97 protein-coding genes (1 of these 97 running past the window's edge) are annotated in these 115,343 nt (G+C 50.9%); 12 read left to right on the top strand and 85 right to left on the bottom strand.

All coding sequences use genetic code 11. The annotated features are described in order from the left end of the window. Positions 1-1,478, top strand: the 3' portion of a protein-coding gene (locus FGS84_RS00480; protein ID WP_138305791.1) for a DHA2 family efflux MFS transporter permease subunit. The gene continues 601 nt to the left of window position 1, outside the view; 1,478 of the gene's 2,079 nt are visible here — the last part of the coding sequence; its start codon lies beyond the left edge, outside the window; it ends in the stop codon at positions 1,476-1,478. Between the two features lie 547 nt (positions 1,479-2,025). Here the strand turns inward: FGS84_RS00480 and FGS84_RS00470 are convergent. The 7 genes from FGS84_RS00470 to FGS84_RS30685 all read right to left on the bottom strand — a co-directional run bounded on the left by FGS84_RS00470 (position 2,026) and on the right by FGS84_RS30685 (position 8,165). Next, complete coding sequence (locus FGS84_RS00470; RefSeq protein WP_138305789.1) at positions 2,026-2,331, bottom strand: hypothetical protein; 306 nt, start codon at positions 2,329-2,331, stop codon at positions 2,026-2,028. A gap of 213 nt (positions 2,332-2,544) precedes the next feature. Beyond that, positions 2,545-3,819, bottom strand: coding sequence for a phosphoribosylamine--glycine ligase (gene purD / locus FGS84_RS00465; RefSeq protein WP_138305788.1), 1,275 nt, complete (start codon positions 3,817-3,819; stop codon positions 2,545-2,547). Between the two features lie 65 nt (positions 3,820-3,884). Next, positions 3,885-4,475 (bottom strand): phosphoribosylglycinamide formyltransferase, encoded by a 591-nt coding sequence (gene purN / locus FGS84_RS00460; protein WP_138305787.1) that lies wholly within the window; start codon positions 4,473-4,475, stop codon positions 3,885-3,887. Further along, positions 4,469-5,500, bottom strand: a complete 1,032-nt coding sequence (gene purM, locus FGS84_RS00455; RefSeq protein ID WP_138306219.1) for a phosphoribosylformylglycinamidine cyclo-ligase — start codon at positions 5,498-5,500, stop codon at positions 4,469-4,471. The genes purN and purM overlap by 7 nt, the downstream gene beginning before the upstream one ends. A 45-nt stretch (positions 5,501-5,545) precedes the next feature. Continuing rightward, the gene (gene purE, locus FGS84_RS00450) at positions 5,546-6,061 is read right to left on the bottom strand and encodes a 5-(carboxyamino)imidazole ribonucleotide mutase (RefSeq protein WP_138305786.1); all 516 of its coding nucleotides are present in this window, start codon (positions 6,059-6,061) and stop codon (positions 5,546-5,548) included. Positions 6,062-6,612: 551 nt separating this feature from the next. Next, complete coding sequence (locus FGS84_RS00445) at positions 6,613-7,440, bottom strand: PepSY domain-containing protein (protein WP_138305785.1); 828 nt, start codon at positions 7,438-7,440, stop codon at positions 6,613-6,615. Positions 7,441-7,814: 374 nt separating this feature from the next. Beyond that, entirely contained in the window at positions 7,815-8,165 is a 351-nt protein-coding gene (locus FGS84_RS30685; RefSeq protein ID WP_171042506.1) for a hypothetical protein, read from the bottom strand. Positions 8,166-8,229: 64 nt separating this feature from the next. On the opposite strand from FGS84_RS30685, the gene FGS84_RS00440 reads away from it, so the two are divergent. Beyond that, positions 8,230-9,774: an ABC-F family ATP-binding cassette domain-containing protein gene (locus FGS84_RS00440; protein ID WP_138305784.1), complete on the top strand. Its 1,545-nt coding sequence runs from the start codon at positions 8,230-8,232 to the stop codon at positions 9,772-9,774. A gap of 182 nt (positions 9,775-9,956) precedes the next feature. Here FGS84_RS00440 and FGS84_RS00435 read toward each other — a convergent pair whose 3' ends face one another. The 23 genes from FGS84_RS00435 to FGS84_RS00325 all read right to left on the bottom strand — a co-directional run bounded on the left by FGS84_RS00435 (position 9,957) and on the right by FGS84_RS00325 (position 36,394). Further along, on the bottom strand, positions 9,957-11,108 hold the full coding sequence (locus FGS84_RS00435; RefSeq protein ID WP_138305783.1) for a hypothetical protein: 1,152 nt from the start codon (positions 11,106-11,108) through the stop codon (positions 9,957-9,959). Beyond that, entirely contained in the window at positions 11,105-11,839 is a 735-nt protein-coding gene (locus FGS84_RS00430; RefSeq protein ID WP_138305782.1) for a sigma-70 family RNA polymerase sigma factor, read from the bottom strand. The genes FGS84_RS00435 and FGS84_RS00430 overlap by 4 nt, the downstream gene beginning before the upstream one ends. Before the next feature lie 202 nt (positions 11,840-12,041). After that, positions 12,042-14,261 (bottom strand): aminopeptidase, encoded by a 2,220-nt coding sequence (locus FGS84_RS00425; RefSeq protein WP_138305781.1) that lies wholly within the window; start codon positions 14,259-14,261, stop codon positions 12,042-12,044. A gap of 16 nt (positions 14,262-14,277) precedes the next feature. Next, positions 14,278-14,601 carry a hypothetical protein gene (locus FGS84_RS00420; protein ID WP_138305780.1) on the bottom strand — a complete coding sequence of 108 codons (324 nt, stop codon included), beginning with the start codon at positions 14,599-14,601 and terminating at the stop codon, positions 14,278-14,280. Continuing rightward, a complete protein-coding gene (locus tag FGS84_RS00415) occupies positions 14,598-15,071 on the bottom strand; it encodes a VanZ family protein (protein WP_138305779.1) in 474 nt (157 codons plus the stop codon). The genes FGS84_RS00420 and FGS84_RS00415 overlap by 4 nt, the downstream gene beginning before the upstream one ends. A 15-nt stretch (positions 15,072-15,086) precedes the next feature. Continuing rightward, positions 15,087-15,236, bottom strand: a complete 150-nt coding sequence (locus FGS84_RS00410) for a hypothetical protein (RefSeq protein ID WP_044918417.1) — start codon at positions 15,234-15,236, stop codon at positions 15,087-15,089. A gap of 29 nt (positions 15,237-15,265) precedes the next feature. Continuing rightward, complete coding sequence (gene pyrE / locus FGS84_RS00405; protein WP_138305777.1) at positions 15,266-15,943, bottom strand: orotate phosphoribosyltransferase; 678 nt, start codon at positions 15,941-15,943, stop codon at positions 15,266-15,268. A gap of 92 nt (positions 15,944-16,035) precedes the next feature. Continuing rightward, positions 16,036-16,938, bottom strand: a complete 903-nt coding sequence (locus FGS84_RS00400; protein ID WP_138305776.1) for a dihydroorotate dehydrogenase — start codon at positions 16,936-16,938, stop codon at positions 16,036-16,038. A 99-nt stretch (positions 16,939-17,037) separates the two neighbouring features. After that, on the bottom strand, positions 17,038-17,832 hold the full coding sequence (locus tag FGS84_RS00395; RefSeq protein ID WP_138305775.1) for a dihydroorotate dehydrogenase electron transfer subunit: 795 nt from the start codon (positions 17,830-17,832) through the stop codon (positions 17,038-17,040). 19 nt (positions 17,833-17,851) lie between these two features. Further along, a complete protein-coding gene (gene pyrF / locus FGS84_RS00390) occupies positions 17,852-18,769 on the bottom strand; it encodes an orotidine-5'-phosphate decarboxylase (protein ID WP_138305774.1) in 918 nt (305 codons plus the stop codon). A 239-nt stretch (positions 18,770-19,008) separates the two neighbouring features. Further along, a complete protein-coding gene (gene uxaC, locus FGS84_RS00385) occupies positions 19,009-20,412 on the bottom strand; it encodes a glucuronate isomerase (RefSeq protein WP_138305773.1) in 1,404 nt (467 codons plus the stop codon). Next, the gene (locus FGS84_RS00380; protein WP_138305772.1) at positions 20,402-21,172 is read right to left on the bottom strand and encodes an SDR family NAD(P)-dependent oxidoreductase; all 771 of its coding nucleotides are present in this window, start codon (positions 21,170-21,172) and stop codon (positions 20,402-20,404) included. Before FGS84_RS00380 ends, uxaC begins: the two co-directional genes overlap by 11 nt. After that, a complete protein-coding gene (locus tag FGS84_RS00375; protein WP_138305771.1) occupies positions 21,165-22,397 on the bottom strand; it encodes a UxaA family hydrolase in 1,233 nt (410 codons plus the stop codon). Before FGS84_RS00375 ends, FGS84_RS00380 begins: the two co-directional genes overlap by 8 nt. A gap of 11 nt (positions 22,398-22,408) precedes the next feature. Next, positions 22,409-22,744 carry a UxaA family hydrolase gene (locus tag FGS84_RS00370; RefSeq protein WP_330640989.1) on the bottom strand — a complete coding sequence of 112 codons (336 nt, stop codon included), beginning with the start codon at positions 22,742-22,744 and terminating at the stop codon, positions 22,409-22,411. A 32-nt stretch (positions 22,745-22,776) separates the two neighbouring features. Next, positions 22,777-23,442: an RraA family protein gene (locus FGS84_RS00365; protein WP_138305769.1), complete on the bottom strand. Its 666-nt coding sequence runs from the start codon at positions 23,440-23,442 to the stop codon at positions 22,777-22,779. Between the two features lie 83 nt (positions 23,443-23,525). Then, positions 23,526-24,269, bottom strand: a complete 744-nt coding sequence (locus FGS84_RS00360; protein WP_138305768.1) for an SDR family oxidoreductase — start codon at positions 24,267-24,269, stop codon at positions 23,526-23,528. Then, positions 24,266-25,387, bottom strand: coding sequence for an enolase C-terminal domain-like protein (locus FGS84_RS00355; protein ID WP_138305767.1), 1,122 nt, complete (start codon positions 25,385-25,387; stop codon positions 24,266-24,268). Before FGS84_RS00355 ends, FGS84_RS00360 begins: the two co-directional genes overlap by 4 nt. Before the next feature lie 10 nt (positions 25,388-25,397). Continuing rightward, entirely contained in the window at positions 25,398-26,237 is an 840-nt protein-coding gene (locus FGS84_RS00350; RefSeq protein ID WP_138305766.1) for a carbohydrate ABC transporter permease, read from the bottom strand. After that, entirely contained in the window at positions 26,234-27,181 is a 948-nt protein-coding gene (locus FGS84_RS00345) for a sugar ABC transporter permease (RefSeq protein ID WP_138305765.1), read from the bottom strand. Before FGS84_RS00345 ends, FGS84_RS00350 begins: the two co-directional genes overlap by 4 nt. A gap of 85 nt (positions 27,182-27,266) precedes the next feature. Continuing rightward, on the bottom strand, positions 27,267-28,595 hold the full coding sequence (locus FGS84_RS00340) for an extracellular solute-binding protein (protein WP_138305764.1): 1,329 nt from the start codon (positions 28,593-28,595) through the stop codon (positions 27,267-27,269). A 333-nt stretch (positions 28,596-28,928) separates the two neighbouring features. Next, entirely contained in the window at positions 28,929-30,011 is a 1,083-nt protein-coding gene (locus FGS84_RS00335; protein ID WP_138305763.1) for a LacI family DNA-binding transcriptional regulator, read from the bottom strand. Between the two features lie 110 nt (positions 30,012-30,121). Beyond that, positions 30,122-31,417, bottom strand: a complete 1,296-nt coding sequence (locus tag FGS84_RS00330; protein ID WP_138305762.1) for a serpin family protein — start codon at positions 31,415-31,417, stop codon at positions 30,122-30,124. A gap of 366 nt (positions 31,418-31,783) precedes the next feature. Beyond that, a complete protein-coding gene (locus FGS84_RS00325; RefSeq protein WP_138305761.1) occupies positions 31,784-36,394 on the bottom strand; it encodes a hypothetical protein in 4,611 nt (1,536 codons plus the stop codon). A 331-nt stretch (positions 36,395-36,725) separates the two neighbouring features. Here FGS84_RS00325 and FGS84_RS00320 point away from each other — a divergent pair, with 331 nt between their 5' ends. Next, positions 36,726-37,169, top strand: coding sequence for an Hsp20/alpha crystallin family protein (locus FGS84_RS00320; protein ID WP_138305760.1), 444 nt, complete (start codon positions 36,726-36,728; stop codon positions 37,167-37,169). A 153-nt stretch (positions 37,170-37,322) separates the two neighbouring features. Here FGS84_RS00320 and FGS84_RS00315 read toward each other — a convergent pair whose 3' ends face one another. Continuing rightward, positions 37,323-38,954 (bottom strand): amidohydrolase, encoded by a 1,632-nt coding sequence (locus FGS84_RS00315; protein WP_138305759.1) that lies wholly within the window; start codon positions 38,952-38,954, stop codon positions 37,323-37,325. Between the two features lie 116 nt (positions 38,955-39,070). Between FGS84_RS00315 and FGS84_RS00310 the strand changes: the two genes are divergently transcribed. After that, positions 39,071-40,753: a phospholipase D family protein gene (locus FGS84_RS00310; protein WP_138305758.1), complete on the top strand. Its 1,683-nt coding sequence runs from the start codon at positions 39,071-39,073 to the stop codon at positions 40,751-40,753. On the opposite strand, the gene FGS84_RS00305 is transcribed toward FGS84_RS00310, so the two are convergent. The 4 genes from FGS84_RS00305 to FGS84_RS00290 all read right to left on the bottom strand — a co-directional run bounded on the left by FGS84_RS00305 (position 40,746) and on the right by FGS84_RS00290 (position 45,099). Then, a complete protein-coding gene (locus FGS84_RS00305) occupies positions 40,746-42,137 on the bottom strand; it encodes an MATE family efflux transporter (protein WP_138305757.1) in 1,392 nt (463 codons plus the stop codon). The two genes, FGS84_RS00310 and FGS84_RS00305, sit on opposite strands and share 8 nt — an antisense overlap. A gap of 13 nt (positions 42,138-42,150) precedes the next feature. Next, entirely contained in the window at positions 42,151-43,947 is a 1,797-nt protein-coding gene (gene pepF, locus FGS84_RS00300; RefSeq protein ID WP_138305756.1) for an oligoendopeptidase F, read from the bottom strand. A gap of 83 nt (positions 43,948-44,030) precedes the next feature. After that, positions 44,031-44,735, bottom strand: coding sequence for an LrgB family protein (locus FGS84_RS00295; RefSeq protein WP_138305755.1), 705 nt, complete (start codon positions 44,733-44,735; stop codon positions 44,031-44,033). Between the two features lies 1 nt (position 44,736). Then, positions 44,737-45,099 (bottom strand): CidA/LrgA family protein, encoded by a 363-nt coding sequence (locus FGS84_RS00290; protein ID WP_138305754.1) that lies wholly within the window; start codon positions 45,097-45,099, stop codon positions 44,737-44,739. A 229-nt stretch (positions 45,100-45,328) separates the two neighbouring features. Between FGS84_RS00290 and FGS84_RS00285 the strand changes: the two genes are divergently transcribed. Next, the gene (locus FGS84_RS00285) at positions 45,329-46,162 is read left to right on the top strand and encodes a GNAT family N-acetyltransferase (RefSeq protein WP_138305753.1); all 834 of its coding nucleotides are present in this window, start codon (positions 45,329-45,331) and stop codon (positions 46,160-46,162) included. A 59-nt stretch (positions 46,163-46,221) separates the two neighbouring features. On the opposite strand, the gene FGS84_RS00280 is transcribed toward FGS84_RS00285, so the two are convergent. The 32 genes from FGS84_RS00280 to FGS84_RS00125 form a co-directional block, all read right to left on the bottom strand. Continuing rightward, on the bottom strand, positions 46,222-46,935 hold the full coding sequence (locus FGS84_RS00280; protein WP_138305752.1) for a GTP pyrophosphokinase family protein: 714 nt from the start codon (positions 46,933-46,935) through the stop codon (positions 46,222-46,224). Positions 46,936-46,980: 45 nt separating this feature from the next. Continuing rightward, positions 46,981-47,817 (bottom strand): Mrp/NBP35 family ATP-binding protein, encoded by an 837-nt coding sequence (locus FGS84_RS00275; protein WP_138305751.1) that lies wholly within the window; start codon positions 47,815-47,817, stop codon positions 46,981-46,983. Between the two features lie 93 nt (positions 47,818-47,910). Further along, positions 47,911-49,092 (bottom strand): flagellin lysine-N-methylase, encoded by a 1,182-nt coding sequence (gene fliB, locus FGS84_RS00270; RefSeq protein ID WP_138305750.1) that lies wholly within the window; start codon positions 49,090-49,092, stop codon positions 47,911-47,913. Positions 49,093-49,102: 10 nt separating this feature from the next. Next, a complete protein-coding gene (locus FGS84_RS00265) occupies positions 49,103-49,525 on the bottom strand; it encodes a hypothetical protein (RefSeq protein WP_138305749.1) in 423 nt (140 codons plus the stop codon). Positions 49,526-49,803: 278 nt separating this feature from the next. Then, on the bottom strand, positions 49,804-52,068 hold the full coding sequence (locus FGS84_RS00260; RefSeq protein ID WP_138305748.1) for a molybdopterin cofactor-binding domain-containing protein: 2,265 nt from the start codon (positions 52,066-52,068) through the stop codon (positions 49,804-49,806). Positions 52,069-52,070: 2 nt separating this feature from the next. Continuing rightward, the gene (locus FGS84_RS00255; RefSeq protein ID WP_138305747.1) at positions 52,071-52,550 is read right to left on the bottom strand and encodes a (2Fe-2S)-binding protein; all 480 of its coding nucleotides are present in this window, start codon (positions 52,548-52,550) and stop codon (positions 52,071-52,073) included. Positions 52,551-52,580: 30 nt separating this feature from the next. Next, positions 52,581-53,897, bottom strand: coding sequence for a solute carrier family 23 protein (locus FGS84_RS00250; protein WP_138305746.1), 1,317 nt, complete (start codon positions 53,895-53,897; stop codon positions 52,581-52,583). A 66-nt stretch (positions 53,898-53,963) separates the two neighbouring features. Beyond that, positions 53,964-54,584, bottom strand: coding sequence for a flavodoxin family protein (locus FGS84_RS00245; RefSeq protein WP_138305745.1), 621 nt, complete (start codon positions 54,582-54,584; stop codon positions 53,964-53,966). 48 nt (positions 54,585-54,632) lie between these two features. Continuing rightward, positions 54,633-56,897 (bottom strand): molybdopterin cofactor-binding domain-containing protein, encoded by a 2,265-nt coding sequence (locus FGS84_RS00240; protein WP_138305744.1) that lies wholly within the window; start codon positions 56,895-56,897, stop codon positions 54,633-54,635. Further along, positions 56,887-57,369: a (2Fe-2S)-binding protein gene (locus FGS84_RS00235; RefSeq protein ID WP_138305743.1), complete on the bottom strand. Its 483-nt coding sequence runs from the start codon at positions 57,367-57,369 to the stop codon at positions 56,887-56,889. The genes FGS84_RS00240 and FGS84_RS00235 overlap by 11 nt, the downstream gene beginning before the upstream one ends. Before the next feature lie 21 nt (positions 57,370-57,390). Then, complete coding sequence (locus tag FGS84_RS00230) at positions 57,391-58,320, bottom strand: membrane dipeptidase (protein WP_138305742.1); 930 nt, start codon at positions 58,318-58,320, stop codon at positions 57,391-57,393. Positions 58,321-58,378: 58 nt separating this feature from the next. Next, positions 58,379-58,678, bottom strand: coding sequence for a DUF6506 family protein (locus FGS84_RS00225; RefSeq protein ID WP_138305741.1), 300 nt, complete (start codon positions 58,676-58,678; stop codon positions 58,379-58,381). A gap of 152 nt (positions 58,679-58,830) precedes the next feature. Beyond that, on the bottom strand, positions 58,831-60,021 hold the full coding sequence (locus FGS84_RS00220) for a YgeY family selenium metabolism-linked hydrolase (RefSeq protein WP_138305740.1): 1,191 nt from the start codon (positions 60,019-60,021) through the stop codon (positions 58,831-58,833). A gap of 73 nt (positions 60,022-60,094) precedes the next feature. Next, positions 60,095-61,294, bottom strand: coding sequence for a 4Fe-4S binding protein (locus FGS84_RS00215; RefSeq protein ID WP_138305739.1), 1,200 nt, complete (start codon positions 61,292-61,294; stop codon positions 60,095-60,097). 20 nt (positions 61,295-61,314) lie between these two features. Beyond that, the gene (gene dpaL / locus FGS84_RS00210; RefSeq protein WP_138305738.1) at positions 61,315-62,511 is read right to left on the bottom strand and encodes a diaminopropionate ammonia-lyase; all 1,197 of its coding nucleotides are present in this window, start codon (positions 62,509-62,511) and stop codon (positions 61,315-61,317) included. A gap of 64 nt (positions 62,512-62,575) precedes the next feature. Beyond that, positions 62,576-63,058 carry a (2Fe-2S)-binding protein gene (locus FGS84_RS00205; RefSeq protein ID WP_207739811.1) on the bottom strand — a complete coding sequence of 161 codons (483 nt, stop codon included), beginning with the start codon at positions 63,056-63,058 and terminating at the stop codon, positions 62,576-62,578. An 11-nt stretch (positions 63,059-63,069) separates the two neighbouring features. After that, complete coding sequence (locus FGS84_RS00200; protein WP_138305736.1) at positions 63,070-63,945, bottom strand: xanthine dehydrogenase family protein subunit M; 876 nt, start codon at positions 63,943-63,945, stop codon at positions 63,070-63,072. Positions 63,946-63,961: 16 nt separating this feature from the next. Beyond that, positions 63,962-66,322, bottom strand: a complete 2,361-nt coding sequence (locus FGS84_RS00195; RefSeq protein WP_138305735.1) for a xanthine dehydrogenase family protein molybdopterin-binding subunit — start codon at positions 66,320-66,322, stop codon at positions 63,962-63,964. Next, positions 66,313-67,659, bottom strand: a complete 1,347-nt coding sequence (locus FGS84_RS00190) for an amidohydrolase family protein (protein ID WP_138305734.1) — start codon at positions 67,657-67,659, stop codon at positions 66,313-66,315. Before FGS84_RS00190 ends, FGS84_RS00195 begins: the two co-directional genes overlap by 10 nt. 3 nt (positions 67,660-67,662) lie before the next feature. After that, positions 67,663-69,087 (bottom strand): amidohydrolase, encoded by a 1,425-nt coding sequence (locus tag FGS84_RS00185; protein ID WP_138305733.1) that lies wholly within the window; start codon positions 69,085-69,087, stop codon positions 67,663-67,665. Between the two features lie 33 nt (positions 69,088-69,120). Next, positions 69,121-70,563, bottom strand: coding sequence for a solute carrier family 23 protein (locus FGS84_RS00180; RefSeq protein ID WP_138305732.1), 1,443 nt, complete (start codon positions 70,561-70,563; stop codon positions 69,121-69,123). A gap of 166 nt (positions 70,564-70,729) precedes the next feature. Continuing rightward, entirely contained in the window at positions 70,730-72,103 is a 1,374-nt protein-coding gene (hydA, locus tag FGS84_RS00175) for a dihydropyrimidinase (RefSeq protein ID WP_138305731.1), read from the bottom strand. A gap of 551 nt (positions 72,104-72,654) precedes the next feature. Beyond that, a complete protein-coding gene (locus tag FGS84_RS00170; RefSeq protein ID WP_138305730.1) occupies positions 72,655-74,184 on the bottom strand; it encodes a rhamnulokinase family protein in 1,530 nt (509 codons plus the stop codon). 15 nt (positions 74,185-74,199) lie between these two features. Then, positions 74,200-75,006, bottom strand: coding sequence for a class II aldolase/adducin family protein (locus FGS84_RS00165; RefSeq protein ID WP_138305729.1), 807 nt, complete (start codon positions 75,004-75,006; stop codon positions 74,200-74,202). Between the two features lie 4 nt (positions 75,007-75,010). Continuing rightward, the gene (locus FGS84_RS00160; RefSeq protein WP_138305728.1) at positions 75,011-76,000 is read right to left on the bottom strand and encodes an ABC transporter permease; all 990 of its coding nucleotides are present in this window, start codon (positions 75,998-76,000) and stop codon (positions 75,011-75,013) included. Between the two features lie 23 nt (positions 76,001-76,023). Then, positions 76,024-76,968: an ABC transporter permease gene (locus tag FGS84_RS00155; RefSeq protein ID WP_138305727.1), complete on the bottom strand. Its 945-nt coding sequence runs from the start codon at positions 76,966-76,968 to the stop codon at positions 76,024-76,026. 17 nt (positions 76,969-76,985) lie between these two features. Continuing rightward, positions 76,986-78,488 (bottom strand): sugar ABC transporter ATP-binding protein, encoded by a 1,503-nt coding sequence (locus tag FGS84_RS00150; RefSeq protein ID WP_138305726.1) that lies wholly within the window; start codon positions 78,486-78,488, stop codon positions 76,986-76,988. A gap of 109 nt (positions 78,489-78,597) precedes the next feature. Beyond that, the gene (locus FGS84_RS00145) at positions 78,598-79,698 is read right to left on the bottom strand and encodes an ABC transporter substrate-binding protein (RefSeq protein ID WP_138305725.1); all 1,101 of its coding nucleotides are present in this window, start codon (positions 79,696-79,698) and stop codon (positions 78,598-78,600) included. A 267-nt stretch (positions 79,699-79,965) separates the two neighbouring features. Further along, the gene (locus FGS84_RS00140) at positions 79,966-81,705 is read right to left on the bottom strand and encodes a sensor histidine kinase (protein WP_138305724.1); all 1,740 of its coding nucleotides are present in this window, start codon (positions 81,703-81,705) and stop codon (positions 79,966-79,968) included. After that, complete coding sequence (locus tag FGS84_RS00135) at positions 81,702-82,922, bottom strand: response regulator (RefSeq protein ID WP_138305723.1); 1,221 nt, start codon at positions 82,920-82,922, stop codon at positions 81,702-81,704. Before FGS84_RS00135 ends, FGS84_RS00140 begins: the two co-directional genes overlap by 4 nt. Before the next feature lie 136 nt (positions 82,923-83,058). Continuing rightward, the gene (locus FGS84_RS00130; protein ID WP_138305722.1) at positions 83,059-83,604 is read right to left on the bottom strand and encodes a hypothetical protein; all 546 of its coding nucleotides are present in this window, start codon (positions 83,602-83,604) and stop codon (positions 83,059-83,061) included. After that, positions 83,601-84,539, bottom strand: coding sequence for a hypothetical protein (locus FGS84_RS00125; protein WP_138305721.1), 939 nt, complete (start codon positions 84,537-84,539; stop codon positions 83,601-83,603). Before FGS84_RS00125 ends, FGS84_RS00130 begins: the two co-directional genes overlap by 4 nt. Positions 84,540-84,798: 259 nt before the next feature. Between FGS84_RS00125 and FGS84_RS00120 the strand changes: the two genes are divergently transcribed. After that, positions 84,799-85,836, top strand: coding sequence for a PfkB family carbohydrate kinase (locus tag FGS84_RS00120; RefSeq protein WP_138305720.1), 1,038 nt, complete (start codon positions 84,799-84,801; stop codon positions 85,834-85,836). Positions 85,837-85,951: 115 nt separating this feature from the next. Then, positions 85,952-87,193, top strand: coding sequence for an N-acetylmuramoyl-L-alanine amidase family protein (locus FGS84_RS00115; protein WP_347563744.1), 1,242 nt, complete (start codon positions 85,952-85,954; stop codon positions 87,191-87,193). Positions 87,194-87,322: 129 nt separating this feature from the next. Here FGS84_RS00115 and FGS84_RS00110 read toward each other — a convergent pair whose 3' ends face one another. The 7 genes from FGS84_RS00110 to FGS84_RS00080 form a co-directional block, all read right to left on the bottom strand. Further along, on the bottom strand, positions 87,323-87,934 hold the full coding sequence (locus tag FGS84_RS00110) for a cytidylate kinase-like family protein (RefSeq protein ID WP_227146052.1): 612 nt from the start codon (positions 87,932-87,934) through the stop codon (positions 87,323-87,325). Positions 87,935-87,956: 22 nt separating this feature from the next. After that, positions 87,957-89,348 carry an MATE family efflux transporter gene (locus FGS84_RS00105; protein WP_138305719.1) on the bottom strand — a complete coding sequence of 464 codons (1,392 nt, stop codon included), beginning with the start codon at positions 89,346-89,348 and terminating at the stop codon, positions 87,957-87,959. A 298-nt stretch (positions 89,349-89,646) separates the two neighbouring features. Next, complete coding sequence (locus FGS84_RS00100; RefSeq protein ID WP_138305718.1) at positions 89,647-90,654, bottom strand: ABC transporter permease; 1,008 nt, start codon at positions 90,652-90,654, stop codon at positions 89,647-89,649. Continuing rightward, a complete protein-coding gene (locus tag FGS84_RS00095) occupies positions 90,651-92,333 on the bottom strand; it encodes an HlyD family secretion protein (protein ID WP_138305717.1) in 1,683 nt (560 codons plus the stop codon). Before FGS84_RS00095 ends, FGS84_RS00100 begins: the two co-directional genes overlap by 4 nt. 6 nt (positions 92,334-92,339) lie before the next feature. Beyond that, positions 92,340-93,182 (bottom strand): carbohydrate ABC transporter permease, encoded by an 843-nt coding sequence (locus FGS84_RS00090; RefSeq protein WP_138305716.1) that lies wholly within the window; start codon positions 93,180-93,182, stop codon positions 92,340-92,342. After that, positions 93,179-94,000 (bottom strand): sugar ABC transporter permease, encoded by an 822-nt coding sequence (locus FGS84_RS00085; RefSeq protein ID WP_347563743.1) that lies wholly within the window; start codon positions 93,998-94,000, stop codon positions 93,179-93,181. Before FGS84_RS00085 ends, FGS84_RS00090 begins: the two co-directional genes overlap by 4 nt. A 52-nt stretch (positions 94,001-94,052) precedes the next feature. Next, positions 94,053-96,323 (bottom strand): hypothetical protein, encoded by a 2,271-nt coding sequence (locus tag FGS84_RS00080; protein WP_138305714.1) that lies wholly within the window; start codon positions 96,321-96,323, stop codon positions 94,053-94,055. Positions 96,324-96,527: 204 nt separating this feature from the next. Between FGS84_RS00080 and FGS84_RS00075 the strand changes: the two genes are divergently transcribed. Both FGS84_RS00075 and FGS84_RS00070 read left to right on the top strand, forming a co-directional pair. Further along, on the top strand, positions 96,528-97,214 hold the full coding sequence (locus FGS84_RS00075; RefSeq protein WP_138306216.1) for a response regulator transcription factor: 687 nt from the start codon (positions 96,528-96,530) through the stop codon (positions 97,212-97,214). Beyond that, a complete protein-coding gene (locus tag FGS84_RS00070) occupies positions 97,207-98,547 on the top strand; it encodes a HAMP domain-containing sensor histidine kinase (RefSeq protein WP_138305713.1) in 1,341 nt (446 codons plus the stop codon). The genes FGS84_RS00075 and FGS84_RS00070 overlap by 8 nt, the downstream gene beginning before the upstream one ends. Here FGS84_RS00070 and FGS84_RS00065 read toward each other — a convergent pair. Then, positions 98,529-99,353 (bottom strand): Cof-type HAD-IIB family hydrolase, encoded by an 825-nt coding sequence (locus FGS84_RS00065; protein WP_138305712.1) that lies wholly within the window; start codon positions 99,351-99,353, stop codon positions 98,529-98,531. The two genes, FGS84_RS00070 and FGS84_RS00065, sit on opposite strands and share 19 nt — an antisense overlap. Positions 99,354-99,595: 242 nt before the next feature. Here FGS84_RS00065 and FGS84_RS00060 point away from each other — a divergent pair, with 242 nt between their 5' ends. Beyond that, positions 99,596-100,261 carry a hypothetical protein gene (locus FGS84_RS00060; protein ID WP_207671106.1) on the top strand — a complete coding sequence of 222 codons (666 nt, stop codon included), beginning with the start codon at positions 99,596-99,598 and terminating at the stop codon, positions 100,259-100,261. 80 nt (positions 100,262-100,341) lie between these two features. Here FGS84_RS00060 and FGS84_RS00055 read toward each other — a convergent pair whose 3' ends face one another. Continuing rightward, on the bottom strand, positions 100,342-103,038 hold the full coding sequence (locus tag FGS84_RS00055) for a GGDEF and EAL domain-containing protein (RefSeq protein WP_138305710.1): 2,697 nt from the start codon (positions 103,036-103,038) through the stop codon (positions 100,342-100,344). Positions 103,039-103,211: 173 nt separating this feature from the next. On the opposite strand from FGS84_RS00055, the gene FGS84_RS00050 reads away from it, so the two are divergent. Continuing rightward, the gene (locus FGS84_RS00050) at positions 103,212-104,459 is read left to right on the top strand and encodes a RelA/SpoT domain-containing protein (RefSeq protein WP_138305709.1); all 1,248 of its coding nucleotides are present in this window, start codon (positions 103,212-103,214) and stop codon (positions 104,457-104,459) included. Positions 104,460-104,526: 67 nt separating this feature from the next. Here the strand turns inward: FGS84_RS00050 and FGS84_RS00045 are convergent, their stop codons facing one another. The 8 genes from FGS84_RS00045 to FGS84_RS31750 form a co-directional block, all read right to left on the bottom strand. Beyond that, a complete protein-coding gene (locus tag FGS84_RS00045; RefSeq protein WP_138305708.1) occupies positions 104,527-105,525 on the bottom strand; it encodes an aromatic acid exporter family protein in 999 nt (332 codons plus the stop codon). 123 nt (positions 105,526-105,648) lie between these two features. Further along, positions 105,649-106,260: a C-GCAxxG-C-C family protein gene (locus tag FGS84_RS00040; protein WP_347563742.1), complete on the bottom strand. Its 612-nt coding sequence runs from the start codon at positions 106,258-106,260 to the stop codon at positions 105,649-105,651. 77 nt (positions 106,261-106,337) lie between these two features. Further along, positions 106,338-108,029 (bottom strand): FAD-dependent oxidoreductase, encoded by a 1,692-nt coding sequence (locus FGS84_RS00035; RefSeq protein ID WP_138305707.1) that lies wholly within the window; start codon positions 108,027-108,029, stop codon positions 106,338-106,340. Positions 108,030-108,034: 5 nt separating this feature from the next. Continuing rightward, positions 108,035-108,451, bottom strand: coding sequence for a C-GCAxxG-C-C family (seleno)protein (locus tag FGS84_RS00030; RefSeq protein WP_138305706.1), 417 nt, complete (start codon positions 108,449-108,451; stop codon positions 108,035-108,037). A 215-nt stretch (positions 108,452-108,666) separates the two neighbouring features. Next, the gene (locus FGS84_RS00025; RefSeq protein ID WP_138305705.1) at positions 108,667-110,304 is read right to left on the bottom strand and encodes a glycoside hydrolase family 43 protein; all 1,638 of its coding nucleotides are present in this window, start codon (positions 110,302-110,304) and stop codon (positions 108,667-108,669) included. Then, entirely contained in the window at positions 110,301-111,566 is a 1,266-nt protein-coding gene (locus FGS84_RS00020) for a cellulase family glycosylhydrolase (protein ID WP_138305704.1), read from the bottom strand. Before FGS84_RS00020 ends, FGS84_RS00025 begins: the two co-directional genes overlap by 4 nt. 60 nt (positions 111,567-111,626) lie before the next feature. Continuing rightward, the gene (locus FGS84_RS00015; RefSeq protein WP_138305703.1) at positions 111,627-113,000 is read right to left on the bottom strand and encodes an MFS transporter; all 1,374 of its coding nucleotides are present in this window, start codon (positions 112,998-113,000) and stop codon (positions 111,627-111,629) included. A gap of 102 nt (positions 113,001-113,102) precedes the next feature. Beyond that, positions 113,103-113,234: a hypothetical protein gene (locus FGS84_RS31750; protein ID WP_264469599.1), complete on the bottom strand. Its 132-nt coding sequence runs from the start codon at positions 113,232-113,234 to the stop codon at positions 113,103-113,105. Positions 113,235-113,356: 122 nt separating this feature from the next. Between FGS84_RS31750 and FGS84_RS00010 the strand changes: the two genes are divergently transcribed. Continuing rightward, the gene (locus tag FGS84_RS00010) at positions 113,357-114,217 is read left to right on the top strand and encodes an AraC family transcriptional regulator (protein WP_138305702.1); all 861 of its coding nucleotides are present in this window, start codon (positions 113,357-113,359) and stop codon (positions 114,215-114,217) included. 87 nt (positions 114,218-114,304) lie between these two features. Here FGS84_RS00010 and FGS84_RS00005 read toward each other — a convergent pair whose 3' ends face one another. Continuing rightward, entirely contained in the window at positions 114,305-115,216 is a 912-nt protein-coding gene (locus FGS84_RS00005) for a hypothetical protein (protein WP_138305701.1), read from the bottom strand. Positions 115,217-115,343: the final 127 nt, after the last annotated feature.

The following is a 115,343-nucleotide window of genomic DNA, read 5'->3' as shown; positions in this document are numbered from 1 at the left end:
AGCTGGATATTCTGTCCGTAATCTTATCGACCATCGGCTTCTGTGGTCTGCTGACCGGTGTATCAAATCAGGGAAATTACGGTTTCGTCTCTGCTGCAACCATCGGCCCTCTGGTTGTAGGAATCATTTGCATCGCCCTGTTTGCCCTCCGGCAGTTTAAGCTTTTTTCTCCCCTCTTGGAATTAAGAATTTTTAAAAACAGAAATTTTACCCTGGGAACCATTCTGCTGATTTTTGCCTATGGCTCCATGCTGTCCGTTTCCACTCTGCTGCCCATCTACATCCAGAATTTAAGACAGTACTCTGCCACCATATCCGGGCTGGTTCTGCTGCCAGGTGCGCTTTTCCTGGCCTTCTTAAATCCTCTTTGCGGCAAAATATTGGACAAAAAAGGCCCTTATCTTCTCTCTTTGGCAGGGCTTGCTTTTCTTGGCGGCGCAACATTTTGCCTCTCCTTTATCGGACCGACAACAGCTCTTATGACTGTAATCATTCTGTATGCGTTCCGCATGCTCGGTGTCGTGGCACTTCTCCAGCCGCTTCAAACCTGGTCCGTGAACTCTGTAGAATCTAAATTTGTCGCCCATGGGACAGCACTTATGAATACCGTTCGACAGGTTGGCGGTTCCATCATCAGCGCTCTTTTGGTATCCGTCATGTCGGCTTCTGCAAAAAGCCACGGCGATATGAAGGGAATCGAAACTTCCTTTTTGGTAACTTCTATTATCGTATTTCTCTCGCTTGCCGTTTGTGCTGTTTTGATGCACCCGAAAAAACGCGGCAAAGGAGAATCCTCAGTGAAAGACCACACGGTTGAAACAGTGCCCTCTTCCAAACCGGAACGTTCTCCTGAACATACGATTATCACGATTGCAAGGGAATACGGCAGCGGCGGCCGGGAGATTGGAGCAAAGGTTGCCAAAGCTCTCGGAATTCCTTTTTACGACAGAGAACTGATTGCCCTGGCCGCCAGAGAAAGCGGATTATCCCATCAATATGTAGCCTCTGCAGAGGAAGGGATCTCTCTGCGGGACGCCGCATGGGACTGGGCCGCCCAAAGCTACGGCAATTTTGAAACCCATCTTTTCAATACCGACAATTTAAATGAGGCAGACCGCCTCTATGAGGCCCAGAAACAGGTAATCCAGCAGATTGCCGAGAGTGGTTCCTGCGTCATCATCGGCCGGTGCGCCGACTACATCCTGAAAGAGGATCCTGGCTGTTTCCGCCTCTTCATCCACTCCACTTCAGAAGAGAAACGGCAGCGTATTCAGCAGGAATATGGGATTGCTCCAGAAAAGACGGAGGCTGCCATGAAGCAAAAAGACGGAGAGCGGGCCTTTCACCATAAACGTTATACCGGCCAGGTCTGGGGCTCTCCCTCCAACTACTATATGATCCTAAACAGCGGGCTTTTAGGAATCGACCGGTGTGCCGAACTCATTGTGGAGGGAAGCCGGCATTTCAAATCCTCATAATTTTTGTTTTTTTCAACAGAAAAAGCCGGTCCATTCTCTCCCGCCGCGGGTATTGAATCCGGGGGTTCCCGCCGACAAGAAGAACTCGATTTTCCTCTGCAGACTATGGTATTCTGGATATGCACCCTTAAATTCCCCTATTTAAAAAACAAGAGCTGCTGCAGAATCGCTGATTTCTCAATTATTCCACAGCAGCTCCAAATACAAAAATCAAATAAATAAAATTGCTTTTAAAGATGATAGCTTATCGGCCAAAAAGTTTTTGTTTCTATACTATATCAGCGCAGATTGTGCATATTTTTCACGGCTTCTCCGGTTCCCGAACCGCTGCATCCAGCCTCCCCATTGGTCCGCCGGGCCGGGTTTCAAAGTGGTATCGTTTCCCGTCAATCTCCTGCCAGTCAGTCATCATTTTTCCTTCGCCATCAAAATGATACCAGCCCGGCATTCCATTCCATATGATTTGGTACCACCTATCAGAAGCATAGCCAATTCCCGGTATATAGCATACCCAGAACACGGTTCCGTCGTCTTATGTCCTCATACTCTAATTTCCGCTGCAAACTCCGCCATTACAGGGAGAAACACTTCCCTCATCAGAATCCTCCGAGCTGGAGTGTGAATTAGAAGTTTCCTTATCCACAGCCTTCCAACTGTAAATCAAACGGAAGCTACCCATCTGGTTCCGTAAAATTTCAGTATTTCCATCTCTCAGCACAACGGAATTTCCAAAAATCTCTTTATCACCGACCTCCACGTTCCAGTACCCCTCCGCAGATGACCGTTCCTGCGCATAAAAAATAAGTAGTTCGGTTCTGTCCCCGCCCTTGTCGGTAACGATGTCGTATGTCACATAGCAGACTCTGATATGGAACCGGAAACCTTGCTCCCGGTCTCCAGTTCCTCTATAAAATGTTTTGAGAACATCCAGCATGCCAAGGCTGTTTTTAAAAGGTAACAATCCTTATATTACCTTTTCTATAGCAAAACAGCAGACACTCTTTGTTACCGATGTAATCCAATATTACCTTTGTATTTCCAAAGAAAAATCGACATCTTTCGGCATCTATATCTCATCAATCGCCTTCCCAATATCATGCCTCATATACTTATTCCCAAATTCCACCCACTCCGCAGCCTTATAAGCATTTGCCCTGGCTTCCTTCAGGGTGTTACCTTTGGCTGTAACCCCCAGCACTCTTCCGCCGTTGGTCACAATATTGCCGTCCTTATCGAACTTGCTTCCGGCATGGAATACATAGTATCCGTCCTGTCCGTCAAACCGGTCCAGGCCCTCTATTTTATATCCCTTCTCATAATGCTGCGGATATCCATCCGATGCCAGAACCACACATACGGCTGCGTTATCTTCAAACTCCAGCTCTATCTGGTCCAGGGTGCCGTCCACACAGGCTTCGAACACATCCACGATGTCATTTTTCATCCTGGGCAGGACTACCTGGGTTTCCGGGTCACCGAATCTGGCATTGTATTCCAGCACTTTGGGGCCGTCTTTTGTCAGCATCAGCCCAAAGAATATGATTCCCTTAAACTCCCGTCCCTCAGCCTTCATGGCATCTACGGTGGGCTGGTACACATACTTCCGGCAGAACGCATCCACCTCGTCCGTATAGAACGGACTGGGTGAAAAGGTCCCCATGCCTCCTGTATTCAGTCCCTGGTCCCCGTCCTTTGCCCTCTTGTGGTCCTGGGCCGAGGTCATGATTTTAATGGTATTGCCATCCACAAAGGAGAGCACGGATACCTCCCTGCCTGTCATAAATTCTTCAATTACGATTCTGTCACCGGCAGAGCCAAACTGCTTGTCTAACATCAATGTCTTGACGCCTTCCTTAGCCTCTTCTCTGGTATTACAGATAAGCACGCCTTTTCCCAGTGCCAGGCCGTCCGCCTTCAGAACAATGGGCATAGGGGCTGTCTCCAGATATGTAAGAGCTGCCTCCGGAGAATCAAATGTCTCATAAGCAGCAGAAGGAATATTGTACTTCTTCATCAAATCCTTGGAAAATGCCTTGGAAGCTTCCAGTATGGCGGCGTTTTTTCTGGGTCCGAACACACGGATGCCTGCATTTTCAAATGCATCCACCGCACCGGCTGCCAGCGGGTCATCCGGTCCTACCACCACCAAATCAATGGCCTGTTCCCTGGCAAATGCGACCAGCTTATCAAAGTCCATAACACCGATGTCAACACATTCAGCTACCTTGGCAATGCCTGCATTGCCGGGTGCGCAGTAAAGTTTGTCCACCTTTGGGCTCTGAGCTGCTTTCCATGCGATTGCATGCTCACGTCCGCCGCCGCCTACTATCAATACTTTCATGAAGTTCCTCCTTATTCTGAAAACATGCGCATATTATGTGCGCTACTGTCAAAGGGATGCCGGTACTATTGATGGTTGGCAATCATGTTGATTGCCCTGGGCAGAATGACCCACTCAGCCTGCTCCATAACCCTTCTCTGCAGGACCTCCGGGGTATCTCCTTCTTCCACTTCCACTGCCTTCTGAAGAATAATGGGACCGGTATCCATGCCTCCGTCCACATAATGAACCGTGGCCCCTGTCACCTTCACCCCTCTGGCCAGGGCTGCCTCATGGACCTTAAGCCCATAGTAGCCCACGCCGCAGAAGGAAGGTATAAGGGATGGATGGATATTAATAATACGTCCCTCGTATTTTTCGGTCATGGCCTTAGGAATCATCACCAGGAATCCGGCCAGTACAATCAAATCCAAATGATATTCATCTATTTTCGCGAGAAATGCCTGGTTAAATGCCTCCCTGGACGGAAATTGCCTGGGTGATATGCATACAGCCTCTATCCCGTGCTTCCTGGCCCTTTCAAGCGCGTAAGCACCCGGGTTATTGCTGATAACCACGGATACCTCTGCATTGGTAATCTCACCTTTGTCCATGGCATCCAGGATGGCCTGGAGATTGGTACCCCCGCCGGATACCAGTACACCCACTCTTAGCATAGGGACACACCCTTCTCTCCTTCTTCAACAGAGCCCACTATATAAGGAGCTTCCCCGGCTGCCTTCATGGCTTCCATGGTCTTCTCCACATCAGCAGGGTTAACGGCAACAATCATGCCCAGCCCCATATTATAGGTATTATACATCATCTTCTCTTCAATCTGTCCTTTTTCAGCCAGCAGCTTGAAAATAGGAGGAATGGGATAACTGTCCTTTTTAATAACAGCCTTAACGCCATCTTTTAACATACGCGGAATATTCTCATAAAATCCGCCGCCTGTGATATGGCTGCATGCCTTTATGGTAACTCCTGCTTCCTTCACGTTTCTCAGGGCCTTTACATAAATTTTGGTGGGAGCAATCAGTGCCTCGCCCAGGGTGGTGCCCAGCTCGTCATAATATGTGCTCAGGCCTTCCTTTGTGAGTTCCTTCTCAAACACCTTGCGCACCAGTGAAAAACCATTACTGTGTACGCCGGAAGAAGCCATTCCAATCAGGACGTCCCCTGCACACAGGTTCTCTCCTGTAATCAGGTCCTTCTTATCAACAATTCCCACGGAAAATCCCGCCAAATCATACTCATCTTCCGGATAAAAACCTGGCATCTCTGCTGTTTCTCCGCCAATCAGGGCTGAACCGGACTGCCGGCATCCCTCAGCCACTCCCTTTACGATTGTAGCAATCTTCTCAGGAACATTCTTGCCGCAGGCAATATAATCCAGGAAAAACAGAGGCTCTCCGCCTGCACAGGCCACATCGTTAACGCACATTGCCACACAGTCAATTCCAACTGTGTCGTGCTTATCCATCAGAAATGCCAGCTTCAGCTTGGTTCCCACACCATCGGTGCCGGACAGCAGGGTAGGCTCCTCCATACCCTTGAATGCGGACATGGAAAATGCTCCTGAAAATCCGCCCAGACCGCCTAAAACCTCAGGACGCATGGTTCCCTTTACATATTCCTTCATCAATTCCACTGATTTATAGCCAGCCTCAATATCAACTCCGGCCTTCTTGTAATCCATCATGGTTTTTATCCTCTCTTTTTCTGATTTTCCCTTATATACGCGCTATTTCATCTGTGCAAGATATTCTTTATAGCCCACCTGCTCCAGCTTCTCAGCCTTTTTCACCACATCGTTCTTCAGGCTTTCGGAGTACTCTTTCAGCTTTGCCAGCAGCTCTGCATCGGAAGTAGCCAGTATCTTTGCCGCCAGGATGCCGGCATTGGCGCCGCCATTGATGGCAACGGTTGCCACCGGGATACCGCTTGGCATCTGCACGATGGAATACAGGGAATCCACACCGCCCAGGTCAGATGTCTTCATAGGAATTCCAATAACCGGCATGGGGAAAATAGCCGCGCACATGCCGGGAAGATGCGCTGCCTTGCCCGCGCCTGCGATGATTACCTTAAATCCCTTTTCCTCTGCTGCTTTTGCCCAGTCAAAGAATACATCAGGCTCCCTGTGCGCGGAAATGATTGTCATCTCATAATCAATGCCCAGCTTATCCAGAATCTCAGCTGCCTTTGCCATAACAGGCATATCAGAGTCGCTTCCCATTACAATTCCTACTTTTGCCATTATTCGTTCTCCTTTTCTAAAACTCATTATCCTTGTAGATAATTATTATTAGTTTATCTTATAAGTATCTTTATATAGCTTAATTCTACTTATAATCATAATACTAGGAAATGCTTATGCCGTCAATACAAAACTTGAAAAAAGTCTGCTGCATTTTCCATTGTTTTTTGTATGGTATTTGCACAAAAGCACCTGTCCCCCCTTGCTTACAATTTATTTCCCAAACTGTACTGCACGAATAAATACGTTAAAGTACTTGGTGCCTGCTAAAGTATGAATAAAAATATGCAAGGGAGCGCAGATATGGAGCCAGTGTGGTCCACAATGCATTCCCTTGCAAAATCCCTTTTTTTCTTCCGGTATCCTTTTTCTGTTTTTCTTATATCCTTACCTTATTCCTCATATATCCTTCCCCTGATGCCTCATGGCCTGTCAGAGTAATTTCAGACATTGTCTCAATCTTTGAAACCGGATACACGTTAATCCTTTCTGATTCACATTTTTTGTTCCATTAACAGCCGCTTATCTCCTATCTCTGACCATGACTGGCATTAATCATCGTGGTCATTGTCGTCGTGGTCGTCATCATCCCGGTCATTGTCATCCTGGTCATCATCATCCCGGTCGTCATCATCCCGCTCATCGTCATCCCGGTCATCATCATCCCGCTCATCATCATCCCAGGCTCCCGCCGCATTGTCCCAGTCCACATCCACAATCTTACCGGTAGAGGCATTTACATCCACCTCAAGCTTCTTTCCCTTTACCAAAAATTCCAGTTCATATACACCGTCATCCAAATCACAATCCTTATAGGTCACTTCATTTTCCTTCAGCCCTAATTCCTTTATAGCGATTTGCTTGGCTTCATTCTTACCTATATATACCTGGTCTGACTGTTTACCGTTATCCTTAAGTGTTATGGTAATATCAATACCGCGCCTGTTAACCACATCCCAAGCAGCATCTTCCATCTCCTTCATGAAGTCGGTTCTGGGATAAACGGACCCCTTTTCCGACTCAATAACCAGTTCCTTGTCATTTCTGTCTTGATGGAACCAGCCCTTATCATCCATGCGCTTGACCAGTTTCCGAACCACTGTGTCGCAGTCCACACCATAAAAATCACCTGCTCCTTCCAATAACCTTCTTCCGTCCTGATTCATTCCCTTTGCCTCCAGGACCTCCCCCTCCCGGTCATAGGAAAGAGAGATTTTGGGACCTGCGCTGAGGAACACACGTCCCCAGGTTTCTTCCTGAATCCTTGTTTCCTTAACGGAAGGCGCCCCTAATGCCGTGCTGCCTGCACCCGGTAAAGTAAGTGCCATGAAGCCTGCACATGCCAATATAGCTGCCTTTTTAATCCTCTTTGTCGTCATAATTATTTTCCTCCTGTCTTCTATATGATTTATTTATCTACATTCATAGAATACGAAGGGCTAAACATGAAACCGGGGTAGAAGAAAAAAATAGTTCGTTTTTTTATTCTGTACTAATTTTCACCCTTACTGCTGTTTTTGCAGCCGTTTTCTCCTGCTGTTCTGCCGCCAGTTTTCCTGCTATTTTCCCCTTCCATTATCCCATATCAAGTCCTCTGGCAACCCCCAGGCAATCTCCCATACAGAATGCAAACCGCCCATACAGAATCCAGACCGTCCATACAGAATCCAGGCCGCCAATGTTGACAAATATCTTTCTCTGTGATATAGTTGCCGCATTGTAATGAAGGAGAGGCAGTATGGGCTTTTATATATTAAATCAACCTCGGAAGAAAGAGAGCTCTGTACAATTCATACCGATGAAACATTGTACAGAGTACGGCGTATCTTATGCGCTTTTGTGATTTCATCGGGAAGCAGAGTAATAACCGGGAGGCAGAAGTGTAGGCTGCCGCTTGTTTGATTGCTCTTTTTCCCGTGGTTATCCGTGCATAAAAGGCTGTGGACAATGTTTTGTCCATGGCCTTTTGTAATGTGAGGAAATCTTTTTGATTTTTTATGGCAGAAGGCAGATGCATGATTTGCATCCACCTTCTGCCTATTTTTTTGCCCCGGATATCAGATGTACGGTTTCCTCCCACGTTTCCTTCCACATTTGCTTTCATACGGCATTTACTGTCCATCCATGCGTTGCAGCACATTATCAAACATAAAAGGAGTATTTCAATTATGAGTTTATTAGACATAACAGGACTTTCCCATACTTATGGTGACAGCTGTCTTTACAGCGATTCTGACCTTTCCCTTAACCACGGGGAACATATGGGAATTGTGGGCCAGAACGGAACCGGCAAGAGTACGCTTATCAAAATTTGTACGGAACAGGTTATTCCTGATTCAGGACGTGTCGTCTGGCAGCCCGGTATTACCATTGGTTATCTGGACCAGTACGCTAATACCCATCATGGCATGACCATGGAGCGGTTTTTAAAATCATCCTTTGCCAGTCTGTATGAGCTTGAAACTAAAATGACAAAGCTTTATGATGAGGCGGCATCAGCCTGCAATATGGATGCGCAGAACCAGGCATCGCTGTATCAGGAGGAACTGGAGCGCAGCGGTTTTTATTCCATAGATACCCGTATTGCCCAGGTGGTTACAGGCCTGGGGCTGACAGCAATCGGTCTGTCCCGTCCGCTGGAAGACATGAGCGGAGGGCAGCGGGCCAAGGTCATCCTGGCCAAACTTCTTTTGGAAAAGCCGGATGTCCTTCTCCTGGATGAACCCACTAATTTTCTTGACAAGGAACATGTGGAATGGCTGGGCTGTTACCTTTCGACCACAGAAAATGCCTTTATGGTCGTTTCACACGACCATGCATTCCTGGAACGGATATGTACACGCATCTGTGATATAGACAACGGAAGGCTGACCAAATATTACGGCACCTATTCGGAATTTCTGAAAAAGAAAGCATTTCTGCGTGAAAACCATATACGACAGTACAATGCACAGCAAAAACAAATCCGGCAAACAGAGGAATTTATACGAAAAAACATAGCCGGAAGAAAATCCCAGATGGCCCGCGGACGGCAAAAACAGCTGGACCGTATGGAAAAGCTGGAAGCCCTGGACCTAAAAGAAATCAAACCGGAATTTTATTTTCAATGCCTCCCCCTGACCAAATGCCTGCATTTGTCCGTAAAACGCCTGTCCGTGGGTTATGATTATCCAATCTTGTCCCATCTGGATTTCTCCGTCACAGGCGGACAGAAGGTGGTGGTTACGGGATTTAACGGCATCGGAAAATCCACCCTGCTGAAGACGCTGACAGAAAACCTGGCTCCTTTGTCCGGTATCTTCACGTTTTCACAACAGGTTACAATCGGATATTTTGACCAGGAGCTCGTCTGGGAAAATGATATGCTGACTCCTATACAGATTGTCTCCAACGCTTATCCGGAGCTTATACTCAAGAAGATACGCCGGCATCTTACACGCTGCGGGATTTTAAGCCGACAGGCCATGCAGCCCATGGGCACATTAAGCGGCGGCGAACAGGCAAAGGTCAAACTATGCCTGCTGACTCTTAGTCCCTGCAATTTTTTGATTATGGATGAGCCCACCAACCACCTGGATATTCAGGCGAAAGAAGCGCTGAAGACAGCCCTTAAGAGCTTTCCCGGAACCATACTGCTGGTTTCCCATGAGGAATCATTTTACCGCAGCTGGGCAGACCGTATCATACACATTGGTGACCATACTTCCCCTTAAATGTGCGGCAACCCTTTTTATTAATAATTAAAAGGCGGGGCCGGATGGAATACTAACACACAGTCCATCCGGCTCCGTCCTTCTTTTAGTTGTGCTGTAACCTTTATCTTTATTATATCTTCAAAAAAAATCTTATTAAAACATCTTTATGGAACAGAAGAATACAGGGTCTGTACATGATGTCAGTCGTCATCGTCTTTATCATCATCCTCATCACTATCATCGTCGTCATCGCCATCGGAGTCCTCGTTATCAGAATCATCCTTATCAGAATCTTCGTGATTGGCATCATCCCGTTCCCTGCCATCTGCATCATCCGCATCATTATCCCTGTCGCCATCCGCATCACTGCGTTTTATCACCGTTTTATCATTTCCGGATTTATCCCTGCCCTTTTTTATATCATCCTCACTGTTATCAGTATCCTCTTTGCCGGAATCGTCTTTATCATCATCTTTGTCTGCATCACCTTTGTCCGCATCATCTTTATCATCATCATCTTTATCATCATCGTCTTTGTCATCATCGCCTTTATCGTCATCATCTTTATCATCATCATCTTTGCCGGCATCGTCTTTATCATCACCTTTATCCGCATCCCTGCCGCCTTTATCCGAACCATCATCCGTGCCGCCCGCATCGCCTCTGCTGCCATCCGTCCCTTCCTTTATTCCCTCCGGAGGTACCCCGATGAATGCAGGCTTATCCCCTCCTGTTCCTCCCGGCATTCCTGCATCATGATGGGGGGAGGCTGCAGGAGTCCCGTCTTTGTTTAGACTCTCAACATGTATCTCCACCTGCATACGGTTCTTAAAAAGGGTATCCAGTCCTGTGCGGATGGCATCCGCCCGCTTTTCCTTCCAGCGTTCGCTGCCGCCCGAGGCAGCCACATACACAGACCCGCCCTCTGACAGATATCCCATTTCCATGGCCCGTTCCACCAGAAGTTCTGTCATGTATTCTGAATTACTTCCCTTATATGATACCTGGTCAATGAGCTGTTTTCCGTCCTCATTTACACCTTCCAGACCAACCACGCGGTCCATATAGCTGACGGACATCCTTACATCCGGATTGATGCTTACCTCCACGGTGCCATAGGGCACCCTGTATGCGCCGTAGGCACCGCCTCCCAATACTGCCAGGCACAGACAGGCAGCCGCTGCCAGAGGAACCAGCCGGAGCAGGACAGAAGCCCCCGGCATCTGTGCGGCAATTATCTCTCCTATCACCTGGCCCTCATGGTAACCCAGATTGGCAGCCTTTATCATTCTGCCCTGGTTGTCAAGGACAATAACATATGCCGGATGGCATTCCATTACAAGATAGGTCATAGGGCTCCCTCCTTTCCCGGTGATATCTGGCACAGATGTCCGCGGATAATCTCATATCCGTTCGTGTAGGCCAGTAAAATGGCAACCAAATACGTCCGGTGCCGTTCCAGGGTCTTTCTGGATACGCCGGACAGCTCCGACAGTTCTGCGATGGGCAGTTTATGGCTCTGCATCAGGCGTTCCAGCAGCTTGGGATTCCTTTTGGCAGCCTCCAGCACTTTATGGCATGCTTTAAGGGTGCGGTCCTGCCGGGGGCAGTTATCCGCCACATCAGACAGGGTTATGCTGTATTCGGACAGGTTTCTTCGGAATTCCTCCAGCTCCTCCCTGGTGGCTGTCCTCACATTCCACTGCTGGATTCCGTTTTTCTCATCAGGCGTCACTTCCCATAAGGCATGGGATTCCTCCTCCTGGCCTGCCGGAGCGTCAAAGGAAACCAGTCCCTGGTGGCGTCCCTCTTTCCTGATATAATCTATGAGCCGGCGGCGTATGGCCGTGGCGGCATATGGCAGAAATGCGCCTCTGCCCCTCTCGTATCCACGGACCGCTTCATAAAAGGCAAACATGGCCACACTAAGCTGGTCCTCCCTGCCCTGGACCGGCACACCCTGGGTAAAGCGGGCAGTCTCTGCCTGTATGAAATTCATATACTGGTCAATCAGACGGTCGGCTGCTTCCGGATTCTTCTTTGCCTCATAAACCAGATGGACTATCTGGTGCTCTTCCCCCAAGATATCACCTCCATTTAGTATAGAATACGCAGCCCCCTTTTCTGTTCCGGGGTCGCAGGAAAATTCATTGCTTTTTATTTAGTATAACAGAAAAAACCACTTGTTCCATCTGTAAATCGGATAGAACAAGTGATTTTTTCGCAAAAAAGAAGACACCATCCCATCCCGGAACAGTGTCTCCCTCAACTATCATCCAAACATTTTATCTACAGCCAATTCCATCCGGCCGGCTATCCGCCTCATCCAGCGCCTCATTCAGTTCCTCTGTGCCTTTCAGCACAAACCTGCCCTGACAGATAATATCAATCTGGCTCCCGTCGGCCCTTACAGCCTTTATATCCCCCAATTCCGAATAAGGAATCGTGATATCCGTGTGGCAGCTGAAATACGCCCTGGACATATCCGTCCTTCTGAGAAGGGATATCTCATTGTCCCTGGCTATGACCTCCCTGCCGTCCGGATTATACATGGGCGAATCCTCCGCAAAGCTGTAACAGGTATCACCCACCGCGAAATGGGGACCCATCTTCTCAGCTATGAGGATGGGCAGCTTGTCGCCGATGGAAAACCTTCTGGCCATGGCGTAAGCCGTGGTGTTGGTCCCAATTGCAAATTCTCCCAAAGGCAGCCAGTCATGGTTCCGCATAATAACCTGCTTCACCAGCGCCCGGCCCTGTATCAAGGCATCCCCGGCCATTCCGCCGTTCCCGGCGCCCCTGGCCTCCCCGTCATCCCTGGCCGTTCCGGCATCCCCGCCAGCCTCAAAATTCCCGCAGGAATACTCCGTTACCCTGCCATCCTTAAACACCATGCGCAGGTTCCTGAACTGATAATCCTCCACATAGACATTCTTTACATGCAGCAAACCCTCTGTCCCCGCCAATACAGGGGACGTAAAAACCTCCCCCAGCGGAATGTTCACATCGGACACGCAGTTTTCAAAGTTGGTTTCCTTGGTCCTGTCCTTCAGCGGATGAAGGGCCACCTTCATGGATGTTTCATTGCCGTCACGGCCTGTTATGAGCACATGGTCGGCCTCATCCAGGGCCAGGATAATGCATTGCTGTATTTTCTGGTATTTCTCATAATCCAGTGTATTGATTCGGATGGTTTCCCTGAAAACCGCCTCAAAATCCGGCCCAATCTCAGGCTTCGGGAAAGCAATGATGGTAAAGCTGGTCTCGTCACCCGGCATATATTGATTCACAATCTGCCTGGACTCATTGGCATAGGCAACGGTCAGCGCCTCCTGATGGGCATTGAGGGCCAGCGCGGTCTTTTTATTCACCGGCGTAAAGCCTTCCTCACCAAATGTCTCCACCAAAGCAGGCCCTGCGCACCAGTCAGCTTCCTTCCTGTATGCTTCATAGGCAGACCGCAGGACAGCCAGTTTTCTCTCCTTAAAGGCATTGCCCATGTAAAAGGCGCTGTCATAACGGTGGTCATAATCATACTGTTTGTTGGGGGATGTACCGTAGTATCCCCTGCGGCCGTTGGCCCTGCGGTTCACAGACTCCACTGCCGCCCGGTAACAGATGGGCTCAAGCCCCATTTCCCGGAAATACTCCATTGCCCTTCGAATCATGCGCTCAAAGCCCAGCTGGAATTCCACCACAACGGTGCGCTTCTTCTTCAGGTCCCTGCCCATGACCTGGAACCCCTTCCTGAATCCTTCCGTATATGTGGATGCCATCCGGTCAATGGTCTCCTGGGGAAGACGGTTCATGAAAGAGGCCAGCTTTATCTCTGTCTCCGAAACGTATTCCCCGTAAGCATAGAGATACCGCAAATCCGTCAGGTCCTGCTTCATCACAATATCCGTTCCAAAGGAAAGGGCCGGGTCCAGTCCTTCCCGAATCCGCCAGTCCACGGTCACCTCCGCATAGTCGCTGACAAACCAGTACAGGGAATCCTTAATCAGCTGCTCCTGGGGCTCCTTCCTCCCTTCCTCCCATGCCTGGGCGAACAGGTTATATACCTCCAGAAACAGCTCGTTCAATATGGTGATATTCATAAGCCGCATTTCAAATGCATATACAATATCCGCCCGGATTTCCGTATAAAGAAAGGATAAAAGCTGGCCGTATCCGTCCCCCAGGACCTCCACCGCGTGGTCCGGATTGGCAAAGCTCTCTCCGTAATTTTCAGGCAGAATATCACGGTACAGGGCATGATTCTCCTTCTGCAGCGACTCCAATGCCGGAACAGCTTCATTCATTCCGCCTTTCCGGCTAAAGCCCGTGCCTTCCACCCGCTCCACCAGCCCTTCTATCTGGCCGATAAAAGCTGAAACCTTCTTAAAATAACAGCCGTAAGGCAGCTGCATCTCCTCTGTGTCCATGGACCGGATACGCTCCATGGACAATTCGTAACGCTCCCTTACGGCATCATTCTCTTCCTGTAATAAGATTCTGTAATCCATTTGCATCTACTCCCATCTATCTTACGATACCGGTTATGATAATCACAGCCCACACAATGACCAGCACAATGCTGATGCTGATTCCTATCTTAGCCAGTATGTAATTGCGGTCCTTTTCCATAAATGAGCGCACCCCGTACCACAGCCCCATAAGGGCTGCAACAAGGCTGGAAAATCCATAGGCCCCTGTATTCAGACCTCCCTGGCCTGCCATTGCTACCGACAAATACATGCTGGCTGCACCCAACGCCAGTCCCAGCACCGCCAGTACCAGACAGTAATAGCTGTTTCTCGCAAAAGGATTCCTCACATACGATACTTTATCGCCAATCTGTCTCAACGTGAAAGCCTCCTTTTTCTCAATTTGCACCGGGTCCACTGCACCAGGCGGTAACAAAGATAGCCTGCGGCTGCCCCCAGGGTGTTGAGGAACATATCATCCACATCAAAGCTTCCCACCTTGAACACCAGCTGCAGCGTCTCCAGCATCAGGCTGAAAACAAAACCGAACATAACCGTGTTGTACCACTTCTTACTGCGTCTGCTGATAATGGGGAGAAAGAACCCAAAAGGCATAAAGGCCGCCACGTTTCCTATGATATTAATCATGAACAGTGTTGGCCCCAACACATCATAATGCCGGAAATACCGGGTGATTTCCTTAAAGGGCACCAGATTGTACTGGTACCCCCTGTCTGTGTCCGTACGCCCAAAGGACTCCGAAAAAAACATGAAATACGCCAGGAAACAGAGATACAATATAAATAATACCCATCCCAGCTTTTGACGCTTTGTTGTATTTCTTATCATTGTCAGCCCCGCTTACTAAAATTCAATCTCAGATTTTCGTTTCAGCAGCAAAGCTCCGTTTACAATGGAAATGATTCCAACCGTAAGGCCGGTCACTGCTATGATGACTCCCACCGCTATGCAGCCGGCCCCTGTGTTACGCATGGTCTTATACACTCTCTCCATATTCATCGCCTTTCTTCTTGGATACATCATTATGCCTGGGCTCCATACTGCCCGTAATAAGCGTCAATGGCTGCCTTTATCTGATGGTCGATGACTACCTTGCCATTTTTTTCTTTATTGTAGAGGTGCTCCACCACATCTGCCATGGATACAATGGCTGCTGTCGGGAAACCATATAAATCCTTAATCTCATCCAGGGCGCTCTTTGTGCCTTTGCCCCGCTCCATTCTGTTTAGCGATACCATAAGTCCCTTGATTTCCACATTTCCCTGGGCCTTGATAATGGGGAAGGTCTCCTCAATGGATTTGCCGGAGGTTGTCACATCCTCGATGATGACTACCTTGTCCCCGTCTTTGATAGGGCTGCCCAAAAGGATGCCTGCATCGCCGTGGTCCTTAACCTCCTTGCGGTTGGAACAATAGCGGATATCCTTTCCGTACAGTTCGCTGATTGCCATGGTGGTTGCCACGCTTAAGGGTATTCCCTTATAAGCCGGCCCAAAGAGCACGTCAAAATCCAATCCGAAATTGTCGTGTATGGCCTTTGCATAATACTCTCCCAATTTTCTCAGCTGGGTTCCGGTAACATAGCTTCCTGCATTCATGAAAAACGGGGACTTGCGTCCGCTCTTTAATGTGAAATCACCGAATTTGAGCACATTGCTCTCAACCATAAAATCTATGAATTCCTGCTTATAGTTTTCCATCTTCCTTAAACCTCCTGTATTTACGGGTCTTTTAACCTCTTACCTGCTTCTTTTGTTTCTGTCTTACCCGGCCCGGCCTTACCTGGCTGTTCCTACCTCACAGCTCCTATAAGGTCCCGGATATCCTCAATTCCGTACCTCTCCATGTAGGCCCGGATTCCATCCACAGTCTCCACCGTGGCATATGGGTTATGGAAATTGGCCGTGCCAATGGCAACCGCCGTGGCGCCTGCCAGTATGAATTCCAGGGCGTCGTCCGCATTCCTGATTCCTCCCATGCCGATAATAGGAACCTTCACTGCCTGGGCAGCCTGGTATACCATACGGACAGCCACCGGCTTGACAGCCGGACCGGACAGCCCTCCTGTCTTGTTGGCCAGCGCAAACGCCCTCTTATGAATGTCAATCTTCATGCCTGTCAGGGTATTGATTAAAGAAATGGCATCTGCCCCGCCTGCCTCAGCCGCCCTGGCCATGACAGTGATGTCTGTCACGTTGGGACTGAGCTTCATGATGATGGGCTGCTTTGCATGGGCCTTTACCTCTCTGGTAATGGCCTCAACTGCCTTTGGGTCCTGGCCGAAAGCGATTCCGCCTTCCTTTACATTGGGACAGGATATATTGATTTCCAGCATGTCTGCCGGCTGGTCCCCCAGGCGCTCCACCACGTCAATATATTCTTCCGTGGTCTTTCCGCAGACATTGACCACGATTTTTGTATCATACTGTTTCAAAAAAGGAATATCCCTCTTTGTGAACACGTCAATGCCCGGATTCTGAAGGCCGATGGCATTGAGCATGCCGCCGTAGACTTCCGCTATCCTGGGAGTGGGATTGCCCGGCCACGGCACACTTGCCACGCCCTTGGTAACCACTGCGCCCAGACGGTTCAAATCCACGAATTCACTGTATTCCATGCCGGAGCCAAATGTGCCCGACGCTTCCATCACCGGATTCTTAAATTCCACACCGGCAATCTTTACACTCATATTCATCTAAACGGTACCTCGCTATCTTTCACCTATACATGCCGTGTCCTGCCGGACCTTCCCGCCTCCGGGCGCATTTCGCCGGACCCATCCAGCCGGATGCTCTTACAGCTCAATCTCCTCTGCCCGGAACACCGGACCGTCCTTGCAGATACGTTTATTGTGTACCTGTGAATGGTCGTCCACCTCTTTGGACTGGCACACGCAGGCCAGACAGGCGCCCACGCCGCAGGCCATCTTCTCTTCCAGGGAAAGCCAGCACTCCAGCCCCTTCTCAGCCGCATATGCCTTCAGTGCGCGGAGCATGGGAGTGGGGCCGCAGGCGTAAATGATATCCGCCGTAAGGCCCTGTTCGCGGACAGCATCCAGTACATTGCCCCTGGTGCCGGAGCTGCCGTCCTCTGTGGCAGCATATACCGGACCGTATGCTTCAAATTCATCCTTTAAGAACATCTGGCTGTCCCTGTATCCCAGCACGGACTGGACCAGACCGCCCTCCCCGGCTGCATTCAGCCCATAAAGGGCTTTTGCCAGCTCTAACATAGGGGGAACGCCTATGCCTCCGCCTATCAGAAATGCCTTTTTGCCGGCTTTTAAGGGAAATCCATTGCCCAGGGGTCCCAGGACATCAATGGTATGGCCTGCCTTTAGTTCAGAAAACTCCTTTGTCCCTTCCCCTGCAATGCGGTATACCAGTCTCAGCTCCCCCTTTTCCTTATCAATGCCGCACAGGCTGATGGGGCGCGGAAGAAGCCTTGCCCCGTCTTTGGAATAAAGGGATACAAACTGGCCCGGAACCGCTGTCTCTGCTATCTCAGGCGCTTTTATCCTCATATCGTATATATCGGCAGCCAGCTGTTCCTGGAACGTGATGGCTGCTGTCATTTTTACTTTTGCCATAACATGAATCTCCTGTCTCTTACAGTACGCTGCCGATATCAGCAGCCATATCAATCACTGCCTGTCTGGAAGCCTCTCCGAAATGCTCCGGTCCAAAGTTCTTATACTTATCCTGTTTATAAGCTGCAATGATTCCTCTGGAGGAATTGACAATGGCTCCAAGTCCGTCCTGGTTGAAACAATGCTTAAGGTCAGCGGCAGTTCCTCCCTGGGCTCCGTATCCCGGTACCAGGAAGTAGGTGCGGGGCATGAGCTTTCTCAGAATCTTACTCATCTCAGGATAGGTGGCTCCCACCACAGCTCCCACATTGCTGTATTCACCGTCCATGCAGCCGGCTCCCCACTCTTCCACCTTGGCAGCCACCCACTCATACAGGGGCTTTCCGTCAATAAGGCGGTCCTGGAACTCACCGCTGGATGGGTTGGAGGTCTTGACCAGGACAAAGAGTCCCTTGTCCTCGCTCTTGCACACATCCACAAAGGGCTTTACGCCGTCTGTTCCCAGATATGGGTTTACAGTCAGTATATCCACATTGAATCCGCTTAAGGACTTACTCCCCACCTGCACCCTGCCCAGATGGCCAGCTGCATAGGCAGCGGATGTGGAGCCGATATCGCCCCTTTTCGCATCGCCAATGACAATCAGCCCTTTTTCATGACAGTAATCCACGGTCTTCTTATATACCGTCAGTCCTTCAATTCCAAACTGCTCATACATGGCAATCTGCGGCTTTACAGCCGGAATCAGGTCAGAGGTATGGTCAATAATTTCCTTATTAAACTGCCAGATGGCATCAGCTGCCCCCTCCAGTGTCTCTCCGTATGCATCCAGGGATTTTTTAACCACATGTTCCGGCACATAGGACAGCATGGGGTCCAGTCCTACGCAGATTGGGGCATTGGTTTTCTTTATTTTTTCAATTAACTGGCTTATCATAATGTTCTCCTTTGTTAAGAGTATTTTGCACCTTGCATAAATTCTTTCCCCATTTTAACATATAAAGTACCTTGTTTCAAGGAATGATATTCCAGTATTGCAATTATTTTCGCAGGCCCCGCCTTCCCATAAAACACAAAAACCGCCGCGCAGGAACACATGATACAATATCAGTTCCTGTACGGCGGACATTTGATGCTGCTTCCGCGATGACCGCCATCCCGGTTACAGCCATGCGCTTACCATCCAAAGTATTCTTTTACATTCCTGTAGCAGATGCCTTCTATCACATCCTTCAGGTATTTTTCACCGGAGAAATATTCCCCCCGTTCCACCAGCTCCCCCAGATAGCTGCAAAGGCAGCGGCGGTACAGCTCATGGCGCGGATAGCTTAAGAAACTTCTGGAATCCGTAAGCATTCCAACGGACAGGCTCAGGGGATACAGGTTTCCCGCCCCATTAAACTGCCGCATAATGCCCCATGGCTGGTCATTAAACCACCAGGGAGCCCCCAGCTGGACCTTTCCCCTTACCGCGCCGCCGCAGAAGCCTGCCGCCAGAATGGCAAATGGCTCCATCTGTGCCGGATTAAGGGGGTACAGAATGGTCTTTGGCAGCTCATCCAGCTCTGTCAGCCGGTCCAGTATATGCCCCACGGATTTTACGGCCGTGGAATCGTCCACGCAGTCAAAGCCGGTGGACGGCCCTATTTCCCTCACCTTTCTGTGATTGGCATCCAGATAGGTTCCGATGTGCAGCTGCATCACAAAGTTGTATTTTTTGTAAAGCTTTGCCATCTCAATGATAAATGCGGATTTATACCTGCTTATTTCTTTCCGTGATAAGTCCTCCCCCATCAATGCTTTCCGGAATACATCCTCCACCTGGTCCGCAGTGTAATCCTCCCACGCAATATCGGCAATGCCGTTGTCGCTGACCGTTGTTCCGAATTCCGCAAAGCAGGCCAGACGCTGTTCCAGGGCTCCCATCAGGGAGGGGAAATCCACGATTTCCTGCCCGGCTGCCCCTGACAGTATTTTTATATAATCCGGAAATGTCTTCCACTCGCAGTAAAATGCCTTGTCAGGGCGGAACGCTGTGAGTATGCGGGTTTTAAAGGCAGCCTCCTCCTTCATTTTCCAGTGGTATTCCAGGCTGTCCGCCGGGTCCTCCGTGGTGCTTAAAAGCTCCACCCCGGACCGTTCCATGCACCACCTGGGCGTCATGTGAAGCTCCCTGATTCTCTGGTTGGTTCGCCGGTAAATCTCCTCTGCATTGTCCGGCCCCAGGGGCTCCTCAATATCAAAATACCGTTTCAGCTCCAGGGCGCACCATATATAGAGGGGGTTGCCCGCAAGACAGGGCATAATCCGGGCAAATTCCATATATTTCTCATAGTAACTCCTGCTGCCGGTAATATAGTCCTCACCAATTCCAAATGTACGCATAGCCCTCCATTTATAATGGTCATGGGCCAGCCACATTTCCCCCAAATCCTCAAACTCCCTGTTTTCATAGATTTCTCTGGCCACCAGATGGCAGTGGTAATCCACTATGGGCAGCTTCTCCGCATAGCTGTGGTACAGCCTGCTTCCCGTGGGGTTTGTCAAAAGAAGTTCCTCTGAAAAACAATCAGAACCCAATCAGAGCACCCCCATCCACAGGCAGGCAGGTGCCTGATATGTATCCGGCCGCATCACTGCATAAAAACACAGCAGCCATGCCTATATCCGTCACGGTTCCCACCTTCTGCATGGGAATCCGTCCCAGGATTTTTCCAAGACGGACCGTGTCCCCGTCCGTGGCCTTGTGGAACATAGGCGTGTCAATCCATCCCGGGGCAATGGCATTGACCCGCACCCCGTAAGGACCGCCTTCTGTTGCCAGGGTGTGCACCAGGCCCAGATAGCCTGCCTTGGCCGTGGCATAACCCGCCACCTGGGGCTGGCCAATGTAGCTGGTCATGCTGGCCTGGAACAGGATGCTTCCCTTCCCCTGCTCCTTCATATGGGGAAATAATGCCTTTGTCAGCGCGAAAGCACCTACCAGATGTACATTCAGCACATTGACGTAATCCTCCACCGTCATGTCCTCAATGTATTTCTTGCAGTGGTTTCCGGCATTGTTCACCAGGATGGACACAGGTCCCTGTTCCGCTATAATCCTGTCAGCCATCTCCCGGGTGTGGTCCGTGTCCGTGATGTCAAACTGGTAAAACACAGCCTTTCCCCCAAACTCCTTTAGGGCTTCCTGTCCCTGCTCCCGGCTCTCATAGCTGAGCACCGCCACCTTTGCCCCAGCGCCCACCATGCACCTGGTGATTGCAAGCCCCAGTCCGGTGGAGCCTCCTGTCACGATTGCAGTCTGTCCTTCTAATGAAAAATAACTACCTGTATCAAACATTGCCTATGCCTCCTGCGCATTTTTTAACTACGTCCCTGTCCTGATATTTATATGGTATGAAATACTCCTTATGGCCCAGCGCCTCGCTCTTGCTTTTTGTGCCGGAAGCCACCTCTGCCACCAGTCCAAGCAGGGCTTCTGCCATCTCATCCTGGGTGCAAAGCCCTTCCAGCACCGGTCCCGCGTCAAAGTCCATGTCCTCTTCCATGGCCTTATAGGTGGCTGAATTGCCCGTGATTTTAATGCAGGGGGAAACGGCAGAGCCCACCACATTTCCCCGGCCCGTTACCAGAAACACAATATGGCTGTGACAGGCAATCAAATCCATCAGTCCCTCGTTGTCATTGGGATTGGTGATTCCGAACTGCATCCAGTATGGGTCGGGCGTGGAATCTAACAGCCACAGACCGGGGTGGGGCGGCTTCATCCCCACCTTAAGGACTCCCTGTATGGGCCTGCTTCCGCTCTTAACAAGGGCGCCCATGCTCTTTTCCTCAATGGTGGACAGCCCTCCTGCAAAGTTGCCCGGGCTGACCGAATACTGGCGCACGGATTTACAGTATTCCAGGGCCTTATCGTATGTATCCCCTATCTCCTGCCTGGCTTTTTCATCTGCAGCCCGTCCCTCCAGCAGCTCCTTCAGACCGACAGCCTCCACGATTTCCTCAAAAACAGCGGTGCCTCCCATGTCGGTCAGCCGGTCGTACAACCGTCCCACCACCACATTTCCGGCCAGTCCGCTGGTGTAATCAGACCCCCCGCACTCTGCCCCTATGATTAAATCCCTGATTCCCATGGGCCTTCTCTTGGTTTCCTTCAGCTTTTCCCGCATCCGTCCCACGGCAGCCAGCCCCTTTTCAATGGTTTTCCTGGTTCCTCCCTCCTGCTGGATAAACATCCAGGCAGCTTCCTTTCCCTCTTTTCCGGCTATATCCGCCAGCCATTCCGGCTGCACATACTCGCATCCAAGACCTACGGTCAGAACAGCCCCCACATTGGGGTGGCGTATCAGGGCAATCAGAAGGCGCACCGCATATTCGTTATCCGTGCACCCGGAAAAACCAACCACCTCTGTTTCCGGGTCCCCTGCAAGTCTTACGATTTCCCTGGCCACAAAGGAAGCGCACTCCACGGTGTAGATGACCAGCACCTTGTTGCGGATTCCCATTGCGCCGTTATTCCTCACATAGCCCATCCAGCTGTATTCCTTCTTAAGGTTATCCATCCGCCTGCCTCCTACTCATATCTGGTATCCTTAGGCGCTCCGGTCATCACGTCCAGGTGGCTGGAACGTTCATCGTACACGCTGCGGATATTGTGAAGATGGACCCATTCTCCGGCCCTTATGTCCTTTACAGCCCTGGCAATGCGGACCCCGTATTTAATGATATCCTCCCCGGCCGCCATGTCCCGGAGAGCGATTTTATGGCCCTTTGGAATCTTCTGTACAGCCTCTGTCTCCGCCCTGCACACATCGCCCAGAAGCCTTACCGGACCGGGAGGCAGCTCCTCCAGAGCCGTGGCCACATTGTCTATTTCTTCAATCTGAAATGCCCGCTGTCTTATCTCCATTGTTTCATCCATCCGGCTGCTGTCCCCCTCCTCTACAAAATACCGAATTTTGCAAATGCATCCGTAGCGCTCATGCCTTCCTCGATGGCCTTCCTCACGGTCTTTTCCCCGGCAGCCTTTTCCAGGGCTTTCTCCAGTACCTGGTCCGCTGCTTCTTTTGGAATAACCAGGACGCCGTCCACATCTCCGAAAATCAAATCCCCGTCGTGAATCCTAACCTGCCCTATCTCGATATCGCACCGAAAATCCACTACCTGGGTGCGGACGCTGGAATCCTGGGCATAGCAGCCGCAGGAAAACACAGGCCAGTTCTGGGACAGCACCTGGGGCGTATCCCTGTGCCACCCGTTTACAACAGCGCCGGCCGCCTTCCTGGTCCTGGCCGTGGCGGTCAGAAGTTCCCCCCAGTAGGCGCAGCGTTTGGTTCCGCCGGAAGCAATGTATATCTCGTTTTCCTCCAGCTGGTCCAGCGCCTCTGTCAAAAACCCAAAGGGCTTTTTCTGGGGGCCGTACACATCTGTCATCAGCACGGTCATGCACTTTCCCGCCAGCTTCATATCCTCCCGCAGGGGACGGATATCCTGGGGCAGAAACTGGTGATAATATCCCAGTCCGTCCAGTATGTCGCCTACCACGGGCGTGTAGAGTTTTTCCTTCATCAGGGCAAATTTCTCATGTTCATCATTCCACAGCTTCATTCTATTTCCTCCTATTTAACTGCAGCCGCGCAGCTGCGCACCCACGCCTCCGCGCACTGGCAGTTCTGCGCAGCCTCCCTCTGTCAATAACCGAAACTCAGCGCTCCGCCGTCCACAGCGAAATCCTGGCCCGTTATATACTCCGACTCATCCGACACCAGGAACTTTACCATGGCGCCGATATCCCTGGGATTCCCGAAGCAATGGACCGGCATCCGGGCCAGTATTTTCTGCCTCCGTTCCTCGTCCATGACCCTGCGGCTCATCTCCGACGGAAACCACCCCGGCGCTACCGAGTTTACATTGATATCATCCTGAGCCCATTCCACCGCCAGCCCCCTTGTCATGGACAGCACGGCTCCCTTGCTGGTGCAGTAGGGCACCACCTCCGAGAATCCCAGATGAGCTGCCATGGAAGTGATGTTCACGATTCTGCCCCTGCGGGGCGACTGCCTGAGATAGGGGTAGCACAGGGTGCAAAGCTTAAATACGCTGCTTACATTTACCCGGAGCACTGTTTCAAAGTCCGCGTCCGACACATCCTGGGCCAGACTCTTCACTGTGATTCCCGCGTTATTTACCAGGAAATCAATGCCGTGTTCACGGCCTATTTCTTCTGTTATCTTCTCCATCGCCTTATAATCGCTTACATCTGCCGCCATATGAATGACCCGTTCATGGCTGGCTCCGCCATCCGCCTTAGGCCTGCCGCTCCGGCTTACGGCATATACCGCAGCCCCTGCCTCCGCCAGAACATTGGCCGTGGCAAACCCAAGCCCGCTGGAGCCGCCTGTAATGATTCCTGTCTTTCCCGCCAATTCCATCATTCAAATACCTCCGTCTGGTAGGAGACGCAATTCCGTTCAATCAGCTCCCAATCCAGCTCCCCGCCGATTCCCGGTTTATCGGGAACCGTAATCATGCCTTTATCATCAATGGGAAGAAGTCCTTTCATGGGAAACATGAAATCCTCCTCCGGCACAAAGTACTCAAAATATCTGCAGTTGCGTATGGCGCAGGAAACATGGAGGTTGACCAGGTCCATGTAATTCATGGTCGTGGTATGAATCTCGCACTGCATTCCAAAGCTTTCCGCCAGATGGGCGATTTTCAGGGTTCCGGTGACGCCGCATTTCCATGATACGTCCGCCCTTACAATATCCGCCGCCTTCTGGTTAATGACCTGGGCCACGCCCCAGTGGCAGCCTCTGGTTGTCTCCGTGGCGGCAATGGGGATATCCAGGGCAGAGCACAGCTGTGTATATTTATTCAGTTCAAAATCGCGGAAAGGCTCTTCCAGCCATTCATATCCCAGCTTTTCCAGATGCCTTCCCACCCGGATTGCCTCTTCCAGGGTATATTCCGCCACAGGGTCGCTCATGAGCTTCATGTCCGGCCCCACTGCCTTGCGTATGTTCTCATGGATTTCCATATCCAGCTCACAGGGACCGGAGGGATGGGCCTTATAGCAGTTGATTCCCCTGGATTTGTAGTAAAGGGCTTCCCGCACATATTCCTCCGGGTCTTCATGGAACAGGCCGCTGGCATACACGGGCAGGGTCTGCCGGTAAGCGCCAATGTATTGATAGAGAGGCAGTCCTGCTGCCTTGGCGCAGATGTCCCACAGGGCCGCATCCACCGGCCCCGGCAGATAGACAGGGAAAAATGTGAGGTGGCGGTCAATGTTCCACAGCTCATGCCATATCCTTTCCCGGTCATAGGGGGATGCGCCCAGAACCACCGGGGCAATGTTATCGTGGAGATAGGTTTCCGTCACCCGTCCCGACCGCGCTGCCAGGGCTGTTGCGATTCCCTCGATTCCGTTATCCGTGGTCAGTTTAAGCACTACCACATCCCAGTCCATGCTGCTCTTGCCCTTGCGCTTTTCATCAAACAGGCATTTGCTGCGTTTTACCCACCAGGTCTCAAATTTAATGATTTTCATGCGCTGTCTCCTATCCTTTCACTGCCCCTGCCATGATTCCCTTGATGAAATATTTCTGCATGGACAAAAAGATTGCCAGCACAGGAATCAGGGACAGGATAATGGTTGCTGTTAATGTACCGTACTGCCAAGAGGCCGCTTCATCCCGCAGAAAGGTAATACCCACTGCAAGGGTCTGGGACTTAGCCGTGGTGCACAGGGTTCTGGCATAGGTAAATTCTCCCCACACCGAAATAAACGTCATGATGATGACCGTGGCAATGCCAGGCTTCACAATGGGAAGCATTACGCGGCTGAAGGTCTGCCACTGGCCCGCCCCGTCTATCCTGGCTGCCTCCATCATCTCATTGGGAACACCGTTAAACTGCCCCCTCATAATGAACACGGACATAGGCAGGTTGGTGGCGATATACGGAAGTATGAGTCCCAGTCTGGTATCAATCAAATCAAAACGCGACTGCATAATATAAATCGGTATCAGGTAAATGACATAGGGCAGCGTAATGATTAACAGAACAAAGCCCAGAAACAGGTCCCTGCCCCAATACTGGAACTTGGAAAAGGAATATCCCAGTGTGGCTGCAAACAGCACATTGAACAGCACGCTCCAGAAGGACACCACAACGGAATTGGAGAAATACTTAAAGAAATTTCCCAGCTTTGTAAAAATGCCTGTATAGTGCCCTGCATAGGGATTAACAGGAAGAAAAGTAAGGACTGACGAGTATATCTCTTCATCCGGTTTCAGCGAGGTAAGCATCGTCCATATGAAAGGGATGATAAAGATAAAGGATATGATGAGCAGCAGTATGAACACGGTTATATTGCCTGCATTTTTCTTAATATTCATGCCCTGTTCCTCCTTTGTCCCGTCTTTTTCCGCTTCACTTCATCCTCATCCTTTGTCCTGTTGATGTAAAGATTGATACATGACAGAATCAGGATAACGGCTCCCATAAAATAACCGATGGCAGACGCATAGCCCATCTCATAATATTTAAATGCGTTCATCCATGTATACTGGTAAAGAACCAGGGTGGATGTGCCCGGTCCTCCGTTTGTCATGACAAATGGCTGTTCAAATACCTTCACGGACTGGATGATGGCCCACAGGCCGCAGATTACATAGCTTTCCTTCAGATTCGGCAGAATAATCCTGAAAATCCTCTGGAATGCGTTGGCTCCGTCTATCTTGGCGGATTCAATGATGTCCGACGGAATGCCTGCAAGACCTGCCATGAAAAAGATTACAAGCATCCCCATATTTTTCCACAAGCTGACTATCACTATGGAAAACATGGCCCACTTCCCCTCTCCCAGCCAGTTATGGGCCCAGGAATCCAGGTGCAGCACTTCCCTGAGCACGCTGTTGAGAAGGCCGTACTGATTATTTAAAATCCACTGGAAAATAATACCGGTCAGGGACAGCGGAACCACCATGGACACGAATACGCAGGTCCGGAATACTCCCGAGCCCCTGACGCCCTTATCCAGAAGCATGGCAATTATCAGGGAGATAACCATGATGGACGGAAAAAACAGCAGTGAGAATACCACTGTGTTTTTCAGCGAATCCATAAAGTACGCATCCGTAAACATCTTTGCAAAATTAGAAAGGCCTGCAAATACCGGTTTTTTATCAAACGCAAAATTGTAATTGGTAAAGCTCAGGTAAAGCGAGCGCACCAGGGGATATCCCATGTAAACAGCCACAAATATAACCCCCGGAGCGGCAAATGCATAGCCGGGCAGCATCTTTTTCAGCTGTACGCCCACACTTCTTTTATTCCCCATATTCCACCTCATCCTAATTCATCTGGAACCAGCAGGAAAACCGGCCAATGGTAATGCTGTCATTGGACCGGCCTGCTGACTGATTTTATTTGTTCATTCCTGTACTCAGGTCAATGGTCGTCATGAACTTACTCATATTGGCAGAAAAATCATCTACCGTGGAATCCCCTGAGAGCATCTTCTGAAGCTCTATCTGCATATTGGTATCCAGCTTTGTGTAATCCTTGTACAGCGGAGGGGTGGTTGCTTTTTCCGTAAAATCAAGAACAGTTGGCCAATATGGGTTATCCAGCTCCTCATAGTGGGCCTTCATGGGCGACATCTTGCCGTAGGAGTTCATGGAGTCTGTCTGGAACTGTTCCTGGAGCAGCTTATCCTGAATGAACTTAATGGCCAGCTCCTGATTTTCAGATGCCTTTGGAATCACAGCGCCGTGTATGTAAGAAACAGAACCATTGGCGTCAGTGCCCGGTATGGGCATAACGCCCACATTCTCCGCCCCCAGAAGTTCTCCGGCCTCAATCCACCTGGAAGCCGGAGCAATGTGCATGGCCACTCTTCCCGCTTTAAAGTTTGTCCTGTTGGCGTCAGCGTCCGCAAATACATCTGTGGTGGTGTATCCGTCCCTTACCAAATCCTGCCATACCTGGAGCATGTTCTTCACAGGCCCGGCCGTGAAATTCAGCGTGTTGCCGTCCGCTTCGTACAGACTTGCATTAGTTCCCATGATACATGCGTCGTATGCCTTTACCGCCATGTTATTGCCCCAGTCAATGGCCAGGCCGGTCTGCCCGTCCTTTGTCAGGTTCTTTGCGTATTCATACATCTCATTCCAGTCTGCCGGTGCAATGACAGAGCCGTCCTCCGCTATGTAGCCGGCCTCCTCCATCATGGGAATGTTCACCACGCAGCCCAGGACCTCACCCAGCAGCGGAATCATGTACTGTACCCCGTCTGCATTTCCGCTTTCCAGAAATGAATCAATGAATTTATCCCTGGTATAATCCCCGTTAAAGAAATTCTCGTCCGTAAACTCCACCACGTAATCATTGGCAGCATAAGGAACTGTCTCGGAACGGTCGCCTCCCAAGGCCAAATCGCAGTTTGTCTTTCCCTGGGACCACTCCAGCATGCTGGAGGTCACGTCCACATTGTCCACCTGGTTATAGACTACTTTCACGCCCGGATTCTCTTCCTCAAATTCCTTTGCAATCCTCTCAAAATCATACTTTCCCATCATCCACGCCTGAACCGTTACCCGCAGGGTCTGCTGGCCTCCCGCCTCCTTTGTGCTGCTGTCAGAGGACTTCTCCGCCGCGGTTCCCGAGCCGGATGAGGAAGAACCGCAGCCCCACAGTACGGATGATGCCATGACGGCTGCCAGTGCCAGAGAATATGCTTTCCTTGTTTTCATAGTAAACCTCCTGATACTTTTTAGTGAAACGTTTCCCTTATTGTGTTCTTATCTTACTATATAATTAGAATGGTGTCAAGATACCAAAGGGGATTTTTTTGTCATTATTGCATAATTTAAGAGTAGTTTTTTGCTATTCTATTGTGTTATTAACATGTTTTTAACAGGTCCGTCCGGCAAAGCAGATACAGCGCATGTCTATTTTGTCGAATGGTTTGTCGAAGTAACGTTTCCCTATCTTTGTGAAAATATCATAAACCTCAAACGCAAAAAAACGGCCGCCCCAACCGGGAAGCCGTTCAGCCTTCAGTCAATATGAAATTCGTATGGAACTCAGGTCCGCATGTACTGCATATCCTTTATATTTTCCCAATAATAGTTTACATTGCTCTTAAATATCAGTACTATCTCCACCCTGCGTACCTTTTCCGCCGGCTCTTTGTCCATAAGCAGGTACTCATAAAGCATCTTGATAGCAAGATAAGCCTGTTTATAGGGGTCCTTGAACACAAGGTTGGTGAAGGTGCCCTCCTTTAAGGCCCTCACTGTCTCATCAAACACATCGCTTGCAATGACTGGAATCTTACCTGCCTGCCCGCTTTTCTTAAGTGCCCGGTACAGGACGGCGCTCCCCCTGGAAAACACACAGCAAATCAGGTCCGGAGGACGATTCTCCAGAATATCCTGTACGGTTTTATCCAGATGGTCCAGTTCATAATAGCCGTATAAATCCTCAATGGAGCATTCCTTTTTTTCCTGTCTCATATATTCATGGAACCCTTTTGCCACCAGATAATGGGAATCCTTATAGGGGTCCCCGGTCATCAGGAGAATACGTCTTCCCCCGGCCAATAGATTGCATGCCTGCTCCGCCATCAGCTGTCCAGCCGCGTAATAGTCCCCTACCACGGTTCCCAGATGGCCGCACCGGTCCTGGTCTTCTGTCACAAAGACCACGGGCATTCCTTTCTCCGTGAAATACCGGACCGCGCAGATTCCCTTTTCGTCTCCCGGCGGAACCGTCAGAATGCCATCCAGTTCCTCCCCGTTCTTCACCCTTTCGCACAAATCTTCCAGGGTCCGGGAAAGCGCTCCCTTTTCATAGGCAAGCTCCTGAATCTCCAGGTTATATTCGCTCTGCTCCGCCAGATATCTCCTGTACCCCTGCCAGATATAGCTGTAGAAATATTTGCTGTCCTGGTCCAGCCTGGGCAGGCATACTGCTATTTTCATATGTTTCCGTTTCAGCATGGAAGCCATGGCGTTCAGCCTGTAGCCGTTTTTCTCTGCATAGGATACTATTTTTTTCCTGGTGGCCTCACTCACTCCGGGCTTTCCGTAAATTGCCTTATGGATTGTATTAAGGGACACATTAAAATGCTGTGCCATATCCTTCATGGTTATCTGTGATTTCATGTGGTTTTCCTCGTTTTCTCAGCAGGTCAGATTATAGTTAAAACAAACCTTAAGATATATCTTATACAATCCTCCGCTTTTTTTCAAGCCTGGCGGCAGCAAATCTGTTTTTATTCCATCTGCATCAGACATCCCATGAAAAGAGGAAAATTCTGTCTGGTATCTATAATCATATAGAAAAACGGCCTGTCAAGGAAAACCTCCTTTGGTTCCTCCGTCCGTATGGCGCTGCCTTCCGTCATTTCAACGGCTGTCACTGCCCCTGCCTTTGTTCCCTTTTCATCCACATCAATCCTGGTCTTATGAATCACTTTGCTTATATAAATATTTCCATTATCCCAATGGGCCATGGATGAAAAATCTGCATTCCTGCTGTCAAATGCATCCTTCATGCCTGATTCCATCAGGGACTGGTTGAGAACCACACTGTATTCCACCGTAAATCCTGGAATCCTGGCATAGACGGTTTTATTCCGGAATTGTCCCAGAAGGTCTGTCAGCCCGTCTTCCTTTACCTTCTCCAGAAGTTCGTCCATCTCCACCCCCTCATTGGGCAGGATGGCGGCAAAGGCATACGTGCTGTCCCCGTATGGTTTCATGAATCCGGTCCCGTACGCAGTCTCGAGATAGGCTGCCTCCGTGGAATACATGAACTTTGCAGGCTGCAGCTCTCCGTTTTCCCCGCGGAACTTCCCTTGGTGTATCTGGTCCTTTTCATAGATTTTCTGCCATTCCCCGTCAAAGGACAGCGCATTGACCAGATACATAACAGCATCCCGGGGCGGCGCTTCCTCCATCAGCTTCTGAATCATACCGTTGGTTTCCCTCCTGACCCAATTGTTGATGTCATCCTTTGTGCCTGTGTCAAAAGGGGCTTCAAATATGGACGCATGATAGTAATTCCTGCTGGTTTTAAGAAAATCCTGATTTATGGTCAGGCTGCCGCTGTCCCTGAACCATATGGAATTGGCTATATTGACCTTGTGCTTTTCATTGTCAGGCATGGCATCCGTATATGCCTTCAGATAATCATTGAGGACAGCTGCGTCCGTACCCATCATCTGTTCCATTTCCATGCGCGTGTCCCCCTCTGCCCCATTTGCAGTCATCCCCAGGGCTGAAACAATGGAAAGGGGCGAAATCAGGCAATTGTCCTTGGACAGATTTTCCTGCATCAGCTCCAGGGAAAATTCCGTAAGTTCTTTTCTGGGATTTATGGGTTCATAGGATGAATCCATAATATCTGCTGTAACCACTTTTTCCTCCGGCAGGTTCCCTGTAAGCTCCCGGGCGCCCTGATGGAGACGGTTCGAAGCGCATCCGGTTGTGAGTACGGACAGGAAAATGACGGCCCCAAGCCATGCGCCTGCTGAATGATTCTTCTTGGTTTTTCTTGACTGTTTCATGTTTTCCCTCCCAATATAATGGCTGCGTCAGAGATTAGGTCTTTGCATTGCTTCAGAGCCAGAACGGGTATGCAGCATACTGAATTTCCAAGCCCAACGGAAAGCCTACGATAACTTTACCATATCCTGCCACGTTTTACTTTAATCCCTGCTTACGGTTCTATGTTTTTTCGCTGAAGTTCTTAAGGGGTTTCTGTTCGTCCGATTAATCGGCTGAAAATAATTTACGGCATAAAAGGCGCTGCCTATGGTTGCAATGATTGCAGCAATACGGCAGCACCTTCTGGCGTAGTTTGACTTATTTAGGTGGTTTGGCATCCAAAGCCATTCTTCTCATTGCCGGAGCCGTGTCCTTTACTCACGGGACTACTTCCTTTTATAGCCGGCTTCTTCATTTCCGGAGCTGTTTTCTTCACTCCCTGAACCGTTCCCCTCACTTTCCGGACTGTTTCCTCCATTTCCAGAACCGTTCCCTTCATTTTCAGAGCCGCCTCCTTCACTTCCAGAGCCGTTCCCTTCATTTCCTGAACCGTCCCCTTCATTTCCTGAACCGTTCCCTTCACTTCCAGAGCCGTTCCCTTCATTTCCAGAGCCGTTCTCTCCAGTTCCAGAACCGTCCCATTCATTTTCTGAACCGTTCCCTTCACTCCCAGAGCTGTTCCCTTCATTTCCTGAACCGTTCTCTTCATTTCCAGAGCCGTTCTCTTCATTTCCTGAACCATTCTCCTTATTTCCTGAACCGTTCTCTTCATTTCCGGAGCCATTCCCTTCACTTTCTGAACCGTTCTCTCCATTTCCGGAGCCATTCCCTTCACTTCCAGAACCGTTCTCTCCATTTCCGGAACCGTTCCCCGTATCCCCGGAACCGCCATCCTCAGTTCCGGAACCGTTCTCCGCGTCCCCGGAACCGCTGTTTCCGCCATCAGGCTTCACGTTTCCGGTTCCATCCTTTCCATTTTCAGCCTCAGCCTCAGCATTTTCAGGCACAGAATCAATCACTGTGTCTTCTGCCGGTTTCTGTACGGCTGCCGGTATTTCTACCGGTGATTTGGCCTTTTCCTTCTCTTCCGCCGTGACAATGAGAAGTTTATCTTCATACCCTTCTGCATGCAGGGTCAGCTCATATATCCCGGCTGCTTTGAATTCACTGTATGTAAATCCTTTTGACCAGAATCCGCTGACTGCCAAATCCCCTGCTTCTATTTCAGTGCTATCGCCCTCATATTCCACTGTCATTCCGGTGAATGCATTCAAATATGTTTCCTCGCCGTAATCCGAAAGAAGAATTTTCACCCTTCCGCCCTCTGTTATGCTGATTTCATCCACAATGCCGTTGCCGTACGCAGTGTCGTCTATTCCCACACAAGGCGGAACCTCTTTTTCAACATCCCCATTTCCGGGCACGGTCACAACCAGGACCTTGTCCTCATATCCTTCTGCATGCAGCGTTAATTCATATGTCCCGCTTTCCTCAAATGAATCCCATATGAAATATTTACCCATAAAACCTTCAATCCCAAGGCTGTCCCTGTGGTATGCCCAATCCTCGTCCCCATGATGCAGTGTCATGCCTGTAAAGGCATTCAGATATGCTTCGTCACTCCAGTCAGACAGATTAATCTGTACCTTCTGACCTGCTTCTATCTCCGCTTGATCCAGAACGCCATGGCCGTATACATTGTTATCAATGCCAACATAAGACGGGGCCTCTTTCTCCGCTAATACAGCATCCCTGATTTCAGTACTCAGAACCTTATCCAGGTACCCCTCTGCCTGAATTGTAATAACATATGTACCTGGCTGCTGAAAATAACTGCCCGGAATCTCGTACTCATTTTTATCCCAGTTAGTAAAATGATTTCCTTCCACAGGAATGCCATTTACCAATACCGCCGTCATCTTCTCTCCGTAAGGCGAGATGGCAGATGTTCCCGCATCCAAGGAAATGGTGACAGGCTCACCAGGCTTGCAGGTCTGGTCTGGAGACAGTTTTACATATTCAGGTGCCGGAGCGCCTGTCTGGTCCAAAATCTCCAGCTGGGATAATCTGAACTGAAGTATATCATCATTAAACCCGCTGGCGGACAGGATTACCGTGTATAAGCCGTCCTGGCTGTCCTGACTGAACAGCTTACTTCTCAGGGTGAGGATATTCTCGGTCAGATGGTAATCTCCGTTCCTGCCGCCCACTTGTGAATCCGTAAACAGGGATGTTCCGTTGAGGGATACACCTGTCAATGCAGACGCATGTTCAGAGGCAAGTCCGGAAATCACCACATTTCCATCCTTATCCCTGACAATCTCATAACTGCCTGTGTTTTCCTTTGTGATTCTCACCTTCACCGATGCAGGTGCATAGCCGTCCCCATATATGGTAAGTGTGTGTTCCCCATTTCCAAGAGGCGCATTTACCTTCACGGTAATGGTATTATCCTCCCGGCTGACTGTAAAATCTTCCGGTGATACAGGTGCATAGCCGTTCGCAGTCATCCCCTGAATCTTATCCGGCCAATCCCTGTTTCTTTCATCCGGCGTATACCTGATTACAATATCCTGACCCTCATATACCAGGTCAGCTGCCAGGGCCGGAGCCGGTATGCCGGTGGCATCCATGAAACGGTATGTCTCTCCCAGCAATCCATCCTCCAGCATGTTTTTCACATCATACGGACGGTTCACATACACCGCACCGGACGGCGGATTGCTGTAAACAGATTGGAATGTGCGGTATCCGCTTCCCTGAATGCCGCAATGGTTCTTAAAGTATGTATAATCAACCAGTTTATCCTGTCCGTCCTTGCAGAAAGCCCCATCCTTACCCAGTGAGTTCCACCAGCTTATGACCTCTGAGGACTCTGGGGTAGGCATTTCCACTGCTGCCAATATCTTTGCGTTGGCCACCAGGTCAAATTCAAATATAATGTTGCCGCGGATAGCAAGTCCAGAGCTGCCGCCGGAACTGCTGCCGGAACCGCCGCTGCCCGTACCCGGATTGATGCTGGCAGAGGACACTGCATCCAGTCCATAATCTGCAGTACTTAAAATCCGTTCATTGGAATATGTCTCCAGCTGGCTTTCATCACCGCCCCATACCGGATTCTGCTGGCCCGGAAGGGCTGTCTCCAGCACAAAGGTCTTGATATAATCTTCAAACCCGTCCGCTTTAATGACCAGTTCATGGCTTCCCGGCGTCAGCCTGGCGTGGCATTCATTTTCCAGGCGCACCATCCCTGACACCACATGGTAATCCACACAACCGCCTTCCAGCAGGGTTCCGTCCAGATACACCGCATAAATGGGGTTGGTTACCGCATAATTGAATTCCTTCAGCTCAAACAGTAAATCCTGTCCGGCCAGATACTGGAAATCGCCGTTCAGCACCAGGTCCCCTGCCTTGCGTATGGTTTCAATGGTAGTGCGCATATCAGGATAACCCTGGGACTTAATGACAAGATCGTGTTTCTGATTCCGTCCGTCAATGGCCCGGCTGGTACCCACAATCTCAATGCTTCCGTTTCTGACCCTGAACTCCAAATCAGCTCTTCCCTCCGCAGACATTCCATAATCTTTCTGCACCTTATAAATATGGCTCAGCCACTCCCTGGCATAATCCGTGTCCTCAACTTTAATGGTTATATCCTCTCCTACCAGAGTCCTTTGGGAATACATTCTTACAGATTCCGCAACATCAGCATCCCCATTTCCCCCGCCGGTGGCAAAGGTGGATTTTCCCGGGTTCATCCTTGGGTTGCCGTCCATATCGTAATTTGTCAGGAAATAGTCAAAATAATCCACGGGACCGGAAGCCAGTACGTATTCCGGTGATTCGCCTTCAATGACTCCTGTAAATGGATTTGCGCCCTGCCCAATCCGTACGGTCTGCTTCAGCTCCTCATCTGTTCTGGAAACAGCTGTAACCTCTGACAGCTCTGTGGGATTAACCTCGAATTTCACAATAGTCTGCTCATCATTGACAGGGGAGGGGACAAAGCTGTGTCCGTTCAGGATGAAATCATAATCGTCCCCGTTTCCCTGCTGCAAGGTCAGAACCCCGTAATAGACCTGCTCTATATTCATGACACCGCTCTTGGATATATAGAATATATCCTGTTGCTCCGGTGGATTCTCCTGTCCGTCATCTGTGCCTGAACTGCCTGCGGATGAATTACCGCCTGAAGGTGAACCGTCCCCCGAGGACGAGCCGTCCCCGGAAGACGAGCCGTCCCCGGAAGATGTGCCGCCCCCGGAAGATGAACCGCCCCCGGAGGAAGATGAACCGCCCCCTGAGGATGAACCGCCCCCTGAGGATGAACCGCCCCCGGAAGATGAACCGCCCCCTGAGGATAAGCCGCTCCCTGAGGACGAGCCGCTCCCTGAGGACGAGCCGCCCGGCATCGGGTCAGCTGTCAGGGGAACGCTGTTTTCATCTACCCAGGCTCCGCTGGCGTCCACCAGGTATCCGTCCGGTGTCAGTCCATCCGACGCCATGTCCCCGGAAGGATTAAAATAATACCATCTGCCGTCTATGGCCTTCCACCCCGTTACCATGGAACCATCTGACAGAAGATAATACCACTTTCCGTTTGCCTGGTCTTTCAGCCAGCCCTTTGCAAGAGCGCCGCCGGCATCAAAATAATACCACTTCTCCCCGTCCGGTCCATTGGCAATTTTTCTCCATCCCGTGGCCATGGAGCCATCTCCCGCCAGATAAAAGGTCCTTCCGTCAGGGCCGTAGAACCATCCTGTCTGCATGTAACCGGCCCCGTCAAAATGATACCATGTTCCATCCTTATCCTTGAACCAGTTATTCCTAACATAATTTCCGCTGTCCCTTTCATAGCGCCATAGCGATTGATTGGCTCCCGCTCTTTTCCATGACCCGGATTCAGGGTTTTCTGCCCCGTAGGGCACCACAGTGGCTGACAGCATGGATAGTACCATTGCCGCTGTCAGCATTTTCAACTTTTTTCTCTGCATCCTTTTACCGCTCCTCTTTTATTTTGCCCTTAAATTGTATCAAAAATCAAAAAATTAACCTACCATATAGTCGAGGTTAATTATCACTAACCATGAATTAATCGAATATTTTTATCAATTTTGAATATTTAACGCAAATTGACCTCATAGCCGGCTTCACAGAATTGCTCTGCAGGCATCTAATTTCACTTCATACTTATTTGTTCATACTTTTCATACTTTTTTTATAATTTTATTAGCACTCACCTCTTGACAGTGCTAACAATCGTGCTATAATACAGACATAAAGCAAATGAAAACAATCAGTTCTATGAGCGAGGAGGATATAACGATGATGTTAATACCAAGAAGAAATTACGGACTTAATTTATTTGATGACTTTTTCAATGACCCATTCTTTACCAGCGCCTCCGAAAAAAACGAGGATGCCAAGAAGCTTCCGGTGATGCGCACCGATATTCTGGAGAAGGATGGAAACTATATTTTGGAGATTGAACTTCCCGGATTTAAGAAGGAGGACATCAGAGCAGAGCTTAAGGACGGATACCTGACTGTCAGCGCAGAGATAACCAAGTCCAGCGAGGACAAGGATGACAAGGGTACCCTGATTCACAAGGAGCGCTATACCAGTTCATGCAAGAGAACCTTCTTTGTGGGCGAGCAGATTCGCCAGGAAGATATCAAGGCCGGGTTTGAGAACGGTATCCTGAGACTGCAGGTGCCGAAGGATGCGCCGAAGGTAGAAGAGACGCCAAAGTATATTGACATTCTGTAATCATCATTGACAGCCCACACTCCTTTTATATATATATTATCCCTAATAGCGGATGCAGCCGGGAATCCCCCCTTCCCGGCTGCATCCTTTTTTACCCCCATCTGCTTGTCCTCTTCTGTTTGTCCCCTCCTGTTTCTTGTATCATTTATTTTTCTATGCTTTCCACAAAAGCCGGTCCTCCTTGATGGTGGCCAGCACCCGGATGTTCCGTATCTCATCTGCCTCTGTTTCCAGGGGATTCTGTTCCAGTATCACAAAATCCGCCTTTTTTCCAGGTGTAACGGTTCCCTTTTCATTTTCCTCAAAATACTGGTATGCCCCATTGACCGTCACTGCCTTAAGCGCATCCCATACCGGAATGCGTTCCTCCGGTCCCAGCACCATGCCTTCCCTGGTGCGCCGGTTCACTGCGCACCACAGTGTCTCCAGCATATCCGGCATGATAACCGGGCTGTCCTGGTGCAGGGTGAAACGGACCCCTTCTTTTAAGGCCGAGGCCGCCGGACTGATGCGGCCGGCCCGTTCCTGGCCAAAGTTGCGGACATGGATATCTCCCCAGTGGTACACATGGGCCAGGAAAAAGGAGGGGATGATTCCCAGCTTTTTTACCCGTGCCAGCTGGTCCGGCCCCAGAAGCTGGGCATGAATCATCACCGGCCGGATATCCCCCCTGTAAAATCCAGGTTTTCTTCTCTTTCCGTCATCCAGCTCCCTGTATGCTGCCTCCATCTGGTCCATATACTGCTCTGCCGCCATATCCCCGTTGCAATGGGCCAGGAGCTGCATGTCTTCCAGCTCTGCTTTCAGGATATCCGCCTTTACCTGGCTGTCCTCCAGGGTATTATAGCCGCAGTAATCTTCTTTTGCCCCGGGCCCTTCCGGCAGATAGGGCGTCCGCATCCAGGCCGTTCTTCCCTGGGGAGAGCCGTCCAGAAACATCTTATACCCCCCAAGCTTTATATGCCCCTTGTAGTCCTTTATATGGTCTGAAAATGTCTCCCGGATGGCATCACTGTCCCGGATATCCATATAAGAAATTAAATCCAGTTTTAAAAGTCCTGATTTCAGCAGCATCTGGTACAGGGGTATCAGCTGTCCGGCCATCAATCCCTCCTGGACCGTGGTGATTCCGCAGGAAGCATAAAGCTCCTGGGCGCGGCCATAGGCCGTCAGGAAATCCTCTGCCGAGGGCATGGGAATACGGCCCTGGTAACCCACGAATGCATTTTCCTCCATATATCCGGTTGGCAGTCCCTCCTCCATCTCTATAACGCCGCCCTGGGGCGCCTGGGTTTGTCCGGTGACGCCCAGCAGGTTGAGGGCCATGGTGTTGAACACTCCCATATGGCTGGACTGGTGTTTCAGTATGAGCGGGTTCTGAGGTGCTGCCTGGTCCAGCACCTTCCTGCCGGGATGGCTGTGCTCCTTCAGACGGTTGTGGTCATAACCGGATGCCGTGACCCATTTTCCCGCCGGAATCTTCTTGTCCGCAATGTATTGCCGGATACATGTTATGATATCCTCAAAGCTGCATGCCCGGCCCAGGTCTGCCTCCATGGTATGGCTGGCGCAGGCCGTAAAGTGGCTGTGGGCGTCTATGAAGCCCGGCATCATCATCCTGCCCTGCAAATCCAGCCTGCGTGCCTTATCCCCTGCCCGTTCCTTTACCTTGTCCCATGTCCCTGTATCCAGGATTCTTCCATCCTCTGTCAGCACGGCCTCCACCCGGGGACACCTGTCCTCCATGGTAAGAATGGTACCGTTATAGTAAAGCGTCTGCGCCATGTCCTGTCCTCCTGTTCTGTGAATTGACTTTCCCTGTTTTTCTTAGTATAGTACCTATATCACGATTCATAATACCAATATTATCACTAAAAGTATGCACATAAAAGGAGTTTCTTATGATACGCAGGTGTATTACATGGATGAAAAAGCACCCTGTCCCCTCACTCTTTTTCCTGATACTTCTGTATCTGGTGATTGGGGCCACGGCGCCTTTCTGTCACTATAAACCTATTTCCCGGGAAACAAACGCTGCGGTGTCTGCCGCCGGCTTCTGCCAGGAGGGAACCAGCGGCGACCGCGCCATGATACTGGAAACCAACCAGAGCGCATGGGATGAACGGATGCGTCTCATGAACCTGGCCAGGGAGCAAATCATACTGTCCACCTTTGACTTCAGGGACGGAGAGAGTCCCAGGGACCTGATGGCCGTCATGCTTCACAAGGCTGACCAGGGAGTCAGGGTGAAGATACTAGTAGACGGTTTCTCCGGCCTGGTGCGCATGGAGCCCAGCAAACTTTTCCGCGCCCTTTCCAGCCATCCAAACATAGAAATCAAGATTTACAACAAGATGAATCCCCTGCTTCCATGGAAGACCCAGGGCAGGATGCATGACAAGTATGTGATTGTGGATGACTATGGGTATATTCTCGGCGGCCGCAACACCTTTGATTATTTCATCGGCTCCTATCCCACGGATTCCAGAAGCCATGACCGTGAAGTCCTGGTCTACAATACAGGCCACGGGACGGATGAGGGAAGGGACAGCTCCCTGTACCAGGTGGAGGATTATTTTGAGAAGGTATGGAATCTGGATGTAACCGTCCTGTTCCATGACGATGAAAGGACGGCAGCCAAAGCTTCGGTACGGAATGCGGCTGCCATGCTGCGGGAACGCTACAAGGTCCTGGCCATGAACTACCCGGAGCTGCTGGATGACGGGGAGGATTCCGCCGGCTGCAGCGCCCTTCCCGGCCAGCCCGGATGTCCGGCCCTGCCCTTGGATTCCAGTATTAACGATGACGGCTATCCGGCGGGGCCAGACAGACCGGGGAACGCAGATAAGACGGCAGGCACAGATAAGACGGCAGGCACAGATAAGACGGCAGGCACAGATAAGGCAGACGCCGCGCCCCCTTCCCTCCTTCTGACCGCCAACCAGTCCAGGGCCCTGGATTATTACCAAACCAGCACGGTTCCCACAGGAAAAATCACCCTGGTATCCAATCCCACCGGCATCTACGCAAAGGAGCCTGTGGTCTTCCATACCATGTCCGTCCTTATGAAGAATGCAAAAGAGAGTGTGCTGATACACACTCCCTATGCTATATTCAATGATTATATGTATGAAACCATGAAGGAAATCACAGACCGGACACCGGTAACCATGATGATAAACTCCGTTGAAAACGGCGATAATTTCTTTGCCTCCAGCGATTATCCCTTTCACAGGGATGCATTTCTGGACACAGGCATGGAAATTCTGGAGTATGACGGCGGTCTCTCCTACCACGGCAAATCCCTTGTCATAGACCATGAGCTCTGCGCTGTGGGCTCCTACAACTTTGACCTGCGCAGCACCTACATGGACACAGAGCTCATGCTGGTTATCCAGAGTCCGGAGCTGGCTGCCCTGCTGGAGGAATACATGGCCTCCTATCAGGAGGACTGCCGCCGCCTTCTGCCGGACGGAACCTATGAAATACCGGAACACCTGATTATTGCAGATGTCCCGGTGTATAAGAGAATTGCCTGGAAGGCAGTGGGCTTTGTGATGCAGCCCTTCCGATTCCTTATATAACTTTTTTCTCCCTCCATTTTCCTGTAAGGTAACGGCTGAAGGATATGACGTAATTGGCAATCCACCCCATGGGCACCGCGTACCACACGGCTGCCACGCCCCATACAGGCGCAAAATGGAAGGCCGCATAGACACGTATGGTCAGGTTCACCAGATTTGCAATGGTAAATACCAGCACATCCCCGGAACCTCTGAGGACTCCGTCCGTACACGCCTTCATGCCGATAAACACAAAGAAATATGCAATAAAGGACAGGTATCCCGTGCCTGCTGCAAAGGCTTCCCGGCTCATTCCCTCTCCCAGGAAGGAGGTTATGATGGGACCGTTAAACAGCGCCACTATCACAGCAATGATAACAGCGAATCCTGCCACAATGCCGTAGCTGGCCCTGTATCCTTCCTTCACCCGTTCCATCTTCCCGGCGCCGATGTTCTGGGCCGTGAAGGTGGCCACTGCATTGCCCGTTGCAATCATGGGCACCACGCAGATGGATTCAATCCTGCTTCCCGCGGAGTAACCGGCCAGGGCAGCGGAACCAAACCCATTAACCACGGACTGGACCAGCAGCATTCCGATGGATACAATGGACTGCTGGAGAATGGACGGCACCGCGATTCTGGTTCCTGCCTTTAACATGCTTCTGTCATAGAGCCTGAAGCCATCCCCCTCCTCCTGTTCATATCCCTTCAACTTTTTCATCAGGATGCTGAAGGATATCAGGGCGGATATTCCCTGGGCCATGACCGTTGCGATGGCCACGCCGTCCACGCCCATCCCCAGCCAGGTAACGGATATGATGTCCAGGAATACGTTCAGTATGGAGGAAAATATGAGCAGATACAGCGGCGTCCTGGAATCCCCCATGGCGTTGAATATGGCGGCCAGAACATTGTACATGAACAGGAACGGCATTCCCAGGAAGTAGATTCCCAGGTAAAGCTTTGCCTGGCCCATGATATTGGCCGGCGTCTTAAGAGATTCCAGTATGAGCCCGTTCAGGTAGAATCCGGCGCTTCCCAGCAGGATACTTACAAAGAGAAAGGTAATCAGGGCCGTGGAAATGGAGGTTTTCATCTTTCCGTGCTGCCTGGCTCCCAGATACTGGGAGGTCAGTACCGACGCGCCATTTCCTCCTCCTATGGCAATCATAATGAACACATTGGTCAGGGCATAGGAAGCGCCCACGGCTGCCAGCGCATCCTCGCCCACAAAATTGCCCACAATCATGGAATCCGCCATATTGTAGAACTGCTGGAACAGGTTTCCCAGTATCATGGGAAGGGCAAACATGAGAAGACTTCTTCCCGGTTTTCCCTCCGTTAAATCAATCCGCTTTCTGACCTGTTTACCCGGTTCCCGGCTTTTCACTGCACTTTGGTTCATCTTCTTCCCTCAATCATTCATTTGTATGGATACACGTCTTAAACTCCTCCAGCAGCTCTCCAAAGAAGCCAAGGGCTTCATCCACAGGCCGGGTGGTGGACATATCCACGCCGCAGAGCTTCAGAAGGTCTATGGGCTTCATGGAGCAGCCTCCGCTTAAAAACTTCTTATATCCTTCAAGCGCCCCTGGTTCCCCGTTCATGATGCGGCTGCTGATGGCCACTGCTGCTGAAAATCCCGTGGCATACTGATATACGTAAAACGGCGTATAGAAATGGGGGATTCTCTCCCACTCATAATCAATCTGGCGGTCCACTGTCATGGCAGGCCCAAAATAGTCTGTATTCAGCTGGTGATACGCACTGCACAGACTCTCAGCCGTCAGGCTTTCGCCCCTGGCCGCCTTTTTATGGGCCGTATCCTCAAACTCCGCAAACATGGTCTGGCGGAACAGGGTTCCCCGGAAGCTTTCCAGGAAATGGTTAAGCAGATATGCCTTTTCCTCCCTGCTGCCGGCCTTCTTAAGGAGATGGCGTATCAAAAGAGCCTCGTTGCAGGTGGATGCCACCTCTGCCACAAATATCTTATATCCGGCATAGGTAAAGGGCTGGTTCTTGTCGGAATACCAGGTATGGATGGAGTGTCCCATCTCGTGGGCCAGGGTAAACACATCATTAAGGGTTCCATGGAAATTCAGCAGCACATAGGGATGGCTGCCATAGGTTCCCCAGGAATAGGCGCCGCTTCGCTTTCCTTCATTTTCATAGACATCAATCCACCGGTTATCAAATCCCTGCCTTAACAGGGACAGGTACTCTTCTCCCAGGGGAGCCAGGCCCTCCAGCACAATGGCCCTGGCCTCCTCATAGGTATAACGGCGGTCCGCTGCTGCCACCATGGGCACATACAGGTCGTACATGTGAAGCTCATCCACTCCCAGCACATCCTTTCGCACCTGGGTGTAGTCATGCAGCTTTGTGAGATTTTCCCGCACCGCCTTCACCAGATTGTCATAAACCAGCTCCGGCACCTCGTTGTCAGACAGGTAGTATTCCCGGCTGGAGGCATACTTTTTTGCCTTTGCATAGAACACGGCCTGTTTTACATTGGAGGAAAATGCAGCTGCCAGGGTATTTGAAAACTGCTCATACACGCTGTACAGCCCTTCAAATGCATCCCTGCGTATCCTGCGGTCCTGGTTCTCCATCAGGGAAATGTAATTGCCATGGGTAATCCGGATGCCTTCTCCATTTTCCCCTGTGATAACAGGAAATTTCACATCCGCATTATTAAACATGGTAAAAATCTGGCTGGCGCCCTGGGTGGCGTCGTAGGACTGCGCCAGAAGCTCTTCCATCTCGCCGGACAGGGTGTGGTCCCGTTTGGCCAGAATCATTTCCAATGCCCGTTTGAAATGGATGATTCCGTTATCCGCTGCCATATAAGATTCCAGAAGTTCCCGGTCCATGGCCAGAATCTCCGGCACCAGGAAGGAGCTGTTCTCAGCCGCCCTGTAGGACAGGGTCTGCGCCCTGGAAAACATATCCTGGTATTTCTGCACCGTGGTATCCTCATCGGAGCGCATCCTGGCATAGACATACAGCCGTTCTATGTCCTGGGAGAGCCTGTCGTCAAAGGAAAGACAGCCGTACAGGGTATCTGCGGACTCAGCCAGCCTTCCCTTATAGGAGGCATATTCCTTTATTTTCCCGGAGGCCTCCTCAAACATCTGTTCCCACAGACTGTCCTCCGCCACCATATCCTCCAGTTTCCAGGTATCCTTTACATCTGCTTCGCTTCGTTTATTCATGGGGTACACGCTCCTTTCAATGTTATGTTCAATTGGCACTGTTTCAATTGGCGCTATATAAATTGGCGCTATATAAATTGACGCTATATTAGATTCGCTGCCAGCGGCACCACAATAACTGTCATCAGACCTGCCACTGCAATGGACAGGCTGCTCATGGCGCCCTCGATTTCTCCCATCTCCAGCGCCTTGGCCGTGCCCACTGCGTGGGCGCTGGTTCCCATGGCCAGGCCTTTGGCAACCGGATGACGGACCCTTAAGAGCTTCAGCACAGCCTCCCCGGCCATATTGCCCAACACGCCTGTAAGTATGATGCTCATGACTGTCAGGGTTACGATGCCGCCCGCCTCCTCGCTGATGCCCATGCCGATGGCCGTGGTTATGGACTTGGGAAGCAGGGTCACGTAGTGGACATGGGCCACCCCCAGCACCTTACACATGAGAAAAATACTCACCGCACTGGTAATTACCCCCGACGTAATGCCCACCGCCACTGCATCCCCATGCTTCTTTAACAGATGCAGCTGCTTATACAATGGGATTGCCAGACAGACCGTTGCCGGCGTAAGAAGCCAGCTGAGATAGGATGCACCCTTATTATATGTTTCATAATCCATTCCTACTCCCAGAATACAGGCAATAATCAGGGCTGCCGACACCAAAAGCGGATTCAGTATGGCCAGTTTTGTCTTGTTCTTAAGCCAGCAGGCAAACAGATAGGCGCCTATGCTGAGCACAAGACCGAAATATTGTGTCTGTTCCAGTATCATTCTTATACCTTCCCTCATATCACTGCTCCTCCCCTTGGTGTTTTCTTCCCATGACCCACTGGGCCATGCATCCGGTCACTGCCATGACCAGAAGGGTGGATACTCCTATGATAATCAGGAAAGGCACCAGCACTGCCTTTACCTCTCCGATGCACTCCACGATTCCCACGGTTGCCGGTATGAACATCATGGTCATGGTGTCCATGAGAAAATTCCCGGTGCCCTCCACGCTCTCCAGCTTTATGGCCCCGCACATAAGGGCCGCCAGCATGATGAACAGGCCGTATACACCTGCCGGTACAGGCAGGGGCACCACATGATTCAATACCTCCCCTGCCAGGGTTATGCCCAGGATGATTCCTATTTGCTTAACATATCTCATATCTTCTGTCTCCTCCTGCTGTGCTGGAGCGTGCCCTGCCAATGCTTTCTGTCATGCTCCGGTTCTGTTTAAAATTCGCACGGCATTTATTCTACCACTGCATATTTCCATAATCAACCATAAGACGGATAAATACACAAGAAATACAATCTTGCCATTGCAATGGAAGCATTCCTGCCCTACAATATAGGAAAGTCCAAAGTCAGGAATCCAGGAGGCCGTCACACCCATGAGCATGGCGCATACAGCTATTACTATCCATACAACAACATTATCCCGGAAAGAGCAGGAAGATATACGCAGGATTGCCAGCCTGTGCCGCCGCGCAGACGGCCTGAGCCTTTCCTGTCCTGAGGACGGGGACGAATACTGGCTCCTGGAGGAGGGTAAAATCCCGGCCGCCTTCATGGCTGTCTATAAAACAGAGGAAACCATATGGGAATGCTACGCCTTCACACACCCTGACTTCAGGAGAAAGGGATATTTCTCCGCGCTCCTGGAACAGGTCTTAAGGTACAGTGAGACGCAGGGGGAGCCGGAACTCTGCCTTGTAACCGACAACAGGTGTCCGGCTGCCGCTGCTGCCCTTCAGAAGCTGGAGGCAGAGCTGTGGTATGAAGAATATATGATGGAACTGGATTTGGCGGCAGCCGCAGCTGCTTTTGAGGATAAGATATCCTCCGCTCCTGCATCCCTGCCAAATACGGAATTGGATATAAACGTGGGCACTGCTTCGGACGGTGTTCTTGTCTGTGCCCGCAGGCCGGCTAAAAACGGGAAGCCCGGCGGCGTATCCGGCCCGGATACCCTCTCAGACATCTGTGTCGCCTGCCGCCTTTCCCTGAACGGCACGGATGCATACATGTACAGTCTGGAGACAGTCCCTTCCCTGAGGCGCCAGGGACTGGCCGGCTGTTTTCTCAGACAGCTCATACACATGCTGGGGGATAAGGGAATCCGCCGGCTCCGCCTTCAGGTATCCGGGTCCAACGAACCAGCCCTGAATCTCTATAGAAAAACAGGGTTCCGCATAACGGAAACCCTGTCCTACTATCTCTACTAGAGCCTGTTTAAACGGCTGATTCACAGCCCCTGTCAGTCCGGATGGTCCTGAAAATCCAGTCAGTCCCTGCGCACCGTAACACCCTGGGCCTCGATTTTCTTTCGTATTTCCAGCATCTTCATGTCCGTGCCGGCAATAACCTCGGCACATTGTTTCAGCTCCTCACTGATTTCTCCGTTGTCGTCAATAAAGGACTTTTTATACTTCAGCTGATGGTCCAGGCTGGCCCAGAAATCCATGGCAATGGTACGAATCTGAACCTCCACCCGGATGGGCTTCTTGCTGTCAGAGAAGAACACCGGTATCTCGATAATCATGTGGTAGCTCCGGTATCCGTTGGGCTTGGGATTCTTGATATAATCCTTCACCGCAATCACCTTTACATCATCCTGCCTTATCAGCATGTCTGCCACTTCATAGATATCATCCAGGAAGGAGCAGATAATCCTGATTCCGGCCACATCGTCCAGATTCTTTTCCATGGACTCCAATGAGACCTCGAATCCCCTGCGCTGCAGCTTTTCCACTATGCTCTTGGGCTTCTTCACACGGGACTTTATCATTTCGATGGGATTGCGCTGGTTCTTTACGGACAGCTCGTCGTTCAGCACCTCCAGCTTTGTCTTGACCTCCCTGATTGCACAGGTGTATCTCATCATAGCCTGCTGGAACTGGCGGGCCTGGTCAACCCACATCTCCGGCACCTGGACCATATCCGGTACATTGACGATGGACTGATGAAGCTCGCTGTTGGGATTGATGTTAATGTTCATCGGTTCACCTCATTATCTATGGTTTACTACTGCCGCCGCAGTCTTTTATAATGCCTCAACTGCCTTAACAGCCTCGTCAAACCACGGCATTTCAAGATATTCCACACGGCCTGCATCCACCATCTGGGCAATGGCAGGGTCAATGGGTATCTGAGCCAGGACCTTGATGCCGTGCTCTGCTGCGATTTCCTCTACATGGCCCTCGCCGAATACGCTGATGCGCTTGCCGCAGTCCGGACATTCCAGATAGCTCATGTTCTCCACAACTCCCACAATGGGGATATCCATTTTCTTTGCCATGTTCACTGCCTTGGCCACTATCATTCCCACCAGCTCCTGGGGTGAGGTTACGATGATAATACCGTCCACCGGCAGGGACTGGAATACGGTCAGGGGAACGTCGCCCGTACCTGGCGGCATGTCCACGAACATGTAGTCCACATCCTGCCATAAAGTCTCAGACCAGAACTGTTTCACGGCGCCTGCAATCACAGGGCCTCTCCAGATAACCGGGTCCGTGTCCTTATCCAGAAGCAGGTTGGCGGACATGATTTCCACGCCCTCCATGGACTTGGCCGGAAGCATCAGGTTGCCGTCCGGCGAGGTTGCCACGCCCTCATTGCCCACTCCAAAGGCCATGGGGATGGACGGTCCTGTGATGTCTGCATCCAGGACAGCTGTCTTCTTGCCCTTGCGGTTCATGCTCACCGCCAGCATGGAGGTTACTAATGACTTGCCCACGCCGCCTTTACCGCTGACAACGCCAATTACCTTCTTTACGGAGCTGGCCGGATTCAGTGCCTCCAGAAACTCGCTTTTATCTACCTTGCGGCTGTCGCAGTTTGCACTGCATGAGCCGCAATCATGGTTACATTCACTCATGTTTTGTTCTCCTTCCAATATTTCTAAGCGTAACTTTAATTATAAATCTAATTCTCCATATTGTCCATTGTTTTCTGGCTGTTCATTTCCCTGTCAAAGGCCGTCGCTGTTCACTGCTGCCAGCAGGCGTCTGAGTGCAAATTCCGGCCGTTTGACCATGGCTTCTTCCAGTACAGCCTTATTGGAATCCGAGTGCTCCACCTCCCTGGAAAAACGGTGGGCCACATCCGCAAAATCCATGAAGGAAAGCCTTCCTCCCTGTGCGGTCCACAGAGCCTGGGCCAGCTCCTCAATCAGCAGGGTGGCTGCGGCCGCCATCTTCATTTTTCCATAAGGTTTTTCATTGTAAACAGCCCCGCAGAAATAGGTGAACACAAAATACACCATGAGCTGTTCCTTAAGCACAGGCAGGCGCATTCCAATCCCGCTGTCCAGAAAAGCCCGGCGCTGCGCCTCATATGGTTTTCTTCCCCTTCCATAAAGAATCTCCTTCATCCCGGAAGCAAAATCCGGCCACTCCCTGCCCAGGACCTCCATTTCGGAAAACAGGGAAAATGCATCTTTCATGACCCCGTATCTGGAAAAAGAGGCCTGTCCTGCATTTGCCTGCATCCGTCCGGGACACGGCCCCCAATTCTCAGCCGTCCATGTGCCCGCTGCCCTGCGGTACCGCTCAAAGAGCTGGTCCGCCTCGCAGAGCCGTCCTTTTCTGATACGGGCCTGCAGGTCATGGGCCAGTCCCAGGCACAGGGAGGTTCTGTCCGCCCATGTCCAGGCACGGTTCCTGAGAATATCCAGTGCCAGCTCCCTGGCATCCATCAGCTTGGTGTAGAGAAAGAAGTCAAAATCCTCATAAGATTCCTCCCGCTCATCCTCCCTGGTAATGAACCGCACCGTTTCCCTGCAGCCCAGTATGATTCTGGCTGCCTCGATACAGGAAAGGCAAAGGCTCATCTCCCTGCAGCCCTCAAATTCCTCTGTATGCCTGGGATATGTGCGGCAGGTGCGGCACAGGTATCCCGGACCTGCCTCGCTGTAGATGTCGCATAGATTCTCTTCATTTAAAAACGCACACCTCCCATGGTACTGTTTAAAGGAGCCATCCTTCCAGTGAATGGAATGATGCAGCCGGCTGCCAAAGGCCCCGTCCATGTTCCGGTACTTCTTAAGGGATGCCCTGTCAATCATAATGCCCCACCCGGCGCAGCAGGTGTCCGGGCATTCCGACGCAATACATTTAAAATGATTGTAATAGTGGGGAACCGTATATATCATATATGCCTCCTTATAAATGCCGGAGCTGTCCCCCGCAGGGCAGCGCTTCGTAGATGGTGCATCCCATCTGCTCCTCAAAATAATCCTTTATCTCCAGTACCTTTTTCCACCTGGGTATGGTATAGGGATGGACCCCGTAACGGATGGTCACGTCCACAAACCTGGTTTCCAGGGGACAAAAACCATCGGGCAGGGCCAGGCTGTCGCAAAGCTGTACCAGACGGTCATAATCATCATAAACTGCCCGGGAAATGAATTCCTTCATGAATTCATAATCAGAGGGCGTCACATCAAACTCCCCTATGGATGTACTGATATCCTGTATCATAAAGGCATGGCTCATACAGATTCTGGCAGCCTCCTCCCAGGGACCCGGATTTAATCCCGCAGCCCACTTAAGCTCCTGTTTTGCTCTCTCTCTGTCCGGTATCATTGTCTTCCTCCTGATTCTGTTTGTCCCGCTGCCTTAAACAACAGGGGTTCCTTTGTATTTTAGCTGGACTCCGTTTATTGTACTACCAAATCATAGAGATATCTACCTTGTGCCGGAGATTTAGCAGGGGAATCCCTTACAGGACTTAACAGAACAGCTCCGGCGCGGCTAATCCGCAACGGAAATATCCCGCTGCAGCCAATGGTTGGGCTGCAACGGGACACTGCATCAATCTGTTATTCTATTCCGTTTTGGTTTTTAACCCCAGCCCTGTGCCTCTATTTTGCCAGGGCCTCCAGCACGTCCTCCGGACGGATGGGAAGCTTATAGAACTGCCTGCCCACTGCATTGGAAACAGCATTGGCTATGGCCGGCGCTACCGGGACAACAGCGCACTCCCCGATGGATTTGGCTCCGTAAGGACCTGTCTCCTCCTCGGAATCCAGGAAATCCACGGTAAGCTTCGGCATTTCCTTCATGTTTAGAATGTGGTATTTCTTAAAATTGCTGGTCTGGTTTCTGCCTGTGCTGTCCAGCTTCATTTCTTCGCAGAGAGCATAGCCCAGACCCATGGAAATACCGCCTTCCAGCTGTCCGGTTATGCCCATGGGATTCACCACCCGGCCCACGTCATGGACTGCCGCGTATTCCAGAACCTTAATCTCACCAGTAACCGTATCTACCTGCACCTTGGCAAAATGGGCCCCGCTGCTCATGGGTCCTGCCTCTGAGTGGAACATGTAGGAACAGCTTAAGTCCTCCTGATGCTTTTCCCTGGCATGGACCGCAATATCCTTCATGCTCACAAACTTTCTGTGAATATCCACGCACCATACTGCATCGTCGTGGAAATCCAGGTTATCCGTGGTAGTCTCAAGAAGCTCCGCCGCCAGCACGGCTATCTTGCCGCGCATGATTTGAGCTGTCTTTACCGCTGCGTGGCCGCTGGTGTAGGTACCCCTGGACGCATAGGCTCCCAGGTCCGACATGGCTGCGTCCGTATCTGTCTTTATGTAGGCAATATGGTCCAGCGGAATGCCCAAAACCTCGGAAATCAGCATACACTGGGTAGTCACGGAGCCATTTCCCATGTCCGAGGTTCCGGTGGTAAATACAATGGTTCCGTCCTCGTTCATCTTGATGGTGATACCCGTAATATCCGGCATAAATGGGAACATGGATGTTCCGTGGGAGCCGCAGGCCATGCCGACGCCTATGAGATAGCGGCCCTTCTCTTTCCTGGATGCCTCCATCTGCTTCTTGGCTTCGTACCAGTCAATCAGCTCCCGTCCCCGGACCACACAGTCCTTTAAGCGGAAATTGCCAAAGGATTCCCCGTCATTGCAGGCAGCCTCAAAGGGGTCCGCCAGGTTCTTAAGGAACACGTCGGCCGGGTCCAGGCGCAGGTTCCTGGCAATCTCATTTATCATGGATGATACCGGAAAGAACTGCTGCGGCGAGCCGAATCCCCTCATGGCGGAAGCCACCGGCGTATTGGTATAGACCGGTATGCCGCGGCATCTCATATTGCGGGTCTTTAAGAGCTTATAAAACTTGCCTCCCGCTGCCCAGCAGACGGACATGGTGGCGCTGGTGTGGGCCCCTGCATTTAAAATCATGGTTTCATCCGCGGCCGTGATGGTTCCGTCCTTTTTCACTCCCATGGCCAAATCCACCTTGGCTGCATGACGGGTGCGGGTGCAGCAGAACTCCTCGGTCCTGGTGTATACCAGTTTTACGGGATGGCCGGTTTTCATGGCTAAAAGGGCTGTCACCGGCTCTGTCACCAGGTCAATCTTACCTCCGAAGCCGCCGCCCATGACAGGACTGATAACCCGTATCTTACTCATGGGAAGCTCGAAAATGCGCTGAAGGTTAATTCTCTGGCCAAAGGCATCCTGGGTGGGTGTCCACACGGTCAGCTTTCCGCCTGCATCATACTCCGCAATGGATACATGTGTTTCCAGGGAACAATGGTTCACTGCCGGCATCTCGTATCTGTGACGGAATACAAGGTCCGCGTCCCTCAGGGCGCCGTCCACGTCCCCGCCGGAATTATTGGACTCCATGATGATGTTGCCGCCCTGATGAATGGGGTATGCATCCTCCTTCATGGCCTCCTCCGGGTCCAGATAAAAGGGAAGCTCCTCATATTCCACCGTGATAAGGGAAAGCGCCTTTCTTGCAATCTCCTCTGTGTCGGCTGCCACAGCCGCAACCTTATCTCCCACAAAGCGCACTACCTGGTCAAACACCAGCTCGGATGGATTAATGTCCTTATCCTCTCCGTTTCCGTTGTAAATATTTTTAGGAGAGTCCTTGTAGCAGACCACGGCATGAACCCCTTCCATGGCCATGGCTGCCGAGGTGTCTATGGACTTAATCCTGGCGTGGGGAACAGGAGAAAATAAAATCTTGGCATGCAGCATTCCCGGCAGCTTCATATCCGCCACATACCGCATCTGACCTGTCACCTTCATGGCTGCGTCCCTGACAGGCACGCTTTTTCCTATCATTCCGTTCTTTGGCATCTCACATGACATGGCTATCTTCCCTCCTTTCTCATGGCCTGGGCCGCACGCTTCACGGCCTCCAGTATCATTGCGTATCCGGTGCAGCGGCACAGGTTGCCTTTCATGGCTTCCTTGATTTCCTCCTCGGTTGGGTCCGGATTCTTATCTAAAAGAGCCTTGGCAGCCATAACCATACCCGGCGTACAGAAACCGCACTGTACGGCGCCGCAGTCAATAAATGCCTGCTGGATTGGATGAAGGGTAAACCGGTCAGGGGATACTCCCTCAATCGTCTCAATGGACTTTCCTCCCAGGTCCATTGCCCTTACAGTACAGGAGTTGACAGCCTCCCCGTCAATGATGACCTTGCAGGAACCGCAGTCCCCTGTGCTGCATCCGCATTTGGTGCCGGTCAGGTCCAGGACCTCCCGAAGGGTGTGGAGCAGGGTCCAGTTTTTCTCCACTGCTATGCTATAGGTTCTTCCGTTAACGTTTAATGTTACTAATTCCATCTTGACCTCCCTATCTGATATGTTCTGCCTCTATGCCTCTTCCTTTTTCTCGACAGGAAGAATGATATTCAGTACCAGGGCAGTGATGGCTGTACCGGAAATACCGGTAAACAGCGTGACAACCGTGGATGGAAGGAACGCAAGGGTTCCTGCTGCCTGGGCGAAATTACCGCCGATTCCCACTGCCGCCGCCAGGGCAATGATGGTAAAGTTTCTCTTGTTGTTCTCGTCAAATCCAATGACCTTGATACCGCTGGCAATGATATTTCCGAAGGTAACTAACAGAATACCGCCTAAGACCGGATTGGGAATCAGGGCCAGTATCTGTGAGAACTTCGGGAATATGGCCATAAGGCCGAAGATAACGCCTGCAATGGCTGTGACAAATCTGGATGCCACGCCGGACATAACCTCCACGCCGGAGTTCTGGGCAGCCACACACATGGGCAGTGCATTAAACAGGGTGGAGAATATGCCGCCCAGGGCATCGCCACGCACGGAAGCTTTTAAGGTCTCCTTGGTGGGAAGGCCCTCGTCCGTGGCAGTGACCACGCCGGTGGTATTGCCGGAGTTCTCCATAATGGTTGCAATATGGATGATAAATACAGTGATTACAGCGCCCAGATTCACTGTCATTCCAAAGCTGAGAGGTCTGGGGACAGCTATCCAGGAAGCGTTTCCTACCTGGGAGAAATCCACCATTCCGGTTGCGGCGCAGAAAACATAGCCTGCCACCATGGCAATGAGCACTGCCAGCGACTGGACAATACCCTTTGCAAAATGGTCGATGATAATGCAGATTGCGGCAATGGCCACACCGATAAGGAACAGCTTCATGGCATCCGGTCCCGTTGGATTGTAATCCACCATGTCGTTCCAGGCATTGAGAATAAGACACATTCCCACTGCCAGAACCACGGAGCCGGTTACTGCGGGCGTAAAATATTTGTACAGTTTGTCAATAACAATGGGTCCCAGCAGGAACAGCAGCAGCGTGCCAAGGCAGGCAGCGCCAAAAGCTCCCGGAATCCCGATATTCGGGTCATTTGCAAACAGCACCATGGGCGTGATAAGGGTCCAGCTGCCTGCGGACACCAGGGGCAGCCTGGCGCCAATCTGGAACTTACCGATGCGTATTCCCAGCGACTGAATCAGTGTGGTGATGCAGCAGGCAAACAGACCGCATTGAATCAGGAATGCCGTATCTGCCGAGTTCATCCCGGCTCCGCTGGCAAGCATGATGGAACCTGTCATGGAACCTGTAAAGATAGTAAACACGTATTGAAGGGCCCAAGGAACGGCCTTACCGGCAGGAACCTTGTCGTCAAATCCATATTGCATTTTCATAAAATATCCCCTTTATAAGTTTTATCATATATCAGTTGTCAAGTTACGAATTGCCGTGTTGGAGCATCAAAACCTGGCCTCTTTCATGATTCTGGCCATCTTTGCCATCTTCCGTCCCAGGATTTCACAGTTCTTAAAACCCTCCGGGTCATCTATCTCTGTGGAGCCGTCTCCGGGATTCCACAGCATAGGGCCGGAATACATGCCTGAGCCGCCTGTACAGACCGTCATTCCCTGGGTCAGGAAAAAGTTGGTGATGGAATTCATGGTGGCCTCCTGGCCTCCGTTGCGGGTGCCCCCTACCGTGATTCCCGCCCCCACCTTGTGGGCAAAGAAGTCAGGGTCCTCCACTCCCTTAAGCCATGCGGAGCGGAACCGGTCAAAGAAGGTGCAAAGCTGTGCCGTGATATTCATCTCATAGACAGGTGATGCGATGATTACGCCGTCTGCCTCGTAGAATTTGTCGTACAGCTCTGTCATGTCGTCCTTAAACACGGTGCAGCGGTCAGATTTATCCCGCAGGCACTTGTTGCAGTGGATGCAGAAATTCATCTTTTTGGCGCGCAGCTCCACCAGCTCCACCTCCACGCCTTCCTCTGCATTCTTAGCTGCTTCAAGGGCTGTCTCCAGCGCCTTGTAGCAGGATTTGCGGCGCGGGCTGCCGCAGATTCCCAGTATCTTAACCATATGTTTCTTCCCCTTTCCCGGCGCAGTGAGACTGCACCGTATGAAGTTCTATTTATCTCCCAAGGCTGCCAGAACCCGGTCGGGCCTTGCCGGAAGTTCATTGATTTCCCCGTGGACAGCGTTGCAGATTGCATTCACCACTGCCGGAGCAGCCGGAACCACAGGACACTCGCCCAGGGCCTTTGCCCCGTAAGGGCCGTCCGGTTCCCCTTCCACGGTTTCCACAAAGTCCATATAGAGCTTAGGCATCTGCGATGCCCGGAGAACCTTGTATTTTTTCAGTGTCTGTACCTGGGGCTTTCCATTCCCGTCATAGGCCATGTCCTCGCACAGACCGTAACCCAGTCCCATCTGGATGGCACCTGCCAGCTGTCCCTTCAGCATCAGCGGATTGATGGCGCGGCCGATGTCGTGAACCGCCGCATATTCCAGGGGTCTTACCTCCCCGGTCAGGGTGTTGACTTCCACCTTGGCAATATGTACCCCGTAGGAAGTGGCGCCCCGTTTTGCCTCGTAAGTCTCAGCCACCATCAGCTCCCTCATGCTCACGGACTGGCAGTAAACCATCACATCGTGAAGGGAGGCATGTTTCTCCTCATTGGTCCGGCTCCAGGCACTGTCATGGTGAAGCACGATATCATCCGGCTCTGTCTCCAGAAGCTTGGCTGCCTCTGTCTGCAGTTCCCGTTTCATTGCCTCGGCTGTTTTCTTGGCCGCGCTTCCTGCCACGAACACGCCGCGGCTGGAATAGTCCCCGATATGCCAGTGGACCACATCCGTGTCCGCTGCCAGGCAGTCAATCCGGTCCATGCTGATTCCCAGCACCTCTGAGACAATCTGCATCTGCATTCCCAGGGTATCGGTACCCATGTCGTGGGAACCGGTATAGTAAATGCAGGAGCCGTCCTCATTCATCTTAATCATGGGGGTGGTCACATCCCGGTGGGCGCCTACGCAGTTGTTGCCGTGGACTCCCAATGCCAGGCCCACGCCTATACGGATATCCTGATTCCTGGTGGCCTCCTGCTCCTTCAGGCAGGCTTCATAATCTATGAGCTCCAGTGCCCGCTTTAAGCAGTCCTTGGGCCTGGAGTTGCCGTGGGGCTTGTGGAAAATAGGGTCGCAGCTGTCAGGGTCCACCATATTCTTCATCTGCAGGTCAGCCATATCCATGTGGAGGAAATCGGCAATTTTCTGCATCTGTCTCTGCCATCCGAAATAGACCTGGGGCGAGCCGTACCCTCTCATGGCTCCTGCTATCTCGGTATTGGTGTACACGGGCTGGCACTGAAAACGCATGTGGTCAATCTTATATGCCTTAAAGACCTTGTGGGACATGGCGCCGCTTACGTTCAGGGCGCTGGACGCATAGGCTCCCGTATTGGTGTAAACCTTAAAGTCCACTGCCTTTAATGTGCCGTCCTTCATGAATCCCGTCTTCACATAATTCACAGAGGCATGGCGCACACGGGTGGACAGGATGCTTTCCTTCCGGTTGTACTCCACCTTCACAGGCTTTCCCGTCATCCGGGACAGCACTGCCGCCACCGGCTCCACTGTCACCTCCAGCTTGCCTCCAAAGGCTCCGCCGATGGCCGGGGCCACCATCCGTATCTTGTTATAAGACAGGCCGAAGATACGGGACATAATGACACGGAAGGCAAAGGTATTCTGGCATGGGCTGTATATGGTCAGCTTTCCGGCCGGATTAAAGTCAGCTATGGCTATGTGCGGTTCAATGGCAGCATGGTGGATGGCCTGGGTGGTGTAGCGGTCCTCAAATACATAATCGCACTCCTTAAAAGCCTTCTCCACGTTGCCTGCCTCTGCCCTGGATACGCCCACGATGTTGCCTCCCTCATGAATCGGGTAGGCTTCGGGCTTAACGGCTTCCTCCACATCGGTAATCACAGGCAGGGCTTCGTACTCCACCTTAATCAGGTTTACTGCCCTTTTGGCAATATCCAGGGACTCTGCTGCCACGGCAGCCACCCGGTCCCCCACAAAACGAACGGTATCGTCAAAGATACGCTCCGTGTCAGGAAGCTTGTGCTCAATGAAGCGGACCGCGCTGTTGTAGCGCACCTGGGGCGTATTCTTATAGGTGGCCACTGCCCTCACCCCAGGCAGGGCCTCGGCCGCGGAGGTGTCGATGCTCTTGATTCTGGCATGGGGCACCGTGCTCAGGAGCACCTTTGCGTAGAGCATTCCGGGCAGTTCCATATCACCTACATATATTTTCTGTCCCGTTACCTTCAGGGCAGCGTCGCCTATGGGTCTTGGTTTTCCGATTACACTGTATTCATTCTCCATCCCGTTTTCCTCCCATCCGACTGGCAGCCAGTAAAATGGCTTTCACGATATTGTCATACCCGGTGCAGCGGCAGAGATTAGGGTCAATGGCCTTTCTGACCTCCTCCTCATCGGGGTCCGGGTTCTGGTCCAGAAGAGCCTTGGCTGACATAATCATACCCGGAATACAGAAGCCGCACTGAACAGCTCCCGCATCCACAAAGGCCTGCTGGATTGGATGCAGATGGATGCCGTCTGAAAGGCCCTCAATGGTTTCAATGGCCTTGCCTTCCAGATTAACAGCCTTTACCAGGCAAGAACGGGTGGCAATTCCGTCTATAATGACCATGCAGGCGCCGCAGTCCCCTGTTTCGCAGCCGCATTTGGTTCCTGTTAGCTTCAGGCCGTCCCTCAGCGTCTTTAACAGCGTCCAGTTTTTTCCAACTGCCAGTTCCCGACAGACCCCGTTGATATTCAGGCTAATTGTTTCCATATTGTATTTCCTTTCAGAACATCATTTGACTTGTTGTTTGAAGAACCGGTACGCATTGTCAAAGAAAATCTTTTTCACTGTTTCTTCCCCAATGCCGTGTTCCACCAGATAGTCCGCAAACTGTCCCAGACCGTAAGGCGAAGACAGGTCGGGGTCGCAGGTAATCTCACCGTCCATGTCCCCGCCCCAGGCTATCACATCCTCTCCGCCCAGCTCCAGCATGTGGTAGATGTGGCGCAGCAGATAATCCTTGCTTCCATTGTCATCGTCATCTATGAACCGGGAGAACAGATTCAGTCCGCACAGGCCTCCCCGGCGCACGATTTCCTTAAACTGCGCGTCCGTAAGGTTTCTGGGGTGGCTGCAGCACGCCCTGACATTGGAGTGGGATGCCACGAAGGGACGTTCTGCAATGTTCAGAAGGTCCTCAAACCCCGCATCGTTGAGATGGGAACAGTCCACAATCATGCCCACCTGCTCCATCCGCTTTACTGCTTCCTTTCCAAAGGCTGTGAGCCCGGTATCATTGGCCGGACCGGACCCCAGCTCATTGGCCCCGTTCCATACCAGCCCCAGCATTTTGAAATTCAGGGCTGCAAAGCGGTCTACGTTGTCCAGGTCACCGTTTAAGGCTGCCCCGCTTTCAATGGAGCGGATAAAGGCCCATTTTCCTGCATCCAGTATCCGGTCCAAATCCGCAATTTTTTCCACCAGTTCAGCCTGGCCCCCGGTTCTTCTGACCTGGTCATCCATGTACTGGTGGTAATCCAGCACAAACTGCACTGCCTCCTGTCCGCGGACATCATCGGGCACAAATACAGCCATGACCTGGACTGCCTTTTCAAATTTATCCCGGTCCCTGAGGGAGAACTGGGTGGTGCAGTTAAGATAATCCTCTCCCCGTTTCTTTAATTCTTCTATGGTGTCGCAGTGTAAATCAAAGAGCCTCATAGTATGTATTCCTTTCTCACTGGATTTGTCTGTGCCGGCCCTCCGGCACAGCCTGCGGTCAGCTCCAGAATGCCAGCGCCTTGTCAAACTGGTCCTGGGGCATGGTCACATAGCCCACCGGAACCCTGCATCCTGTTGCTTCATACATTTTCTTTGCCAGTTCTTCACCGAAAGCCCCGCAGACCTCAATGGCCCCAAAGCCCTCTTCACCCAGACGTTTCGCCAGGGCCACGGCCTCCTCAGGATTCCTCACCGTGAGGATATGCGTCTCAACCTGCTCCAAATCCAGGCGCGCCATGTCTTTTTCCGGGTCATAACCCGGGTTCATAATTACCATAGCCCATTTCTTCATCGCCATAATAAATCCTTTCTCGCTATGAGCACTTAGCGCCTGTCTTTTAGGCGCTTACGTGCTATACGCATCTGACCCCGGCAAACAGGGCAAAGCGTGTGGGTATGGACCTTACACGCTTAAGCCCTGCTTCCCAGGGAACTATCCTTTTTATGCTGCTATTTCAACAGCGCCTTCATAACTCCGTAATAGGATTCCATTACTTTGTTCAGCTGGTCTATCTCAATGTATTCGTTGATGGTGTGGGCCAGTGTCTCAAGGGACGGGCCAACGCCTACGGAACGGATTCCCGCCTCGCCTGCATAGTGGCTGGCATTGGTGCAGAAATCATAGTTGGTGATGGTTGGGTTCAGGCCGATTTCCTTCATTTCCTTATAAATGTTCTGTACCCAGTCCTCATTCTTGTCGAAGAGCCATCCCGGGAAGAAACGCTCTGCCTCAATTGTTTCTCCGGTCCAGCACTTCTCCTGTCCCACTGCGTAGGAAACCTTTGCCTTTAACTGCGGGTCTTCCTTCATCATACGGTCCAGCAGCTCCTGCAGCGGAGCTATAACGCTCTCCTTTGTCTCTCCGGTCAGCAGACGTCTGTCATAGGTTGCGCGGCAATAATCCGGCACAACGGATGCGCCCGGATATGGGGAGGATTTTACATCCACCAGTTCCAGGATGCCGTCGCCCAGCACATCGTGGTGAGGCGGTGTCAGCTTATTGATTTCCTCAATTACCTTGCACATCTTATAGACAGCATTGACTCCCTTGTCAGGGCTGGCAGAGTGCGCCGGAACACCGAAGGTCTCCACCACGATTTCCGCACGGCCTCTCTGGCCAATCTTCATATTTAACTGGGACGCCTCGCCGATGATAACATAATCCGGCTTTACATAAGCGCTGATTTCCCTTGCAGCCACGCCCTCAAAGCACTCCTCATGGACAACGCCCGCCACATAGATATCCCCCGGGAAGTCATAATCCGCATCCTCTGCATAGTAAAGTGCTGCTGCCAGCATGGCTGACAGGGCGCCCTTCATGTCGGAGGTTCCCCGTCCGTACATCCGGCCGTCCACGATTTCAGCGCCGAATGGGTCGTGATTCCATTTTGTCTTATCCGGTACAGGAACCGTATCCATATGGCCGTCAAACAGAATCTTTGGTCCCGGCCTCATACCCTTGATATGGCAGATGCAGTTGCCGTATCTGTCTACATGGATATCCGTAAACTTGTGCTCGTCACAGAATTTCTTCATTACGTCTACTACCAGGTTCTCCTGTCCGCTGTAGCTGGGAGCCTGAATCATCTTGGTTGTGAGGGCCAGGAGTTCCTCCGCCCTTTTCTCGTTTAACATTGACATTTGTTTTTCTTCCTTTCTATATATGAATGGATTCCCTGACAGTGCCGGATAAAGCAGCGGCCATCAGGGTTAACTACTTCACCAGCTCGTAGAAGTCCTTTGACTTCTGCGCCAGAGCAAGGTCCTTTTCTGTCTGGGGAGCCAGCTCCGCCGTGAGGGCGCCTGTAGGACATACATCCAGGCAGAGTCCGCAGCATCTGCATTTATCCATATCCACTGTCATCTCAGGGAAGGTGAGCTTCCTGGCGTCATAGCAGCAGACTGTCTCGCACTTTTTGCAGCTCACACATTTCTTTGTGGCGCCGTCCTCCTTAAATGGGGTAAAATGGAACTTCAGGCCGGAAATATGCTCTTCACTGGGGAAATTGGGATGGGCTGCCCTGTTTACTTCCTGGATGGAGTTGTATCCCAGCTCAGCCAGACGCCTGGACAGGTCGTAGCACATTTTCTCCACATACTCCACGCCCTTAAGGATGCCTGCGGTGCAGACGCCTATGCCCATGGCTCCCGCCATCATGTACTCAATGGCATCATCGGCCTTCATGACTCCGCCGGATGCATACAGGTTCATGAGCTGCGGGTTTTCTTTGGCTATCTGGTAATTGTAGCGCATGGCAATGGGTCTCATGGCAGCTCCTGTCATCCATCCAAAGCCGTCCCCGCTCATCATCTCGGGCGCTGCCTTCTCAATATCAATCTTCAGCGTGGGGCCGATGGAATCAATGGCGCAGATACCGTTTGCACCGTGCTCCAGACATTTTCTGGCAGTTCCCACTGTGTCGGGCCAGTTGCCGGACAGCTTGCAGATAACGGGAATGTCCACATGCGCCTTGGTATAGTCCAGCATGGGAATCAGGGTATCCTCTGTATAGGAAACCAGCTCAATCATATGGGCCCCCGCACGTTCCACATCCTTTACAATGGCCTGGGCCTCCTTCAGGGTGTGGCCCACGGAACCAATGACAACAGCTCCCGCTGCAACGGTTTTGGGTATCTCGTTCTCATACCAGTTAAGACGGTCGGAATCAGCCCATTTCTCACAGTTAATCAGGGAATCCTGGTTCACAGTGCCCATGTGGTGCACCGGGTTGATGGCGGCTCCCAGGCGGATGGTCTTTGTCACCACGGCCCCGGCCCCGGACTCATGGCCCTTAATCATTCCCTCAGCCCCGTAGCATAAGGGGCCGGACGAGAGGATGTAGGGGCTCTGCAGATGGCATCCGCAGAAGTCTATGGAGATATCTGCTCCGGTTAATTTTGATTTATCTAACATAATTTACCTCCAGCTTTTGTTTACTTAAGTCCGCCTTCCCATACAATGGTCTTATAGCGGTCAGGGTCCGTGTCTCCCTCGGTGGAGAACATAAGTACCTTGGAATCCTGGTCCAGTCCAAGCTCTAAACGCAGCTCGCGGTAGGATTCATCCATCATGATGGTGGCCAGGGCGCCGAATGTGGCTGCGCCGGACTCACCGGAAATGACCTGGGGGTCTCCCTTAAAGGGAGCTGCCAGCATACGCATGCCCCTTCTGGCCACATCATCATTCACTGCCAGGAATGCAGTCACATGGTTCTTTAAGATATCCCAGGAAGTGATATTGGGTTCGCCGCAGCACAGTCCGGCCATAATGGTAGGCATCTCGCCGTCCACAATACGGATTTCCCCGTCTGCTGCCTCCGCCCCCTTGTAGAGGCAGGCCGCAGGCTCTGCTTCCACCACTACCATCACCGGAGGATTCTTCTTATACTTGTTGGCAAAGTAGCCCACCACGCCTCCTGCCAGGCTTCCCACGCCGGCCTGGACAAACACATGGGTGGGGCGCTCCTCAAACTGCTCCACTGCCTCGTCCGCCATGGTGGAATAGCCCTGCATAATCCAGGAAGGAATCTCCTCGTAGCCTTCCCATGCAGTGTCCTGGATAACCACGCCGCGCTCCGCGTGTTTTGCCTCCTCGGCTACCATCCTGACACAGTCGTCGTAATTTACCTTCTCAATGGTACACTCAGCGCCCTCGTCCTCAATGTGGCGGCGCCTGTTCTCGGTGGAGCCCACAGGCATGCGGATAACGCATTTCTGCCCCAGCCGGTTGGCTGCCCAGGCAACACCTCTGCCGTGGTTGCCGTCTGTTGCTGAGAAAAAGGTTGCCTGGCCGAACTCATCGCGAAGCTCTTTGGAGGTGAGCACGCTGTACGGCATCTGGCTGATGTCCCGCCCAGTCTCCTTGGCAATGTATTTTGCAATGGCATAGGAACCGCCTAATACCTTGAATGCATTTAAGCCGAACCGGTAGCTCTCATCCTTTACACAGGCCTTGGCCAGGCCCAGATATCCTGCCATGTTCTTAAGGTCTGCCAGAGGCGTTACCTGGTACTGGGGAATGCTCTCATGGAAAGCCCTTGCCTTCTTTACCTCCACCACAGACATGATGGGAAGATTTTTATCTTCGGTCTTAGGCATTTTGTTTAAAGCCCATTTGATTTCACAGCTCATGTTCCAATATCTCCTTGATTTTATATTGAGGGCAGTCATCCACCGGCCCTGCTTTATTTATCCGCTACAGCCTCTCCATGTGAAGCTTCTTAAGCTCCTCTGCTGCCTGGTAGATGGCGTCGGTCAGCTGTTCGTACCCTGTGCAGCGGCACAGGTTTCCGGATATGGCCCGGCGGATTTCCTCCCGTGTTGCATCCGGGTTCTCGTCTAACAGCGCCTTGGCGCTCATGATAAATCCCGGAGTACAGAATCCGCACTGGAGGGCGTGGTTTTCAAGAACCGCCTCCTGCACCGGGTCCAGCTTTCCGTCACAGCCCACGCCCTCGATGGTAACCACATCACGTCCGTCCACGGCCGGTGCAGGCACCAGGCAGGCTGTAACTGCCTTTCCGTCCAGAATCACGGTACAGGCGCCGCACTCACCGATTCCGCAGCCTTCCTTTGTACCGGTCAGGCGCAGGTCGTCCCTCAGCATATCCAGAAGCCTCTGGTGCGGTTTGACCTCCACCTGGCAGGGCTTTCCATTCAATGTAAAATTTATCTTCATCTTCTCCACTGCTATACCTCCATTCCTGCTGCCTGGCACAGGGCCCGAAGTACGATTTCCTGGACCGCCGGCTCCTTATACTGGGTGGACCAGCGGACGCCGGTACGCTCAATCATAACCTCTGCCACGGCTGCCCCTGCTTTGGCAAACAGCGCTTCGGAGGGTTTCTGTCCAATGAGGACCTGTTCTGCCTTCTCCACCCTGTCAGGCTGTACAAAGATACAACCCGGTGCAATTCTGGCCTCTGTGATGGTTCCCTCAGAGTCCATGGTAAGGGCGGCCGCACAGTTAAGCCTGGATATGGCCAGTGCCTTTCTCCTGCCCAGCTTGGAAAATCCCATTCTGGTTCCCTCAGGCAGTTTCTTCACCACGAATTCACGGATGAATTCTCCCGGCTGAAGCTTAAGGCTTCCCTTTCCCTCATAAAAATCCTTCAGAGGGCTGATGCGTTCCCCATCCTGCCCATACACCCTGATAAGGGCGTCTGCAGCAATCAGGGCAGGCAGCGGGTCAGAGGCAGGGAATGCATTGCCTATGCTTCCGCCCAGGGTGCCGCGGTTGCGTATCTGCGGGGAACCCACAGTTGCGCTGGCCCATCCCAGAAAGGGGATGTGCTCTGCAATAATTTTTGACTGCTCCAAATCCGTGTGTGTGGACAGGGGGCCGATGTAGACATACTCCTCATCCTCGCTGATATAGCGCAGCTCCTTGTCTAAATAGGTGATGTCAAGCAGACACTGGAGGTCCTTCCAGCGTTTATCCTTTTCATGAATCTGCACCATGATATCCGTGCCCCCGGCGACGATACGGGCCTTGCCGCCGTATTCCTGCAGCACCTTCACTACGTCGTCCAGGGAAGCGGCCCTGTGATACTTATACTGAATCATTTGCCGAATCTCCCTTCTACTGTAATTTATGTCCCAGCAATACTGTCTCTAAGTCTGCAGGATTCTCATAGACCCGGCGTCCGGTGGCGTTAAAGATGGCATTGGCAATGGCTGCCCCCACGCCCTCGGTGGCTGGTTCTCCGATGGATTTTGCCCCATAGGTACCTGCCGGGTCCTGGTTTTCATAGATATTAATGTTCATTTTCGGTGCGTCCATGGAGGTGGGAAGAATATAGCTGTCAAAGTTCTTTGTCTTCTGGCCTCTCTTTCCGGTAACCACGTCCTCTGTCACCGCAAAGCCCTGGCCCATGACAATGCCTCCGTAAATCTGTCCCTTTACAAGGGCCGGATTAATGGCTGTTCCCACGTCGTGGCTGGCTGTTACCTCCAGCACATCCACATAGCCGGTTTTCATATCCACTTCCACTTCAGCCACAATGCAGCCGTAAGCAAAGGTGGGGAATGCTTTTCCCTGGCCTGTTTCGTGGTCCTGAACCAGCTCCTGGGGCTTAAACCATTCAAAGGCAGCCATCTGCTTGCCGGTCCAGAGACAGGAATTGCAGACACCGGAGAAGGGAACCTTCACATCCGGGTATTTCTTCAAATAAAACTGGCTGTCTAACAGCTCCACCTGGTCCGGGGTTATCCTGCTGTAATCCAGGGTTCCCTTCTTAAGGCCGTATGTCTTCTCGATTTCCTCCAGAGGAAGGCTGTGGAGCTCCAGAGCATTCTGAATCATGACTCCTTTTAACTTCTCTCCTGTCTTCCTGACAGACTGTGCTCCCATAACCGTTCCTCTGGAAGCAACGGTCATGCCGCAGTCCGGTATGGTGTGGGTGTCAGTGCCGAAGAAACGGACCGCGTCATAGCTTACGCCCAGGGCCTCTGCCGCAATCTGGGCATAGGCTGTCTTTAAGCCCTGGCCGTTCTCCGCCAGACCGGAGTTAATCATCACGGAACCGTCCTCGTTGCAAATCATCATACATCCGGATGCATCCGGAGACTCGGCTCCCAGGCCTGAACCCCTGTGGCATACGGCCAGGCCGATGCCCCTGCGCCTGCGGCTTCCCTCAGGCTGGTTTAAGTAGGCTGCGTGTTTCTCCTTATAACCGGTCTGTTCCGCTGTTGCATCCATGATTTCCCGGATGACGCAGTGTTCCACAGGAACGCCGGTGGCTGTCAGTGCTCCGTCGTGGAGAAGGTTCTTGCGGCGGAATTCCAGCTCATCCATGCCGCAGGCCATGGCCAGCTCCTCGATGAACTGCTCCTGCGCCCAAATCAGCTGCGGGGATGAATAGCCTCTCATGGCTCCGGAGTGCACATTGTTTGTGAACACGCCGTATGTATCTGTGCTGATGTTGTCAATCTCATAAGGGCCTGCTGAATGGACATTGGCCCTCCAGTTCATGAACTGGGTCTGGTTATTGTAGGCTCCGCAGTTATCCACTTGCTCGCCCTGCCAGGCCACAATCCGGCCGTCCTTTGTAAGTCCGGCCTTGTAGCGCAGACGGAAGGGATGGCGCTTTGCAGATTCCAGGAAGGAGTCCTCCCTGTTAAACACAAACTTCACAGGCTTTTTCGTCAGGCTGCACAGGTAGGCGCATCTGCCTGCCACCAGCCCTGCTCCCTCTTCCTTGCCTCCGAAGGTGCCGCCTAAGGTTTCCTGCACCATGCGGACCTGGTTCATGGGAACTCCCAGCACATCCGCCACATAGCGTCTTGTAAAGAAGGGGTTCTGGGAAGCGGAATGCACGGTCATGGCTCCGTCGTTGGGGTTCAGGTAACAGACGCATGCCTCCGGTTCAATGTAAGAGTGCTCAATGTACTGGGTCCTGTATTCCCTTTCCAGAACAATGTCAGCCTTTTCAAATGCTGCATCCGGGTCGCCTTTGCGGATATGGAACATGGATTCCCTGAAAATATTGTCGGGATATTTTTCATGGACAGCACAGGCGCCCTGGCTTAAGGCCTCCTCAATGGTATACACGCCCGGAAGCTCCTCATACTCTGCATGAATCGCCTCCAGAGCCTCATCCACCAGCTCCTTTGACCGGGCCGCAACCATGGCCACACAGTCACCGGAGTAACGGATGGTATCGGTCAGGTACATGTACCCTGCCCAGCTTCTGGTGCGGGGCATATCAAAGCAGGTAACCACTGCCTCCACACCCGGAATCGCTTTTGCTTTTTCAGCATCAATGGACACTACTTTGGCACTGGAATAGGGGCTTCGCAAAACTCCAGCGTAAAGCATTCCTTCCATATAGATGTCCGCTGCGTAGCGCGCCCTTCCTGTTACCTTATCCACCCCGTCAATACGGGGTACGCAGTGGTTAACCACAGAAAAATGTTTTTCGCCTACTTTTGTTAACGACATTCTGAATCTCCTTTCCAGAACCGCTCTGTCTTTTCTTCCATCTCCCTGCGCACAGCCTCCTTGTCAAGGGTAACCAGTTTCCCGTCCCTCTTAAGCCATGTGCCTCCCACCATCACGTTTATCACGTTCTGGGGGTTGGTAAAAAGTACTAATTGGTCATATACGTTATGTTGATTGATAGGGGTGGGTCTGGCCATATCCACGGTAATCAGGTCGGCCAGCATGCCTTCCTTAATGACGCCCGCCTCTATGCCCACAGCCCTTGCGCCCAGCTCTGTGGCCATGCAAAATACCTTCTTTGCAGGCATGGCCTGGGGGTCCTTATGGTAGCCCTTGTGTATCAGGAACGCGCCCCGCATCACTTCAAAGAAGTTGTTCACATAGCCGTCTGTGCCCAGGCCAACCGTCATGCCTGCATCCAGCATCTTCTCGATGGGAGCGATTCCGCCTCCCACCTCGCAGTTGGACAGGGGCATGGAAATGGCCTTTACGTCCTTTTCCGCCAGAATGGCTATTTCCTTATCAGTGACCTGCACCAGCTGGGAAGCCAGGACATTTTTGTCCAGGCATCCAAAGCCGTTGTATGCCTCCACAGGCGTGGTTCCCAGATGCTCCCTGGCCCATGCCGGTTCAAGGTCGCTTTCACTCATATGCATGTGAAGCAGGCAGCCGGCTTCATCTGCCATATGCTTTGCCTCACGTATGAAATCCTCGCCGCAGGTAAACAGGGTGTGAATGCTCATGACGCCTTTCACCAGGCCGTCTTCCTGATTGCAGGCCATGGCAAAGTCAAAATTCTCCTTCAGGCCCAGCCTGCCGTTCTCTCCGCTCTTTCTCTCACAGGCTTCAAAGGACAGTCGGCCGCGCAGGCCGGCCCTTTCCACCTCCTCTTTTTCTACCTCAAGGGCGCCGGGAATGGAATTAGGTCCTTCCAGGATATCCACAAAGGATGTGACCCCGGAGTCAATCATCTCCACGCAGGCCCACCTGGTTGTGATTCGCGCCAGGTCATGGTCCACTCTGTCCTCCACGTAGGGCCACCAGAAATCCTCCAGATAATCGGAGAAATCCGTTACCATTGCCTCTGCCGTAATGCCGTGGGAAAGAACGCCGTACATGTGGTTGTGCCCATTTACAAAGCCCGGAAGAAGCATCTGTCCCGGAAGGCAGATTGTCTGCGCCTCCCCGCTGCTTCCGTTCCCAAGCGTATCCCATGGACCCACACAGGCAATCCGTCCTTCTTCAATCCGGACGCCCCAGCCCTTTTTCAGGCCCTCAGGCGTCAATACATAGTCTGGTTTTATAATGGCCGCTGCCAGATTTCCATTTTTTGTCATTATTTACTGCCTCTCATATTTTCTATAAGTATCGTTCCACTTATGTCCTTCCAAGCGGTTGGTGATATTGCCTCTCACACAAAGCTCCTCCGCTGCCTTCTGGGCTGCCCGGAGCTCTGTCTTTTCATCCTCCACCGTAAGGATGACGCCCTTTTCCATAACCGCCCTGCCGTCTACATACACATCTGTAATGTTCTTTAAGGATGCGGAGTACACCAGGGTGGAGCATGGATTGTGAAGGGGCACTGCCTTGACGCATTCATAAGGGTCAAAGATTACCAGGTCAGCCTTCTTGCCTGCCTGGATGGAGCCAATCTCATCCTCCATGCCAATAGCCCTTGCGCCGTCAATGGTGGCCATCTCCACTACTTTCTCAGCTGACATGGACAGCGGGTCCCTGGTAGCGCATTTCTGCATCAGGGCCGTGTTCTTCATCAGCTCTATCATGTCGTTGGCGTTGTTGGAGGCTGCTCCGTCCACGCCCAGGGAACAGGTGACGCCTGCCTTTAAAAGCTTTGGAATCGGGGCCACGCCTGAGGACAGGTACATGTTGGAACATACGTTGTGGGAAATCTTAAGGTCATATTTTCTTGCCTTCTCGATATCCTCATCCGTCAGATGTACGCAGTGCACCATCAGTACATTGGGTCCGCAGATTCCCATGTCAATCATGGCGTCTATATCCCACAAGCCGTGAATTCCCTTGGCTGCCTCCCTGTCAAACTCTGTTTCTGAGATATGTACGGTGAAGCCTGACTTATATTCGTTGGTCACCTTCCACAGCATCTGCAGCGTCTCTTTGGTATTGGACCACATGGCTGCCGGAGCCACCCAGATTTTGATGCGGCCGTTGTCGCAGTTGTGGTAACGCTCAAAGATGTCCCTGACACCCTTCTCAATGTCGTCCTTCTGCTGTGTGATGCCCGGATGCACGCCGTACTCAATACCGGTGTCCATACATCCCCTGCCGAAGATGCCGCGGATTCCCAGTTCTCTCATGGCCTTTATAACGCCGTCGTCCAGTCCTTCCCTTGGATGGGGGTACATATAATCCACATTGGTGGTGATGCCGCTGTGGATGCCCTCCATCAGGCCCAGCATGGCGCCGTGGTAGCAGTCATCAGGAGTCAGATTGGTGGCTGCGGGGAAGGTCATGGTTTCCAGCCAGTCCTTTAATACCATATCATCTCCCAGTCCCCTAAGCAGGGTCTGGAACAAATGGTTGTGGGTGCTTACAAAGCCGGGGAACATTACCCTGCCCTCCAGGTCCGTCACCCGTTCACAGTCCGTATACTTGGCCTCCAATGCCTCGGTGGGTCCCACCTCCGCAATCCGGCCGTCCTTCACAGCTACCGCACCGTGAAAAAATATTTCCCTGTCAGGATTTACCGTTACAATGATTCCGTTTTTAAACAAATGGTTAATCATAATCAAAACTCCTTTTCTCTCTGATTCACACAATTAAGCTTTCGCTGTCTCCAGTTCATTGCCGTTTTCAGATGCAGCGCCGTCCTCTTCTGTCTGGCTGATTTCCCTTATATACTCTGCCTCCACTTCCTGGTCCGTCTGGTCCTTTGGAAGAATCAGGTTCAGGACAATGGCAAATCCGGCCACCAGGATAATGGAAGACTCCCCGAAGAACATCTGTACATACTCACCCATGCCTGACAGTGTATCCTTAGCCAGGGAGATGCCCAGTCCCAGTGCAAGGGCAGGTCCGCATATAAGCATGGCCCTGTTGGTGAATCTGGCTCTTGCCACCAGGCTCATGCCGGACATGCATATCATGGAGAATACCACGATTGTGGCTCCGCCGATGACGCAGTTAGGTATGGTGGAAAGCACGCTGGCCAGCTTGGGGCAGAAGGCTGCCGCGGTCAGAGTGATGGCTCCCCATCCCATGACCCACCGGTTACAGACCTTTGTCAGAGCTACGATACCGGAGCACTGGCTGTAGGTTCCTGTGGCAAAGCAGTTGAAGAAAGAGGAAAAGATACATGCAATGCCGTTGGCGATAATGCCGCCTCTCAGCTCCTCGTTCTTGGGCTGCCTGTTCAGACCGCCTGTGGCTGAAACCGTGAAGTCTCCTGACATTTCCACTGCATTGATAAAAAACAGCAGGATAAAGACCAGAACAAAGTTCAGGTGGAACTCCAGTTTTCCAAATGCCATTGGCCTTGGAACAGCAAACCATGCTGCTTCGCTGATAGGCGCGAAGTTTATGTATCCGCAGATGGCTGCTATGACATATCCCACAATCATGCCGCCCAGTACGGCTGCCGCGCTGACCATTCCTTTGCCGTATCCGTTGAGAATCAGGATGGCCAGAATGACTATCAGACCAATGACAAAGTTGTGAAGCTGACCCATGGACGGGTCTCCCTGTCCGCCTGCCAGATTATAGGCAGCAATGGGGAAGCAGGAGATGCCGATGGAAGTGATGATGGTCCCTGTCACAACCGGCGGGAAGAATCTCCTAATTTTTGGAAGAGCGAAACCGATGACAATGGACACCAGACCGCCTACTAACTGCGCCCCAAACAAAACCCCTAACCCATAATTGACAGATACGGAAATGCAGATGGGAAGAAATGTGTATGTCAGTCCCATCATGACAGGCAGCCCTGACCCGAATTGAAGATTGCCGAATCGTATGGGGAATACCTGCAGAAGTGTGGCCACGCCGGCTCCCAGGATGGAGCACTGCAGAAGCAGTGTAGCGTGCGAAGTGTCCATGCCGCATGCATTTGCCACCAGAATCATGGGAACAATGTTTCCCACGAACATGGCTAAAAGCTGCTGGAATCCCAGCGGAAATGCCTGTGCGAATGGAGGGCGTCCATTTAATTCATAAATAGAGCCTGTTTTGATAGTTGAAGTACTTTTGGATGCATTCTTATTCATGTCGTTCTCCTTTAACTGATTAAGAATACGAAAGGGGGCTTCTTCCCTTCGGGTGTTCCTGACTTCGTCGTTACCCACCCTGGTTCCTGCCGGGGTGTGCCTGTGGTATGGTACTTTATCCGTCCAGTGTACAGGCTTGACAGATAGACTAAAGCCGGAGAAAAGCCTATCTGACCAATGGATTCCTGAGTAAATAGTTGCCGGTGGGCACATCTGTCGTAAATGCGCCGTCCTCTATGATTTTTTGCCCTCTCAGGAATACATGCTGGACTTTATGTGAAACTACCATGCCCTGGTAAGGGTTGTAGTCTACATACTGCCTCTGTGTGCCGGAATCGATGACATGACTGCTGTCCGGCCGGATTATCACCAAATCAGCGTCGCTGCCTGGCTGTATCACTCCTTTCCTTGGATATAAACCAAATATTTTTGCTGGATTTTCCGCCGTTATCCTGGCGATGTCGCTGTATGTAAGTCCATGGCTCTCAGCCAGGGAATACATCAGCTCCAGCCGGTTCTCCACACCCGGCAGACCGTTTGGTATGAGCCGGAAGTCCTCCAGGCCCAAATCCTTCTGGCCTTTGTAGTTAAAGGAACAGTGGTCCGTGGAAACCGTATCCACAATGCCCTGCATGATTCCCTGCCACAGGGCTTCCTGGTCTTTGCTGCTTCGCAGCGGCGGGCTGCAGACATATTTGGCCCCCTCAAAACCTGGAAGACGGTACTTTTCCTCTGTCAGGAACAGGTATTGGGGACAAGTCTCGCAGTAAACCCTCACTCCCTCTTCCTTTGCTTCCTCTATCTCCTTCAGCGCCTGTCTGGTGCTGGTGTGGACTATGTATACCGGAGCTGTGAGAAGTCTTGCCATGTCAATCATCCGTGACACGGCCTCATGCTCCACCTCATTGGGCCTGGACAGCGGATGGAGGGATATGTCCGCCGGACCTGCGGCCGCCAGTTCCTCCCGGCGCACATCCAGGATGTCGCCGTTTTCACAGTGTATCATCAAAAGGACACCGTGTTTTTTCATCAGGGCCAGAAGCCGGTACATATCCCGGTCCTCCACTCCCAGGTCTCCTTTGTAAGCCGTGTAAGCCTTAAAAGATGTGACTCCCTGGCGAATCATGGAACGGATTTCCTCCTCCATGCCCTCATCATACCGGGACAGGGTCATGTGGAAGGAGTAATCAGCAAAGGACCGTCCGTCCGCTTTCTCATGCCACCGGTCCAGACCGCTCTGGAGGCTGGCTCCGTATTCGGGTTCCGAGAAATCAATCACTGTGGTGGTTCCCCCTGCCACTGCCGCCCTGGTGCCGCTCTTAAAATCATCCGATGTCATGATGCTGCCGCAGGGCATGTCAAAATGGGTGTGGGCGTCGATTCCGCCCGGTGCAGCCAGACAGCCGGACACATCCATTACCTCTTCCCCCTCAAGGGGTTCCAGGCCCGGACCAATCTGTACAATCCGTTCCCCGCTGATGCGGATATCCTGCCGCACACATTCCGTCCCGCTGATAACGGTTCCATTTTTTAACAGCATCCTTCTCACCTCTTTGTCCTGTGTTTTATTTCAGGCCCATATTTTTCATGGGGCCCCATCATGCTTTATCCGGCTGAACAGCTTTAAACTCCTGCTTCCGCCGCTATTATTGTTAATTTTTAGACAAATATGAACAAAAAAAACAAGAGCCGCAACGCTTTGTCAAAGGTTGCCAAACTCTTGTTAGGGTTAACAAAAATTTTTCTCTCCTGCTGGAGTTTTTTGATTATGTCTACATTTTACATCTCAAAATGTCAATATACTACCAAAAGATTTTCGCCAAACATTGCATTTTCATGTATTACTAACAAATCTACCCTCTGTTCTTTGTGATATTTTCCGATAAATCAGTTATTCTCGTCTAAAAATAACGACAATTCAAATTTGTCTTTTTATGATTCGGAAGGCAGAACCCCCTGCCTGGAATGATATGGGCAGGGGGTGGACCAGTGGGGATGGAACTGTAATTTTGTATATAACATTTCGTGCGGGAAAAGAAAAAAATTTCTTTTTTTTGGGTATTTTAGAAAATGATTGTTATTTTTCTATCATTAAGAATCTTTCCAGAATTTTCTTCCGGAACATACATTCAGTGGCTCATATGCATCTCTCATAAAATCTTCAAACTTTTCTTTCCACGTTTCCCTGTTTTCCGGCCTATAGGTTGTCACAGGGTACGTCCTCTTCAATATATCCTTTACCTCCCTGCGGTTTTTAAGCAAACCTTGGCCATATAACTGACAGAGCAGATTTCCAACAGAAGATGCTTCGGTTACGCCTGTAAGGACAGGGAGTCCCAGTGCATTAGCCGTATACTGATTTAGCAAAGCATTTTTGCTTCCGCCTCCCAATACATAAACCTTCTTAATCTCCTTTTTCGAACAATGAATAAGTTTACGTACAGTCAGGCAATATTTTAAAGCAAGACTTTCAAACACGATTCGTGCAATCATTCCAGGCTGGTTTGGATTTATTTTAATTCCATATCGCTTTTCTATATTGCGGCTGATTGCAAGGGGCATGTCTGAAGGCCGGTAAAAATCAATGTGGTCCGGGTCAATGTAAAGATTATTTTCCTGCACCCTGGACGCCAGACAGACAATATCATCAAAGGTATATGCCTCCCATCGTTTCTGACACATTTGTACAATCCACATTCCCGTAACAATTTTCTTAAACATATTTGTGCGAAGCGGCATGGAGGAATTAGATGCATTGAATTCCCACCCTTCCCTTGAGATGACAGGCGCCTCTGTCTCCATACCAATAAGGGACCATGAACCGCTGGATATAAACATCCAGTCATTTCCATCATCCGGAACTGCAAATGCCGCACATGCCGTGTCATGGGAAGCAGGGGCAATCACCTTCGGACAATATGGAAGACCCATGTCGTCCGCTGTCTCCCGATGAACATATCCCAATGTTTCTGTACATCGGACCACATCGCTTTGAAGGGTAAGCGGTAATCCAAATGCACCAAATATGCTGTCCTCCCATTTATCCGTTTTCTGATTCCATAATCTGCTGTAACTGGCCAGTGAATGTTCAACGCCTCTGTTACCGCATAACAGATAATGAAATATATCAGCCACAAAAAGAATCCGGCATCCTTGTCCCAGGCGGCAGTCACCATTTTCTTTCAAGCGGACCAGCTGATGGAGCGTATCACTCAGCATACACTGATTTCCATTGTATTCATATATGTTCCATGGCTCCATACATCTATCAGCCAACTGATAAATATCATCATCAAATGTAAGTCCCCGGTATGATTTTGGCATCATCAGCAGATTTCCCGCTTTGTCAGTCAGACCAAAATCCGACCCAAATGCATCAACGCCAATACTGACAATCTGAACCTGGTTATTCTTTGCGTACTGTCTGATACCATGAATGATTTCTTCATAATATCGGTATACATCCCGTACACGGTCATGAATCACAAACACATCCTCTGTCACAAAACGATGTATTTCTTCTGTAAATAGCTGTCCGTCATCAATCCATCCTGCAATCAGCCGCCCTGTGGATGCTCCGATATCAATTGCAATATGTACCTGCTTTATTAAACCCTCCATCCGGCATCCTCCCCGTCAAGACTGTTGCGTCAGTCTCTTTGCCACCATATCAGCCAGTTTTTCCATGCAGGCATCGGTCAGTGTCACTGCATCCGCATCAATATCCTGAAGTGATTTTCCCTTCTCCAAATTTACGGTTTCATGGGCCGTTCTCACTTTATTCGGTGCAGATATGGGATGGAATGCCTTCTCCAATATCTCCAGCTGTTCGTTGCTCAAAGGCCGGTAATCCTTGATTATATACTTTAATATCAAAGATGACTTGGCAAATGCCTCCGCTGATTCCAGACAATACCACGCATCCTTGGGCGATGTTCCCCATGAAATTGGTCCGTGATTGGCCAGCATGATTACCTTATGGTCCTTCAAAAACGGAACGATTGATTCAGCCAAATCACTGGTTCCCGGACACGCATATGGGGCAACCGGAATCCTGCCCGTAATCAATGTGGGTTCTGGCGCAGTAGCCATATCCAGTTCGATACCGGCACTGGCAAACGTGCTGAGAAACATGCAATGCGCATGGCAGGTAGACATAGCATCTGCATTATGCTTATAAACCATCAGATGCATAGCTGTCTCGCTGGTTGGAGAATATCCCTCTGCCCTTTCAATGATATTTCCATCCAAATCCATTTTAAACAGCATATCCGGTGTCAGCTCTCCTTTGCTGACACCGGTTGGAGTAATCAAAACAGCATTTTCTCCAATCCGTACGGTAATATTACCATCATTGGCTGCCACCATCTGCTTGTTCCACATCCTGTGGCCTATTTCACAGATTAATTCCCTTGCTTCTTTCTCAGACGGATAATTTTTCATTTTATTATTTTCCTTTCCTCAAGTCGTTTTTATACTTTCTCCCAAAGGCCATTCCGCTTTCACTTGCCGACTGTATCAGTACCACAATCAATACCAATATACCTATAATAACCTTCTCCCAAAATGGATTCAGCAATGACTGCATGTTAAAAATATTTGTCAGCATCCCCATAATCAGCACACCTATGAATGTGCCTGATATGTGACCTTTTCCACCTGTCAATGCAGTTCCGCCGATTACGCAGGCTGCTATGACATCCAGCTCCTTTCCCTCTCCTGCCAGAGGATAAGCGGCTCCCACTCTGGATACGAGAGTGATTCCTGCCAGCGCTGCCATCCCGCCTGTAAATATATGGGAAAACATCAGTGTCTTTTCAACATTCACGCCCATCATTCGCGCTGCCTCTGCATTCCCGCCTACTGCATACATATTTCTTCCCAGCATGGTATGTCTGAGAATATAAGCCCCGGCAACAGCACAGCATATGAACATTACAGATGGAACCGTAACATATGGCGCCAGCAGACCTCTTCCTATATACTGAAATTCCTCAATGGAATTTGATGCAAAGTATGTATTCTCATTTGTCAATACAAGTGTGGTCCCCTTTACAGCCATCATTGTTGCTAATGTTGCAATGAAAGGTGCAATTTTTATTTTATTGATAAGAAATCCGTTTATAGTTCCAACTATAATTCCTGTAAGCAGCGGAACTGCCACTGCCAGTATAAGGTTATAATTGCTGAAATATAATGCAATATAACCGCATAATCCAATCATGGTGCCTACACTCAAATCAATTGAGCCGCATATGATTACCATTGTCATTCCAACGGCAATCATTCCATTCATGCTTGCCTGCCTCAGTACATTGGTCAGATTCTCCAGAGTCAGGAAACTTCTGTTGATACAGGCAGCCAGGATAATCATGAATATCAACCCTAAAATGGCATTATGTCTTTTTAGTAGTGTTTTCATCTGAATTCTTTTCATTTCCTCTACCCCGCTCTCATAGCTTAAGCCTTTTTATCCCTGAAACTCTGCACATATAATGATACAACAATAATGGCTGCCTTAATGATTAGCGAATATGAATATGGAATATTATTCATATTTATCATGATGGTTATAAGCTGTAGGACCAGGGCCCCGCACAGCATTCCGCCAATATTAGGTTTACCGCCTGACATGGGTGTCCCGCCTACCACAACCGCTGCAATCGCATCTGTCTCTTTATTCAGTCCCATGTTTACAGGGTCAGCACACGTAATGCTGCTGGTTTCAATTATGGCTGCCACACAGGCCAGCACATTGCAGAGTACATAACAGATAGTCACCACTGCAACCACATTGATGCCGGATATTCTGGTTGCCAACGGATTATCACCATATGCCTCCACATAATTGCCAAAGTATGTCCTGCGCATCAATATAAATATGGCCAGGGACAGAACAAGAATAACAGCAAATTGAATGGGTATGTAACCGCCTAGTTTCATATATGCAAAATTACTGAATCCTGCATTTTTATAACTTAAACGCGTTCCTCCATTCATTAATTTGGCAATCCCTCTTAAGGCATACATCATAGCTAATGTAGTAATCATCGGCTGTACTTTAAACTTGGTTACTATAATGCCTGTAACTGCTCCTGTTATTGCGGCTACTGCCAGGGATGCAAGCAATCCCATGACAATATGTCCATTCAGGATGAATTTTGCCAAGACCATGGAAGATAAAGCAAGTACAGAACCAACCGATATATTGATTCCTCCTGTTGCAATAACAATCGTCATTCCGAGTCCTAATATCATAACCGTGGTGGCCTGTGTAAACAGATTCCATAGTGTCATGACACTGATGAAATTCTTAGTAGTAAAACAGTTAATAACGACCAATATAATCAATGCAATCAGCGCTCCATACTGCCGCATCAGATTTTGACTGGGATTTTTTTTCATAGTTTTTGGTACCTCCTCTATGCAGGGCTGTTGGCTATCCATTTCATAATGTTTTCTTCAGAAATTTCATCTCTGTTCAGCATTCCCCGGACAGTGCCATCCCTCAAAACAAATATCCTGTCACATCCACGCACCAGTTCCGATAACTCAGAAGAAATCAACAATACACTGATTCCTGTATCCGCAATCTCTTTTATCAAATCTTCCACTTCTTTTTTTGCTCCCACATCAATACCTCTTGTAGGTTCATCCAATATAATCAGCCTGGGCCTGGTAGCTATCCATCTAGCGAGCAGTACCTTCTGCTGATTACCGCCAGACAGATTTTTAAGCTGCTGCTCCATAGACGGTGTCTTTATCTTAAATCTGCGGATATACTCTTCCGCCAAGGCTTCCTGTCTCTTTCGGCTGATAAATCCTCTTCTGCATATCTGGGGAAGGGAAGATATTGAGATATTCTCTCGGACCGTCATATTTGGAATAACGCCTTCCTCACGGCGGTTTTCCGTCACAAAAGCCAGACCGTTTTTCAATCCGTCTTTAGGCGCTTTGAGAACTACCTTTTTTCCGCCAATCATGATATCACCGGAGTCCGGTAAATCATAACCAAATAGTACTTTGGCAGTTTCTGTCCTTCCCGACCCCAGAAGTCCGGTAAGCCCTACAATTTCTCCCTTTTTCACATCAATACTTACGTCTGACAGCTTTGGATGACGTACTATGTCCTTCAACATGACAACAACAGGCTGCCCATCCCCATCATAGACGCGGTCATTGCCTTTTATTTCCCTGACGCTCCTTCCCACCATTTTTTCTATCAATTGAAATTCCGTCAATTCAGCCGGAACATATGTGCCTTCATAGGCCCCATCTTTTAAAATGGTAATACGGTCTGATATTTCATAAACCTCATTGAGACGGTGTGATATAAAGACAATACCAATTCCTTTCTCCTTCAATTGCTGAATGATATCAAAGAGCTTTCTGACCTCTTTTGAATCCAGAGATGAGGTGGGCTCATCCAGAACCACTACTTTACAATTAAGACTTACGGCCCTGACAATGGATACCATCTGCTGAGAAGCGGTTCCGTATTGATTTAGTGGAAGTCTGCTCTCTATATCCAAACCTAAATCATCCAGAAGTTTCTGAGCATTTTTATGGAGGGATTTCCAGTCGATACCTGTCTTTGTTCTGGGATAGCGCCCCAAATATATATTCTCTCCCACACTCAGATATGGAATCATGTTTAATTCCTGATACACCGTACTAATGCCTGTTTTTTGCGCATCCAAGGTATTATGAAAACGTACTTCTTTTCCGTTAAATACGATATTGCCTCCATCCTTTTCGTAAACGCCTGTCAATATCTTGATTAAAGTGGATTTACCAGCCCCATTCTCCCCCATGAGTGTATGTACTTCACCTGGCTTTAAATCAAAATCCACTCCTTTTAAAGCGCGTACCCCGGGAAACTCTTTAACAATCCCATGCATTTCAAGGATATATCCTTCTTCCATCTAAGACTTCACCCCTTTTTCACACTTTACCAACCAGTCACTCTTATAATTTGACTGCCCCTCCTGAGTATTTCTTAGAAGGGGCAGTTAAACCATGGGACATATTTATTTAGAATGCATCCGGCAATTTCTCCTCGGCATTTGCAGTGTCAATAATATACTCCTCATTATTGATAATGTGCTCCAGTTTTTCTCCATTCAGATACTTTTCCATGGTATCGAAAGCAACCGGGCCGAATCTTGGATTACAGGTAGCAATGCAGTTCATTTCCCCTGCTATGATTGCTTCCACGGCCTCGGCCTGTCCATCAATAGCAATTACCTTTACATCTGTTCCCGGATTCATTCCTGCTGCCTTCAAAGCAAGTACAACACCCAATGCCATCTCATCATTATGGCAGTAAACAACATTAAAATCGCCTCCGGTTGATTGAATGATATTTTGCATTACCTTCTGTGCTTCTGTTCTGGACCATTCACCGCTCTGGGTTGCAACGATTTCCATATTTTCATATTTTTTTACGCCGGTTTCAAATCCTGCCTGCCGGTCACGTACATCACTTCCCCCTACTTTACCGGTAATCTGAACTATTTTATAACTATCCGCTCCCCCATTCTCATTTAACCAGTCAGCGCAGGCTTCCCCCTGCCATATATAGTTGGAGAGAATCGTACAGATATAATCCACACCTGGAGTTCCATTGGCCTCCCTGTCCAAGAGAATCGTGGGAACCCCCTTTGCCTTAGCAGCTTCTATGGCAGGCATAATGGCTTCCATATCAATAGGCGCTATAAACAGGAAATCTAAATCCTGTGTGAGTAAATCTTCTACATCTGAAATCTGCTTGGCAGTATCCAGTTCTGCATTGGACATTACAAATTCATACCCTCTGGACTCCGCCTCATTCTGCATACTGTCAACCTGTGCAACCCTCCAGGCCCCATCAATGGCCAGTTCCGAAAATCCCACCTTAAAAATACCGTCTCCGTTAATATCCCCTTTCACCGCTCCTTCCGATGCCTGTTTCGTTGTTTCAGAACCCTCTGTCTCAGATTGGGCTGCTGTTTCGGATGCCGCTGCTGCTGTTTCGGATGCCGCTGCTGCTGTTTCCGCAGGAGTATCTTTTCCATTGTCCTTAGCGCACCCCATAACGCAGCTGCTGATTATCATAATTCCTGCCATTAACATTGCCAAACCTCTTTTTCTCATGCCTTTCTCCTCCTTGATTTTTTTTAATATTTTTCATAAGAACCATTTATTTTTTATGACTATATTATATCCATAATCATGTCCATACTTAATAAAGCATTTTTATATGTTATTTAATATTTTTCATTTTTTCAGCCTGCCATAATACAAATATGTATATAATTAATAATTTTATTGTGCATTAGTTGTAATCATTGCACATATACCAAAAAAACTGCAGTGTACTATGACATCCCATAGCATCTATCCTGCAGTTTTTCTTATACGTCAGCTAATTGGAAAAATCACCTTTACAGATGTGTATGAGCCTTCTTTACTATCTATTGTCACCTGATAGCTGTCTCCATAACAGTAACGTATCCTTTGGCTTACATTAACGATTCCATATCCTCCTATTTCCTTGCTGATTGGCGTTCCTTTTTCCAGTGCCTGCCTCAAAACATCCAAATTTTCCGGTGCAATCCCTATACCATTATCATAAATTTCTATGATTCCTGTCTCCCCGTGTCTCATTAAATGTATTCTTATGAAACCTTTCCTGCCACTGTCCCTCAGGCCATGTGTAATCGCATTTTCAATCAGAGGCTGCAATGTGAATTTAGGTATAATCACTGTTTTTATCAATTGCTCGTCCAGGTCATTCACTATTTCTACAGCAATCTCATCCTTGTATCGAATCATCTGCAAATCCACATAAATTTTTGCATGGTCCAGCTCCTTTTCCAATGTAACCATCTCTTCTTCCATTCTCAAAGATATACGGAAAAATTTCGACAGCGACATCAGGGAATGAATGGCCTTTTCATACTGTTCTACTCGAATCTGCCAGGAAATATGGTCCAGCATATTATATAGAAAATGGGGATTCACCTGAGCCTGAAGGTCAGAAAACTGTACCGTTCTCATGGCTCGCTCTTTCTTCTTTACCTCCTCAAACATTTGATTTACTTTTATGATTAAATCATTTACACCTTCGTTCAGGTCGTCCAACTCATGATATTCGGTTTCTACTGCTATCTGCTCTCCCCTCCAGGCTTCCCGGTTACGGTTCATTCCATCCTGAAGCTGCTTAAGAGGATGGTTAATCGTATCCGCAAACCGCCTTCCAAAATAAATGGAGGCAAAGGTGACCATAATAATGAGGATTAACAGGATTGTAAGGGTATTAAGCAATTCCGTTTTTATTTTATTGAACCAGTTTGTTGTCATGCTGATTTTCCATCCGTTGCTTAATCCACGGTGGATTGATTCATCCAGATGCGTTCTTAAAACGTTCCCTTCATCTCTTACTTCTCCTAAATCGTACCGCCATACCGGCGTTCCATCCGCCTCTGTAATGGATACATTTAAATCCTGTATTGTAACTGTTTTGGAAAGCATCTCACTAAAGGTATCCAGATTAATTTCCACTAGTATAACGCCCACGATATCACCGTTTCTATAATTGATAATAGGTTCACCAATGGATATATACCCCTCTTTTCCCGGATTTGCAACCACCCTTGAATACTTATAGTAACCATTTCCGTGAATCCCCTGTGTATCTCTTATATCTTTATACCATTGATGCTGGCTGTAATTTTCTTTATTGTAGGGAAACACACTGGATTTAAAACATCTCCCATCATCCAAAAGTATATAAATGCCGTCCAGCGTATTGCCATAATTCTGATTAATCAGCATCATGGTTGTATTAATTGTGGTCCGTTGAATATAATATTCCTCTTTTTCCTCAAATTTGGATACCCTTAAGGCATTTTGAACCGATAAATCATTTTGGACAATATCAATTACTTTAATTCCCTGGCTGATTGCACTGTCTATACTATCAGCATATAAATTCAACACTGTCTGAAGATTTTGTTTTGTGGAATCAATCAGGGAATTAACATAAAAAACAGCCGTTATAATGGTCATGACAATCATGGGAATAATTGCAATTAGCAGGTACATTCTACGCAGGGCCTGTACAATATTTTCTTTTTTCTTTGTCTTTATACGGTTCATTTTCTGGCATTTCTCCTGTATTCGGATGGGGTCAGCCCCGTTTCTCTTTTAAAAACGGTTGAAAAATAGGTGGCATTTTCATACCCCGAGTTTTCTGCAATGTATTCGATTTTATCCTCATCCTTTTCCAGCATCTGTTTTGCATGGTTAATACGTACATGGTTAATGAATGATGTCAGGCCGCAATCACACCTTGCAGAAAAAAGCGAAGACAGGTATCCTGGTGATACCCCCAGATTAACTGCAACTTTGTTCAAACATAGCTCAGTATCCTCAAAATTTTTTTCAATAAACCGCTTTGCTTCCTGTATCAAATCCTTTGTCCCTTGTGTGCCTGGCTCTGTCTCCTTCTTTTCCGATTCAACACCCTCTTTTAGGGAATCCCAGACAAGGCTCCAGTACTGTTCATGCACTGTATCAATGGAACTAAATTCCCTGGCCTTTATAAAAGTTACCTTTGTACTGTTCTGTATATGATTCAGAACCATCACATGTTTTGATACAACCTCCTCTGACTGCAATATCTCTTCTTCTGTCTGGGCATAGAATAGTAGAACGATATTGTCAAATCCCTTTTCAACTATGAAAAACGATTCACTTTTTTGTGCCATTTCTTCAATATTATCCATAAACCGTTTATAGGGATGCCTATTTTCTCCTGCTATCTCAGAAGAAAAACCATGAAACAGCAAAATCCCCATTCTCAGCATCATCTCGGAAAATTGTTGGTACTGCTCCATGTAACAAGCACATTCTTCAGAAGTTAACTTATCGTTTATCATGCCGTTTATATATGTTTCCGGCCTCATGACTTTTTGAATCATTATCCGTTCTTCCCGGGATTTCAAAATTTTATCAGCCGCCTTTTGTACATATGCCACCAGCTCTGTGGGTTCAATCGGTTTCAGCACATATCCCATACATCCGTGCTTCAGAGCCTTTCTTGCATACTCAAACTCTTGAAATCCACTTATTATGATTACTTCGATGTCACTCTTGACCTCTTTCACACGTTCAAGCAATGATATTCCATCCAGTAACGGCATTTTTATATCCGCAACCAGTATATCCGGCCGTTTCTCTTTTACATAATTCAATGCCTCAACACCGTTTTTAGCCGTTGCAACTACCTCAATATCATAATTATTCCAAGGTATGTACTTGGACAGACAGTCTAATATAAATGCCTCATCATCTGCAATTACCATTCTCAGCATACAAATCCCCCTACCAGAAACCATTGTTCCCCTTTTTCTCAGTGCCCTATCCAATAAGCAGATTCATTATATCATCTTCTCACAGCACAATAAAAGATAGGGGGGTATATAATCTTCCTCCCTGTCTGTCTTCCGTTCAACCATCTTCCCTCGCCCCAGGCGCCCATACCGCCAGCTCCTTCACCAGCATGATACGCCCAAGAATAACACACACAGCACCCATGGTATTCCACATACCGCTCCCCACTGCAACCGAGTACTCATAGGAGGCCAGGCCCGCTGTCATCCATATGAGATAGCCAAAGGCAGAGGGACCCTTCACGCCGCCTTCCCCGGTGGGCTGCATGCGAAGTTCCCTGTAATAATTCAGCGTACTGCACCCGCAGGCCGTCTCCGCCAGCATCAGAACTGCGGCAGCCTGGATAAATATTCCTGTGGGCTGTCTCATGAAGACAGCCAGAATAAGGTCCAGAACGGTAATGCCCAGCCACAGACTGCCTGTCTGTTCCATCTTATGGCTCCAGACATATTCCTTACCGCTGTCCTCTCCTTTCATCAGCCTGAAGCCATGGCGGAATGCAAGGCAGCCCACAATCCCCGGAAATAGGGGGATTCCCATAAAATTAATATGGAATGACAAAAGGAACATTCCCCCTATCATCCATTTCACAGCCTCATTCACGGTTTAATCCCCCTTTCCTTCAGATATTGGTATGTCTGCCTGAAATGGTCGCCGTACATATCGTTCCTGCGGTCCAGGTTCGTGGTAAACCCTGACTTTCCCCCGGTATCATCTGAACATTTCCATTGAATTAAGGCGGTATAGGGCTCAAACCGTTCCCTTACATCCCCTGTTCCATTCCATGCAGAAACCACCAGAAAGGAATCTCCTTTCTTCAGTTCAACAGGCTCCCACTCCCATAAGTCCCTTCCGTCCACCGTTACCTTAAATTCCCCTTTCACCAATTCCGGGTTTTGTACCTCAAACCCTTCCAGGCGGCAGTCCTTCTGCACAAGGTAGCGTGTCATGGAAGTTCCGTCCGAACTGGATGAGCCGCCTGTGACCGCGACATGTTCCATGGGTTCTTCCATGGTAAGTACGATGCTGCCGATAGATACCTCCTCCTCTGTTCCGTCACTGTACCTGACCTTGACTGTATCCAGAGTAATTCCCTGCTTACCAAGGTTTCCGGCCGGCAGCTCCATCTTGATAAACAGCTGTTTAAACTGATACCGGCCGTCCTGCATGGAACCTGAAACATGATGGAACAGGCCGGCCTCCTCCTCCAATCCCGTCATCCAGTATTCCCCCAATCCTTCCATTTGGGGAAAGGTAAGTTCCGTCACCCTGGAGGTATCCTCCCTGTCCTGGATATAATATATGGGAAATTCCTTCCACACATATCTGTCCCCGCCGGCGCTGCCTCCCGCAGCTTCATCCCCGTTTCCCTCCCGGTACATCTCCAGCTCCAGGTGCATGGGCAGGAATACAGGCCGCTTCAGTGAAAAATAATGCTGCATCAGGCTGCCGGCTGCCACAATCAGGATTCCGGCTGCCATGAATAAATAAAATAATAATCCGGATGAATACTTAAATCGGTCCTTCCGCCTTTGCATACTGCTCTCCTCTCCCCAAACGGCATCGGCCGCTCTCAAAAATCTTCCTTAAATGTTCTTTCAAAAAACGGTTCCTGAATGTTCCTTCTTTCTACCATTGTATATAATACCGGACGCGGAATCAAATTAATTTCCCTTTCGTTTCCCTTACATTTTATACAGGATTGCATACTCCGACCAAATGGTTTATCCTTAGTTATAAACACAGGGATTATCCGCATCAGCAATCTCAAAATACAATTCATGGGAGGCAATAAAATTGAAACAGGCATTGATCATCGGTTCCACCGTGGTGGACGTAACCGTCAGACTGCCCCATCTGCCCGTTACCGGCGAGGATGTGATTGTGGAGAACCAATCCATGTCCCTGGGCGGATGCGCCTATAATGTATCGGAAATCCTGCGCCAGTCAGGTGTCCCCTATATTCTGTTTTCCCCGGTTGGAACCGGGATTTACGGGGACTATGTGCGGGAACACCTGGAAAAGAAGCAGATACCCGTCCTCATCCCTGCACCGCCTGCTGATAATGGCTGCTGCTACTGTTTTGTTGAACCATCCGGCGAGCGGACCTTTGCAGCCCTGCACGGAGCAGAATACCGTTTTAAAAGGGAATGGTTCAGCCTGGTTGATTCCCGGACCATTGGCAGTGTTTATGTCTGCGGTCTGGAACTGGAGGAGGATACCGGAAGCATCATCCTGGATTATCTGGAGGAACACCCGGAATATACGGTTTATTTTGCGCCGGGTCCCAGAATCAGCTGCATCCGGCAGCGCAATCTGGACCGCATGTTTTCCCTGTCTCCCATCCTCCATCTCAATGGAGATGAGGCTTTTGGATATACAGGAGTTAAAGGAAACCCAGACCAGGAACATAAACGGCAGAGGACATCCGGCCTGGAAGGGATTCCTGCGGCCTGTCCTGCAAAACCTGCGGCCTGTCCGCCGCCAGTCACAAATTATCTGCCGGAAGCTGCGTCCCGCCTCGCTTCCCTCACCCACAATCATGTTATCATCACCCTGGGGGCCTGCGGTGCTTTCCACATGGATTCCTCAGGGAAATATGAGCTGATTCCCGGTTATCAGGCCCGTCAGACTGATACCACCGGAGCCGGGGACAGCCATATCGGGACTGTGATTGCATGCCGCATGAAGGGTTTTCCCATGGATAAGGCCATCCGCACTGCCAACCGTATATCCGCCGCCGTGGTGGAGCATGCCGGGGCCGGACTGGAGGATGCGGCATTTCCGGGCCTCAATGCCCGGAATGCTTTGGAAGAAAATCGTAATGATATGTAATAGGTTTGAAATTGAACCTGAATCCCTCATGGAATATAATGAAATCAGAATAGGTACACTGCAGGGCCAGACAGCCGCGGTGTGCCGGGGAGAAATGTTTGAGGAGGGAAAGAACATGATGGCAAGAGATGGAAGAACCGGTAATAGAACTACCGGCAGCAGAAGCATCCGCAACACAGCAGACCGGATACAAACGTTTCTGCGCTGCCTGTTCCTTCTCATGATATGCACTGTTTTCATGGGAACTACAGCATTTGCAGCTACAGAAAAAATCAACACAGTTAAACTGTCATTTACATGTGACCCTGTGCCAAAAGCCGGGGAGGCGCCAGGAACCGTGACTGCCAAAACCAGCAGCAAAGAGTTTACCGTAAAAAGCGCGGAGTACACCAACCATGTGGAGGTATGGAGCCTGGGAGACCGGCCCAGGGTCAAGGCAGTGTTAGAGGCAGCAGACGGATACCGCTTCTCTTACACCACCTCCAGCCATTTTAAACTCAGCGGCCGGGGCGCGGATTTTATCAAAGCCAAAATATCTGACAGCGGCAGTACTTTGAACCTGGAATGCTATCTCAACCAGGCCGACGGAAAACCCGGTACCATACAGGGACTGGACTGGAGCGGTTTCCGCGCCAGATGGGATAAGGCAGATGAGGATGTAAAGCATTATGAAGTCCGCCTGTACCGGAATAAAAATCTGGTCACCACAGTCACTGCTTCCGGCACCTCTTATGACTTCCGCAACGAAATCACCCGCTCCGGTGATTATACCTTCCGGGTGCGTTCCATTGCCAAGTATGCGGACAGGGCCGGCGACTGGTCTGGGTATTCCGATGAGAACACGGTTACGGAACGCCAGGTTTCAAATAATGGCAGCGGGTCCTGGGTCCAGAACCAGTATGGATGGTGGTACAGGTATTATAACGGGGGATACCCCTCTAATACCTGGGAGAAAATCAATAACACCTGGTATTATTTCAACCGTGACGGATATATGTTAACCGGATGGCAGCAAATCAACGGCTCATGGTATTATCTGGGCAGCAGCGGGGCCATGACCAGGGGCTGGCAGGCTGTCAGCGGACGCTGGTACTACATGAACGGGGACGGCGTCATGCTCACCGGATGGCAGTATCTCAGCGGACATTGGTATTACCTGGACGGCAGCGGGGCTATGCTTACCGGTTTTCAGTTTATAAACGGCCGCTGGTACTATCTGAACAGCGACGGCGTCATGCTCACCGGGTGGCAGTTCATAAACGGTTCCTGGTACTACCTGGACAGCAGCGGAGCCATGTATGCGAATCAGACAACGCCGGACGGCTATTATGTGGACGGCAGCGGAAGACGCAATTAGCTGCACAGGGACAGCAGAACATCAATACCCGCAGCTCATGGGGCGGCCCGGAGAATGGAATTCGTTCTCTCCGGGCCGCCTCATATATTCCAGGACGCAAATGGGTCCGTCAAACGCTACGCTTACATCCTAAAACAATCCCTCCAGAACCCGGACGCAGGATTCAATCCCCAGCATCCCGCTGTCCAGGGAAATATGATAGTTCCGGGCCTCTCCCCATTTCCTGTCCGTATAGAACTGATAATAAGCTGCCCGCCGTTTATCCTTATCCTTCAGCCGCTTTTCCGGCGCATCGCTGCCCTCGCCGTACTGCTTCACGATTCGCTCCGCCCGCTTGTCAGGCGCGGAATGGATGAACACTGTAAGGCAGTCCGCATAATCCCTCAGGATGTAATCCGCACACCGCCCAACAATGACACAGGGGCCCTGGGCCGCCAGGTCCAGAATCACCCTTCTCTGTACGGTCCACAGGTAATCCTGATTGGAGTGTCCGTAAAAATCCCGGTCGGACAGGGCGCTGGCCAGCCAGCCCTTACTGGATGCATACTCTCCGCGCTCTGCAATATACTCTCTGGCAAATCCGCTTTCCTTTGCTATGGCTTCAATCAGTTCCTGGTCATAGCAAGGAACTCCCAGCTTTTGAGCTGTTTCCTTTCCAATGGTCCTTCCGCCGCTGCCAAACTCACGGCTGACTGTAATAATCCGGTTCTTTACCGTTTCCCTGTTAACCATGCGTTCCATTTATCACATCCTCCTTTTCATTTCATGATTTAAGTGTCCTGTATGTATAGCTTATGACGCATACAGAAATAAGAAAGGTCAGTACGTCTGACACAGGCATGGAATACAGTACCCCGTCCAGTCCGAAAAAACCAGGCAGCAGCAGCGCAAATCCCACGCCGAATACCACCTCGCGCACCATGGAAAGCATGGTGGAGAGAAATGCCTTTCCAAGGGACTGGAGGTAAATAAATGTGGACTTGTTTACTGTGGCAAACATCATCATGCACAGATAAATCCGGAAACATCTCACTGCAAAATCCGTATAGTAAACACTCTCATTGGCAGCCCCGAACATGCCTATAAGCTGTTCCGGTAAAAACTCTGCAATCAAAAGGGCCAGGGCTCCCACCGCTGCTTCTGCTGCCAGCAGGCGGGTAAACAGACCTTTTGCCCTGTCCTTCCTTCCGGCCCCTATGTTATAGCCTACAATGGGGATACAGCCTGCCGCCATGCCCACTGCCACGGAAATGACAATCTGGAAAAATTTCATGACAATTCCCAGCACGGCCATGGGAATCTGGGCGTATTGCACCTGACCAAACACAGGGTCCAGAGCGCCGTATTTCAGTGTCATGTTCTGGATGGCAGCCATGGCGGCTACCAGGGATATCTGGGAAAGAAAGCTGCAGATGCCTAAGGGCAGATACTTTCCGGCTAACGGGACAGGGATGGCGAAGCTGCCTTTCTTAAGTCTGACCGCCTTCATACGGCGCAGATACCATACCTCAAGAGCCGCTGTCAACACCTGGCCTATGACAGTGGCCACCGCAGCGCCCATCATACCCCATCTGAATATAAAGATAAAAACAGGGTCCAGGATAATATTGACAGCGGCTCCCGCCAAAGTGGATATCATGGCAAACCCAGGGCTGCCGTCGGAACGGATGATTGGATTCATGGCCTGGCCGAACATGTAAAACGGGACTCCCAGGGCAATCCAGAAAAAATATTCCTTTGCGTGGTAAAAGGTCTCCTCGTTGACCCTGCCCCCAAATACAGTAAGGATTGGCTCCATCAATACCAGATAAATAACCGTCAGCGCCAGACTGCTGATGACGCAGAGAATCACGGCGCTGCCAATGCTCTTATGGGCAGCATCCTTCCGGTCCGCACCCAGACTGATACTGACAAAAGCGCAGCAGCCGTCCCCTATCATGACAGCAATTGCCAGGGCCACCACGGTCAGGGGGAATACCACGGTGTTGGCCGCATTTCCGTAGGACCCAAGATAGCTTGCATTGGCAATGAAAATCTGGTCCACAATGTTGTACAGGGCTGCCACCAGCAGGGAAATGATGCAGGGGACTGCATACTTTCCCATCAGGGAGCCGATGGGCTCTGTTTCAAGAAAGGTGTTGGATTTTTGGTTCATTGGACTCTCCTCCTTAATAAAAAAATAAAAGCGTGATGCCTGAAGAGCTGGTTTTATGCCTTAGGCTACACGCTTTTTCCCGGACCTGTCATGGCCCGGATTGATTTGATTGTCATTGTTTCACCATCCCAAATTGAAACAAAAAAACGGCCTGAAACAGTCAACTGGATTTACGCAGTTCTGCTACACGCCGTTATTCATATCATACCATTTTCTGTAAGTTCCGTCAAAGGTATTTTTGAATAAAAAAAATCCTCTGATACCAGATTAAAATAGTCGTATTCTCCTCTTCCACAAGTCAGGTCCGCCTCCACATGATACCTCCTGCCCCGCCTGACAGGGAACAGATGAGGCACAGGGCCAGCCTGCCCTTTAACTGCGCCAGCCACCGGACCGCCCCGGCCTCCCCTGTGGCAGCCATATCCAACCGCAGTTCCTCTATCCTCCTGGCCCAGAATTCAAAATCCGACCACCTGCTGGGAATCAAATCAGCAGGTATCTTAAGTTCCAGCTTCCACGCCAGGAATGTTCCTGCCAGAAAGAACACGGCTGCCAGGATGCATCCCCTTATCTCCCTTCCCCTTTCCACCTTCCTTTCTCTCCTGCTGCTAAAAGCAGTGAGCGCCCGCAGCGGCATCATCCACAGGGGCAGACATATTCCAAAGCCTGCGGCGGAGGAAAAATAAGTTCCGTCCACCAGGACCTTTCCGGAGTGAATCCCATTCCTGTACAAAAAACGTTCCGCTGCTGTTTTTCCTGTTTCCATACCTGCATAATCCGTCCGCGTAAGCAACATGAACCTCATGGCGTCTTTCGCCTTGGCGGGCAGCAGTATGACAAGGGATGAATCATCGGTAACACCCTGTATCCTGTAAGCCTTCTCCCTGCACCAGATATATGTTCCCGTCACATCCGGACCTCCGAACAGTTCCATGGCAAGACCGCTGCTGATGACGCATCCATCCTGGTCTGACCGGTAGCCGTATGTGCCTCCCAGCAGCCTGCGGTATGACGCCATTTCCTTATGCCCGTATACAATAATGCAGTCCGCCTCCTCTGACCTTCCCAATACGGGGTTCATTACCTTTACCTTTTCTGTCCGGGACCAGGCCGAAATTTCAGGGGGCATTTCCCTGCCCTGCTCCTGTTCACGCTCCAGCGCCTGGGAAATCTGCTCCGCCTCCACTGCACTCCCTTCCCCGCAGTACAGGAACACCTGGTTTCCTGCATCCTTCATGGTCCAGGCCAGGATGGCCCCATACCCCCATAAGACGGCGATGAGTATCAGCCCAATCCATCGTTTCATTCTTCCACCACCCTGACCCGGTCGCCTTCACTCACGGATTTGTTGGATTCCGTAATCAGCTTCATATCCTTTGTCACAAGACCTGACACAGCCGCCGCAGAACTGCTCTTTTCCAATACCTCCACCTGGATTCTCACTGCCTTCTCTTCCTCTCCCAGTATGGTTTTCTCCGGCTCTGCAGCCAGGCAGTAATATCCTTTATTATCCTCCCGCAGAGCCTCGATGGGAATCACGCAGGGATATGCCCCGGATTCCATATTCACAGCAAAGGATACCTGGTCCCCCAGACTGCCTTCGCCTTCCTGCATCCTGGCCGTCAACTGGATTTTCCCCTCCTCTCCCAGCTGGACCAGGTCTTCCACTTCTGCTTCTGCATTCTTTGACTTCCCTGCCAGCTTTACTTTCATCACAGTACCCTTTTTCAAAAGACCTGCCCCGGCAGTCTCCTTGTCAATCTGTGCCTTTAGCTCCAGGCTTCCCACTGCCAGCCTGACCTGATGCCCTGCCTGGATTCGGTCGCCGGCCTGCAGTCCGGTATCCACCATCACCCCATCCGCCGGCGCCTTGATTTGTCCCTGTGCTTCTATATATTCTTCCATCTTTCTCTGCTTTTTCCGGATTTCTTCCATATCCAGTTTCATAGATTCCTGTTTCAGCCCGGACATTTCCCTTCCGGCTGCTTCCCCTGCCGCTGTACCGGCATCCGACACCCTTGCATTTTCCACCTTTTCCATGGCCTGATACAGGCTCTCCTCCAAATCCCGGACCTTCCTGCCTGCTTCCTCCAGCTTATCATCTTCTGCCTTTAATGCATCCTCATAGTCCTTTCTCAGGTCCTCCTGGGTTTCCTTTTCCCCGTAATCCACATCCTCATAATCCTCCTCGGCCGCATACATCTTTGCCCTGGCCTCCTCTACCTTCAGGTCCTCTTCATCCCGGATATCCTCTAAATCCTCACTGGCCCGCTCCAGTTCCAGACCCGCCCGTTCCAGTTCCTCCTCTGAAGCCTCCTGTTCCTCCAGACGGTCCAGCTTCTTCTGTCTGTCCTCCACTTCCCGCTCCGCCTTTCTCACAGCAGCATCCCTGGATTTCTGAGCTGATTCATACGCCCTTCTGGCACTTTTCATGGCCTTACGGTTATCCTCCTTCACCTGCTCCCTGGTCCTGTTCTTCTTCTGTACGTAATCGTGCTCCAGTTCAATGGCTGCCGCCTCATGGTCCGCCTCTGCCTCAGCCAGGTCCCGGTTTCCCAGTTCCAGCGCCCTCTGGGCTGCTGCCAGCTGCTGCAGTGCAAGGGTCTCCTCAGTCACCCGCGGCACAGCAGCCGAGGACATCTGCTCCTGTTTCAGGGCCAGCTCCGCCTTTCTGTACTCCAGAGCCAGGGCATCCCGTTCCTCCTCCAGCCCTTCCATCTGAAGGGTCAGAACCGTATCACCGGCCTTCACCGGCTGCCCGGACCGGGCCTGGATTTCCTCCACCTGCATATTCTCCGGCAGTGATATGTATACCATTCTTCCGGCAGTAAGCTCCCCCTCTCCCTGTACTGTATAGGAAACCACATCCTGCTTTCCATATCCCGCCTTCACCCGTATGACGGTGAAGGAATCCAGCGCCCTGGACAGAAAGGTCAGGGCCGCCATAAGGGCCAGGAATACGGCCGCTGCTTTTTTCACATTCATTGAGACTCACTCCTTGATTCCTGATGCGGCAATCCCCTGCTCCAGCGTATCCTGGCCCATGATAAAAAGCAGGACAGGGAGAACCATCATAATGACCGAGGCAGCCCAGGCAGCTCCTGCCTTATCAGCCGATATATCCGGCAGATAAAGGGACAGCGGCCACAGCCTCTTTTCCTTTAAAAATGTCATGGGTTGTTCAATGGCATTCCAGTATTCCAGAAATCCCAGTACCAGCATGGAAATGATGCCGGGCCGCCCCACCGGCATGCCTACCTTCATGAATATGGAAAAGTCCCCTGCTCCATCCAGTCGTGCGGCCTCTATAAGGGGCGTTGGAATGGATGCAAAAAATTTTGTCATGATAAAAACCGGAAATGCGGAAAAGATTCCCGGCAGAATAACCGCCAGATGGGTATTTAACAGACAAAACTGCTTAAGGACCAGGTAATTGGGGACCATGGTCACCTGAAAGGGCTGCATCATGAGAATGATATAGAACAGAAATAATGCCCTCTTTCCCGGAAACCGGAAGTGGGCAAAGGCCCAGGCTCCGGGAAGGGCTATGAGCAGCTGCCCTGCCAGTGTCAGCCCTGTCTGCAGGCAGGAGTTCCAAAACATCACATAAAATCCCGGTGAATCCAGAAGCAGCTCCACAAAGGGACTGAGCGTGGGATAGGAGGGAATGAGGGCTGCCTTTATGGGAGCATTCCCAATGCCAAAGACAGCGCCGAAGCGCTGAAGCATCTCCCCTTCCGACATCAGCGAATTGCCTGCCATGAGAATCAGGGGGAGCCATATGAACAGGCACAGGAGAATAAGGACTGCATTTACCACAATACGTTTTATCATCTCTTTTTCCTCTTCCAGGTCCAAAACAGCACCGGAATCAGGATAGACGATTCCACCATCACCGATGCCGCGCTCATCTTCTGGATATCCAGGGATACGAACCAATGGTTGAACAGGTGCTGGAGCATGTAGATGCTCTCATGGGGATAATCCCCGGATATAAGGTATGCCTCCCTGAACACCTTGAAGGAATTAATGACAGACAGCACCAGAACCAGAAAACATGTGCTCCTGAGCCCGGGCAGGGCCACATAGTAAAAGCTCTGCCAGGCCCCGGCGCCGTCCACCTTTGCCGCCTCAAAAAGCTCTTTCGGTATCCCGTCCAGACCGGCCAGCCAGAGCATCATATCGTATCCCGTGTTTTTCCAGATATAGGTCAGCACCAGAATATAAAATGCACTGTCCTGATTCAGCCAGTCCCGGCCGGTCCCCCCTGCCCCCACCACCATCTGGTCAAGAAGCCCCTGCGGATAGAGCAGAAGCTTCCACAGCAGCACGACAGACGCCACGGGAATGGCCATTGGCAGAAGTATGGTAGCCTTATACAGGCCCCGGTTGTCCGCAGCCGATGTCACAAGCACGGCGGCCCACAGAGAGAAGGCCATCAGCGCCGGTATGCACACCAGAATGAAATGCAGGGTATTCTTCACAGCCAGACGGAATGCCTGACTGTGAAAAACCTGCATAAAATTCTCCATGCCCACAAACTGCCCGCCCACTGCCTGGAAAAAAGAGCGGGCCACCACGTTCACAAAGGGTATGAGCACGAATATTGCTGTCCCCGCCAGACTTGGGGCTAAGAACAGCCATGGCCTCATGTTACGGGGATGGAGTTTGAAACAGTTCCCGGATTGGGGGTTGGTATGTTCCCTATTCCGAAAAATACAGCATTGCCTTGTTCTGCGCATTCTGAGCCGCCTGTTCCAGGGTCAGGCTTCCCTCAAAGAATCCTTTTGTCTCATTGATAATGATTTCCGTAAGAACCCGGTCCATCCGGATAGGACGGGACGCCTTGGCCGCAATATCAAACACAATCCGGCGTTCCGCCTTTGCAGGCCAGCTGCCTGCCAGTTCGTAACCGTCCGTACCGCTGACAGCAATGGATGTGCCGTTTGCATTTTCCCGGTCCACCCAGTCCTGGGCTGCCAGAGCATTGACAGGAAGACCGTCTGAGAGGTCCTTTGACTGGACATCCCGCCCCAGCACAAAGAGAATAAATTCCCGCGCCATCTCCTTGTTCCGGCCGGCCTGGTTGATTCCCATGGTTCCCGCCGGCAGGTAGGACGCATTCACATCCTCCATGGCAAAACCGTGCTTTCTCTGTACCGCCAGGGGCAGCAGAACATCGTACATCCCCTCTATCTTATCGATTGCAATGGCGCTCATGCCACGGTCCACACGGTCGTACTCACTTCCCAGCAGTCCATCCGTTCCCGGCATAAGGTTGTAGACATTACCCCTTCCCCCATCCTCGGACTCATCAAAAGCAGGCCGGGCTCCGTTTGCCTCCCCCAGGACCTTCACTGTCTCCAGCAATTCCTTTATCTTATCCGGATAGGGCTTTCCTGTATTGATATCCACAATTTCATCGTATTCCAGCATCAGTATCTGACGCAGCAGATTCTCATAATTTGTCTTTGGCCGCAGGGGCAGATGGGACGAATCCTTCTGGTAATCCCTCATGGCTTCCATGGAACCAAGGCTGGCTATGGCCTGGCTGTCTCCATAGGCAGCCAGCAGCAGCATCCTGGTGGGAATCTGGTAAATACCACCGTTTTCCTCTGTATAAGGCTTTGACACCTGCTCCATCAGCTCTCCGGAAGTTATCATGGGACTTAAGGATTCCTTCATGTCCTCAAGAATCCCCTTCTCTATGTAAGAGTCCGCCGGAAGTCCGTCCAACACCAGCAGGTCCGCCCCGTTTCCTCCTAACAGCTCCGTGTTCAGGGCCCTTATGGTATCAGATACCGTGGTGCTGCCTGCCTCTGTCTGTCCGTCAATCAATTCCACCCTGACATCCGGGTGTTCCAGCTGGAACATGGAAGCTGCCTGGCGGATGGTATCTGACTCTTCCAGATTCAGTCCGTACACCGTCAGTGTCCGGGTAGGCACGGACGGTATCTGGGAGTCATATGTATAATGCTTCAGCTCCTCCTTGCCATCCTGGGATATCCATACATAAAAATCATCCTGGGTCCCCACAAACAGTTTATTGAGATTGGCGCTGGGCATACTCAGGGAATTCAGATTGCCGTCAGCCACTGTCTCCCACAGGCTTCCTCCCTGGTTCATGTGGTGGATTCCCTGGGGATTTGCAATGTATATCCCCCCGCTTCCGTCATCAGCCATGGGGGCCCACATATCAAAATCCGGCGACTGGAACGGTATCTCTTCCTTGGCAGAAGCCGACATTCCGGATATATCATAGCTCAGGTAGGCGCCTTCACTGTTTGTGATATAGCTGTCCCCCATAAGCAGGCCGGATGCCTTCCATTCCATGGAGCTCCACTTCTGGGGCAGGGAAAGAACCAAATCCCCCTCCGGCGTGTACACGTCCGTCATCCTGCTGTGGGACAGGAGAATCAATCCCTCTTTTGACACTGCCGCAAAGTCAGGTCTTACATCGTAGTATTCACGGTCATTTTTGACGGAAAAAACATGGTCCAGAAGCATCTGGGGCTCCTGTCCCTCTGTCAGCTTCATCATAAATGTCTTATAATCATCCCCGGCCTGGTACACCACATAACGGTTTCCATCCTCCCCGTATATCATGTGCAGGGACCCGTATGGAAATTCCAGGCCCTCCAGCAGGCTGTTGTCCTGTTTCTCCCATTTTTCACCTGTCCATATGTATCTGCCGGCTTTTTTGTCCCTGACCGTGTACAGTTCAAGAACCTTGTCCTCTGTCTGTATGATATCGGCGGCTCTCTCCCCTTCTTCCAACAGTATGTCTATGCTGCTCTCCACATATCTTCCCCTTGGTCCGTCCGGCTGGTCCCCTTCCCCTGCCTGTTTCTCTGATTCTGTCTGCTGTCCACGTCCATTCCCGCTGCCGTCCGTACCGGAGGTGGAGGAACAGCCCCACAGGCAGCCTGCCAGCATGCTGACAGCCAGGCACAGGCCCATAAATTTCTTTTTCATTGTTATTTCTCCCTTCTGGTTCCGGAAGATGTGTCCGGCAGTCTGCTCCTGCCGTCCAGTCCCTCCCGGCCAATCTCCATGTCCCCTGTATCATAGCAGACAAATCTCTAAAAAAACTGAAAAACCGGAAGAATTTCTTTTAGGCTTTTTAGAGATTTGTCTGCTATAATGATTCCATATATCAATGACAATGGGGATGGGATGATGAGGATTCTGTTTGTTGAAGATGATAAGGAATTATGCGACGCCATAAAGCTGCAGCTGGAGCAGGCCGGATATGTTACCGACTGCTGCTGCCAGGGACAGGAGGCTTTTTATTATGCGGCTGAATATCCCTACGATGTAATCATACTGGACCGGATGCTTCCCCAGATGGACGGTCTCAGCGTCCTGGGAGGCTTAAGAAGGATGAATATTACCACGCCGGTCATTATCACCACAGCCCTGGACGGTATAAACGACAGGATTGACGGCCTGGATGCAGGCGCTGACGACTATCTGGTAAAGCCCTATGCCGTGGGCGAGCTGCTTGCCAGAATCCGCGCTCTTACCAGGCGGCCGGGGAATTTTAAACAGAGTCCCGCGGCAGCCTGTTTAAACATTAGCCTGGACCCGGAAAAAAGAGAGCTTACCGGCCCCCAGGGAACCCTGCAGCTGAGCAAACGCGAGTCCGCCCTGATGGAGTACCTGATTCGCAATGCAGGCCAGGTCCTTCCCAGGGGGCTGATTCTGTCCTACATATGGGGTCCTGACTCCGAGGTGGAGGATGGAAACCTGGACAACTATATCTATTTCCTGAGGCGGCGCCTTAAATCCATCGGGGCACTGCCCCGGATTAAGACGGTTCATGGAATCGGATACCGCCTTGATAACGGAGGGACTCATGATTAAACGGCTCCGGCGGCAGCTCACCGCCCTTTTCACCATGACCACGGGCCTGATTCTGACCCTGGTGGTCATTGGCATCCTGGTCATAAGCGCCAGGGAATTCAGCAAAAAAGCCATGGATGCCTTTCAGAACCAAATGCTGAATATCACCTCCCGGCTCCAGTCCGGCTCCACCATCAGCTGCACCTGGCTGTCCAGGCTGGAAAGTGATAACCGCCTGATTATACATATTGAGGATAATGGAAAGCCTCTTCTTTACCGCGGCTCCTGGTCCCCGGCCAGCGAACGGGACACCTTAATTATGCGGGCCAGGGAAGCCGCCAAGGCCCAGGGCATTGACCCGTCAGTGCGGCCGGTGTCCTCCTCCCTGCTCAGAAGCTCTGTATTCACGGTAACAGGGGACCGCAGCGACACCTATCTGGGCAGCGTGCTTGTCCTTCCCACTCGGACGGGCTTTCAGAGCCTGACGCTGCTGGCCTTCAAGGACCCCATGGGATTCGGCTTCTACCGCCAGGGTATCCTGTTCTTTCTTCTCAATCTGGCCGGCATCGCCGCGCTGATGTCCGTCAGCTGGGTATTGGTGGGAAAATCCTTAAAACCATTGGCGGAAAGCCAGAAGCAGCAGAATGAATTCATAGCAGCAGCCTCACATGAGCTGAGAGCACCCCTTGCAGTTATCCGTTCCAGCATCTGCGCTGTCCGGGCAGCTCCTGACCAAAGGGAAAAATTCATGGATAACATGGACCGGGAGTGTTCCCGCATGTCCTGCCTGGTAGGCGACATGCTGCTTCTGGCCTCTGCCGACACAGGGCAGTGGAGCCTCAGGAAATCCCCTCTGGACATGGATACCCTGTTAATCAGCGTCTACGAGCGCTTTGAGCCATTATACCAGGACAAGGGCGTGTGCCTGAAACTGGAGCTGCCCGAATCCTCCCTTCCCAGGGTTTCCGGGGATGAAAACCGCCTGGAGCAGGTTCTGGCCGTCCTCCTGGACAATGCCCTGCGCTACACGCCCAAGGGCAGAAAGGTCAGACTGGCCGCGTCCGTGCAGACGGATAAGCATCTGCTCTCCCGCAGCCGGGACATGGTCTGCCTTACCGTATCAGACCCGGGCTGCGGCATGGATAATGAGGCAAAGAAACATATATTTGACCGGTTTTACCGGGGAGACAGCTCCCGAAGCGATAAACAGAATTACGGACTGGGGCTCAGCATTGCAAAGGAGCTGGTACAGCTTCACGGCGGCGCCATAAGTGTGTCGGATTCACCGGAAGGAGGCGCCTGTTTCCAGGTCCGCCTGCCTGCCGGACCTGATTCTCAATCCTTAAGCAGGTAGAGGTCCACTGCCTCTGCGCATCCGTCGTGGTCATTGTCAGCCACCACCACATCGCACCCTTCCTTTATGTGGGGCAGGGCATTGCCCATGGCAACAGAAAGCCCCGCAATCTGCAGCACCTGGGCGTCATTGTCCGCGTCCCCCACGATGATGGTCTTATGAAGAGGGATATCCAGGTGCCTGCACAGCCACACAAGACCGCTGGCCTTACTGACATTCAGGGGGGACAGCTCCAGGGAAGCGCCTTCCGCATATGCAAGGGCAAGGGGAAGCCTGCAAATCCGGGAATGAAGCCGTTCCCGGATATCAGCGGAGGCTGAAAACAGGTTCAGCTTCTCCACAGGAAAATGCTTTTCCCTGTAAAGAGCGGCAATGTCATCAGTCTTATTCACCACCCGGTCCATCATCTTCTGGTAAATGCCCATGTGGTAACGGCCGGTGTCCGCCACCTGGCTTTTATTTGCCAGAGCCTGTCCGCTGCTCATCATGTATACCATTACGTCCTCATGGGCAGCGATTTCCAGCACCTGGTCCACCAAATCAGGCGGGAGTGTCTCTGAGTGGAGGACTCTCTGCCGGCCCGCATCATAAATCAGCGCGCCGCTTTCGCAGACATAGTGGCTGACACTGGCAAGGACATCCCTGAATTCCTCCAGCTCGCTGATGCAGCGGCCGGTGGATAAGATAACGCGTTTTCCCATGCGGGCAGCGCGGTTTACTGCGTCTAATGTACGGGGCGATATGGTCTTTTGGCTGTTCAGTATGGTGCCGTCCATATCAAAGCCGATTAATTCATAGTGACTCATGAAGGTTCCTCTTTCATTTTCTTTTTTTCTATCTAACAGAATACACCCCCTTTCCAAAAGTATCAATAGAAAAGCATTTCCTCATGGAACTGTAAGAATTTTTCAGCTTTTCTTCAAGTCTTATGGGGCTGGCTGTATTATATTAATTATATGGAAACATGATGGAAGAACAAAGTAAATGGTCCTAATTGACCGGAAAGGAAATTTTCATGAAAGGAAGATTCAGATTCATTCCTGTTTTGATGTTAACAGTCCTCCTGACCGCCCTGTGCACGGCAGCAGTCACGCAGCGGCACATTCTGAGCCGGAAAAGCGATACATATAATTCCAGCGCTCCGGCCAGGGCAACGGTTCCGGCCGGAACAACAGTGCCAACCGGAGCCCCCTCCGCCGGCACCGTCATCCCCCGGCTTTTTGTTGCCTGCGGGCCGGATAAAGAGGAAATCCCCTCTTCTTCAGGCGGATATGAATTATATACGCCGGACAGTGAGGGAAACGAGGGAGGCATCATTGCCTGCGGGGCAGAACCCCTCTCCTATCTGGTTGAAAAGGTGCAGGACATCCCGTACGTCAAGCTGGGAACGGATATAACCCTGGAGTTCAGGGATGGCACGGTCCCTGATACCATAACGATTCAGGACCTCATACTGCGGAATGACGGTTCCCCTAAATACACAGAACAGGCCACAGAGGAATTTACCCTGGCCTGTTCCGGCGGCACAGCTGTTTTTTCCCTGAATACCAACGGGGCAGCCATGCTGAGTTCTGATATGTCTTCCTATATGGAAGCAGGTATTTTGAGAGGATTCCGGGTAAACTGCCAGTGGGCGGACAAAAGCACGGCGGAATACGGCTTTGTCATCCGCACTGACGCTTCATCCACAGAAATCCGTAACCAGGCAGACTGACGCCCGACGCCTCCATGGGTTCACCTGTAACCATATCCCTATACATGCCGGCCAGTCTCCGTCCCCTCATTCCATGTGACTTACAGATATTTTTCCTCATACTCCTCCACGGATATGGGCCTGCTGAACAGGTATCCCTGGGCCGTCTCCACCCCGCAGGTGCGCAGCACGGACATCTGTTCCTCTGTCTCGATTCCCTCGGCCACCACCCTGATTCCCATCTTCCTGCAGATTCCTGCAATGGATTCGATGATGGCCTGGGCCTTGGGATTATTGACCATGTCGTCCACCATGGTCTTATCCAGCTTAAGCACGTCAAATTCCACCGAAGACAGCAGGGACAGGTTCACATACTCGGTTCCGAAATCATCCAGGGCAACGGTGAATCCTGCCTGGCGCAGTTTCCCTATCAGGTCCTTTAAGTCTATCTCCGGCGCGTTCCGTATACTCTCCGTTATCTCGATTTCCAGGTATCCCGGTGAGATTCCATATTTATCACACAGCTTCACCAGCTGTTCCACAAAGGAGGGCTGGGCCAGGGAAAACCTGGAAAAATTCACTGAAACCGGAAATGCCTGTTTTTCCCGGTCAGCCCACTCCTTTACCTTGGAGCAGATAAATTCAAAAACAAAAAAGTCCACCTGGCTGATGGTCTTGGCCTCCTCCAGAAGGGGCAGGAAATTTCCGGGCAGCACCATGGACCCTTCCTTTGACTGGTAGCGTATCAGCGCCTCTGCTCCCACAGCAGTCCGGTCCGCTGAGGAAACCTTGGGCTGTACATAAACCACAAAATGATTCTTTCCCAGTTCATCCGCCAGAATCTCCGGGTTGGACAGGTTGATTACCTCATCGTTCTGGTGCCTGTAGCGCCTGGACACAGGACTCCGGCGGTAAAACTCCTTTTTATCCTCATACATCCTGGCATCTGCATCCGCAATGATTTGGGGTAAATCTTCCGTTTCCTTCGCCCACCGGCTTCCCACCGCTGCCCTGCAGATGGTATCACGCTCAAAATTCTTCCTGAGCAGCTCCACCTTTTCTTCAAATGCTTCCTTTCCCCATCTCCGGCATATGATGACAAATTCATCTCCGCCGATTCGGTAGAAATCAGCCCCTTCAAAGGTCTCACGCATCCGCCTGGCGCATTCCACCAGGACCTTATCTCCAAAGGCGTGTCCCCTCAGGTCATTGATATCCTTTAGTCCGTTGACATCCAGATATACAATGCCCACCGGTGAATCCGTATCCTTCATATCATCCGTATCCGCAATATACCGGTTGCGGTTGTAGAACGTGGTCAGTGTGTCGTGATAGCTGAGGCGGTTCAATTCCTTTGCGTTCTCATCCCTGCGGTAAGCCAGCATGAGGAAATATCCCAGAGTGCGCAGAAGAGGGCCTATATTAACCAGCTCCTCCGCAGGAGGATTATCCACACCGATTGCGCCGCAGAAATGACCGTCCCGTTCCAAAGGCGCTGTTACCAGACTGGTGATTCCCTGCATCTTCAGTACCTCATACTCATCCCTGTAATTCTCTTTCAGCTCCTGCACATCCTCCAGCACCATGCACTCCTGCCGGTCAAAAATCGCAAGCCACCGGCTGACGAGTTCCACAGGCACACCCTGCAGCGTCTCCATCTGGGATTCCACGCCCTCTGCGCACCACTCATATTCATTGTACAGCTTACCGTCCCTTAACATGAATACATAGGACCTGTCCGCATGCATAAACCGCCCCAGTTTTTCAAGAATGACGGGAAGTGTTTCACTGATTCCCGCATCTCCATACAGACTGCGTACACAGTCCACCAGCATATCCTCTGCCCTGAGGGCAAACTTCAGGCTCTGCTTCTCCTTTTCCGCCTCCGTCACATCAAAGGCAATCTCCAGACGGGCCGGACGGCCGTTCCACTCAATCAGACGGTCCTTTAACAGATAATGGCGGCCGGTTATGGGATTGGTATTCTCCCATGTAACAATATCATCATGACCCGTAAAATGCTCCCTGCAGAACGGGCAGGGTTCCTCCCGACCATGGAACACCTGATAGCAGAGCTTTCCCTCAATGGAATCCAGGTGGAAATTCTTCATTCCCGCCTCATTTAAAAACAGCAGCTCATAGGTCTGCGCATCTGAGACATACATCATCTCGGATATATCGTTGAGAGGAGCGCGCAGTGTATCCCACATGCGGTCCAGACGCTGTTTCTGCTCCCGGTTGGCATTTTCCTTTTCCTGTATGACAGCCTGCATTTTATCCTGTCTGCGCTCCTGCCATACCAGTATCCCCCATACTCCCATGGCGGCAAGTATCAGGACGCCGAAGCCCTGGCTGGCCTGATTTACCTGTTTCTCCGTATACAGCTCTGCCGCTGTCACGGTTGCATCCGCCAGCTGGAAGTAGCTCTCACTGAGCTCAAACAGGTTCTCCGGGTCTGCTCCCTGCCTCACCAGCATAATTTCTTCTTTAAGCATCTGCCACTGGCTTTCCATGGAAGCCAGAAGGTCCTGGTAAGCCTGGTCGTCCAGACGGATGAGACGGTTGATTCCCTGGCCGGTGGCCAGCTCATCCAGTATCCCGTCCAGATGCTCTATGAGGGCATCATCCGCATGTCCCTTCAGTTCTTCCTTGACAAGACGCTGTGTGGCGCCTCTGACAACGCCTGTATAGTTGATAACCCTGGCATTTCCCTGCAGATTATGTATGGACAGAAGGGACAGGGCTCCCAGTCCCAAAAGAGACAGGAAAAGGACAAAGGGAATAAGTTTTTTTTTCATATGTACCATCCTTCATGACCGGATGCATCCGGAGCTTTCTTATTTTAAGTATAGCACCAAATTTCATTTAATCCAGCGGGTTTTTACTTTTTATCCGAAATGTTACCACAGGGGTGACTTCCCTCTGAAAATGTTATATAATATGGGGTATCAAAGCACGACGGAGAGTGAATATGGATTTAATCAACCAGTTCATAGAGAATTATAAGAAGAAGATGAACTTTTATGAGACAGCCGGCCGGATGGCTGCCAGACAGCTGGAAAACGCCCTTCAGGCAGCCGGTATCCGGGCCATGGTGACATCCCGGGCCAAAGCCCCGGGACGTCTGAAAAGCAAGGTTCTCATACGCAATTCCAGGCGGACAGTCCCCTACAAGAACATGCGTGAGATATATGAAGATATTGCAGACCTGTGCGGCGTCAGGGTGTCCCTTTACTTCCCGGGCGACCGCGACAAGGCGGACGGCCTGATTAACGACCTCTTTACCCTTCTGGAAACCAAGCAGTTCCCGGAGCAGTCCAAACCGCCTTCCTATAACAAGCGTTTTTCCGGTTACTGGGCCAACCATTACCGGGCCCATATGAAGGAAGAATCCCTGGACCCTTCCCAGAAAAAGTATGCCGCGGCCCGCATTGAAATCCAGGTGGCTTCGGTCCTCATGCACGCATGGTCTGAGGTGGAACACGATTTGGTCTACAAGCCCCTCCAGGGGACCCTGTCCGATGAGGAGCTGGCAATCCTGGACGAGCTGAACGGCCTGGTGCTGGCCGGCGAGATAGCCCTGGAACGGCTTCAGGACGCCGGCAATGAGCGCATCCGGAATAAGAATGCGGAATTCGGCTCACAGTACGAGCTGGCATCCTACCTGTACAATTATCTCAGCAACAACTTCCGGCCTGAGGATATTGAGCTGCGCATGGGCAATATTGAGCTTTTGTTCAAACTCAGCGGACGCCTGAAAATGAACAGTGTAAAGGTGCTGGAGCCTGTCCTCAAATCCGTGAAATTCGAGAAGGACCGGCGCAACATCTCCCAGCAGATTATTGACCAGATGATTACGGGCAATGAAAAGCGTTATCATATCTACCAGGAGCTGCGGGCCGGTCAGGAGGGCATCAGCGTGGACGAGCGCAATGCAGTGGAATACTTCTTCAGCCAATGGGTGCCCCTGGAACAGCTGCTCAACCGTGTCTCTTCCAAAAATTCCCCCAAGGTGCGGGGAGCCTTCAACATCAATACATTAAAACGGCTGAATCTGCTGGACAAGGAGTGCATCAACCAGATTGTGTCCCTGCGCAAGATTCGCAATGTGCTGATTCATGACATAGAAATTCCGGAAGCAGATTATATCAACCGGCAGGGAGACGAAGCCCAGTCCCTGTTCCACAAGCTGTCGGAGCAGTTTGCTGCCCCGGCCTAAGCCCCAGGATGGGCGCCGGACTGGCTGCTTTTGTTTATTCCGGCTTTGCATCCGGTCCAGGCCATGGTCATCCCCCGCCCCAGAACCTTCGGATTTCTTCCCGGCTCAGCCCCATGGCAAATTCCCTTTTCAGCACCAGGAACTGCTCCAGTTCCAGCAGACTCAGGTATAGCAAGGCCCGGCTCTCGAATTCCTGCCTGTGGGCAGGAAGAGGCTGGGCCTTCATCTGTAATTTCACCTGTTCAAGCTCCCGCAGCAGCTCCAGGGCATTGTTCCGTTCATGGAAGGAAACGCTTACGGACCGGAGCAGGGAGGCCACCACGGCCGCCTGTCCGGGTATGGTTTCCATCCTTGAAAAGCAGTCCCGCATCCTGCACAGGATGGCAAACTGGTTCCTGCGCAGCCCCATGTAAGCAAGGTAGTAGCGGGTGTCCGTCAAAAGGCTGTTCTCCATGCCCTCGTAAGCCCTGCGCTCCCCCTGCTCCAGCGCCTGTTCCAATGCCTGAAATCCATCACTGGCTGTCTGTCCTGCTTCATCCTCTGCCTCCAGTCCCGATGCCATCTGTCTCAGCAGGCAGATAAACATCTCCTCGATTTTTCTCTGGGCAGAACGTATGGCTGTGCCTGAACCCGGAATGTACAGATTGAGCAGAACCCCCACTCCTGTGCCCACAAACAGCAGAAGGGCCTCGTTGGCAATGTCCGCCATGCCCATGGAGCCCTCAGCCAGAATGTGGGTCATCAGAACCGTGTTCACGGATATCCCCTCCTGTATGCCCCATTTCATGCATAAAGGAGTAAACATCAGCAGAAAAATCCCCATGGCCAAAGGCCGGTATCCCGCCGCTGCAAAGGATAACGGGCCAAGGACCATTGCCGCCAGGAAAGCCAGCAGCCGTCTGGCCATGACCCTTATGGTTTCCCGCTTCGTATCCTGGATGCTGAGCAGGGTAATCACGCCGGCGGAAGAGCTGTATTTAAGGCCCAGTGCCTGGGCAGCCGCCATGGCCAGCAGGCTTCCCGCAGCTATTTTTATAATTTTAAGGAAACGACCGGACCGTTCCATATGCACCTCCCGGAAACTTTATGCTTGTCATTGTCTCCCAATTGGCTGCCATCCATGCAGGAAGGAACCGCAGCAGACCGGAGCGTGTTCGGCATCTGACAGGAATGAGTTTTCAAACAGGCACTAGCAGACTGGCTTTGGCTCCGCCGGATGATGCTCCGCCGGATGAGGCTCCGCCGGGTAGTGCTCTGTCGGATGATGCTCCGCCAGATAAGCGTCCAGTATGGCGGCTGCCAGACCCACCAGCTCCCTGCAGGGGCGGGACTGGTAGTAGGCTTCGGTCCGGTCGGACGGTATGTAGCTGTCCTTTCCCGTGCCCTCCAGGCCCAGAAGTTCCCGGCACAGCAGGGTTCCTGTCCTCTCCTGAAATGCCTCTGCCAGCTCCTGGATTCTCTTGTAATGCTCCGTTTTGGCATCCTTGTCTCCGGGACTGTCATAACCATACACAATGCCAGCTGTCATGAATATGCCGCTGAGAGCCCCGCAGACCTCACGCAGCCGTCCCATACCGCCTCCAAAGGAGGAGCTTAACCGGAGCGCCTCCTTTTCCTCCATGCCGTGCAGGTCACAGAACGCGGCAAACACGGACTGGGCGCAGTTATATCCGCCGAGAAACAGCTCCATGGCCTTTCCCGCATGAACGCTTGATTCCACATCGATTGTCATTGAAACATCCTCCTTTTCTGGCTGTCCCATGGCAGACCCAAACAGGCTCCGGCCGGAACTGAATCCCATCCCCGATTCCCCTGCCTGCCGGACAGCAGAGGACCGGCAAGCCGCCGGTCCTTCCATTCCGGAATCACCCGGAAATATTACTTAAAATTATACTCAGTCACAATCTTCTCACGCCCTGTAGTCACATCCGTAAAATACTCATACAGGCAGATTCCCAGATAGGAGCCGGATATATTCCATACATTCCTGTACCCGCGGTTTATAAGGGCCATGCAGGCATTGTAGCTTCTCTGGCTGGACCGGCAATGAAGGTATACCGGACAATCCTTTGGTATCTCATCCAGACGGTCCCGAAACTCTGACAGCGGGATATTGACAGATGTCTTCAAATGCCCCTGGTCGTATTCATTCTTTTCCCGGACATCTATGATGCACGCCCCTGTCTCCACCAGTTCCCGTACCTTTGTCACAGGCACCTGCCTCACTTTTGCGTAAAGCAGGTTCAGGGCCACCAGGGCTGCCTGGTTCACCACATCCTTAGCGGTTCCGAATACCGGCGAATAACACAGCTCCAGCTCCTTTAAATCCTCCAGGGTACCTCCCATGGAAATCATGGCCGCAATGACATCAATCCTCTTATCCGCATTCCCCCGCCCAATGGCCTGGGCACCCAGAATCTTTCCTGTGGGATATTCATAAACCAGCTTAAAGTGCATGGGAGCGCTTCCCGGCATCAGCCCAACCTTATCCGTTGGGATAATATAGACAGAATCATGAGGAATACCGGCTGCTCCGGCTGCCTTTTCGTTCAGACCAGTGGCTGCTGCATTCAGGTCAAAGATACGGACCGCACAGGAGCCAATAACTCCCTTGTTATTATGGGGAATGCCGTACATATGGTCTGCCGCTGCCCTGGCCTGTCTCTGGGCCGGGCCTGCCAGCGCAAGCCTGGAAGGCTTATGGGTCAGCCTGTTAAACACCTCTATGGCGTCTCCCACTGCATAGATGTCAGGGTCGCTTGTCCTGTAATTGTGGTCCACCTTAATGGCTCCTGTCTCCCCCAGCTCCAGACCCATGGCCTCTGCAAGGCTGGTCTCAGGCGCAACTCCGATGGCCAGCACGGTCATTCCCGCCTTGACTTTCTTTCCCGAAGCCAGGGTGATGCTGTCTTCCCCGATGGCGCTGACGCCGTCGCTGACAATTACATCCACTCCATGGTCAAGCAGTTCCTTCTGAAGCATCTGTACCATATCATAATCAAAGGGTGCCATAATCTGGTCCTGGGCCTCGATGACCGTTACATGTCTTTTGTCCATGCTCAGATTCTCAGCCACCTCAATGCCGATAAATCCTCCGCCCACCACAGCCACATCCTGAATCCGGCAATCCGTCACGAATTTCTTCAGGTTCACAATATCCGTCACATTCCTTACCGTAAATACATTGGGCCTGTCCACGCCCTCTATGCTCTTTGGCCGGATGGGACTGGCCCCCGGTGAAAGGACCAGGATGTCATAGCGCTCCTCATAGATATCCCCGGTGCGCCCGTCCCTTACCCGGATGGTCTTCTTCTCTCTGTCCGCTGACAGGACCTCGCTGTCCGTCCTTGCTTCAATGTCGTACTGTTTCCTGAACTTCTCCGGGCTCATCATGACCAGGGCATTGCTGTCCTTTACCGTGCCGCTGAGATAGTAGGGAAGGGCACAGTTGGAAAATGACACGTGATGCCCTCTCTCAAACATAATGATTTCCGATTGGGCGTCCAGTCTCCTGGCCCTTGCCGCCACGGATGCGCCTCCGGCCACGCCGCCTACAATTAATATCCTCATAATCTCTATTTCCTTTCTTCCGCTGATATGATTCTCTCAAAACATGCATCTGCAATGTCCGCAGCCATGCAAATCATGTGGAGACAGCGGGTATCTTCTTTTTTATAGGTTTTCACCAGCTCACAGCAGGCATCTGAACCAAAACGTTCCACGAATTCCTCTGCAAACGCAGCCACAGCCGGTTTAAGCTCAGGCGTTGCATGGGCCCTTTCCTTAATAAGCCGGTAGCTGATGGCTGAACATCCGCCGCACAGGGCGCCGCAGGCCTTACCGCAGCCCATTCCCCCTCCGAATCCGCCCACCAGTTTAACCGACTCTTCCGGTATTCCCAGCTGGTATTCGTCATTCAGGGCGCGCAGCATGGTTTCCGCACAGTTGTTGTCCTTTTCAATGAAATACTCATATATCCTGTCCCTTGTCATCTTACCTCTCCTGTTCTCTCAAAGTATCTTTTATCCATATTATAGATATTATCACGTCCCAAGCTGACTATGCAAGTTTTTTGATGGTTTCGGCAGCGGAAAAGCACTGGGGATTGGGGGGAGGGGATGAGAAATGTGTTTTGGTATATCCCAATCTAAAAAGAAAAATGGTATGCCGGGTGAACCGGCATACCAATACATATATCCTTGTCCTCTTACTCTCCCTGCTGCTCCACATATTCCAGAAAATCAAAGTCAGCATAATGGGCATGTTTTACACGGTCCGCGCAGGTTATGCCTGCCATGGTTCCGGTGAACTCCCCGTATCTGCAGTACTCGTCGGAAAACCGCGTGGTATCAAAGATGCGCCCGATTTTCTCATATTCCTCTCCGTCATAGCTCCATTCAAACCAGGACTGTCTGCCCTGTACGTACAGCCTCAGGTAAACAGGCCGGTCCTCCACCGGTATCCTGGTGTTGAGGAATTCCGTCTTTACTCCGTTTTCCAGATGGATGACGGATAAGGCGCTCTGCCCCAGAGTTTCGCTGTAATATTTTCTCAGGTTTATGTAATTCATGTTGTCGTAATAGAGAATCAGCCCCGCACTGTGCTGGTGGACCTGGGGCACGAACTCCATTTTTGTGGTAATTCTGGCATACACGCTTGTCAGCTTTCTGGCCAGGATGCTCACCTTGTTCAGGGATGTCCTGGATTCCTGGCCCCTGAGCCGTACATAGCCCGGTCTGGCATTCACATCAGCAAACCTCTGGGGCATGATACGGGGCGCATAATAGAAATTTCCCAGCTCATTGCTGTCAAAACCGTCAAAGTCCGGTATTTTCTCCACCGGGAACTCAGGAAGAGAAGTCTCCGGCACCTCCAGCTTTGCCAGATTGCTTCCGTCCGCCATACGCAGCCACCCGTCCTCTGTCCACATCATTTTCTGTATGGCTGTCTCCCTGCCCAGGGTACAGCGAAGCTCCGGCACAAAGGGCCTGGCGCAGAGGTGGACCAGATACACCTCCCCTGTGGGAAGGTCCACATAGCTTCCATGGCCGGATTTCTGGAGGATGGAATCCGGATTATAATACTTGGGCTTTAAGTGGTCCGGGTCCTGTCTCTCGAAGGATTCTCCCGGCACACTGGTGACGATTGGATTCATGGGGTCCCTCTCATATGGTCCCCATACATTCCCGGAACGTCCCATGGTTACGCAGTGGTTATAACCAGTGCCGCCTTCCGCGCACATGATGTAATAGTACTCTCCCCGTTTTGTCAGATGGGGGGCTTCGATGCATCCGCGGTCCGTACCGCCCCGCCACATGCGTCTGGGATATCCCACGATTTCTTTTTTAGCTGCATCGTACTCCACCATGCAGATGGAGCCGGGCTTTTCATATCCTTCTCTTGTCTCCCATTCCAGGGAGACAATGTATTTCCTGCCATCGTCATCGTGGAATATGGATGCGTCAAAGCCTGAGGAATGAAGGTAGACCGGCTCGCTCCAGGGTCCCCTTATGTCCTTTGCAGTCACCAGATAATTATCCACGTCAAAATACCTTGCATTCATGGAGTTCATAACGCCGTACACCACATAGAAGGTATCTTCCGCCTCACAGTATGTCAGGCACGGCGCCCAGACCCCCTTTGCACTGGGAAGCTTCTTTAAATCCACCTTTTCATCGTCCGTTAGCACATGGGTGTAAAGCTCCCAGTGTTTCAGGTCCCGCGAATGGTAGATGGGGATTCCCGGAAACCACTCAAAGGTGGACACTGCCAGATAATAGTCGTCTCCTTTTCTGCAGATGCAGGGGTCCGGGTTGAATCCCGGAAGTATGGGGTTGTGTATCATCTCATTTCCTCCTTATCCCGGCCGGCTGCACGGCACCGGGCAGCTTCATAATTTCGGACAGCACCGTGCTCACCGGCATGGTCCTGTATGTTATTACTTTGCACCGGAAACCATCCAAAGGCAGCGCACCGGCCCAAATCCCAGCTGTCCCAGCCAATCCAGCCAGGTACATTAACCGTGTCTGTCAGTAGTTTATAGCTCCAGTAAAAATATCCGCTTCCTTTATCCCAGGCTTCTGTCTGCGCCTCTGCCAGAGCCCTGTAGATATGGCCTTTCTCCTTTTCATCCATAGCGTCCTGTCCTGCGCCTTCTTCGCCGTTCAGCACACTTCTGCCCCCCTTTGTATCACAGCCGCAGGCCAGGGAGTTGAAAAGGCACCATTCACCGCATATGACATCAAAATACTTTTGCATTTCCTCTATGTCCGTGGCATAATGGTTCTGGATATATTCCAGATAAGCGGGCAGGGTCTGTCCGCAGCCTGCCGCCTCCGCAATCATGAGATACTGGTGGGTGTCCAGGACCACATTTACATATTTGTCCTCCCTCATGAAATCCTTCCACGCCTTAAGTTCAAATCCGTCATGAATTACCACATATTTATCTTCCGGCATATGCTTTCGCAGGCAGTCATAGGCCCTCAGATAGAAATCCCTTAAAAACTCCATGGAAATGGGGCCTGACCCCTCTGCCGTGGCGGGCTCTGCCGGAGGATAGCGGTTTGGCACGTCAAATATCTTCCACATCCGCTCCGTAACAGGTTCATTCAGCACCTCGATTCCCCACAGTCCCTGCCTCCTGCCGTACCGTTTTGCCAGACGTTCCAGGACACCCAGGACATACTCCACCTCTGCCGGGTTTTTTGACCACTTACATACGCCGCAGATGCCTCCGTTGTCAAAACCATTCTGTCCTTCCGGCGCTGTATGCAGGTCAATCAGTATCTTTAGACCATACCGCTCCGCCCACCTGAATGCCTTGTCCAGCTCCTCCACACAGCCGATGAAGGGCTCCCTGTCTCCAAATATGAAGTACGGGACAGGAATCCGCACAGCTTCCATACCCATGGAGCGGATTGCAACAAAATCCCGTTCCGTGATATATTCTGAACGGTGTATCCTGATTCTGGCCTCATACACCTCCCTCGAAAGCTGCCGGGGCAGGTAATATTCATCCTCTGCTTCCGTTCCTTCAAACAGCGCCGGGCTCATCCATTTCTCCAGCACCAGCCAATTCCCTAAATTCACGCCTTTTATATGCATGGTTTTCTCTCCTTATTTGCCTTCAGATGCGCTCCTTACAGGATAAACCTGCATGGTATCCTATTTTCCATTCCGGCTCTTCAAATCAGCTATGATGCCTGAAAACTCAGCATCCAGATGATAGAAACTCATAATGACCAGTCCTGCCGCATAAATCCCAATGGGAATCCACACAAAACAAATTTTAATGGATGCAAGGGCGGAAGCAGACTGGGCAGCTGCCTGGCCCACATAACCTCCCAACTCCAGTATCCATCCCAAGAGGGCGGAACCAATTCCATTTCCAATCTTATATCCAAAGCTGCAGGCGCTGTTGACCAGCCCCTCGGTGCGGTATCCTGTCTTCCATTCCCCGTAGTCAATGGTATCTGATACCATGGCCCACATAGTGGCCCCGCCGCAGGCATTGCCCAGTCCCCGGATGATGCTGGATACAATGATAAGTCCCATGGCTCCGCCGGAGAAATTGAGCACCAGCATGCCGATAATATCCAGTATCAGGCCCACCGAAAACACATTGCGCTTTCCCAGCCGTTTTACCAGCATGGCGATAAAGAACATGCCTGCAATCTGCACCACATTGAAAATACCGTTTATCAGTGCCACTAAATCCTTATTGCCCAGTACATCCTTAGCATAAAAGACAGTGGAACCGCCGTTTACGGAATACATCAGGAAAAACAATGCCAGCATTCCTGTCATCATGAGCCAGTACTTATTCCTGAACAGGGCCTTGATTCCTTCTGCAAAAGGCACATTCTGCACCGGCTCCTCCCCCTCCTCACGGACAGCAGGCTTCACCCGCTCCCTGGTGCCCAGGAAATTAATCAGGAATGCCGCCACGGACAGAAGGCCGAACACCATGAATGTTTTAGTCCAGGCAGAAGGCGTATTTCCGAAATACTCCACAAGAGGCAGTGTAAATGTGTTGATGGTCAGTGTGCCTGCTGTTGCCAGCAGATTTCTGAAAATGCTCAGCACAGACCTCTCGTATGGGTCCTGGGTCATCAATGCGTTCAGCGCGGAATACGGCACATTGATGGCCGTATAAATGACCGTGGACACCAGGTTATATGTAATAAACACATACACCAGTTTAGGCGCAGAAGACCAGGAAACCGGCACTGAGAACAACAGGATGCCGGATATGGCAAAGGGTATGCACATGCGCAGCAGCCAGGGCCTGGCCTTTCCGAACCTGGATTTTGTCCTGTCCACAATCACGCCCATGATGATGTCGCTGATACCGTCAAAAAATCTTGAGACCATCATAATGCTTCCGACTGCAAAGGCACTGACCCCCGCATAATCCGTATAATAAAACAACAGAAATGCCGACATGGCCGTATAAATGATATTGCATCCGAAATCTCCGCAGCCATATGAAAAACGTTCCGCCAATTTCCCCAGCGTTAATTTACCTTCCCTATTCATCCCTTGATTCCTCTCTTTGTTTTTATAAAATGGCCCTGCCATTGTGGATGGATGGCAGGGACTGCCATAAGGCGGATTTTATCCTTATCCATGGAGAATCCGTCAATCCCCCATTGGGTCCGTCCCCAGTCTCCTGCCCTTCCTGTCCGGCCGGATAGAGATACGGTAAGCCGTAATCTCCATCTGTCCCTGTTTCCATGCGCATGGAATCTGTTCCCCGGGTATTTCTTTCATAATATATAGTATCACAGGATTCGTGGGGGGAACAGGACTGATACTTCCCATATAATAGGTCGATTTTCTCTTCTTGTGGGATGACTGCAGGAATGATACAATAATGAAAGAGGGGGATGAATATGACGGAAGCAAAAGAAAATATATTGTATGAAATTATTCAGGTACCCGAGGCCACAAAGGTACGTTTCTTCACCTCTGTGGACCCGGGCAGTTATGTACCCAGCCATTGGCACAGGGCAGTGGAAATTATTTATATTCTTGAAGGTGAACTGGAGGTAACAGCGGAGAGGATGAGCCGAAATCTCCCGGCCGGTCAATGCATCCTTATTAATTCCAATGTCATACACTCCACCAAATGTACCCATCCCAACCGGGCCATTGTGCTGCAGATTCCCATGGAGTTCATGGAAACCTATATACCTGAGGTAAGCCAGCTCCTTTTTCTGTGGAACCCCGAAACCCAGGACCCAATCATGAGGACCAAACTGGACCGGATGAAGGACACCCTGACCCAGATGCAGATTGCCAACGACATACGGCCGGAAGGCTTTTTGCTGCGTTTTAACAGCCTGCTCTTTGAATTATTGTTCCAGCTGTACCACAATTTCAGTGTACAGGTATTAAAACCGGATGTGAATCAGAAAAACAAAGATTTAAGCCGTCTGGACCCGGTACTGACCTACACGGCCAGGCATTACAACCGTCCCATCACCACCAGTGAAATCGCCCGGGTGGCCTTTTTACAGCCGGGATACTTCTGCCGTTTTTTCAAAAAATGTATGGGCGTTACCTTCCTGGAATACCAGAATGAACTTCGCCTGTCCTATATTTACCGCGACCTGATTACCACGGAGGATTCTGTCCGTGATATTCTGGAACGCCATGGCTTCACCAATTATAAATTATTCCGCAGGATGTTTGGAGAACAGTTCGGGGATACGCCTTCCGGCGTCAGAAAGAAAATGAGACAGGGCCGGTAAAATGATGGGCTTATGCCCTGTCCACTAAAAGTTCCGGCCCTATTCATGCCCTCCCGCCTCTACGAATACGGGAGGGCATAAAACAAATCACGGTGTTTTCCAGTATTTCTCCATCTTTGCCTTTGCCTCCTCCTGAGAAAGCGAAAACTTCTCACCCAGCTTCTGCATGGTCACTTCGTATGTATGTCCCAGCTCAACACAGGTCTCTATCAGCGCGCCCATACCCTTCTCCAGCCCCTTCTGTATTCCTCCTTCTTCCAGCAGCTCTCCTAAATATGACATGCAAAATACCTCCTTTACCTCGTTCAACTCTCGTTGTTTCAAAAATTTCATTGCAAATGCAAACAACATAGATTCCATACGCATAGAATCCTCTTTTCCCAGAAGGTCCTCCACGCCACGCAGCAAATTCAGACTTTCCTCAATGCGCTTTTTCTGCGGCATGGTCCCCCCCATAAGAGGTGTCAGCAGAAGCTCCACCATATCCTGTCTGGACAGAGTGCCCTGCCCCTTCTTCAGGAGCTTTCCCTGGATGATGCGCTCAGCACTCCAATCCTTCAGACGGATTACATGGACCTGATATGTATTCAGCCCTTCCCGGAGTTCTGTCTTCAGTTCCCGTACAGCAGAACTGCACACCACGCTGGTAATGACCTCTACCTGATAATAATAGCTGCACACTCCTTCGTATGCCCGAAACCGGCGAAGGTCCTCATCCAGGATGCTGTCACTTTCGAACTCAATGTGCCGCCAGGTCCCATCCTCCATCAGGTAATTGAAGTCCTCATAAAAATCCTTCATCTCCAGATAAATCTGTTCAGTGGGCGCAATCTGCCGGATTTTTCCTGTAATTCCCAGCAACGGCAGCAGTTCCGCACCAAAAAACTGTGCTGCCATTTTCATTGCACGGTCCTCCAGGGGTGCTCCAGAGGCCCTGGCATCCCAGTCCTCTTCCGGCCTATACTCTCCCAACAGGAAAGCACGCATCGTTTCTTTCATACAGCCTCCTTCTCAGGCGCCATATAAGAACCTATCTCCATTATAAAAGTTTTTACTTCCCCAGACAATAGTGGTTCTTTCTGGACTTTGGGTATTCCTTATAAAACATTAGCTGGTATCGGTTCGA

The sequence above is a fragment of the Clostridium sp. 1001271st1 H5 genome (assembly GCF_005845215.1).
Lineage (GTDB): Bacteria > Bacillota > Clostridia > Lachnospirales > Lachnospiraceae > Enterocloster.
This window is presented reverse-complemented; position numbering and strand designations above follow the sequence as displayed.

Coding starts and splice junctions, on each gene's coding strand:
- purD (WP_138305788.1), bottom strand. CDS start 3,819: ATGAAAGTATTGATAGTAGGCGGCGGCGGACGTGAGCATGCAATCGCA.
- purN (WP_138305787.1), bottom strand. CDS start 4,475: ATGCTAAGAGTGGGTGTACTGGTATCCGGCGGGGGTACCAATCTCCAG.
- purM (WP_138306219.1), bottom strand. CDS start 5,500: ATGGATTACAAGAAGGCCGGAGTTGATATTGAGGCTGGCTATAAATCA.
- purE (WP_138305786.1), bottom strand. CDS start 6,061: ATGGCAAAAGTAGGAATTGTAATGGGAAGCGACTCTGATATGCCTGTT.
- FGS84_RS00445 (WP_138305785.1), bottom strand. CDS start 7,440: ATGACGACAAAGAGGATTAAAAAGGCAGCTATATTGGCATGTGCAGGC.
- FGS84_RS30685 (WP_171042506.1), bottom strand. CDS start 8,165: ATGAAAGCAAATGTGGAAGGAAACGTGGGAGGAAACCGTACATCTGAT.
- FGS84_RS00440 (WP_138305784.1), top strand. CDS start 8,230: ATGAGTTTATTAGACATAACAGGACTTTCCCATACTTATGGTGACAGC.
- FGS84_RS00435 (WP_138305783.1), bottom strand. CDS start 11,108: ATGACCTATCTTGTAATGGAATGCCATCCGGCATATGTTATTGTCCTT.
- FGS84_RS00425 (WP_138305781.1), bottom strand. CDS start 14,261: ATGGATTACAGAATCTTATTACAGGAAGAGAATGATGCCGTAAGGGAG.
- FGS84_RS00415 (WP_138305779.1), bottom strand. CDS start 15,071: ATGATAAGAAATACAACAAAGCGTCAAAAGCTGGGATGGGTATTATTT.
- FGS84_RS00410 (WP_044918417.1), bottom strand. CDS start 15,236: ATGGAGAGAGTGTATAAGACCATGCGTAACACAGGGGCCGGCTGCATA.
- pyrE (WP_138305777.1), bottom strand. CDS start 15,943: ATGGAAAACTATAAGCAGGAATTCATAGATTTTATGGTTGAGAGCAAT.
- FGS84_RS00400 (WP_138305776.1), bottom strand. CDS start 16,938: ATGAATATGAGTGTAAAGATTGCCGGTGTGGAATTTAAGAATCCGGTG.
- FGS84_RS00395 (WP_138305775.1), bottom strand. CDS start 17,832: ATGGCAAAAGTAAAAATGACAGCAGCCATCACGTTCCAGGAACAGCTG.
- pyrF (WP_138305774.1), bottom strand. CDS start 18,769: ATGATAAGCCAGTTAATTGAAAAAATAAAGAAAACCAATGCCCCAATC.
- FGS84_RS00380 (WP_138305772.1), bottom strand. CDS start 21,172: ATGTTTGATACAGGTAGTTATTTTTCATTAGAAGGACAGACTGCAATC.
- FGS84_RS00375 (WP_138305771.1), bottom strand. CDS start 22,397: ATGGATAACCTTAAGAAGGAATACAGCTGGATGGGCTATGTGAGGAAT.
- FGS84_RS00370 (WP_330640989.1), bottom strand. CDS start 22,744: ATGGAGATAAGACAGCGGGCATTTCAGATTGAAGAAATAGACAATGTG.
- FGS84_RS00365 (WP_138305769.1), bottom strand. CDS start 23,442: ATGAAGCTGTGGAATGATGAACATGAGAAATTTGCCCTGATGAAGGAA.
- FGS84_RS00360 (WP_138305768.1), bottom strand. CDS start 24,269: ATGATGGAATTGGCGGGAAAGACAGGAATCATTACAGGCGGCTCCAGC.
- FGS84_RS00355 (WP_138305767.1), bottom strand. CDS start 25,387: ATGAAAATCATTAAATTTGAGACCTGGTGGGTAAAACGCAGCAAATGC.
- FGS84_RS00350 (WP_138305766.1), bottom strand. CDS start 26,237: ATGAATATTAAGAAAAATGCAGGCAATATAACCGTGTTCATACTGCTG.
- FGS84_RS00345 (WP_138305765.1), bottom strand. CDS start 27,181: ATGGGGAATAAAAGAAGTGTGGGCGTACAGCTGAAAAAGATGCTGCCC.
- FGS84_RS00340 (WP_138305764.1), bottom strand. CDS start 28,595: ATGAAAACAAGGAAAGCATATTCTCTGGCACTGGCAGCCGTCATGGCA.
- FGS84_RS00335 (WP_138305763.1), bottom strand. CDS start 30,011: ATGAAATCACAGATAACCATGAAGGATATGGCACAGCATTTTAATGTG.
- FGS84_RS00330 (WP_138305762.1), bottom strand. CDS start 31,417: ATGAAACAGTCAAGAAAAACCAAGAAGAATCATTCAGCAGGCGCATGG.
- FGS84_RS00325 (WP_138305761.1), bottom strand. CDS start 36,394: ATGCAGAGAAAAAAGTTGAAAATGCTGACAGCGGCAATGGTACTATCC.
- FGS84_RS00320 (WP_138305760.1), top strand. CDS start 36,726: ATGATGTTAATACCAAGAAGAAATTACGGACTTAATTTATTTGATGAC.
- FGS84_RS00315 (WP_138305759.1), bottom strand. CDS start 38,954: ATGGCGCAGACGCTTTACTATAACGGTACCATTCTTACCATGGAGGAC.
- FGS84_RS00310 (WP_138305758.1), top strand. CDS start 39,071: ATGATACGCAGGTGTATTACATGGATGAAAAAGCACCCTGTCCCCTCA.
- FGS84_RS00305 (WP_138305757.1), bottom strand. CDS start 42,137: ATGAACCAAAGTGCAGTGAAAAGCCGGGAACCGGGTAAACAGGTCAGA.
- pepF (WP_138305756.1), bottom strand. CDS start 43,947: ATGAATAAACGAAGCGAAGCAGATGTAAAGGATACCTGGAAACTGGAG.
- FGS84_RS00295 (WP_138305755.1), bottom strand. CDS start 44,735: ATGAGGGAAGGTATAAGAATGATACTGGAACAGACACAATATTTCGGT.
- FGS84_RS00290 (WP_138305754.1), bottom strand. CDS start 45,099: ATGAGATATGTTAAGCAAATAGGAATCATCCTGGGCATAACCCTGGCA.
- FGS84_RS00285 (WP_138305753.1), top strand. CDS start 45,329: ATGAGCATGGCGCATACAGCTATTACTATCCATACAACAACATTATCC.
- FGS84_RS00280 (WP_138305752.1), bottom strand. CDS start 46,935: ATGAACATTAACATCAATCCCAACAGCGAGCTTCATCAGTCCATCGTC.
- FGS84_RS00275 (WP_138305751.1), bottom strand. CDS start 47,817: ATGAGTGAATGTAACCATGATTGCGGCTCATGCAGTGCAAACTGCGAC.
- fliB (WP_138305750.1), bottom strand. CDS start 49,092: ATGATATATACGGTTCCCCACTATTACAATCATTTTAAATGTATTGCG.
- FGS84_RS00265 (WP_138305749.1), bottom strand. CDS start 49,525: ATGATACCGGACAGAGAGAGAGCAAAACAGGAGCTTAAGTGGGCTGCG.
- FGS84_RS00260 (WP_138305748.1), bottom strand. CDS start 52,068: ATGTCATGTGAGATGCCAAAGAACGGAATGATAGGAAAAAGCGTGCCT.
- FGS84_RS00255 (WP_138305747.1), bottom strand. CDS start 52,550: ATGGAATTAGTAACATTAAACGTTAACGGAAGAACCTATAGCATAGCA.
- FGS84_RS00250 (WP_138305746.1), bottom strand. CDS start 53,897: ATGAAAATGCAATATGGATTTGACGACAAGGTTCCTGCCGGTAAGGCC.
- FGS84_RS00245 (WP_138305745.1), bottom strand. CDS start 54,584: ATGGTTAAGATACTGGGAATCTGCGGCAGCCCGCGCCGCAAATCCTGC.
- FGS84_RS00240 (WP_138305744.1), bottom strand. CDS start 56,897: ATGGAGAATGAATACAGTGTAATCGGAAAACCAAGACCCATAGGCGAC.
- FGS84_RS00235 (WP_138305743.1), bottom strand. CDS start 57,369: ATGGAAACAATTAGCCTGAATATCAACGGGGTCTGTCGGGAACTGGCA.
- FGS84_RS00230 (WP_138305742.1), bottom strand. CDS start 58,320: ATGAGGCTCTTTGATTTACACTGCGACACCATAGAAGAATTAAAGAAA.
- FGS84_RS00225 (WP_138305741.1), bottom strand. CDS start 58,678: ATGGCGATGAAGAAATGGGCTATGGTAATTATGAACCCGGGTTATGAC.
- FGS84_RS00220 (WP_138305740.1), bottom strand. CDS start 60,021: ATGTCAATGTTAAACGAGAAAAGGGCGGAGGAACTCCTGGCCCTCACA.
- FGS84_RS00215 (WP_138305739.1), bottom strand. CDS start 61,294: ATGTTAGATAAATCAAAATTAACCGGAGCAGATATCTCCATAGACTTC.
- dpaL (WP_138305738.1), bottom strand. CDS start 62,511: ATGAGCTGTGAAATCAAATGGGCTTTAAACAAAATGCCTAAGACCGAA.
- FGS84_RS00205 (WP_207739811.1), bottom strand. CDS start 63,058: ATGAAGATAAATTTTACATTGAATGGAAAGCCCTGCCAGGTGGAGGTC.
- FGS84_RS00200 (WP_138305736.1), bottom strand. CDS start 63,945: ATGATTCAGTATAAGTATCACAGGGCCGCTTCCCTGGACGACGTAGTG.
- FGS84_RS00195 (WP_138305735.1), bottom strand. CDS start 66,322: ATGTCGTTAACAAAAGTAGGCGAAAAACATTTTTCTGTGGTTAACCAC.
- FGS84_RS00190 (WP_138305734.1), bottom strand. CDS start 67,659: ATGACAAAAAATGGAAATCTGGCAGCGGCCATTATAAAACCAGACTAT.
- FGS84_RS00185 (WP_138305733.1), bottom strand. CDS start 69,087: ATGATTAACCATTTGTTTAAAAACGGAATCATTGTAACGGTAAATCCT.
- FGS84_RS00180 (WP_138305732.1), bottom strand. CDS start 70,563: ATGAATAAGAATGCATCCAAAAGTACTTCAACTATCAAAACAGGCTCT.
- hydA (WP_138305731.1), bottom strand. CDS start 72,103: ATGCTGTTAAAAAATGGAACCGTTATCAGCGGGACGGAATGTGTGCGG.
- FGS84_RS00170 (WP_138305730.1), bottom strand. CDS start 74,184: ATGGAGGGTTTAATAAAGCAGGTACATATTGCAATTGATATCGGAGCA.
- FGS84_RS00165 (WP_138305729.1), bottom strand. CDS start 75,006: ATGAAAAATTATCCGTCTGAGAAAGAAGCAAGGGAATTAATCTGTGAA.
- FGS84_RS00160 (WP_138305728.1), bottom strand. CDS start 76,000: ATGAAAAGAATTCAGATGAAAACACTACTAAAAAGACATAATGCCATT.
- FGS84_RS00155 (WP_138305727.1), bottom strand. CDS start 76,968: ATGAAAAAAAATCCCAGTCAAAATCTGATGCGGCAGTATGGAGCGCTG.
- FGS84_RS00150 (WP_138305726.1), bottom strand. CDS start 78,488: ATGGAAGAAGGATATATCCTTGAAATGCATGGGATTGTTAAAGAGTTT.
- FGS84_RS00145 (WP_138305725.1), bottom strand. CDS start 79,698: ATGAGAAAAAGAGGTTTGGCAATGTTAATGGCAGGAATTATGATAATC.
- FGS84_RS00140 (WP_138305724.1), bottom strand. CDS start 81,705: ATGAACCGTATAAAGACAAAGAAAAAAGAAAATATTGTACAGGCCCTG.
- FGS84_RS00135 (WP_138305723.1), bottom strand. CDS start 82,922: ATGCTGAGAATGGTAATTGCAGATGATGAGGCATTTATATTAGACTGT.
- FGS84_RS00125 (WP_138305721.1), bottom strand. CDS start 84,539: ATGCAAAGGCGGAAGGACCGATTTAAGTATTCATCCGGATTATTATTT.
- FGS84_RS00115 (WP_347563744.1), top strand. CDS start 85,952: ATGATGGCAAGAGATGGAAGAACCGGTAATAGAACTACCGGCAGCAGA.
- FGS84_RS00110 (WP_227146052.1), bottom strand. CDS start 87,934: ATGGAACGCATGGTTAACAGGGAAACGGTAAAGAACCGGATTATTACA.
- FGS84_RS00105 (WP_138305719.1), bottom strand. CDS start 89,348: ATGAACCAAAAATCCAACACCTTTCTTGAAACAGAGCCCATCGGCTCC.
- FGS84_RS00100 (WP_138305718.1), bottom strand. CDS start 90,654: ATGAAACGATGGATTGGGCTGATACTCATCGCCGTCTTATGGGGGTAT.
- FGS84_RS00095 (WP_138305717.1), bottom strand. CDS start 92,333: ATGAATGTGAAAAAAGCAGCGGCCGTATTCCTGGCCCTTATGGCGGCC.
- FGS84_RS00090 (WP_138305716.1), bottom strand. CDS start 93,182: ATGATAAAACGTATTGTGGTAAATGCAGTCCTTATTCTCCTGTGCCTG.
- FGS84_RS00085 (WP_347563743.1), bottom strand. CDS start 94,000: ATGAGGCCATGGCTGTTCTTAGCCCCAAGTCTGGCGGGGACAGCAATA.
- FGS84_RS00080 (WP_138305714.1), bottom strand. CDS start 96,323: ATGAAAAAGAAATTTATGGGCCTGTGCCTGGCTGTCAGCATGCTGGCA.
- FGS84_RS00075 (WP_138306216.1), top strand. CDS start 96,528: ATGAGGATTCTGTTTGTTGAAGATGATAAGGAATTATGCGACGCCATA.
- FGS84_RS00070 (WP_138305713.1), top strand. CDS start 97,207: ATGATTAAACGGCTCCGGCGGCAGCTCACCGCCCTTTTCACCATGACC.
- FGS84_RS00065 (WP_138305712.1), bottom strand. CDS start 99,353: ATGAGTCACTATGAATTAATCGGCTTTGATATGGACGGCACCATACTG.
- FGS84_RS00060 (WP_207671106.1), top strand. CDS start 99,596: ATGTTAACAGTCCTCCTGACCGCCCTGTGCACGGCAGCAGTCACGCAG.
- FGS84_RS00055 (WP_138305710.1), bottom strand. CDS start 103,038: ATGAAAAAAAAACTTATTCCCTTTGTCCTTTTCCTGTCTCTTTTGGGA.
- FGS84_RS00050 (WP_138305709.1), top strand. CDS start 103,212: ATGGATTTAATCAACCAGTTCATAGAGAATTATAAGAAGAAGATGAAC.
- FGS84_RS00045 (WP_138305708.1), bottom strand. CDS start 105,525: ATGGAACGGTCCGGTCGTTTCCTTAAAATTATAAAAATAGCTGCGGGA.
- FGS84_RS00040 (WP_347563742.1), bottom strand. CDS start 106,260: ATGGGATTCAGTTCCGGCCGGAGCCTGTTTGGGTCTGCCATGGGACAG.
- FGS84_RS00035 (WP_138305707.1), bottom strand. CDS start 108,029: ATGAGGATATTAATTGTAGGCGGCGTGGCCGGAGGCGCATCCGTGGCG.
- FGS84_RS00030 (WP_138305706.1), bottom strand. CDS start 108,451: ATGACAAGGGACAGGATATATGAGTATTTCATTGAAAAGGACAACAAC.
- FGS84_RS00025 (WP_138305705.1), bottom strand. CDS start 110,304: ATGATACACAACCCCATACTTCCGGGATTCAACCCGGACCCCTGCATC.
- FGS84_RS00020 (WP_138305704.1), bottom strand. CDS start 111,566: ATGCATATAAAAGGCGTGAATTTAGGGAATTGGCTGGTGCTGGAGAAA.
- FGS84_RS00015 (WP_138305703.1), bottom strand. CDS start 113,000: ATGAATAGGGAAGGTAAATTAACGCTGGGGAAATTGGCGGAACGTTTT.
- FGS84_RS31750 (WP_264469599.1), bottom strand. CDS start 113,234: ATGAAAGAAATACCCGGGGAACAGATTCCATGCGCATGGAAACAGGGA.
- FGS84_RS00010 (WP_138305702.1), top strand. CDS start 113,357: ATGACGGAAGCAAAAGAAAATATATTGTATGAAATTATTCAGGTACCC.
- FGS84_RS00005 (WP_138305701.1), bottom strand. CDS start 115,216: ATGAAAGAAACGATGCGTGCTTTCCTGTTGGGAGAGTATAGGCCGGAA.